We start from the raw sequence: 115343 nt of genomic DNA, 5'->3' as shown, positions 1-115343 counted from the left end.
TCGCAAACGCGCATCAAGAAAGCATCTGTTTTTCCACGAAAGTAACCCGCGAGAACGCCTACAATCGACCCAATCAATACAGATAGAAGCAGCGCAGCAAAGACCCAGAGCATGCTGGGACGAATAGCGTAAATGAGTCTGGATAAAATGCATCGCCCGAGGTGGTCGTTGCCCAAAAGATATTCCCATGATGCGGATGCAAATCGAAGCTCCATATGTACTTCTTCGGGATCATTCGGTGCAACGAATGGCGCAAATATCCCAGCCACAGTTGTGACCGTGATAATCGATAAGGATAGGACCGCGACCCTGTCTTTCCACACATTTTGTAATCGCTTCATCTAGAGACCATCCCTTAGTTTAGGGTTCAATGCCACATTGATGATGTCGGAAACGATGTTGAACAGAATAAAGGCAACTGCCAACACAAGGACATAGGCTTGGATAATCGGGAAATCCCTGCTTAAAATGGATTTGACGCTTAGCGTTCCGAGTCCCGGCCAAGCAAAGATGTTTTCCACTACGACTGTGCTTCCCAAAATAATGGGAATCGCCATGCATAGTACGGAAATGCTCACCTGCAATGAATTTCTGAGAATGTGCATCGTGATCTTTTTCTCCGGTAAGCCGCATGCCCTTGCGTAGAGAACATAGTCTTCATTCATGTTGCTTAACATGGAAGTTCTGATGATTCGAAAATAGATGCCAGCATAGCTGATTGTAATCACAGCAACGGGTAATACATAGCTTTTGTAAGACTCCATTCCGCTTGTCGGGAGCAAATCCAGCTTTACAGAAAAATACCAGATCAGCAGAGCTGCGAGCCAATAGGACGGCATCGATGTCAGGAAAAACGAAACACCTCTGACTGATTTGTCCACCCATTTCCCTGCTTTCAATGCGCATGCCACCCCCAATACGATGGACAGTACAACAATGGAAAATGTCGAAACCAGCGTCAGCTTTACTGTATGTAGAAAGGCTGGTCCTAGCATTGACCACACGGGTTTTCCCGTTATATAGGAATCTCCAAAATCTAGCTGCAAGCATGAAACAACCCAGTTAAGGTAACGATTCAGAAAGGGTTGGTCCATCCCAAGTTTCGTTCTTGTTTGCGCAAGTAACTCATCCGTTATTTTGGGTATGCCTTGCGAATGCAGCACCACTTCGGCGGGATCCAAGGGAGATAGATGAATGAAGGCAAACGTTACAAACGAGATGATCAGGACTAAAGGAATCGATAGTAATAACCTTTTGAGGATATAACTACCCATAGCACGCTCCTTTTGTTTATTTATTCAAAGTACATCCGCTCGAATGGAAGCTCGAATTGCGTTTGCTTAAACGAGATGCCCTGCAAGTTTTTGGGAGCCAAGATCGTCACTCTTCCATTCGTAATCGGAATAAATACGGCTTCCTCATGGACAATGGTCAAAATATCGGTATATAACGATTTTCTATGTTCCTCATCCGTCGTCACCATGACTTCTTCTATTTTTTTATAGAGCTCATCAGCTTGGGCGATACCTCTTGTCGTATGGTAATAGGAAGACTTGGAAGTAAAAGCAGCGATTGTGCTCTGCGGATCATACGCGAGTCCCCATGTTTGATTGAAAAGCAGGTCATAGTCACCTGTAGACCTTCTGTTCGCAATCGAAGAAGACTCCTCTCCCACAATCTCCAGATGAATCCCAAGTCGTTTTCCCGTATTTTGAATGAACTCAGCCTGCGTTTTTTGAGTGGACGAATTGACATCATAATAAAGCTTCATGGCTAATGGCTTTCCGTTTTTTGTTCTGGTTTCACCCGCATTCCCGATATCCCAGCCTGCTTCCTCCAAAAGCTTTTTCGCTTTTTCCAAATCGTAGCCCCGCTTCTCTACTTCCACATTGGCGTAATTGACATTCGAAGAGAAAAGGGTATAAGCAGGTTGTTCCGTGCCTTCAAATATTTGTTTACTAATAGTCTCTCTGTCAATCGCATGCCAAAACGCTTCGCGTACAGCGGTTTCATGTACAGGGCTCTCGGTTTTGCTACTATTGGCGACAATGATGCCTGTGTTCATTGGTTGACTGCGAATAATCTGGTATTCACCGGATTCAACCAACTGATTCATGGCTTCAACATCGAGACTATTCGCGCCTCGATCATCCGTAAATACAAAGTTGACTTCTCCCTTTTGCAGTGCCAAGAAAGTAGTTTCGCCTGCGGGAAGTACTTTGGCTGTTATTTTTTTTACCTTGGGCACGCCGCCCCAGTATTTTTCATTCGCTTCCATTACGGCATACTGATCGACTTTATGTTCAGTGAGCTTATAGGGGCCCGTTCCGTTAAAACCACTAACGCCATCTTTGGTTCCCCCGTTCACAAAATTTTTGGGCGAGATGAATACGTAAGGTCTTGTCATCGACAATTCGACCAGTGTCGGATAGTACGGTTCGGATAAGACCAGTTCAACTGTATACTCATCGAGTACATTGCAATCCACGATCTTGGTGGATAGCTTGATCCAGGAGTGCTTGCTTGCATTGCTTTGCACCGCTTCTATATTCTTTTTCACTGCTTCGGCATTAAACCGCTCTCCATCATGGAACGTCACGTTTTTTCTCAAGTGAAACTTGTACACTTTCCCATCATCGGAAATTTCCCAAGATTCAGCTAACAATGGTTTGATCCCATCTTCTGTATTTTCTACTAACGATTCATACACCATCCCTTGTGCTGGCATGGAGCCGGAATAAAAATGGGGGTTCATATCGTTCATATCTTTCGAAGTGGCATACACAATCTCTTTCCCTGTATCAGTTGACGTCGTTTTTGCCGTATCACCGTTACTGCATCCAACCAGTAGTACGATTGAGAGTGTAAAAGTCCTTACTAAAAAGCCCATTCTACCTGTCATACCCATTCCTCCTGAAAATACGTGCTAGTACAGTTACTTTGCTCCGATACCCTTGCCGATCTCACTGCATATCCTCTTCAAATCTTCTTCAAAGCTTTGTACCACAAATGCATTCGATAAGCGTTCGCCCTTATGTGCTCGCGAGACTTCGGCAATTTTACGCTCGTACGTTTCAATAAATGTATCGATGGTAGGGCAACTGCTACCTATGAATCTCGCAATGCCCTGTATGATTTTTATCCGATAGTAATCTTCCTTTGGCATGCGCGGGATATCCCAATACCCTTCTCTATTGATAAACATTTTCCGGATGGGGACAGCAGAAAAATCGAAGTATCTTCCATCTGCATCTGGCTCCGAAAAAGGATCGATCAACAACGAGGTATACCGAATGAACAATAAATACTCTTGATGAATCGCTTCAAAATGAACGAAGTTTTCGATATCCTCACGTGATAGACACTCCAGCCTCACCGGATAGTTATCATCCGTCATGAACTTCAGCAAATTGACTCCTTTCATATTGAGCTTTTCCACCACATTTGTGATCTCTTTCCATTGGGTCAGCATACCGCGAATGAGAGATTGCGTGATGGGGCCCTCTGGAAACATTTTGTATACGTACTTTTTGATTGTTTCCTCTCCAAATATCACACGAAGGGAGAAATCATTCATAAACAGTGGCGGATGCACATACAGGGATATGTTTCTCGTTTCCGCCTCAATTGGAGAGTCCATGACTTCCAAATCGATACCTACTTGCTCATATAACTCACATAGTCTTTTTACATACTGGGAGGGAGAGTGCGTCGAGCCCATGTAAACTTTTTTCTTAACCCCTGTCGTAATCACACGATTGGAAGGCTTTTCGTGGAACCAGCGAGTATCGCCAAGGTATGTAGAAAAACTGATAATCTCCGCATTTGAATGAATACTGTTTAGATAATGGCGTAGTAAACTGTTGGAACCAAAGGTCGGAGAAACTAAAACCAAGCACTTTACTTGCTGTAAGACTTGCTCATTGATTTGTTGTAAAACCTCTACATAAGCATCTGTTGTGACAGCTAATAGGAAGGTATCCCATTCCCCTGTGACAGTCCCATATCCCTGGAATACTTGATCGATTTGGCATTCGCCTTCCATCGTTTGATGCTTTTCATTTTGAATATCTACGCGAATTTGCTGGCTATTTTGCTTAAGTTCAGTAAAGAATGATTCGGAACGAACAGACTCACGCCCAACGATCCCAATGTAGCAATCCCTTTGTTTTTTAAGCAGGACAGCCATTTGAATGGAAGCAGGACCTGTTCCCAATAGCAAGATTCTTTTCAAAGCACCCATAAAAACCTCCTTATAAAATCAGCATGCAGCCGATGCTTTTTTATACAAAGCGATATCAAATACATGGTCGGGACGCAAAATGGTTTCAATCAACGTCCATTTCCGCTCATCTACCTCTCTCATGGGGTAGTTAAAAAGGGACTTCATTTGATTGCCGTATCGGATCGCCACGATCACTTGTTCGTTTGTCAATGGATGCAATTGTTCCAGCAGGTCATATTTATTTGCAACCGTCGAACTAAAGATGATATGGGTTGCATCCTTCGTCACATCGAGTCGTTCCACAAACTCTTGCTCCAAGCGGATAGGCAATCCGCTTCCCAGCCTTTCTACAACACTCCGCCCTAGCTTGATAGCCTCCTCATCAATGTCGATTCCAACTACTTCTGCTCCAGTTCGCTTCGCAATCAACAATGGCGTCATGGGAAATGAGCCTGAGCCAACCATCAACACCTTTGAATCAGCAGTAACTTGAAAACTCCCAAATTCTTCTTCAATACATGATTCGATGTTTTGAAAGTAGTCGGTCTTATCAGCAATCCCATCAAGCAGCTTCAACGCACGATATTTCTCCATAATAGCAACGCAAATCGCCGACGATTTCCTTACATCCTCCACAAGCTGATCCAACTGGCTTACGATTGACTGTTCTAGTTGCTCCCAGGCTTCTTTGTTTCTTTTATCTGTTATGAATGTAGAATACTCATCGATGATCTTCTCTAACTCCGAGCTCTGATGGATGGTGCCGTCATATCGGTCGGCTAAATGGGTGAACCTTTCTAGAAATGCAGTCAAATGCTGTTGCAACTGTTCAGGTCTATTCATTCCGTTCTCCCCTTGCTAAATAAAATGTGAACCCTCAATCGGTATCGTGTATCTCGATGAATGCTTTGCCTCGTGCCACAATTCCGACTGCCCCCTCAATTTTCAGGCTTGTTACCTCTTCTCTTTGCCAAATAGCCGTTACATGAATCGTGCCTCCCGGTTGCCTGATTGGAGCAGCGATATCGCCTTGCTTTTTCCACGCCAGATAGGCTCCAAGTGAAGCAGTACCTGACCCACAGCCTCTTTCCCAGATCATGCTATCTACTGGCGGAACAAAAATCAGGGGAGCCATTTCATTCGAAGCTGGCTGATACAATAACACCCCGATCAAATTCGCCCCTACAGTTACTCCCAGCAGCTTGGCTAAAGATTGTGCACGATTTCTTACCGCTTCACTGAACTCGTCCACTTCAATCACGATGTGAAAGAAACCAGGATACCTCACAATCACCATGTTGATTTCGTCGCCATCATAGTTGATTGATTGCTGCTCGATCTTTTTAGGAAGGGGCATCGAAACTTGGCAGTAATATTCGTCTTCGATTCTTTTTACTCGACAAGCAACGAAATGATCTGTACCCGAAGCTTCCAATACAATGTTGGTCCACTCATGATGCTGTAGACCATTTTCATGCGCGATGAACGTCGCTAATGCCATGCATGCATTACCGCAAAACTCACCCCCAGCCATTTGCAGAGAGGCTGCCGCTCCATCATGATTCGATTTTTCGATAAACCCCACTTGTTCAGCATGGACACTGTCGTAGGACATTATTTTTGAGGCGATCAGCGTATGCTCTTCAGCAGGATGATTATTTTTCACAAGAATGGTCATATTTTGTGTGGGATTAAACTTTATAAAATCGATTTCCCGTTTCATCACAACCTACCCTCTTACCCTATTTTTGATGAACAGATACTTACTTCACTTTAAACGTAATCATTACGATTTAAACAAGAAAAAAATAAACCGTAATGATTACGATTATTAACGAGTAAATCATAACCACAATTTGGTTATCTGTCAACTGCGCAATTCAAACAGGTCAGTCAAGCATGCAAAAAGAATACCTTGACTTAACAAAGTAGAACAGGTAATCTTTACCCGCTACTATAAACGACAGTTTCACCGGAATTTTATACTGGAGAAAGGTTGTATTGACTTCATGGACTTATCTCACACTACTACCAAGAAACAGGCCAACAAGGAAAAGTCTTCTATCTCTTTGCTCTCTCTTACCGTGGGCTCTTTTGCCATTGGGATGACGGAATTTGTCATTATGGGGCTTTTGCCGAATGTTGCAGAGGATTTGGGGGTTAGTATCTCTTCCGCGGGTCAACTCATTACTATGTATGCGCTAGGGGTAGCCGTCGGTGCACCGATACTGACAGTCCTCACTCACCGAATTCCCCAAAAGAAGCTACTCTGTCTACTAATGGTTCTATTTATTCTCGGCAACGGAATCTCTGTTTTTGCTCCCAACTATGAGATACTGATGGGGGCACGCCTGATCACCGCTTTGACACACGGGACATTTTTTGGAGTTGGGGCTGTTGTAGCCTCCAGTCTTGTAAGTCCTGACAAACGTGCCGCAGCCGTTTCCATCATGATGGCAGGCCTGACGATCGCCAATATTATTGGTGTACCTTTGGGGACTTTCATCGGTCAGCACATGGGGTGGCGAGCCTCATTTGGCTCTATTGCGATCATGGGAATAATAGCACTCATCGGAATACTCGTTTTCGTCCCAAACATGCGGCAAAAAAGCACGGGGAGTATCACTGGGCAAATTACCGCTCTTCTCAAGCCCAAGCTCCTTCTGTACCTTCTGATTGGAGCACTGGGCAATGCGGGTCTCTTCACCGTATTTACGTACATTGCGCCACTGCTGACGCAAATTACCGGTTTTGCTGAGTATCATGTTACGTGGATTCTTGTCCTCTTTGGCTGTGGAGTGACCATCGGCAATATCGTGGGCGGAAAGCTTGCGGATTGGAAGCTGATGCCTTCCATACTCGGACTTTACTTTACGATATGCATCATTCTCACGCTGTTTACGTTTACCCTCTATAGTCCCATAGCTGCCGTTTTGACCATTTTTCTATGGGGCGCTGCTTCTTTCGCTGTATTTCCAGGGCTGCAAGTGCGTGTGATGAACCTCGCGCAGCATGCACCAGCGCTTGCTTCTACCTCGAGTCATTCTGCCGGAAATTTAGGAAATGCAGCCGGTGCTTTCATTGGCGGATGGGTAATTACTCATCTTGATATTACCTCCCTCCCATGGGTCGGTGCTGTGCTCGTAGCATTGGGACTGATTTTGGGAATCGCTTCCTATATGGCTGAACGCAAGCTGCAACAAAGTGAAAAAGGGTACTCCATTTGAGCACCCTTTTTCTTTTGCGCTGGTTAAGCCGTTCCGTACGGTTTTGCCAGGATTCGCTCCCACATCGGAATAAACTGCTTGATCAGCGGTCCGATCGCAAGGGCCGTCACAAAGGTTCCCACCGAAACGGGCCCACCAAGCAACAAGCCTAGCACCATGACCGTGCACTCTATACCGATCCTGACTTTACCGATGCCCCATCCCATTCGCTCATGTAGAGCTAACATAAAACTGTCACGAGGACCAGCTCCCAATCGCGGTGAAATATACATGCCCGTTCCGATCGTATAGATGAGCAGACCGACTACGAACAAAATCACTCGTTCTGTAATGGTCTCTCCTGTAGGAATCCAGTTCAGCCACATGAATAAGTCAATAAACAGCCCGAAGAAAAACATGTTTAAAAACATACCCACGTTAGGCCGAATCTTGCCAATGATGTAGGAAGCGAGAATGATCATGGCTCCTACGATCTGCGACCATATGCCGATGGTCAGTCCAAATGTCTTCTGTAATCCAATATGCAGTGTATCCCAAGGTGCAACACCTAAATGAGCCTCAATCATCATGCCAATGCCAAACGCCATGACCGCCAGTCCGATCATAAACACACTGTATCGAACTGCAAGCGGATGAAGCAGTACCTTCCTCCACATGATTTTCTCCCCCTCTAAAAATTCTGGCTTTTTCAGCACACATAGGTGGGGATTTGGTGAATGTTACCTGATTGCCAACGATTTGCGTATTCATTAGGTTCACCTTCCTATTTCGAAATGGGCAACCTGATTTCCACGATGGTACCCTTGTTAATCTCACTTGAGATGGTGATGGTTCCTTGATGATCTTTCATTATTTTATTGCTGACAAGTAAACCTAAGCCTGTTCCTTTCTCTTTCGTGGTATAAAAAGGTTCGCCGAGTCTAGGTAGCAGCTCTTGGGAAATGCCACATCCATTGTCAGTAAAGCGAATCAGCACTTGGTTATCATGTAGGCATATGGTTTCTATGCTGATTTCGCCACTCGCCGTGATCGCATCCAGGGAATTCTTCAAAATATTGATAAAGACTTGTTTTACTTGATTTTCTTCTCCTTTGATCGCTATCGGTATATCGCTAAATATTGTGTTAATCGAAATGTTGTTGAGATTCGCTTCCGATTCGAGGAACTTTACCACACTTTCAATGAGCGGGTGTAAAAGAATCCGCTTCACATGGAGCGTTTGCGGTTTGGCCAATACAAGCAGCTCACTCACGATAAAGTTAATGCGATCTAGCTCGGACAACATAATATCTGTAAAAATGGCGCCCTCCGATAGCGTTGGCCGTAAATACTGGATAAAACCTTTCAATGAAGTAAGCGGATTCCTTATTTCGTGAGCGATACTTGCAGCCAATTCACCGATTACGGACAGCTTCTCTGTTCTGCGGAGAAGTTCTTCGTTCTGCTTCCTCTCCGTTAAGTCACGTGTCACGTTGATGAAGTACTGATTTCCACCATCCGAGCTAAAAAACGGCATTCCTCTTGATTCAAGGTAGATCCATTTCTCGTTTTCTAGTTTGTATCGATACTCACATGTAATGGGGATATTGTATTGAATCATTGAAACAAATTGCTCACAGACGAGTGATGCATCTTCCGGATGTATGTTTTCAAAGATTATTTGGCTCGTACCTAACTTCTTCTCATGTGAAGGAGAGCTATACGATACGTGACCGTACTTATCAATGACGGAAATGAAGTCTGCCGTGTGCTCAGCGATGAATCTATACTGTTCCTCGCTCTTGCGCAAAGCTTCTTCGGAGTGTTTTCGCTCGGTGATATTGCGAGAAACGAATAGGAAGCTTTCGACCTCATTGTTCTCAGACATGATGGGTACACAACGCGACTCCCAATTCACCCATGATCCATTTTTGTGTCGTAACCTGATCTCCATTTGAATACTTTGGGGATACGTGGAGATTAAGGAACGCATATCTTTCACGATAGTAACATCATCGGGATGAATGTGATCAAAACTACTCGTTTGTAAAAATTCATCCGGTGTGTATCCCAAGTGGTGCTCGATAGAAGGAGATACAAAAAGATTATTCATGTGTACATCATACTGACAAATAACATCGCTCGTATGTTCTACGAGGATACGGTACTTTGCCTCGCTTTTCACGAGTGCTTCTTCCGCCATTTTGCGGTCCGTTATATCTCTGGCGATGACTGAAGTGCCTATGATCGTTCCTTCTGTATCCTTTAACGGAGAAGCTGTTAAACTAACCTGAACGATCTGACCATTTTTACGGTGACGCACGGTCTCATAGCCCGTTATATTTTTTCCTTCAAATTTAATCTCGTGGAAAATGTCCTTTGTCTCGTTAATGAGATCTTCAGGTACAAGACAGTACGGGTCATTCAGGAGGTCTTGATGTGTCCAACCATAAATTTTTTCAAAAGCACTATTCAAAAAAAGTATATTACCCTGCATGTCCCTAATTGAAATCGCGTCCGTAGTCGTTTCAAAAAGTGACTGAAGCAGCTCTTTCATGTTGAACTGTTCTTGTCTAAGGTCGATTCGCTCAGCTTCTTTATCCATAGGTTTATACCTTCCTCAAACGAAGATTGTGAATAATGTTAATATTCTATACCCGTTGAAAATATCCTTGAGAAAATATCTATCCCACTAAAAAATACCACCCCTTAAAAAGGAGCGGTATATTCTGGCACCAATACCTATTAACTCGATTCTTGCGTGCTTTGCTCAGAAGCCATGGCACTGGCTTTCGTCTCATGAACGGTGCCAAATGGATGATGAGGTGGCGCGTAGATGGAATATACTTTTAGCGGCGTATTACCCGTATTGATGATATTGTGCCACGTGCCCGCAGGGACCATGATAGCATCGTTATCATTGACTCTTTGTTCAAAATCTAGATGATCTTTGCGATCCCCCATCCGAACAAGTCCTTGACCTTCTTCCACTCGGATGAATTGATCCGTATTCGGATGATTTTCTAAGCCGATATCATCTCCAACATTTATGCTCATCAGCGTCACCTGCAAGTGATTCCCTGTCCATAATGCCGTACGGAACGTATTGTTTTGCTTTGTGGCTTGCTCAATGTTGACGACAAATGGCTTTGGTCCATAATCTCTCAATTCGATGGTATTCTGATAACGATTCCAGTATCGATTCCCATTCGCATGACCCCAGTTGTAATAATGAGGGCTCCAACCATAGTGAGAATGGTTGTTATTCCATCCGGCAAGCACGGGATAATACCATTGATAGTGATGGTAATAGTTGTTGTACATCTCGATCCCCTCTCCAGTGTAAAGGATTTACCCTTTAGCCTATGTGGCTACCTGATGACAGGTAACTATTCTGAAGAGCAATTTCAGATCAATAACAGCACTCGGATGAATCGAATTCGTTCGAGCAAATGTGATGATTTCCGTGCCTCCGGCGTAATACATGGGATTTTTCTTCCGTTTAAGCAGCAACTGAAACCATTCCACAGCTTTCTGAATGGAGGCGGGTCTCCAGCAGCGTTACTCAGACTATTAGCCAATGCTGCGGGCATGCCAATCAAACCATGTTCTCCGATGCCACGCAATTCGTAAGGCGCTTCCAAATGAGGTGTCTCAACGAAATTAATGAGGTACTGCGGCTCGCCATAATATCTTACTTTGTCTATTGCGATTGGAGGACGGTCTTCCAGTGGTGACCCTGTCAGTATCGGGTAATATCGTCCGGTTATGATCGCTTTTACACCTGGAGTGCAACGCTCCCGTACTTCCTAGCCTATATATATAACACTCGCTGTCCGTATTCATGAAATGGCTCTAGCTATGATTGGTTTCCTGTCAGCCTTTCGCGCGTATCAATTTCTATGCCGGATAATCGTTTGGTAAAGGTCGCTCGCCAATTTGAGGATAGCTCCTCTACTTCCAACAGCTTTTTCATGCCATCGATATTCTCTTTTTCTTGATGCATGATTCGGTTTGCATAAGAGACTGTTATCGCTCTTGGATGAGAAGAAAGTCTTGTCAATCCATCCATATGAGATACAAGCCCTTCTTTTAGCACCCGAAAATAAAAGCCAGTATAGCCGGTCTCTTGGACCTTAACCAACATTTCAGGCACACCGTAACGAACAGATAATTTATAACAAGGCTGTCTCGGTTGACTGACCTGTACGATCGCTTCCCCTAGCTGAAAGGTATCACCGATGCATACGTCCGTCTCAACTAATCCCCGAATCGTCAGATTTTCTCCGAAGGCACCGATTGCCAGCTCTCTCTGTAATTCAGCTTCCCAGAATGGGTAGTGCTCATAAGGATAGACGCATACCGCCTTCTCCTTGCCCCCATGGTGGACCAGATCTGCCTGTCCATCTCCCTCGAAATTCAAAAAGGATAGGTACAGAGGTTTTGTTGCAGGGGTCTTGTAAATACCGGTAGAAACCTCTTTGTTTTGATACTGTACTTGTTTGGGCTTACCTACATTCAGTGAAATGATTTCAATATTCACTAGCGATCACCTCATTCTTTTATGGAAATGCGCATTGCGCACTACTTTCATACAAATCGATAATGGTTTGTTCTATAATGATAGGAAAAACCTATTGTTCGATCATAAATCGTCGGAGGGATAGTCCTTGGAGCTCAAGCAATTAGAATACTTTATGGCACTGTGCCAGGAGTTGAATTTTACTCGCGCAGCCGAGAAATTGGGCATTGCGCAGCCCTCACTCAGTCAGCAAATCCGTCTGCTTGAGCATGAAATCGGCATGCCTTTGTTTGATCGCGTCGGCAAACGAACGGTTATGACGGAAGCAGGCAGAACATTGCTTCACCATAGCTACAATGTGTTTCATGAGCTGTCACAGGCACGTGCAGCGATTAGTGAGCTACAAGGCTTAAGCAGAGGCTCCTTAAAAATTGGCGTACTGCTGACGGTTGTCAATTATTTGCTCCCGCCCACTGTAATCGAGTTTCACCAGCGTTATCCGAAGGTTGAATTGTCTATTTTCGGGCTGAGAACCGGTGATATTTATGAAGGACTTCTAAAAAACGAACTTGATCTCGGCATTGTTTTTTTGCCTATGGAGCATGACGATCTGGAAACCATTCCACTCTATACGGAAAATCTGGCATTAGGAGTACCTGTAGATCATCCGATCGCAAAGGAACCGTTTGTTTCACTTGCGATTTTAAAAGACCTCCCCTCCATTTTATTGCCGAACACGTACTTTTTGCGTCAATTAATTGATGAAAAGTGTCAGGAGCTGGGCTTCTCGGCACAGCCTGTTTTGGAGATGACCACAATGGAATCGATTACGAATATGGTCGGGCAAGGTGTCGGTGTCACGGTCCTTTCGAAAGGCTACCTCGACTATATTGATGATAAACGGATTCGCACGATTCCGATCCAACAGCCTACTATCACGGCGCAAATCGGTATCGTTTACCGGAAAAACAAGTATTTGTGTGCAGCAAGCCGAGTCTTTATGGAGCAGTTACTTGCCACGGTAAAACACGATGATGTTCGCTGATTCGGGAGTCAAGATCAGTTTATGACGAGGTAAATCCTTGTTCAATAGCATCGTTGTTATCATTTCCATAGGTATTGCCTATCATTATTTAGTCATTCCCAGAGGAAATATGCTCGGGGCATTCTTTCAAGGATGCTTCATGCGTAAGGTACTTTTCAATGAACGCGCAATAATGGGGTGTATGGGAATCACCTGTATTCGGCCGAAAATGCATACAGCCTAGACAGGGCTCCGCTACAACGAGATAACCACGTCTCTGCATCGCTGTTATCACGGAACCGAGCCCGATCTCGAAATCTTCCAGTATCTCATCCGGAATCGAATGAAGGGCTTCTTCCAGTGTATACCCCCATTTTTCAAGGCTTGATGCAGCTTCTTTTCCCTTTGTAGTCAGTTGAAGCAGGGTCACTCGTCGATCTTCTTTTTTAGGTACTTTCGTCATGTGTCCTTTTGTTACAAGTCCATTGATGATCTTAACGGCTGTCACATGTGTCGTTCCGATTGCCTTGGCAAAGTTACCAATGGTAGCCACGTCGCTTCTCGTATAGAAAGTGAACAGTAACGCCTGAATTTGTACGGGTGACAATCCCTGTACATCACTTTCTGCCTGCGTCACCTTTTTAATCGCCTGGGACATTCGAAATAGAGCCATCATGATACGGGCTGAGCGATTTTCCTTACGTTGTTGGGGATCAAACATCATGAGCGTATCTTACCTTCCCTGTTCCATTCTTCTATCCATTGTAAATGGAAACATGGTCGTGTAAAAGCGTAGGAAAAAGGAGGCGCCCCAAAAGCACCTCCTTTTCTCATTTAGCCGTTTTTCACATCTTCCAAGCTTGCCCCAAAGTTAATGTGGTAGACGTTTTCGCCAATCACGAGAGCAGGTACTGATTGAATACCAGCCTTCTCTGCTTCCTCAATGCGGTTCCGCTCTGTACCAAGGTGGACAATTTCAATATCGAGCTTTGTTTGATCCAGGTAATCAAGGACGACTTGCTCCGCATCTACACATACTGGGCAACCTGCATGATAAAAAATAGCTTTTAACATTTGAATCAGCTCCTAACAATTTTACGTAGCATTGCTACGTATTTTATTATAGGAGCGACTATCTTTCGGAACAATTACAAATTCCCTATGATTATCATAGGGAACGACAATGAATTCCGAACTAGATCGAGCGACAAACTGTGGTCCATTTGAAAAAAGGGAAAAAGGTACCCATGTAAGTTTGACATGTGTACCTTCCTCATTACCTTTTGTTTATTTGGTATTAATCTTTAAGTAGCCTGTTAATCCACCGTAGACTAGATCCCCGTTTGGCAAGAGCTGAATCAAGGAATAGGCCCCGTTAAATGCCTGGCTATCCCCCAAGATTAAGCGAGTTTTGACCTCACCTGTGTCCCAGTCAACACCTGTAATCTCCCAGGCTCCTTCCACATAGCGATTGAAATACGCTTGATTACTACCAGCACTCACCATAGGGACTACCGAGGGAGCATTGACATGTGGATTCGCCCATGCTCGTTTCCACTGGTTTTTCTTCGGATCCCATTCAAATTTCTCGACACCCTTTGGTCCTGCCCGTGTAACACCAGACACAACAACGTTTTCAAGCTTCGTCGGGAGTTTATCAGGAAGGCTGTTGTTGACAACAAAGGCACCGTACCCTAAAACGGCTACCGATTGCTCCGACTGTGCCTCCTCCAGTTGGTCCTGCCCGAAATTCACCTTCATCTGCCCCGCTATACGGCGGGATTTTGTCCCAGCCTGCTGTGTAAAGTCAGCGGGGATTTCATCGCGCCAAAAGGCGACGATATTCATTACTTCAGAACCGTCTGTGATGACGACGAGCTTGTCTTCATCATCTCCAAATCCCATAAGAGTCGGGGTAGAGCCTGATCCAGCGTCAAGCTTGATACCACCTGCCTCCCCGTCCACATCGTACGCTGATTTCCAGGCACCATCCTCTGAACGATCACTCAGCTTCTTGCCATCCCAAACAAATTTGTGCATATAGTTGCTCGATACGACGTAGATCCCACCTTTTTCATCCAGTGCAAAGGAGTTCGAAATCGTTTCTCCATCCAGCTTGATGTATTGCGGCTGCTCTTGAAAATCCCGATCGACTACTCCAACTACACCGCCCAATGTAGCAAACACCAAATAGCCGTCATACGTCATATTCAACCCTAAAATGGCGTCTGTGAGCTTAGCGTTTGGATTGAGAATCTCCTTTGGCAAAGTTAACTTCCGTTTCAGTTCTATTTCCGAGTAGGGATCATGTGAGACCTTGTCGCCGAAAACCATAATGCTGTCATTGACGACTGTATAGAAATTCCCCTCGAAATCCATAACGGGATATACCCCGGAACGAACAGAATATTTTTCACCGTAATTAGAGAAATGGGTATTGATGTAATCGAGCAAATCTCGCTCACTAGTGAAACTGTCTAGCTTATCCGTTACGGCATTCGCTTCTTGAGGAGACAGATAGGGCTGACCGGGAATCTTATACTCGGCTATCAGCTTGGATTGGTCATTTTCAATCATGACTTTGGCGATACGGTTATTGTTTGCCAGCCAGATCACCTGCTCACCGGTGGGGTAAACCGGGCCATTCACGTAGCTGATGTTAATGAGACCTCCAGGGAAACGCTGAATTTTCTCTTCAGGAATTTGCTTGATTCCAGTCGGACCTGGGATGACGGTTGCATCTGTCTGGGCAGGATTCCAATGGGTAAGCGCAGATGGTCCATCTACCAGAAACGGGTTCTTTGGAGGCATATTCGGTACCTTGTCATGACGTAACGGTCCTGTATTTTCGCCTTGTTTCATGCTCGTGACAGTCGTATTCACAAAATGAACGGTATTCGACTCCGCCTTGACTGGAAGTGCAGTGGAAGATACCAATAGGAAGCTGCTTGCCAACAGCAATGCTTTCATGTTCATAATGGATACATTCTCCTCTCGATGAGTTATGAATTTGCAGGAGCTGGGACGACCGAACCTAGAACTTGTTTTCCGACAGCGGCAATAACCTCCGCAGGAATGGGATATAGTGCGCCTACTGGATCGGCGTGCACGGCCCGAATCGTTTTTTCCAGATCATTGACAGTTGCATGGTAAGATGTAAAGTTATTCGGCAGCCCGACTTTCTCTTGAAGCGCTTTAATTTTTTGAACAGCCTCTTTTAATTTTTGCGCTGGTTCCCCTTCATTGCGAACTAGTAATGCCTCCGCCAATTTGTGTGCATGGGCTTCATAGAGAGCGGGTAAATTTTCCATCACAACAGGGAGTAATACTGCATTGGCCATGCCATGGGGAATATCATACAAGGCACCATAAGCATGGGCAAAGTTATGAACAGGCCAAATGAGCGGGGCGTAGCAAAAGGCTAAAATCGCCATTGTGCTGGCTTGGAGCATGAGCATACGAGCGTTTAGATTCATGCCGTTTTCCACCACGAGAGGCAAGTTCTCTTCAATTAATCGGATGGCATGGATCGCATAGGAATCTGTAAATGCGGTTGCATGGGGAGAAACCAACGCTTCGATCGCGTGTGTCAAGGCATCAAATCCAGTCGCTGCGGTCATCAGTGGCGGAAGTCCTACGGTCAAATCCGGGTCAAGTACTGCCATGTCCGGAGTGATGAAAGGATGCAACATCCCGGATTTGATATTCAACTTTTTGTTCGAGATCACCGTTCCCGGGGAAACCTCCGATCCTGTACCCGCAGTAGTCGGCACTGCGATATGCGGAATAGGAATATAGGTTGCTTCTGGCCAATTCATCACAACAATGCCAGCAGGAATCGCTTCTTGAATATCTGTCATTCCCTTATGAAGGGCGTACTTTACAGCTTTCACGGTATCCATTACACTGCCTCCGCCGACTGCTAATAAAGCATCAGCGCATGTTTCACGGGCATACCGGAGAGCTTCGTTGACACATTCCTGATCCGGGTCTGGCTTGATATCGACATAAATACCGACTAACTCTGGTCCGGCCCCTTGAGGAGTTAACTCGAACAGTTCGGCTACTTGCTTGACAACACCAGCTTGTTGCAAGCCTTTATCACTAAACAAAACCACCCGTTTTGCTCCCAGTCCCCGAAACAGATCAGGGATCATTACCCGGCTTCCCGAACCACTATGAATCACTGTACGCATCATATAAGCAGAATAAGTAGTCGACATACGACTCACCTCTTATCATTTTTAATGAAGATTAGGGAAAAGAAGGCGGTACACCGTTTTTTTCTCCAGCTCCGTTACCAGAGAGGTATGGACATGCTTGACTTCGGTATATGCATCCAAGCAGTGTCTGCCCAGCTCACGCCCGAGACCACTTTGCTTGTATCCGCCGAATGGAGCGTCATTGCGAAGAATATGCCAGTCATTGATCCAAACTGTACCAGCTCGTAGCTTTCGGGCCACATGATAGGCCTTGTTCACATCTTTGGTCCAAACTCCGGCAGCCAAGCCATAAATTGTGTCATTCGCCATTCGAATTGCTTCATCCATGTCGGAATAACGGATGACACATAAGACTGGGCCAAAGATTTCTTCCTGAGCAATTTTCATATCGTTCGTTACATTGGAAAAAATGGTTGGTTCAATAAAATGACCATTTTCGCATCCTGGCACGGTGACTTCTTTTCCACCGCAAACGAGCGTTGCACCTTCAGCTAACCCTGCTTCAATATAAGAGAGGATGGTTTCTTTTTGCTGTTTCGAGATGACTGGACCAACATCCGTAGATTCATCTAAGGGATGTCCAATGTTAAGTTTACTTGCCCACTTCACAAGCCCTTCTATTACTTCATCGTAAATACGGTCCGGTACAAAAAGCCGCGTTCCCGATTCACATAATTGACCTGAATGGAAGAATACACCCAAAAGACTGCCTGGCAGAGCGATATTCAGATCGGCATCCTCCAAAAGGATATTGGGTGATTTTCCGCCTAACTCCAATGTCGTATTCTTTATGGTCTCTGCTGACAATTGCATGATTCTTCGCCCTACTTCAGTTGACCCAGTAAACGTAATCTTGCTTACCTTGGGATGTTGAGCGAGCGTCTCTCCGACTTCTCGACCAGGTCCAGGAACGACGTTAATGACTCCTGGAGGAACTACTTCTGAAATGATTTCCGCTAACTTTAGCGTAGAGAGAGGTGTATGACTGGCGGGTTTAACCACGATCGTGTTCCCCATCGCTAATGCGGGGGCGATTTTAAAGCCGGCAAGCATTAACGGCATATTCCAAGGGGTAATGGCGGCGCAAACTCCCACTGGCTCCCGCCACACAAAATTATGCGCAGGTCCCGGAAAAGGAGGTACAGGCAAGGCTTCCGAATAGGGATAATCGAGGATAAATCTGCCCAACGTTTGAAACAGATCAGCAAGCATGAGAATATCAAAATTTTTCAGTCGCCGTATCGTGGCACCCGAACTAATCAGCTCCAAGTAAGCGAGCTCCTCGGCGTGCTCGGCAATTTTCAGACTGATGGTAACCATAATCTGGGACCTTTCTTTCGGGCTCATCTCACGCCAGGCCGGAGATTCAAAGGCCTCACTTGCCGCTTCGACAGCCAGCTCTATATCCTGTTTCGTACCTTTAGCCACTCGAGCCACTCGCTCACCGGTAGCAGGATGAAAAACGTCAAATGTCTCTCCACCAACGGAGTCAACCCACTTGCCATTCACAAACAGCGGAAACGATTTCACTTGGACATCTACCGACATTCCGATTCCCTCCTCTTCATCAACACCTTGATCTTCCAAGAGTCTGAATAGCAACACATAGATTAAGTGAATATTCATTTCGTTAATTTTACTGAATCCAAAAACATCTAACTATTCCTATAAAAATAGGGATTGTCATACTGATAGGTTTCCTTTAGGAAGGATTCTTATTGTATGAGATGTTGTCTCAAAGCCTCAGCCACCGCTTGCGTTCGATTCGTTACATTCAGTTTTTTTACAGCGGAGGTCATGTAATCTCTTACGGTAAACTCACTAATTTCTAGCAATGCGGCAATTTCTTTATAAGAATAGCCGTCAGCAGAATGCTGGAGAACTTCGATTTCCCGTTTGCTTATAGGCTGGAAAGGTTTGGCATACAGAGAGGAAAGAATTTGACTGGATAGAAAAAAATAAGATTTGATAGATTGGAGCATCTGCTCATTGCAAGGTTGAGCATTTTGATATTGATCAAGAACCACAAATCCTTGAACCGTATTGGCATAACATAAGGGAACGATCCAAAACGTAGAAAAATGAAATTGCTCCATATATTTCACTGGGACTTGGCTTTTTTCTGCATTCATGACACAAATTGCTTGCTTTTTTAACGCTGCTTTCAAAACATTCGGCAAGTTTCTTATATCATCTCGTTGATTACTTAGTAGAAGCGTATCCTTTTCCTTGGTAACAAAAAGCTCGGTAATAAAATGGAGGGGGGAAAAAGCAAGGAGACTGATCCTGGAAAATGAAAAAAAATGTTGCCCTCCTTCCAAAATCATTTTCGTTTTTTCATTCCGGTCAGAGATGTCTTGCAAATCTGCAAGATATCTTCTTACTTTTGGATCGATCATTGCCTCTCCTCTCCTTTTTCCCGTACGACATACTTATCTCATCAACAAAAAGGTCCGATATTCCTCATTTCGGACCTTTTGTAGCTTCCTCATTCAATTAACCCGCCGTTTTTGGGATTTCCAGTATTGATCTCGCAACGAGCGTTTTAAAATTTTACCGGCCCCGCTTTTCGGCAGCTCCTGCAAAAAATCAATCGATTTCGGTACTTTATAGTTAGCCAATCGCTGGCGAGTGAATGATAAAATATCCTCCTCCGTTGCTTCGTGATTCTGCCTCAGCACGATGGCGGCTTTTACAGCTTCTCCCCAGCGCTCATCAGGGACACCAAAGACAGCGCATTCCAATACAGCGGGATGTGAAAAGAGCACCTGCTCCACTTCTACGGAATAAACGTTTTCACCGCCTGTGATAATCATATCCTTGGCTCGGTCTACAACATAGAAGTATTCATCCTCATCCTTGTAACCCATATCTCCAGTATAATACCATCCGTTTCGAAGGGCTTGTGTTGTCTCCGCAGGCAGGTTCCAGTAGCCCTTCATAATGTTAGCGCCACGGGCAATAATCTCACCGACTTGACCAATGACTGCCTCTTCCCCTAACGAATTGATCACCTTCAGCTCCACGCTTTGTATCGCCTGACCACAAGAAGAGAGGCGTCTTTCGTTTTTTTCGGTCCCATCCATAACATGATCCTTCGCTTTTAACAATGTCAGGATTGGCGAAGCTTCAGTCATCCCGTACGCTTGGAAAAAGCGTGCAGCGGGCAACGTTTTGAACGCTCTTTTCAGTAACTCGACGGGCATTGGTGAAGCTCCATAAAGAATCGTTTGCAAAGAACGAAGATCAAATTGATCAAAGTCCTTATCCGATAACAGCATATTAATCATGGTTGGTACCAGCATACTGATGGTTACTTTCTCGTCCTGAATGGCTTGTAGCGTCTTCGTTGGCGTAAACATACGTACTATCACATGTGTCCCACCCGTCAGAGTGATCGCAAATGTGGATGCTTGGTCGGCCAAATGAAACATAGGCGCTGCATGAAGATAGACATCCTGTTCCTTATAATCTAAATTCGTCAGTACATGAAAGGCATTCACAACCAAATTCTTGTGGGTTAACATGACCCCTTTTGCTCGTCCAGTTGTTCCACCAGTATAGAACAAACCAGCTACATCGTCTTCATCGACATCTTCATACGTGAGATGTTCGATCGAATATTCCTCGAGCTTGTCTTCGTAGGAAAGTATCCCGTCATTTGCGTGTGATTCGGTAACAGCCTTGTCTTCCGCCAGAATCACTGTGGTTAAACTCGCGACATTTGCTCGTAATAGAGGAATGATAGGGAAAAACTCCTTGTGTATAAAGAGAACCTCAATCCCTGCATCATTCAGAACATAAATATTCTCTTCAGGGGTAAAACGTATATTGAGCGGAACTACGATTGCTCCTAATGCGGTTATTCCATAAATCAGCTCCATAAAACGAAAATCATTCAACATTAGGAGGCCAACACGATCGCCTTTCTTGACCCCGATATCCACCAATGACTGTTTCAATTGAGCTGTTCGCTTCGCTAATTGTTTGTAGCTGAACCTGTTTGCTCCATCGATCAGTGCCGTTTTATGCGGAACAGTTCGTGCTGCATACAATAACCCTTTCGTAATGATCATGGCAACCCCCTCTTTTTGAAAGAATCTAAGCAGGTTTTAAATCAATACGAATACCTATCTCAATCATAAATCATTCCGACTCTTCTGTTAATTTTACATATAGAAACCACCGCTAATGTTCAGTACCTGACCGTTGATATAGTTCGAGTAGGGAGAGGCGAGGAAGAAAATGCCTTCCGCTGCTTCCTGCGCAGTCCCTGATCGCTTTTGAGGAATGGCTTGGGCGAACATTTGCTTCACTTTATCAGGAATGCCTACAGCCACGCCAGCGACGGTCTCCCCGTTTTCCTTGGACTGCGTGAGTCGCGTATCGATGACCCCAAATGCTACAGCATTGCAATTAACATGGAAGCTTGCCCATTCCTTGGCCACTGTTTTGGTCAACCCAATCAAACCGGCTTTCGCAGATGCATAATTCGCTTGACCAACATTCCCCATCACACCCGCGACAGATGAAACATTCACTATTTTACGATGCCTTGTTATTCCCTCTTCTATCTCTCTTTTTCCTGCGTCACGCATATAGGGGGCTGCTTCGCGAATTAAGCGAAACGGGACAACCAGGTGCACGTCGAGCATTTTTTGGAACTGCTCATCGCTCATCTTGTGAATCAGGTTATCCCAGGTATAACCCGCATTATTGACCAAAATGTCCAGTTTTCCAAAGGCATCTATCGTTTCTTTCACAATCCTTCGGGAAAAATCAGGCGCGGTAATATCGCCAATCACGGCAATAGCATCTCCGCCTTTATCTTTGACAGCCTGAACCGCTTCTTCAGCAGGTCCATGATCCAAGTCCGAAATAACGACTTTCGCCCCATGTTCCCCTAACATTTCTGCCAATGCACGCCCTACACCGCGCCCAGAACCTGTAACAATCGCCACTTGATTTTCCATGAGCTTCATCGTTATCTTCTCCTATTCCATTCATTGTTTTTTCAATACAGCAAATTGCCCCTTCAGCTTGACCTCTTCCTCTTTATTCCGCACCACAATTTCCCCTAGTAGATGTTGCTCACCGTCCTGCTCTTTTTCTCCGGTGATCTGTCCACTCACAGTGAGAAATTCGCCAGGAAACGTCATTTTGGCAAAACGGACTTGAAACTGCCGCAAATCCTTTCGGGGAAACCATTGTGTCAAGGCTTGCCCGGCAAAGCCCATAATGAGCATTCCGTGTGCGATCACTCCTCCAAGTCCTGCTTGTTCACCTACCGGCACAACGGTATGGATTGGATTAAAGTCACCCGAAGCACCTGCGTACCTGACCAATTGCGTATGGGTTATGCTAGGCTTTTGTAGATCTTGCAAGGTCACCATTGAACTCACCACCTTTTTTATTCATGTCTTTCAATGAGGATGGATTGTGCTACCAGCACTTGCACCCCATGCTGATTGGTATACGTTGTCTCTACTGTGAACAGGTTCATCCCTTTTTTGACAACGGCATTGCTTATCCGAGAATTCGCGTGCAGTTCATCACCAGCGCAGATGTCTGTGAGATAACAGTAGCTCATCTCGCCATGCAGGACTTTCAAAGGGTTGAGTTCTAACAATTGACATATGGTATCAAAATCAGGTCCAGCCCACATATCCATGACAGTAGCAAAGGTGGGAGGAATCGGTACGTCTGAAAAGCCGTTTGCTACAGCCTCCTCTTTGTCAAAATAAATCGGGTTGTCATCTCCGACTGCAAGGGCAAACTCTCGGATTTTTCCTTTCTCTACGACAAAGCTGTATGGCTCAAAAGCAAGGTCAATTTTCGTAGATATATCTTTCACCATCTTCATTCTCCTCCCTTCAAACCGAGATTTTTTGCAATGATAGATTTCATGATTTCATTACTTCCCGCAAAGATCGAAGCTACTGGAACATCTCGATATCTACGGGCAATCGGATATTCCTCCATGTAACCGTAACCTCCATGCAATTGCATGCATTCCGCAGCCACTCGTTTTGCTAGGTCCGTCAACCACCATTTCCCCATGGATACTTGTTGCACGATATTCCCACCAGACATAAACGTGGAGATGAGATGGTCGACATACACACTTCCGATCTCTATTTCTGTGGCCATTTCGGCAATTTTGAACTGAGTATTTTGCAGCATGCTGATTGGTTGACCGAATACTTTTCGATTCTTCACATAATCCGTCGTGAGTTCTATCATGACTTTTGCTTGAGTGATGGAGGCGATGCAAACGTTGAGACGCTCTTCCTGTAGCTGGTTCATCAAGTAATAGAAGCCTTGCCCTTCCTGCCCCAACAGATTGTTGACCGACACAAGCGCATCTTGGAAAATTAATTCGGACGTATCCTGGGCGTGCATGCCAATCTTGTCCAGTTTCTTTCCTCTCGTAAAACCAGGTGTATCCCGCTCGACAACGATCAGGCTAATTCCTTTATGTCCGGGGACTGCTTGCGGATCTGTTTTGCATACAACCACGATCAGATCTGACGAGATGCCATTCGAAATAAACGTTTTCTCACCATTGATGACGTAGTGGTCACCTTCCCGACGTGCAGTCGTTTTGATCGCTGCCAGATCTGAGCCTGTTCCGGGCTCTGTCATTGCAATGGCTCCAATCAAATCACCACTTACACATCCAGGCATCCACCGTTCCTTTTGTTCTTCTGAGCCATAGGCATGTAAATAAGGGACGACAATATCATTATGAAGACTGAACCCCAGCATTCCTGAGCCTACTCGAGTTAACTCCTCGTTAATAATGACATTGTAGCCGTAATCGGCATTAAATCCCCCATATTGTTCATCGACCCATGGACATAGAAAGCCTTTTTCCCCCATCTTGTTCCAAAGAGAGCGGGGTACCATCCTTTCTCTTTCCCACTGGTCAAAGTTGGGAATGACCTCAGCATTCAGAAATTTTCGAAATGCTTCTCGAAAAATGTGATGCTCTTGCGTTAAGTAAGATTTACTCATGTTGAATCTCCCCTCTCACGTTATCTTACATACGCAAGATACATGCCAAGGAAAAATTCAACCTTTTCACTGTAACTCATCATCTAAACGTTCGAATATCAAACGTTTTTGTTTATAAACGTTTAAGCACCTTACACTTAACGCTCATGAAAAAAGAGTCCCTTTGCCAGGAACTCTTCGATAAAGAGAGGTTCTATATACGAAATTTTATTTCATACTTTCTCAATTTGTCATAAAGGATGGAGCGGCTAATTCCCAATAATTGCGCTGCTCTCGTTTTGTTCCCCCCTGTTTTTTGCAGCGCCTCCTGGATTGCAGATTCTTCGGCCTTCTCCAATAAAGATCTGTCGCTAGACCTGTCGGTTGAATCGGAAACCGTCGCTAACAACAAGTATTCCGGCAGGTCATCCTTTTCGATTTTTCCGTGCTCAGCAAAAATCATGGAACGTTCCAATACATTTCGCAGTTCTCGAATGTTCCCAGGCCAGTTATGTTGAAGCATGACTTGTTGGGTTTCTGGAGATATGCCGGTAACAGCCGTCCCGTTTATTCGATTCAATTCAAATAGAAAGTTTTCACTTAATAACAAGATGTCACCTTTTCTGTTTCTCAGTGGGGGAATTTGAATCGAAAATACATTGATGCGATAATACAGATCTTCCCTGAACTCCCCATTTCGTACCATATCCTCCAAATGCCTGTGTGTGGCTGCAATAATTCGAACATCTACTTGAATGCGTTCCGTTCCTCCCACTCGAAAAAATTCCTTGCCTTGCAATACACGAAGCAATTTTGCCTGCAACGGAAAGGACATATCTCCTACTTCATCGAGAAAGATGGTGCCCCCGTTTGCCATGTCGAATTTCCCTGCTTTCCCCTTGCGATTGGCGCCGGTAAAAGCTCCTTCTTCATAGCCAAAAAATTCAGACTCCAACAAATGCTCGGGAATCGCTGCACAGTTTACTGTGACGAAAGGGCGATCTTTCCTGTTACTTGCTTGATGAATCGCATGAGCGAAGAGCTCTTTTCCAGTTCCACTTTCTCCTCGAATTAATATGGTTGATTGTCCTTTGGCTGCTTTGGTCGCACTCTGGATGATTTTCTCCATTTGCTTGTCTGAAGTGACGATCTGCTCGAAAGAATACTGAGCATTTTCCATATTTTTATGATCTTTTTGCTCCATTTTCGTTTGACTCAACTCAAATTGGCGGGATAATTCTTTCATTTCGTTTAAGCTCCGAAACACGATTTTACCGATGGCGCCGATCACTTCATTGTCCTGGACTATCGGGATACGGTGAACCGCATATCGAATGCCTTTTACTTCTTTCATTTCACTAATATCTGATATTCCTGTCTTGATCGTTTTGGATAAACCCAATTCGGGAAGGACGTCATCTACATGATTATGAAGAATGTTGCCTTCGCTTCGTTCGAAAAGCTCTAACAAGGAAGGGCTAATAAATGTAATCATTTTTGACTCATTGATCATCAAGAGGCCGTCATAGGTAGAGTTGATGACAGTTTGCAGGATCGTCTTCCATTTCAAAACGGTTTGCAGCTCTTGCGCCATTTTCTCCACATCGGAAATATCCTGCAACAGCACAATAAACCCTGTATGCCCATTAATAGTTCGATACTTGGACAAATTGGCGACAGCATGATAGATTCCGATTTTCATTCTGGAGTGATCTGTCTTTTGCAATTCAGTCAGTTGGAAATTCGGGATCACATCTTCCAAATCACGATATAAAATTTCGGATTCCTTGTAGCCGATCATTTCACAAAATTTTCGATTCACGAAAATGATTTGTCTGTTTTCATCCGTCATTAAAGCCCCAAGCTTCGTCGTATCAATAATGTCTTCGAGCTGGTCTTTTAAGGATACCGTGGCTTGAAGTAAGGTCGATACGAAGTGAGATTTCGTAATCAACCCGACCACTTGCAGTTGCGAATTGACAATGATACCTGTGCCAACATCTGAATTCTTTGTCAATCGTACGATTTCCTCATAGGTTGTATTTTCATGGATCGTTACGACATCTCGTTTCATATAAGCGCCGATCGGAGTTTCTAATGGCTTTTCTTGCAAGACCATCGAGTAGAGAGAGGATTTTGAAAATACTCCTACTAAAAGACCGGTAGCATCCGTAACAGGGATTGTTTGAATTCTCAATCTCTTCATCAGCTCAACAGCTTCTGATAACGTATTCTCTGGGGAAAGACATTGATCGATAGGAGTAATGATATCTTTTATTTTCAGCAAATGAATTCAGCTCCTCCCTTACTAGACTCTATCTTTTCCTCATTATAATGAGGAATATTTGGTCAGACAAGAAAACAGCCTGCCTGATGACAGACTGTTTAATCGAAAATAGCTGGCTAGTGGAGTCTTTCGTTTTTGACGATATATTGTTCACGCAGTTTAAATTTTTGCAGTTTTCCTGATGCATTTCGTGGTAATTCGTTAACAACATACACATCCCGCGGAATCTTATAACCTGCTAGATGCTCGCGGCAAAACGTTTGAAGTTCTTCAGTATGGATTCTTTCCCCTGGTTTTGGAACAATCACTGCCGTAACAGTTTCTCCCCACGTAGAATTTGGTGTACCGATGACTGCTGCCTCCAGGATTTTTGGAAACGCATACAAAACATTTTCTACTTCAACAGAGTAGACATTTTCTCCCCCAGAAATAATCATATCTTTGCTTCGATCAACCAAAGTGACATAACCGTCAGAATCCTTTACCGCCAAGTCTCCGGTATGTAGCCATCCGTTCCGTAAGGTTTCTGCCGTTTCAACCGGCTTTTTATAATATTCCTTCATGATCGTCTCGCCTCGGAGTATAAGTTCCCCTACCTCTCCAGGTACTGTTTCGTTTCCATCGGGAGTAACGACTCTAGCCTCCGTTAATAATAGTGGCGTTTTCCCAGATGCTCCTATTTTCGTCCGATGTTCTTCCGGCCACAAAATAATTCCGCTTGGTCCTCCCTCTGTCAAGCCGCATAAATTATAGAACTGGTCGGTTTGGAATAATTCCATGCTCTTTTTTACGAGCTCAGCCGCCATCGGAGCTGCTCCATAGCCGCAACGTCGGATCGATGACAAATCGTAGGTTTGTCCATCTGGAACTTGTAGCAAGTAATTGTACATGGTTGGAACGGAGAAGAAGAAAGTAATTCGATGCTTTTCAATTGCTTTCAAGACCTCAAGCGGGTGGAATTCCCGATGTATAACATTCGTTGCTCCTACAAAAAAAGCGGGAATCAAGCATATATTCAACTGGGCAGCGTGGAATAGAGGAGCAACATGAAGGAAGCGATCCTGGGCATTATGGCCCAACGTCCCAAGCATGGCTATCGTGACATTTTGTATTCGTTGATGGTCAAACAAAGCTCCCTTGGGTCGGCCTGTTGTGCCTGAGGTATACATAATCTGTAAATCATCAGCGTTGTTTATCTTTACTTCCGGCTCATACTCCAGCTCGGAAAATACATCATGGATAGATACATGTCCCGTCACTTTTGGGTGTTCCACCGTGATGACATTCCGGATCGCAGAGACCCCCTGCCTTGCTTCTTCGATCAACTCATCGAGTTCTTCCTCACAAATGATCAGTACGCTATCAGATTGCTCGAGTATATACCGGACTTCCCCGGCAACAAGGCGAAAGTTTATCGGAACCAATACCGCTCCAATTTTGGCTGCCGCAAAAAAGCAGATGACGAAATAATCCGAGTTTTTTAGCATCAATGCCACTTTCTCGCCTTTTTTTATACCTAAACGCGACAAGCCATGTGCCAAGCGATTGACGGTTTGATTAAATTGCGCATACGTATAGGTGCGATCCTCATAAATTAATGCCAATTTATGGGGATGTCTACGAGCATTCTGTGCGAGACAACTCAATACATTCATCAGATCATCTCCAAGTTCTTCATTTTGCTCTCACGATATTTAGAGGGTTCAGCATCCTAGAAATCTTGCTTCACGCTTCTCTGCAAAAGCCTTTCTTCCTTCTGAAAAATCTTTTGTTTGAAAGATGATTGATTGCCCGTATGCTTCCAGCTCTAACACATCCTCTAAAGACAGATGAGCGGCTTGATGCATAATGCGTTTTGCCATTCCTAATGCTTTCGTTGGGCCGTTTGCCAATGATTTTGCGAGTTCTCTTCCCTTTAAAAGTGCCTCATTGTTTCCTACAACCTCGTTAATGAATCCATATTCGAAGGCAGTATGCGCACTCATTTTTTTCCCAGTAAAAATAAATTCAGCCGCTCTGTGCATGCCTACCTTTTTCGGGAGGAAATACAATCCTCCAAAATCAGGCAGTGCACCTACTTTTGCGAATATTTCCGAAAAAACTGCATTATCCTCTGCGATTATTAAATCACAAGCAAAGGCGAGGTTGCAGCCAGCTCCAACAGCAGGGCCATGTACGGCAGCAATCACAGGTTTCTCCATGCGATAAAGACCTAAAATAGCTTCATGACCCTTTTGCATGAAATCTCTTAGGGCTATTGGATCGGTCGTTTCCACTCCAATATCCTTCAAGTCTCCGCCTGCACAAAATCCTTTGCCTTTTCCATACAGGATAACGGATCGGATAGCCGGATTGCGTTTTGCCTCGTTCACCGCTTCTGATAAGTGTATGATGAGCTCATAGTTCAATGCATTGAGGTTGTCAGGGCGATTTAATTCAATTTCAAAAACGCCATCATAAAATTTTGTATGAATCACTGCCACTTTGATGCACCCCCTCCATATCGCTACTTCTTGTTACTAGCCGCTCCTTACTCTTTTCGATATAAAGTTACGACACAAGCACCGCCTAGCCCAAGGTTATGCTGCAGGGCAACCCTTGCCCCTTCAACCTGCCGTTTTCCTGCCTGCCCTCTTAAATGCCATACCAATTCAGTACATTGTGCCAAGCCTGTTGCTCCGAGCGGGTGGCCTTTTGACATTAGACCACCGGAAGGATTGACCACATACTTCCCGCCATACGTATTTTCACCATCATGGATAAACTTCTCTGCTTCGCCTTCTTTGCAAAGTCCTAGCCCTTCATAGGTGATGACTTCATTTGGCGTAAAGCAATCGTGCAACTCTACAACATCAACATTCTCCGGTCCAATTCCAGCTCTCTCAAATACCAGTTGCGCCGCTCGCTGCGTCATTCCTGCTCCGATCATTTTTATAGGGTCATCGTAACTGTCAGCTCGGTCTGTGGTCATAGCCTGAGCGACGATTTCAACGCTATTGGTTACTCCATGTTTTCTGGCAAATGCAGGACTGCAAACGACGGCGGCAGCCGCTCCGCAGGTTGGTGGACAAGCCATTAAGCGTGTCATAGAGGGAAAGATTACGGGAGCATCCATTACTTCTTCTACTGTCAGTGGGCTTTGGAAAAGTGAATAAGGATTGTGAATAGCATGCTTCCTGGTTTTCACTGCAACACGGGCGAAAATGTCAGGATTTGCTCCATATCGTTCTAGATAAGCCTTTCCTCCAGCCCCAAATAATTTCAAGGCCATTGGCGCTTCAGGCAGCTCAGGATAATACTGATTCAATTGTTGGAGGAATCTATCGAGTGGACCAGTTCGGTCATTCCAAATATTCCCCAACGCCCCTTTCTGCATTTCTTCAAATCCAAATGCCAACGCACAATCCACTGCACCAGATTCAACGGCCTGACGAGCCATGTAAAGAGCTGTTGATCCCGACGAGCAGTTATTATTCACGTTGATTACTGGGATTCCTGACATTCCTACTTGATACAACGCCGCTTGCCCGCAAGTGCTATCCCCATAAACATAGCTGGCATAAGCTTGTTCAATCACATTGTAATCAATCCCCGCATCTTCAAGGGCCCCTCGTATCGCGTCGGCCGCCATTAATTCATAAGGCGGTTGTTGTCCAGGCTTCGTAAACTTCACCATACTAACACCAATTACTTTAGCCGAATGATTCATGCTTTGTTTCCTCCTCTAGCAAATTTATTTGACAGGTGTGAGCTCTCCGCAGCGATCACAATATCAGCAGTCATAGCCAGCTCTACTCTGCCCAAACAGGCCTTTCTCTCTCCATTCATCAATTTGCTGCTGACTAAACTTCAACTTTAGAAGGACATCAACCGTGTTTTCCCCGAATTTGCTGCCAATACTCTTATACAATGGTTTTCCCGATGAGAATTTAATGGGAAAGGCGATTTGCTTCTGTGTGCTCCCATCGGGCTTTGGGACTTCCACTACCATCTCACGAGCCTGTATATGCGGGTGGGCACATGCTTCAGAAAATTTCAAAACGGGTTCAACACACGCATGAAGATCCTCAAATACATCGAGCCACTCTGCGTACGTTTTGCTGAGGAAGGCTTTTCGGACTATCTCTTTAAACCTAGCGATATCCTCTGGTTGTTCACTTAGCCCGATTTCGATCATCTCAGGATGTCCGATTGCTTCACAAAGCAGCTTTCTAAACGGGGGCTCAATACTTCCCACCGAAAAATACCGACCGTCTTTGGTTTGATAATAATCATAAAAAGTTCCACCATTCAGCAGCGTGGCCTCAGGAGCTGGCTCGATTTCACATGCAAGATAACCAGGGCCATAGATGGCATTAAGCGCAAATGCTGCATCTGTCATACTTACGTCGATAAATTGACCTTCCCCTGTTGTTTCACGATGGAGGGCAGCAGCCAATATCCCGATGACGGTATGAAACGAACCACCTGCGACATCTGCGATCTGTATGCCCATTGGCACTGGTCCAGCCCCTTTTCGACGGGAGTAATCCGCCACCCCAGAGATGGCTAAGTAGTTATTGTCATGCCCGGGACGATCCCGCAGCGGACCTGTTTGACCAAAGCCCGTCAACGAACAGTAAATCAACCGTGGGTTTGCTTCCTTAAGTGCTTCATAGCCTAGGCCCAGTCGTTCCATGACACCTGGACGAAATTGCTCTAATACGATGTCATATTCTTTTACCAGCCGCTTGATGATTTCCACCGAATCTTGTTTTTTCAAGTCTAGGGCAATTGATCTTTTGGAACGATTGATGTAACTGTGAACTGCCGATTGATCACCGTCAAAAGGTGGAGAGACTCTGAGGAGATCAGGTCGGGACGGAGCTTCTACCCGCAATACTTCTGCACCCATATCCGCAAGCATCATGGAAGCAAAAGGACCTGGCAATAAAGTTGAAAAATCTAAAATTTTCAAACCTTTTAATATGCGCACTGCTTCCCATCTCCTGTCCTGCTTCTGTTATCGAATTTCGCATTATCTATATACTCATTTGTTATTTGCAAATGACATGCCAATATTTATCATGTAGAACAGAGCACCATTCTCGAGAAAGAACCGTTTCATAATCGAACGTTTTTGTTTGTAACCGATTGTTTTATGCACGATATCAGATATTTTCACAAAAAAAGTGGCTGACAAGGTCTGTCAACCGCCTTTTATCATCTATGGAGTTAGCTTAGCTCCGCTTTTTTCAACAAAACATGCACAACCAAGCCTCTTTCCGAGGATGGAGCAATAGAGATGCTTCCTTCGTGATCTGCGACAATCGCTTGGGCGATGGCCAGACCGATCCCGCTTCCTCCCCTTTTTCGAGTACGGGATTTGTCCACACGATAAAATCGCTTAAAAAGGTGGGGAATCTCTTTGGCTTGAATACCGATCCCTGTATCCTCTACCACAATGTGCACGGCCTCTTCATCCCCATATGCTCGGACCTTCACTTGTCCTTCATCTGTGTATTTCCGTGCATTGTCCAAAAGGATGTCCAATAACTGTCGAATCCGCTCTCGATCCATCAAAAGGACAAGAGCTTCTTCCCATTCAAAAAGTAGCTTGATTTGTGGAGGAAAAATGGGCACCCATGCTTGCTTTACTTCAAGGAGCAGAGGGGTTAATGGCTGAACGACTTTCGTTGAGCCTGGTTGTGACGTATGCTGCAATTTAGCTAGCGATAGCAGGTCATCAATGAGTTTGAAAAGTCGTTTACACTCCTGCTGAACCGCAGAGAGTGCTTCATCCCTTACTTCAGGCCTGTGCTGCCCCCATCTTTGCAGAAGACTTACATACCCTTCAATAATCGAGAGTGGTGTACGCAACTCGTGTGATGCATCTGTGACAAATCGCTGCTGATAGACCATTGCTTCTTCCATACGGTCTAACAACAGATTAAAGGCATGGATCAGCTCGTAGATTTCAGTCTCTACGTGATGATGGTGAATTCGTTGGGAGAGACGTTGAGGGAAAATGGAATGGATTTGCTGGATAAGATGATCGAGAGGCTTAAGTCCCCAGTTACTCAACCAATAGCCCCCAATCGCGGAAAGTAGCAAGGTAAAAAAGGAAGAGAGAAAAAGAATCGTGAGCAAGATGGAAAAATACCATTCAAGCGCCTCTGTCGTCGTAGAAATCTGCACAAACAAAAGCTCGGATGTGAACGGTAGCTGCACAGGTTCTTTAGCCACCAAAGTTCTCTCATAGTAGTCTTCCGGCTCTTTTGTCCAATTGGCGCCCTGTATCGAAGCGATTTCCTTGCCGTTTTGGTCGCTAATGTTTATGGATTGATTGACGTCAGCGTAATTGGTTAACAAACGAGTCAAATAGTTAATGGTCAGCGATGCTTCCTCGGTGATTTCCGTTTTTAAATCGGCTGCGATGGCCGTTGCTTTCTGATTGAGTAATTTTTGCTCATGTTGATGGACGAGATTCGAGGTGCTGAAAAAAATAAAAATGGACAAAAAGAGAAGCAGGACCAGCATGCCAGAGCTAAAAAACAGCGTAAGTCTCCATTTGAGTGAGTGTCTGCGATGTGTAAGCACTGCGTTCTCCTTTTAATCTCGTAGTGTATATCCAATTCCTCGCACAGTATGAATCAGTTTGACGGATGGATCACTTTCAATTTTGTTCCGCAAATACCGGATATACACATCCACGATGTTGGTATTTCCCATAAAGTCAAAACCCCAAACGGCTGTGAGAATTTGCTCTCGCGAGACCGCTTGCTCCTTGTTTTGAACCAGATAATAAAGCAAATCAAATTCGCGTGGTGTTAACATGATTTCCTCTTCATCGAGGAACACGCGCCGCGCGTTTGGCTGGATACGCAATCGGCCAATCACTATCTCCTGATTCGCTTTTGATTCCCGCTGACGCAATAAGGCCCGAATCCGGGCAAATAACTCCTCGATGGCAAACGGCTTCGCCAGGTAGTCATTGGCTCCACTGTCTAATCCCGTCACGATATCCGGAACCTCTCCACGAGCCGTGATCATGACAATGGGGACATCTTTGGTTTCCCGAATGCGTCGGCATAATTCAATCCCCGATAATTCGGGCAGCATGACATCCAGCAGGATGAGGTCGTACTCAACCGTTAGTGCCTTTTCCAATCCGGAAAGCCCGTCGTATTCAATATCCGTCGAAAATCCTTCATTCTCTAACTCCAACTGTAAGTATCTTGCCAAGTTATGCTCATCTTCCACGAGCAGCAAATAGCCTTTTCCATCTGGCGTAGGCATGTATATCATCTCCCGTTTGAATATCTTACCAACAGTTTTCTCAGGAAACTCTCATGAAATTCTACCGGGAATCTTAGTTTTGTTCTGTACGATAAGAGCGTGGATGAGAAACACACAACAAGATCAACGATTCAGAAGGAGGAACATCATGACAAAGCGAAACTGGAAAGGTACAACTACTACGGTCGTAGCTATTCTAATGGGAACTTCTCTTCTCATGAACGGACAAGCCTACGCGGCTTCAGAGACAAGTCTCACCTCCACAACTACACATAAACTGGATAAACAGCAGAAAAAACATAAGAATGAGCAGAACCTGCAACAAAGCATCGAAACATCCGTTGAAGATCAGAGCAATGAACAAGCAGAATTTCAGCAATTTTCTCAAATGGTGCAAGATGGTACGAATAACGACCTGACAGCCAATGAGGAAAGCACAACTGACCAAAATGGAACAGATTCATCTTCAACCATTTCTGATCCTGGCACTGAGAAAGATAATAGGGCTAAGATTACTTCAGCCCCCTCTTCCGACATTGCCGATCAGGTCATTTCAAAAGGCTTGAACTATAAAGGCGTACCCTATAAGTTCGGTTCGAGCAAAAAAACAACGCGTACATTTGATTGCTCTTCCTTTACACAGCGGGTGTTTAAAGAGGTCGGAATAAGTCTGCCGCGAGACTCACGTCAACAGTCCAAAGTCGGTAAAAAAGTCTCGAAGGATCAACTGCAAAAAGGAGATCTTGTGTTCTTCCGCAGCTACGGCAGCTCGTCTTCTCGCATTACGCATGTTGCCATCTACGCTGGAGACAATAAGCTGCTGCATACGTACGGTAAGCCGGGAGTCACGACAACCAAATTTGAAGGGACTTCCTGGGAAAAACGATTTGAGCTTGGAAGACGTGTGATTTAATCATCTTCTTGGTTAGCTGCTGAGTGCTTCAGCAGCTTTTTCCTATCTCCTAAAAACGAACGGCCTGATTCGCTCACCGTCACGAATGAAGTGGGCTCTTGCATAATGGCACTGTGCGGCAAACCTATAAATCGGCTCTTTGTAATCCGATAGAGTGTGAAAAAAAGCTGAAACGTTGTCAACTGTTCCTCGTCAAATGGAGTGAAACTTCAAAAATAGACGAGGTGGCTACCATGAATGTCAGACAAAATATGATGTCTCTCTCCATCCTTGCTTTTTTAACTGTGTCATTCGCTCAACCAAGCTTTGCTGCAACGACTCCTTTTACAGATCTTGCCCAGTCGGGAGCGAAAGATAAAATTCTTTCCTTACAGCAACAAGGTGTGATAAAAGGCGTAGATGATAGCAAATTTGCACCGAACGAAACGATAACGGCTGCTCAAGGTATTCAACTGATTGTAAATGCCTTTGATTTGAGTCTGGCAACGATCCGTTTTGTAAAGGCTCCACAAGCCACAGATTTTTTTTCCAAAGCAGATAACGATGCTTGGTATGCAGAGAGTCTGATCATAGCGGCAGCGAACGGATTGGACTTACCTGCTGATCTCGATCCGAATGCAGTATGGACCAAAGAGCAGTTCATTCACCAGCTAATGAGAGTCATGGAGGCCAAGGGTAACCTGCCCATGATCAAACTCGTACCGGTAGAAATCCAAGATAATCATGAACTCACCGTGGATTACCAAGGTTCCATTCAACGAGCCCTTGCAAGAGATATTATCGAATTGGATAAGGAAAACAAGCTGCATCCGCAAAAGACCATCACTCGTGAAGAGGCAGCCGAAATGATATATAATGCCCTTGCGTATTTAAAAAGTCATAAGCCCCTGAACTGAAATGAAAAAATGCAGCGATCCTCGTGATGAGGAGCTGCATTTTGGTTTACTTACCCCATAATCATCTGATTCACTTGCCCGGTTATCAACAGCATCGCTTGCAAGACGGGCATCATACTAACAACATCAGGCGAATGGAAGCGTACCGTTCGTCCTTCGATGAGTTCAACTCCTGGCATCCAGCTTACTGCTGTGGCAAATTGTGATTTCGTAAACTCGACTTCTATCGTATTCTCTGCTCTTTGCTCAAGCGGTTTAACGGTACTACGATGGAGCAACGCTTCTTTTGCTTGCTGACGGATCAGCTCTCTCACACGAACCGGATGCATCGCTTGCGACGAGAGTCCAGTTATCCCGGTTTTCACGGCGACCGTAAAGACCCCAGGGATATCTTCTTCCACCTCTTTAGCCGTCTGGGAGTCTCCGGTAACGAGTACGACAGGGACACCAAAGGCTCCCGCGATTGCTGCATTTAAACCTGCTTCGCCCACCTCTTTGCCATTTAAGATAAGCCGATGGATAGCGAGACCAGACAACGTATGATTGAGTACCGCCTCTCCTGTTCCCGCTTTTCCATGATAACCGATGAAAAATGCGGCATCGCAGCTACTGTCGATCCCCTGCATCATACAAAGAGGCTTGAAAAAACCGCGGATGACATCTGCCTGTGGATTCAATTCTTCCAAAATGATATTATTCATCGGTCCATGCGACTCATTGACGATAATTTGGGTAGCTCCTGCTTCTAGTGCACCCTCAATCGCTGCATTTACGTCTTGGGTCAGCAGTCTTCTCCCCGCTTCGTAATGTCTGCGGCCGGGGATAACATCCTCCCATTCGCTTAGTCCAGAGATCCCTTCCATGTCCAACGAAATAAACACCTTCATGAGCAATAGCCTCCCTATCTTTGCTTAGATTACTTTCGGCATTTGGCGCGAACCAAACGCCAAGCGCTTGATCTCACCGTCTGGATGGCGAACAAAGCGGATGAGTGAATCGATGTTGTGGCGCGTGAACAGAAACGTATCTTCGCCAACAGAACGCAGTGGGAACACATCACTGCCTAGAACGAGTACGAGCTGTCTTTGTGCTTCATCGAATGTAATCTCTACGACGTCACCTTCTCCGGATTTATATGTACCGGGGCATTGCTGCAAATAAGCAAGCGGCACTTCACATTCGGAAAACGTGGCGAACTGCGTCTCGAGCGGGCGACCGAACATGCTGTTCAACAGTCCTAATGTCAGATTGGAAATGGGGGCATCATCCATGTTGGTCAAAAGAACGCCAGTTACTCCCGCCTCTGGAATGATGAACATTTGCGCGGTCATCCCTTTTAAGCCGCCAGTATGGGTAAGTAAGGTGTAATCTTCGGAAAATGGAAACACGCCGAGTCCGTAACCATAGCTGCGGCTCAAGTCAATACGGACATGGGGGGCAGTCATTTGTGAGGCGCTATCTCCCGAGAAGATTCTCGCTCCATTTGAAAGCCCGCCTGTCCGATAAACATCTGCATACCGAAGCATGTCACGTGCGGATGATTTGAGGAAGCCTGCTGCACGCATGGCGGGAGCATCCCACCAGCCGGGGGCACGTACTACTTCTCGAACGCCATCGTTCATGCGACGTGTGTATAGCATGGTAGTATTGTCGTCCTCCCCTAATTCCTCCACATGAAAAACTGTTCGTTCCATGCCGAGTGGCTGTAAAATATGCTCTTGGACATAAGCTTCGTATGTTTTGCCGCTGACACGCTCAATAATTGCCCCAAGCAAGCCAAAAGCTTCGTTCGAATAGCTGAATTCCGTTCCAGCAGGTCCCAACAATTCAAAGGGCAGCTTCTCTATATATGCCATGAGTTCTTCAAAGGTATCGATTGGGTGTTTACATTGCGCTTCAAAATGTTGAAGTAATTCTTCTGCTGTCGGATCGGCTTGTAAGCTAGGTAGCATGGCAGGAATGAGAGATGGAAGCGGTGGAAATCCGAGGGTATGTGTCATGAAATGATGAATGGTGATGCTCTTCGTTTGGGTTTCATTCGGTGTGCGAAACTCAGGCAAATAGGTGATAACCGGATCATGCACGGAAAGCCTTCCTTCTTCCTGAAGCTGCAGGATCGCCATACATGTAAACGACTTCGTAATCGATCCGATGCCAAATACCGTATTCAGATCGATGGGAGCTTGCTTTTCGCGGTCCCGATAACCAAACGCTTTTTCATAAGTGAGTTCTCCGTCTTTGGCTACAGCAATGATCGCACCGGGAACTTGAAAATCATCCATCAGCCTTTGGACGTACGCTTCAAACGACGCTTCCCACTCATTCATCTTCATGTCATGCCTCCTTAGGTTCATTCCTTACAAAAAGGAAAGCAATTTCAGTTCGGATTTCGAAGTATATACTTCAAAAAAATAAGGATATGAAGTTCATGCACTAGTAGAATTATAAGCGGCAGATGAAAAAACGACAATATATAATTCCGAAAATAGAGAATATTAATAACAAAGCGCAGTCAAATAAAAAATGACCCTTCGTCTTGTATGACGTCAGGCCATCCTTCTATTACTTATAACACCTCTATGGTTTTACACGCCGCCTTTTTCCGTTCCTGACGCTTTCTGGGCTTCACTATACGCTCGTTGATAACTTTCGATGAGCAAACGATAATTAGGGAACAGGTGGGCAAAAACTTCGGCATATTCATTGGCATCTGGACGATTCCAGGTTTGTTGTAGCTCGGAGAGGACTGCTGCTGTATCGATTGGAATGGCCCCTGCTTGCACGACACGGGCAAGTGTGATGTCTGTCGCCATTTTGCTCCAGTTTCCGGATGCGTCAACAACATTATAGACTTTGTAACCCGCAGCCAATGCAGACAATGTCGGGAAAGCCATGCATACGCTGGTGAGAGTACCTGCAATAATCAATGTTTTCTTCCCGGTTGCTTCGACGGCTTTTACGAAATTAGGATTGTCCCACGCGTTGATTTCTCCGTTGCGCGGTACATAGACGTTGTTTGGTAAAATCTCACTGATTTCCGGAATCAACGGGCCATTGGGACCGCTTGGAACTGAATCCGTTGTGATAGTAGGAATGTTTGCCAACTTGGCAACTTTAGCCAAAGCGATCACATTTTTGCGTAGGGTAGGCACATCCATATCCTGTACGGTTTGGAACAAGCCGCTTTGGTGGTCGATTAACAAAAGCGCGACATCTTTCGGATTCATTAGGACGCTATTCTGAGCTGTCAAAAGTGATTCCTCCCATTTACTTGAGGTTTTGCTACAGTAGTAAAATTACAGTCTCGAGTAATTTTTCCTTGTCGATGCTGCATTATTCGCGCTTTGCCATCAAACCTTTTTTCCATCCAATGGGTGTAAGCACATCCCCATTTTGTCCGCTGCTGTTTTGGCCTGACTTACCATTTGCTGTATGAGTTCTTGCACAGTTGGAATATCACGAACCAATCCGACAGATTGACCGCATGACCAGATTCCTCCATCGACATCACCATCGTTGTATACACGTACGGCTCTTGATCCCGTAATAAGTGGCAAGAGTTCCTCCAATGTAGCTCCCCTTGATTCGGCCTCCAATACTTCGATGGCGACAGCATTTTTCGCAACGCGTGATTGTGAGCCAATCGATTTTTGAATTAAAGCTGTATCGGACTCCGTAGCATTTGTCATCCATTGCTTTACATGCGTGTGAATGATCGACTCTTTTGTTGCCATAAAACGGGTTCCCATCACGATTCCTTCGGCGCCCATCGCCAGCATGGCTGCCAGGCCGCGTCCGTCTGCGATGCCACCACCTGCAATCACTGGAATTTGAACAGCATCAACCGTTTGGGGAACAAGAACGATGCTTCCGATATCATCCATGCCGGGATGTCCGCCCGCCTCTGACCCAATAATCGTCACAGCGTCACAACCCACTCGTTCTGCGGTCTTTGCGTACTTGGCTCCTGCTACTTTGTGAATGACCTTCACGTGATTGTCCTTTAGCACCTTCATGTATGGTTCCGGGCTTCTTCCAGAAGTCTCTACGATACGGACATCTTCCTCCAAGAGGATCGCGATGTACTCCTCGTTTGGCATTTTTCTTACACTCGGAAAAAGATTGATGTTAACTGCGATCGGTTTTTTGGTTATTTCCCGTGCCAGCCGAATTTCTTTGCGTAAATCTTCTGGTTTTTCAAAAGTTGCCGATGTGATGATCCCAAGACCTCCAGCTTCAGAAACAGCCCCGGCCAACGGCGCACGGCCAATCCGGAACATTCCACCACAAATGATCGGGTATTCAATACCAAGCAAATCGGTTATTCTCGTACGCAAGATGAAGTCCTCCTTTGTTCACACGTTTTGCAGTGACGTCTCGATCAGGAATGATACCTGTTCGACCACTTCTAGCTCCCCGACCTGATTGGCCAAATGTTGCGCCGCTTCCAAGGGAATACTTTTTTGGGCGAGCGTCAGGAATTTTTCCATCAGTTCCTGTTCACTCGCCGGGTTTTCCGGATCTCCTTTGGGATAAAAGGTTTCTTTCGTAACGGCAGTGCAGTCCGCATAGTGAACAGTCACTCGTGCTGGCCACTGCGCGGGATAGAGACGATCAATGAATGGATCGACCCGCAATACGACTTGATTGGAAAGCTGCCGAATTTGCGGATCAAAGAGGTTTTCTACCGTAAATTCATCCAATCCGGCCCTTCCCTTGGTTGCCATAAGGGCACAACTGTAAGGCAAACTGAATTTGGATTCAAAAACACTCCGTGGATCTGGCTTATTGGTTATGTTCAGGGCCACTTGGTACGTTTCTACGATAATTTGCCGGATTTCTTCGGTTTTTGCCCCTGTTTCTGCCACAATTGCTTGCAGGCAATCCAGGGCCGGATGAATATGTCGACAGCATGAATGAATCTTGAAGGTATTTTCCACGATTTTGTAATGGTCTCCCAAATTGTCAAAAAGCAGTTCCTGATTCACTTCCTTGACCATTCCCGCAAAAAATCCCCGACGCCCTTCCAAGATTCGGCTTGCAGCTGTAAATTGCTCCTTTGCAAGTACAGCAGACAACACTCCATTCGACGCAGCTTTGGCAGGATGTAATTGCTTGCTCATCGCCCCATCCTCAATGAACTCCCATAAGCCCGCCGCTTGTGTTCCAGCAGAGCCGAGGGCATGGGTCATCTCCTCGACGGTTAAGCCAAGCAGTTTCCCGGCCGCAATCGCCGCTCCAAATGTTCCTACAGTGCCTGTCGTATGAAAGATTTCATAATGCGAAGGAGTTACCGCTTCCCCAATCCGAATGCCAACTTCAAATCCGAGGGCGATGGCTTCTATCAATTGTTTACCGGATGATTGTTTCCACTCGGCAACCGCGAATGCAGCGGGGATAATAGAGGCGCCAGCATGTAAAATAGAAGCTTTATGGACATCATCCACTTCCAATATATGTGACGCCCCACCATTGATCATCGCGGCGTAATGAGCAGATGTTTTTTGTCGGGTGACCAAATCTGTCGCTTGCTGATTTCCGCCAAATTGGCCCAATGTATGCGATAAAAGAAGGGCAGGCTTCTCCTTGCCACCCGCCAATGTAGAACCTAACCAATCCAAGAGGGACAACTTAGTCAAATGGATGGCTTGCTGTGAAAGCTGTTCATAGGAATGATTGACTACGAAATTAGCAAAAGCTTGAGAAAACGTCATGATTTCTACCTCCTCCGCCCTGCACCTAGAATCGCGAGGAAAGGGATCGCGCCAATGGAACGGTTTGCTTCACTTTTTCCAGGTGAACGCCTGTGTTCACTCCAAGCTCTGATAACATCAGGCTGATGTCTTCTGTAGCGAGGTTTCCGGCTGCCCCTGGTGAAAAGGGACATCCTCCGAGCCCGCCGATGGAACTGTCAAACTTCTCGATGCCAGCCTGCATGGCAGCCAGTGTATTGGCCAACGCCATTTTTCTGGTATCGTGAAAATGGCCGACAAACACAGTGTCTGGATACCAATCTTTTAATCGTGAAAATCGTTCATAGGCCATTTTGGGATTGGCAAAACCGTTTGTGTCGCCGATATCGATTTCGTCGGCGCCTAGCTGGACGAAGCGGTCACAAACGCGCCTGACCTCCTCCAAAGTGACCTCTCCTTGATACGGGCAGGAAAAAGCCATCGAGACGTATGCCCGGATGAACATTCCGTTCTGCTTTGCCAATGCGAACATCTCTTCACATTCCACCAGCGATTGCTCTGTTGTTTTGTTCACATTTTTTTGGTTAAAAGCGCTGCTGGCACCGACAAAGACGGCAATCTGCGGAGCTTTGGCAGCTATCGCTCGCTCCAGCGCCATTAGATTGGGGGTTAATGCAAGATAGGTAATGCCCAGCTCATGGCAATACTTGCTGATTTCTTCCGCATCCGCCATTTGAGGGACCCACTTCGGGCTGACAAATGCGGCTGTCTCCATTCGCCGAAACCCGGCTTCCGCCAGATGCCGGATCAGTTCTTTTTTGCTACTGGTTGGGATGGCGATGGGCTCATTTTGCAATCCATCCCGCGGGCCAACTTCTATAAGTTCGATTTTTCGCGGAAAATACATCTACTCACCCCCGCTGCTTGAACGATTGAATGATTGTTTTAATAAGATCTCGGCAGTCCCAGGACATGCTCCGCCACATAAGAGAGAATGAGATTCGTAGAAATGGGAGCGACTTGGTAGAGTCTTGTTTCCCTGAATTTCCGTTCCACATCGTATTCTTCGGCAAAGCCAAAGCCACCATGGGTTTGTATCGCTACATTGGCTGCTTCCCAGGATGCATCTGCGGCCAGCATTTTTGCCATGTTGGCTTCTTTTCCGCACGGAAGCCCTGCATCGAATAGTTCAGCCGCGCGATAACGCATCAAATCAGCCGCTTCCAGATGGATATACGACTTGGCAATCGGAAATTGAATCCCTTGATTTTGGCCTATTGGTCGTTTGAACACGATTCGCTGATTGGCATACTGAGTGGCCCGATCCACAAGCCAGTAACCGTCCCCGATACACTCAGAGGCGATCAGGATACGTTCCACATTCATGCCATCCAAAACGTACGAAAAGCCTTTCCCCTCTTCACCAATCAAATTTGCAACCGGTACCTCCAGATTTTCGATGAAGAGCTCGGTTGTCGCATGGTTCATCATGGTCCGAATCGGCCGAATGGTAATCCCATTGCCTATGGCCTCTCGCAGATCAACCAGAAGTACGGATAGCCCCTCTGTGCGCTTTTTCACCAGTTCAAGAGGAGTTGTCCGAACCAACAGAATCATTAAGTCAGAATATTCCGCACGAGAAATAAAAACTTTTTGGCCATTGACTATGTATTTGTCGCCATTGCGTACGGCCATCGTCTTCAACCGGGTCGTATCTGTGCCTGTATTGGGTTCGGTGACACCAAAGGCTTGCAAGCGAAGCGAACCATCAGCAATTTTGGGAAGATACGCCCTCTTTTGTTCTTCCGAGCCATGGCGGAGCAAAGTACCCATCGTATACATTTGCGCATGGCAGGCACCCGCGTTTCCTCCTGAACGATTGATTTCTTCCATGATGATGGAAGCCTCCAGCACAGACAGACCAGACCCTCCGTACTCTTCCGGAATCAATGCTCCCAGAAAACCAGCTTTGGACAACGCAATGACAAATTCCTTCGGATATGCTCTTCTTTCATCGAGTTCTCGCCAATATGAGTCAGGGTAATCTTTGCAGATCGCACGTACACTTTGGCGAAGTTCGTTGTGAAAAGAGTTTTCTTTCATAAAAATACCTTCCTTTCTGTGTTGACGTCATGAACCGATGACTTTGTTTATCCGGAAGTCCTCAATTTCTTGCTCAGAAACACCTAACTGGCGCAATACTTCTGACGTATGTTCACCTAAAATGGGGGCACCCGTATTTATCTTCGTAGGTGATTTTTGCATCCGTATCGGCAGCCGCGGGACTTTTACAGATTGAAGAGTCGTATGGCAAACGGCAGGCATCATTTCTAATGCCTTTACTTGCGGATCATTCCACACCTGCGAGACTTTTTGAATGCGTGAACAAGGGACTCCTTTCGCATCCAGCCTTTCCACCCAATAGCTGCAAGGCTGTGCAAGAAAACAGTCATTTAGTAATCGGTCCAGTTCCTGGCGGTGATGCAGACGGGAAGCGTTGTCGATGAACCGTCGATCCGCCGCCAATTCCTCACGTTCCAGAGCCTGAGTCAAACGGGAAAACAGAGAGTCGTTCGATATCCCGAGCAGAAGCAAATCATCGGCTGTTTGATAGGCACCATAGGGAGCGAATGCAGTATGAGAAGTACCCTGCGGCACAGGGTCCATACTCATAGCCGGAAATGCTGTCAAATGGTAATTCATCCAGTAGATCCCCGTCTCAAAGAGAGAAGTGCCGACAAGCTGCCCTTCCCCAGTTTGGCTGCGATGCAGTAATGCGGACAAAATCGCAATCACACTCCACATTCCGCTTCCCATGTCTAGAATGGAAACACCAGCTCGGGCCGGCTCATTCTGGCGAGACCCAGTAATGCTCATAATCCCCGTTCGCGCTTGGACGACTGCGTCATAACCGGGTTTTGCCGCATCCGGCCCCTCCTCGCCGTAGGCGGATAACGAGCAGTAAATTAAACGCGGGTTTAGCGCACATAAGGCAGGTCCATCCAAACCGTATTTGGTAAGCACACCGCGACGGAAATTTTCCACGAGGATATCGACTGTATTGGTAAGCTTTCGGATCAGCTTCTGACCTTCTGCTTTTTGTATATCGATGACGACGGATTTTTTGTTGCGGTTGATCGCTAAAAAGTAGGCGGATTCGCCATGGAGAAACGGGCCCATGCTACGGGCATCGTCTCCTTGGCCAGGGCGCTCAATTTTGATCACTTCTGCCCCCAAGTCAGCAAGAATCGCCGTCGCGCTGGGCCCTGAAATGTTACTGGTTAAATCCAGCACACGTATTCCGCTTAAAGGCTGCGGGGATTCAGATGAGTTGGACATACTGCCCCTCCTTTTCAGAGCCTTTTCTTATTTTCCCAGGAAGCGTGGTTCACGCTTTTCTACAAAAGCCTGTACTCCCTCAAGGCGGTCCTCTGTATTCACGCATTGATGATAGAAAACTAACTCTTTTTTTCGCGCCGCCTCCTCTTCCAGACCAAACAGGGCTTCAACGGCTGCTTTGCTATACTGTACCGACAACGGAGCGTTTTGCGCGATTTGTTCGGCGAGTTCCAGCGCTGTGTTCCATAACGCCTCGGAGGATGTCAAACGGTTTAACAAACCAGCATGATCTGCTTCTTGTGCGTTCACCTTGCGGCCGGTGCAAACCCATTCTTTGGCATGATGCACGCCAATGCGCTTTGCCAACAGCCGAGTTCCACCGCAGCCTGGCATGATTCCACGTGTCACTTCTGGCAGGCCAAAAACAGCCGTTTCTGCGGCAACAACGAAATCACAATTGAGCACCAGCTCAAATCCGCCAGCCAAGGCATAGCCCTCCACGACAGCAATCACGGGTTGGGGCATATCAGCGATGGTGTAGAACATTTTTTCAAACAACTCGTGCTGTGCCAGCCATTCTGTTTCTGTCATGCCATTGCGTTCCTTGAGGTCTGCTCCCGAGCAGAAGGCTTTCGGATTCGTAGATCGGACCAGCACAACCCGCGAATCGCTTCGTTTAATAGCTTCAAAGGCGTCCATCAGCTCTTCCGCCATCCGGGTGTTGAAGGCATTGCGCATCTCAGGACGATTCAACTCCACAAGGGCGATGTGATCCGCTTCGCCCGTAGTCAACCATCGGACAAATGACATGGTACTCCCTCTTTTCGCTTATTTACGAATATTCTTTGATCAAGCGTCCGGCGATGATGTTCTTTTGAATTTCTGAGGTACCTTCATAAATCCTGGTAATTCTCGCATCCCGGTAATAACGCTCTATCGGGTATTCTTTGATATAGCCGATCCCTCCATGGATTTGTACCGCTTTATCTGCTACACGGTTATACACTTCGGAGGCAAACAGTTTCACCATCGCGGCTTCTTTGATCACATTCTTGCCTTGATCGACGAGCGATGCGACATGATACGTAAACGCACGCAGTGTTTCGCAGTCCAGTGCCATTTCTGCCAGATAGTGCTGGATAATTTGTTGTTCAATGATCGGCTTGTCAAATTGGATGCGCTCCATCGCATATTTTATGGACATATCCAGTAGCTTTTGGCAAGAGCCGAGATTTCTGGCAGCCAATCCTGCACGTCCATTCGCCAGGATTTTGAGAGCATTGGTATAGCCCATTCCCTCTTGGCCTAGGACGTTTTCAATGGGTACTTCGCAATCTTCAAAGAAGATTTCAGCCGAATGCGAGCCTCTCAGGCCCATCTTTTCCTCTATTTTTCCGAGCTGGAAGCCTGGGAAGTCTTTCTCCACTAAAAAGGAAGTGATCCCCTTCGCCCCTTTGGAAGGATCGGTGACAGCCATGACCGTGAAAATGCCCGCAATAGGTGCATTCGTGATGTAATGCTTGGAGCCATTCAAGATGTATTTGTCTGATTTTCGTACAGCCCTTGTCTTTAAATTAGTCGCATTTGAACCAGCACTTGGTTCTGTTAAAGCGAAAGCGCCAATCATTTCACCTGTAGCCATGCGCGGCAAATATTTTCGTTTTTGCTCCTCAGTCCCCATCTCGACGATCCCTACAGAACCAATGCCATTATGACAACCAATAACGGTAGTAAATCCATTGCTTGTTTTTCCTACCTCTTCAAAAATCACGCATTTTCCCAGCATATCAATACCCAGACCGCCGTATTGTTCCGGGATACTCAGTCCAAACAATCCCATGGCTTTACACATGTCCATGACCTGATCGGGTATATGATCTTCACGTTCAATCTGATCAGCGATGGGGTCAACTGTCTCGCTGATAAAACTCCGGACGGCTTTGCGTAGTTCCTCTATTTCACTGTTACATGAAACGTTCATGTCATCCTATCCCCTTCTTACTGTAATTTCAGCTTCTCTTCTTCACCACAAAGCTCGCTTTTCGTTTCACTTCACTTCGTCTGGCAGGCGATTGGTGTAGAGGGTATTCTCCTCCACGAAGTCGTACAGCTTCTGGGCCATGCAATTTTTCCTGCCGGATTCGATCTCTTCGACAATGTGGGCTATCAGTCCGACTGCCCTTGCCGCGACTGCAAATGATTTCACGACGCTGTAGTGCAACCCCATATCCGACAGCACAGCACCAATCGCACCCGCAACATTTAGCGTAATTGGCTTGCCCTTTTTCGTGCTGAATTGCTCATGGATTTCTTTCATGAGAGCGACATGGCCTCCGGAAAACCCTAACTCTGCTGCCAACGAAAACAACTTTGGTGTGCGTGGATCAACTGGTCTGTGAATCGGATGGCCGAACCCAGGCATTTGCAGTCCTTTTTCTTCCCGCTCATCCAGAATTCGTTTGGCGGCCTCTTTCACAGTGCAATCGGTACTGTGCTTCTGCAACCCTTCCTGGAGCATTTGTGCAACGTATTCCATGGCTCCCAGATAGACGGAACCTGCCCCCAATAATCCGGCTGCAACTGCTGCCTGAACGGCTTCCGGCGCTCCCAAATAGGTCAAGCGTGCGGAAATCGAGCTGGGTGTGAACCCATGTTCACATATGGCCACCATGCAGGCATTCAGCATCTTTGATTCATTCTGGGTAGGTTTTCGGTGGGCTGCTCCCAGAAATGCCATATCGGCCAAGGTGATTTCTCCAATTAAATCCTCTGTCAAATCATAGCCATGTACATAAATCTTGTCTGATTTTGATACACCGATCTTTGTTTGGAATTCCATTCTCTTCCCTCTCTTTCTTACTCATGGAACTTGTTTACGAGCATGGTGAATCGGCTTTCCATTTCGTTTGGGCGACGCTTTACTTTTTATTTAGCAATAATCGTGCCATTCTAGACCAGCCAGAAAAGAACCTGTTTTGATAATCAATGGAGCACAATATGTCTTGTAACCCGGACGAAATGTCTCATTTTTCAAACAATAAAATGAATTCAATACAATTCACGATCGAATGCGTGTATGATAGATAGAACAGTTCATGACGATTGAACAGGAGTGAAAGCATGTTAGTCAAAGAATGCATGACCGATAACTACTCTTCGCTTAAAATGGCTAGTTCATTCCGCCAGGCTGTCACTTATTTTCTGCAAGTAAAAACAGGAATATTGCCAGTCGTTGATGTGGACAACAAAATTGTAGGCGTGTTCACCCGGTATTCCCTCTATCGCGCTCTTCTTGATGGCGTTCAGCTTGACTCACCGATCACTTCCTATATCATTTTTGACGTTGTCACTGTCTATGAGGATGAAGATTTGTCAACTGCGCGCCTTTCTTTATTGCGCAACAAAATTGCACATGCGATCGTCGTCACGCGGGACAACCGTGTATGTGGTATTTTGGGTCACGCTGATACCACGCGAGCTTATGAAATCAAAACAAAGTCTTTGGTTGATTCACTGGAATTTCTGATAGCCAACATGCCTACAGGTGTGATTGCGATTGATCGAAATAATTCGATTTTGGTGATGAACAAAGCAGCGGATTCCATGTGCGGCCAGTCGGATCAAGCGATGTTTGGAAAGCAAGTATCTGCCGCACTCCCAGAAATACACGAGCTCCTTGCTTCTCATCAAATGCAGGAAGAGACACTGCTGAACCGTATTACCATCGGGAACAGAAAGTTGCTGATCATTGCCAAGCTTTTAACGCATGTAGACCATCCATGGGGTGCTCTTGTTCTCTTACAGGATCTTACCGATTATGAAGCGATTGCCGACGAGCTCGAATCTACCAAAAGTCTCAAGCAAACCTTGCAAACGTTTTTAGACGCAGCCTATGACGGACTCATCCTGATCGATGAACAGGGAAAGACTCAAATGGTAAACGATGCTTTGTGTGAACTGGTTCATCAATCCAAAGAAGAAGTGATCGGACAGCCAGCGGACAAGTTTTTTCCGGAACTGAAGATGGGCGAAGCTTTGGCCGAGGAGTTCCCGGGAGAACAGATTGAAGCGATTATGATGGGCAAGCGCCGATCCCTCGTGACGAAAATACCGATCCTGCGAGAAAAAAAGACAGTTGGAGCAATCGGAAAAATCATCTATAAAAATTTGAACAAATGGAAAAATGTCGCCACGCGATTGGAAAACCTCGAAAAGGAAGTATCCTATTATCGGGCCGAGTTGTCATTGCTTGGCGGATCTACCTTTGATCTGGATGACATTCTGACGCGCAATGACGAGATGGACCGAATCAAGCGGATGGCACGTCAATCAGCCACAGGATTTTCCAGCATCCTTCTATTGGGCGAAAGCGGAACAGGCAAGGAGCTGTTTGCCCGCGGCATCCATGCTGCTTCCAATCGCCCTGGCAATTTCATCAAAATTAACTGCGCAGCAACCCCTTTTGAGCTTTGGGAGTCAGAATTTTTTGGGTATGCGGATGGAGCATTCACGGGTGCGAAACGCGGAGGCAAGCCGGGGAAGTTCGAATTAGCGAACAACGGTACATTATTCTTGGATGAAATTGGAGACATGCCTTTGTCGATGCAGGTAAAACTACTGCGTGTACTGCAGGAGCGTGAATTTGAAAGGGTTGGAGGAACAGAGACTATACGGGTTAACGTCCGAATCGTGGCTGCGACTAACAAAAACCTTGAACAAATGGTCGCAGCCGATGAGTTTCGGGAGGATTTGTATTATCGCTTAAATGTGATACCGATTCAGATCCCACCGCTTCGTCATCGCAGTGAGGACATCCCGCTTCTTGCCACTGCTATTACCAAAAAATTTAGGCATCTAATGGGAATGGGACCTGTAACGATCAGCAAAAATGCAATTATGAAGCTGTCATCTCATCACTGGCCCGGAAATGTCAGAGAGCTTGAAAATGTCATTGAACGGGCGATGAACTGTTTGAATGGCAATGTGCTGGATGTTCATCATCTTCCCGAGTACCTACAGTACACAAGAAAAGAACGTGAAACGGAATTTCGGATGACTTCCGCAAACGAACAAGAAGTTGCACGTTCAGATGTTTATAAAAAAATGGTGTATGAGGCGGAAAAACAGGCAGTGGAAACGGCTCTCAGAGCAGCAGGGCAAAATCGTACCTTAGCAGCCAAAATGTTGGGGATCAGCCGCTCTCAATTCTATAAAAAGCTAAGTAAATTTCAATCGAACGAACGTGTGTAAAAAAGCATCGCCGCAGCGGACAACCCTTTTGGGACACTCGCTACGGCGATTTATTTTCGTACGGTGGAACAGCGGATCAGGACCATTTCCCCCCACTGATTCGCTAGATTTTCACTTGGAACTGACACTGCTTTGCTCTTCCTCGGTTGGGCTTGAAAGAGAAATACCTGCATCCGGTTTCGTAAACAAAGCCATCAGCAAACCTGAGAGTACGCAAAGAATCGCGGACACCAGAAACGCCTGAGAAAAACCTGTCTGAATCATAGTGCCAGAGCTTTGAATGATTTTTCCGCTAACGAGCGGGGCAATGATGCCTGAAAGACTGCCGAAAGCGATACCGAGACCCATGATGGTTCCTGGACGATCAGGCATGGCTGTTGTAATGATTTGTGGTCCAATCGAAATGATCAACGCAACAAATCCTCCCTCCAAAGCATATCCGACCATCATCATAATTGGGGATTCAACCATGGTGATCGAATAGAAGCCCAGCCCTGCCACAATCATTCCGATGCTTGAAAAAAGGACACGGGAGCCTCGAAACGTTTTTCTTTTTTTGAACAGATAGTCGGAATACATGGAGAAAACCATACCAAGGACTGCTCCTCCTAAACCGCCAATAGCAATGACGATTCCCATCCATTGTGGAGAAAGTCCGCGCACTTCCGTAAAATAGTTCGGAAGAAAGACAAGGGAGAACGCTACGACCCAGCTTCCTGCGAAAATGGCGAGGGAAGGAAATAAAAAGGAAGGATTTCGGAATACCGGCAGAAGGCTTTTCCAGTGCAGCTTTTCCAACTGCGCTCTTGCTTGGACCATTTCTTCCGCAACGATCCCCGTGGGACGTTCCTTGGAAAGAGTCATCCATAGGAGAAACCAGACGAAGCTTGCAACAGCCGTTGACAAAAACGCTACGCGCCAGCCATAATTCACCACGAGCAATACCAGAACAGGAATGATCACCGATTTGCCTACGATCGCTCCCACACTGATGATCGAGGTAGCCAAGCCTCGCTGTTCTTGCGGGAACCACCTGTTCATCTGGTTAATGGCAACCGGCCAAAACGGACCTTCTCCGACACCTAGAAGAAAGCGTGCAAACAGCAAGAGAGCAAAGCTCGATGCTACAAACGGGATGAATTGAGCCAACGTCCAAATGATTGCCATGTACGCCAATACTTTTCTGGGTCCAAAGCGATCAGAAAGTGCTCCTCCGATCGCCGTAGCCACAAACATCAACCAGTAAAAGCTGCTGCCGACAAGCCCCCATTGCTCGTAATTTAAACCCAGTTCTTTCATCATCGGCGCTGCTGCAACCCCGATGATCGACTTGTCCGTGTAGTTCAGTACATTCAGTGAGAACAATAACGCCAAAACGATCCATTTCATGCCTGATATCCCCCATTTCCATGTGGTTCAGTAGATGCCTCTTTCAGTGAAATGGATATGTATAGTGGATGGTATGCGAGAGCGAATGAGTGAAAGGTGCGGGACGTAGGCTGTTTCGCTCCCGCCAGTGCTACCTTACAAGCCAAAGTTTTTGGCAATGATGATTTTCATGACTTCATTGGTGCCTGCAAAAATCGGAGAAATGGCAATATCTCTATATCGTCTGGCGATCTTGTACTCTTCCATGTATCCGTATCCTCCGTGGAGCTGCATGCATCGAGACGACATTCGGCGAGCCATATCTGTTACCCACCACTTGGCCATGGACACCTGTGTTACCACATCCTGCCCTTGCATGTGTTTAACAATGAGGTCATCAACGAAAACACGTCCGATCTGGACCTCTGTTGCCATTTCAGAGATTTCAAATTGCGTGTTTTGAAAAGAAGAGATAGAGCGTCCGAATGCTTGTCGCTCCTTTACGTAAGCAGTCGTCAAGTGCAGCATGTCCTCTGCCGCTACGAGCGCTCCAACGGCACATAGCAAACGTTCCTGCTGCAATTTTTGCATCAAATACGGAAAGCCCATTCCTTCTGCTCCCAACAAATTCGAGACTGGGACCCGTGCATCCTCAAAAATCAGTTCCGCTGTATCCTGACTGTGCATACCCACTTTATTCAGTTTTCGACCACGTGAGAAACCGGGGGTGTCTTTATCAACCAGTAGCAGACTGACACCTTTGTGAGCTGGCTTGGCATGCGGGTCTGTCTTGACCGCTACCACGATCAAGTCAGAGTGGATGCCATTTGAAATGAATGTTTTTTGTCCATTTACCACATAGTGATCACCATCACGTACGGCTGTGGTACGCAAGTTGGCCAAATCAGAACCGGTTCCTGGCTCCGTCATCGCGATGGCTGTAATGATCGTTCCATTGATGCAATCGGCGAGGTACTTCTTTTTTTGCTCCTGAGTACCATACGCCTCGATATAGGGCACAACGATAGCGTTATGAATATTCACACCACCCAGACCTGCTCCGACACGGGCGAGCTCCTCACAAATGATGACGTTAAAACCAAAGTCCAACCCCAATCCCCCGTATGCTGGATCAACTTGCGGACACAAATAGCCTTGGTCGGCCATCTTTTTCCAGAAGGATCGAGGAATCAGACGATCTTCCTCCCATTGCTCAAAATTTGGAATGGCCTCTTTTTCGATGAATTTGCGAAGCGACTCGCGAAACATGCTGTGTTCCTCAGAGAAAAACGGGCGAGACGATTTTGAAAAATCCAGGGATACAGTTGCTGCCATGGTGCTCCCCCCAAAATGGTTTGATTTGATCTTTCTATTTGCCAGTAAACTTCGGTGATCGTTTGGAGAAAAACGCTTCTACCCCTTCATGGAAGTCCTCGGTTTGAAAACACAACGCCTGTGCGAGCGCTTCCATTTCGAGGGTTTCTTCCAGATAGTCTGTCAGATTCTGGTTTGCTATTGCCTTAGTCAATCCAAGCGCGACACCGGGAAGATTGGCGAGCTTTTCCGCGGTGGCATAGGCTTTCTCTAACAAGTCATCGTTTTCTGTCAAGTGGTTTACGATTCCCATCTGATGGGCCTGATCCGCAGTCACTCGCTCTCCCAGCATCATCAATTCCTTGGCACGGTGATGACCAAGAAGTCCCGTTAAAAAATGAATGGAACCCAAATCCGGGATGAGCCCGACTTGGATAAAGCTCTGTACAAAAAAGGCGGAACGAGTAGCGAAGACCATATCGCAGGCAAGTGCGAGACTAAATCCGGCACCAGCCGCTGCTCCATTAACGGCTGCAATTACGGGCTTTTCCATTCGTAGCACGGTGCGGATTAGGTCGTGGCCGATCTTCACACGTTTCCGTCCTTCTATGGAATTGGTGTCTTTTAATGTGCGCAAGTCTCCACCTGCACAGAAGGCGGTTCCAGCACCAGTCAGTATAACAACATGGACGCTGCTGTCATTTTGCAATTGCTGAAAGGCGGCAAGTAGTTCCTTTCTCGACTCCATCGTCATTGCATTGCGAATATCCGGCCTGTTCATCTTGATGAGACCGATTTTGTTCTCGACGTGGACTTGAATTTGCTTGAAAGACATGATTGCTTCCTCCCTCTGCTCTCCACCGACGCCTCTAGCTGTTCGCATGCTTCTTTTTCTCCTCCTCTATCAATACACGGCGCAGGATTTTACCAACGGCTGATTTTGGCAGCTCATGACGGAATTCGATCACACGCGGTACCTTGTATCGAGCCAGCCTCTGATTGCACCATTCCATCATCTCCTCTACCGTCAGCTCAGGATTTTTCGGGAGGATTATCGCCTTTACGGTTTCCCCACGATAGGGGTCGGGAATTCCAAATACGCATGCTTCAGCTACCCCCTCATGCCGATAAAGCACCTCTTCCACTTCCTGCGGATAAACATTGTAGCCACTGGCAATAATCATTTCTTTTTTGCGGCCCACAATGAAAAAGTACCCGTCTTCATCCATAGTGGCGAGGTCTCCGGTATAAAGCCAGCCGTTTCGGATAGTTGCGGCTGTATCTTCTGGATTTTTCCAATATCCTTTCATGACACCCGGTCCCTTGATGATAAATTCACCCGTCTGCCCAGGCGGCAGCTCTTCTGTCCCCGTATGCAGATCAACAATCTTGGCGTCGGTACCAGGCAGTGGAATCCCGATGGAGCCTTGTTTGTACACAGCAGAACGAGGCGTTTGGTGAGTAATGAGACCTTCTGACAGTCCGAATATTTCAATAATTCTCTGCCCTGTCTTCTCCTTGAATTTTTGGACTACCTCCATCGGCAGAGGTGCTGTTCCACTTGTACAAAATTTGAAGCTGCTCGCAATATTGTCAAGCTCAGGATGAGAAAGCAGCGCTACATAAAGCGTAGGCAAGCCTGGAAAAACAGTTGGGCGATGCTTGAGAATCAATTCCACCGCCTGCTCCAATTGGAAACGTCGCACCGTGATTAGCGTTCCGGCGATCAAAATGCTCCTGTTCAAGCTCACGATGCCAGATATATGAAAGAATGGCGGGATGCCTAGCATTCGTTCCCCTGGAATAGTAAGAAGGTCTGTATAGACGGAGTAGGACTGGTACACATTTGCAATCAGATTGAAGTGGGTCAGCATGACACCTTTGGAGCGCCCGGTTGTCCCTCCTGTATACTGAAGCAAAGCGACGTCTTCTTTCGGGTCGATGAAGGCGATCGGTGCGAATTCCCCACTTTCTCCTATCCACTGGTAAAAAGGAGAGATGCCTTCGTTTGGATCATCTGTTTGGATGAATACAATCTGATCAACCAAACCGATTTGCTCCAGCTTTGTGTGCTGGCCCCCTTCACTTATGAACCATGCGGGCTCAGAATCTCTCAAGATATGCTCCAGTTCAGTTGGCGTGTACATTGGATTCACCTGGACGACAGTCCCTCCCAAGCGTTGAGTGGCGAAGTTCGAAATGATGTATTCAACGCAATTGGGGAGCATGATGGCTACCCTGTCACCCTTTTGGAACCCTCTTCGATGCAGCGCGGATGCCAATCGATCAACAGATTCCCTCAACTGTGCATAGGTCGAAGTTTTATCCCCGTCTATCACCGCGATTTGCGAAGGATATTGCAAAGCGGTGCGTTCCAAAAGCTCATACAAAGAGATCAGAGGGATCGTTGTTTGCGGGGATACACTTTTTGGGTAAAACGAATTCCATCGCCGTTCCATATTTTTTGGCTCCCCTTCGTCATGGTTTTGACCTAAACGATCGGATCATAAGGAAAAACATCAGACGTTACTTCCAGACGAGTAAAACTGGATTTGAAGGATTCCATGGCAGTTTCCCCAATCCGCTCAACGGTCCACCCTTCTGAATGTGTGGCAGATCGAACTGGTCGCGGTTGAGAGAACAGGACAATTTCTTTACCCCGAACGCCAAAAATTTGACCGGAAACGTCTGCTGCCAGGTCGCTTGCCAGGTACGCCACCAGCGGCGCGATATGCTCGGGTACCATTTGTTTGATTTTATTGATACGTTTCTGTTGATCTTCCGTCTCAGTGGGAATCGTACCAATCAGACGGCTCCAGGCGAATGGGGCTACGGCGTTTGCTGTGACGTGATAGCGTTTCATTTCCAATGCAGTAGATTTTGTCAGACCGACGATCCCGAGCTTGGCTGCCGCGTAATTTGCTTGGCCAATGTTTCCGATTAAACCGGAAGTCGAAGTAAAGTTGATGTAGCGTCCATGTTTTTGTTCCTTAAAGTAAGGAGCAGATGCACGTACCATATTGAAAGAACCTTTCAAGTGCACATTGATCACGGAATCCCATTCGTCTTCTGACATTTTGAATACCATGCGGTCTCGTAAAATCCCTGCATTGTTCACGACGATATCGAGCCTCCCGAATCTTTCAATGGCGGTTTGAACCATTTTCTCGGCGTTTGATAGCTCGGCGACTGAATCATAGTTCGCGACTGCCTCTCCACCCATTGCCACAATTTCCTCTACAACCTCGTCGGCAACTTTCAAATCATTGCCTGTACCGTCGGAACCGCCACCCAAATCATTGATTACGACTTTGGCGCCTTCCTGAGCCATGAGCAATGCAATCGCCTTTCCGATTCCACGGCCTGACCCTGTCACTATTGCCACTTTTCCCTGTAATGATTTCATTCTTTATCCCTCCAATAGAAAGTTGTTTTCTAAAATCTAGCAAGCAGCGTGCCAATGCGAATGCTTTGCCATAAATCTAGCGTTGTTCTAACAAGCCGTCCGTTACATGTAGCATGGTGTCTCTTTTTCCGCACAAAGCTGTTGGATAAATGAGACAGTTGTTACAAGCCAAGCCTCGTTAGCAACAAAAAAGCCGCCCGTGCCAGGCGGCTTTTCTCTAACCATCATGTTTAGCCTGCTGGTGCGGATTCAGCAAACTGACTGTTGTATAAATCTGCATAAAAACCACCTTGTACCATCAACTCGTCATGTGTTCCTTGTTCTATGATCGTTCCCTTGTTCATGACGAGGATCAAATCTGCATTTCTGATTGTAGACAGTCGATGTGCGATCACGAAGCTGGTGCGCCCCTTCATCAGCTCATTCATCGCTTCCTGGATATGCACCTCGGTTCGAGTATCCACGCTGCTTGTTGCTTCGTCCAAAATCAGAATCGTAGGGTCTGCCAAGATAGCACGAGCGATGGTCAACAGTTGTTTTTGTCCTTGGGAAATATTGGAGGCTTCTTCATTTAACACCGTCTTGTATCCATCTGGTAGCGTGCGAATAAAGTGATCGGCGCGAGCTGCCTTCGCCGCGCGAATGATATCCGTATCAGAAGCGTCGGGTTGTGCATAGGCCAAATTATCATGGATCGTTCCGTTAAACAGCCATGTATCTTGCAGGACCATGCCGAACAGAGAGCGAAGATCGCTTCGTTTCATTCGAGTAATATCGACGTCATCGATCAGTATCGCTCCACCATTGAGCTCATAAAAGCGCATAAGCAAATTAATCAGGGTCGTCTTACCCGCACCTGTTGGACCCACAATCGCAATCTTTTGTCCAGGTTCTACTACGAGATTGATGTCTTCCATCAACAAATGACCTTCTTTATAACCAAACTTGACATGCTGAAATTCCACTTTACCTTTCGGCGCTGCGATCATAACTGGCTGCGTGCTTTCAGGCACTTCCTCTTCTTCATCCAAAACCTCAAAGACCCGCTCCGCTGAAGCGATCGTCGACTGGATCAGGTTGGCGATGTTCGCGGTTTGCGCAATTGGCATCGTGAACTGACGAGTATATTGGATAAAAGCTTGGATATCCCCGATTTCAATGGAACCGTTCGTAGCGAGAATCCCGCCGACAATGCAGACGAGCACGTAGCCGATATTTCCGATGAAGCTCATGACTGGCATGATAATCCCTGATATAAATTGTGCTCTCCATCCGGCTTCGTACAGCTTGGCATTGATTTGATCAAATGTCTGTTGTGACTTCTTCTCATATCCAAACGCCTTTACAACCTGATGCCCCGTAAACATTTCTTCTACATGCCCATTCAGTTCACCAAGCGAGCTCTGCTGTCCGATGAAATGCTTTTGTGACTTCGAGGCGATCTGTTTCGTAGCAATGGCACTGAGCGGCAACGTCAAAATCAGAATGAGAGTCAATAATGGGCTAATCGTCAGCATCATAATGATGACACCGATGATCGTCACGATGGAAGTGATGAGCTGTGTCAGGCTTTGCTGGAGCGTGTTGCTGATATTATCAATATCGTTTGTGACACGGCTCAAAATATCCCCATGCATTTTCGCATCAAAGTATTTCAGCGGTAGGCGGGACAACTTCTCATTTACCTGCTCACGCATGTCATAGACGATCTTCTGTGATACTCCTGCCATCACATATTGCTGCAAATAGCTGAACAGCGCACTGATGACATACAATCCGATCAAAAGGATCAGGATATTTGCGATATACCAAAAATCAAATGCGATTTCCTTTGGCTGTCCCTGCATGAGACCGATCATGCCTGCGAAAAGGCTCGTCGTCGCCTTCCCCATCAGTTTGGGACTGACAATAGCAAAGATCGTACTCAAAACGGCAGCCAGTAACACGATGATCAGTTGAACACGATGTGGCCGAAAGTAGCCGATCAAGCGCTTGAGTGTACCTGTGAAGTCCTTTGCTTTCGCTCCTGGCATAGCCATGCCCATCGGGCCACCCATGTGGCCGCCCTTTGAAGCTTGCTTACCTCCTCGCGGGTCACTCATGCGATCTCCTCCTCTGTCAGTTGGGATCGTACGATTTCCTGATAGACTTCGCAGTTTTTCATGAGATCTTCATGTGTCCCCATACCCGCAATCGAGCCTTCGTCCAGCACGATTATCTGGTCTGCGTCCATCACAGTGCTAACCCGCTGAGCCACGATGATTAACGTGGATTGGTTCTTCTCAATCTCTTCTTTTAATGCGGCTCTCAATAACGCATCTGTCTTGAAATCCAACGCAGAAAAACTGTCATCAAACATGTAGATGACCGGCTGGTGAACAATTGCGCGTGCAATCGATAACCGTTGCTTTTGCCCACCGGACACGTTCGTACCGCCTTGGGAAATATGTGCGTCGTATCCGCCCTTCATACTCGCAATAAAATCGCCTGCCTGCGCAATTTTTGCAGCATGTTCGATTTCGGCATCCGTAGCGTCCTCTTTCCCGAAGCGAATATTGTCGGCGATCGAGCCTGAAAAGAGCAGCACTTTTTGTGGGACATAGCCAATTTTTGCTCGCAATTGCTCTAAAGGCAGGTCACGTATGTCAAGACCGTCTACCCGAATGGCTCCGGTAGTCACATCGTAGAATCGCTCAACCAGATTGAGTATTGTCGATTTACCGGAGCCTGTCCCTCCGATAATCGCGGTGGTCTGCCCCGGACGAGCTGTAAAAGTGATCGAAGTCAATGCGGGATGTTCTGCACCCGGGTAAGAAAATGTGACATCTTGAAACGCTACCGTGCCTGAAGTCGTCGCTTTCGTCCGCGTCACAAGCTCTGGGCGATCACGAATAGTCGAATGTAAATCCAACACTTCGTTGATACGGATAGCGGATGCAGAAGCACGCGGAACCATGACGAAAATCATAGACAGCATGACCAATGAAAACATAATCTGTGTCGCATATTGGATGAACGCCATGAGATCACCGACTTGCAGGTCCATATTACTGACACGAATGCCACCGAACCAAAGAATGGCAACGGCAGACAAGTTAAAGGTCAGCATCATAAGCGGCATCAAGGCTGCCATGATTCGATTCACGTTAACCGCTGTCTGCGTCAAATCAGTATTCGCTTCGTTAAAACGCCTTTTCTCCACATCCATGCGGTTAAATGAGCGAATCACACGAATTCCCGTCAAGCCTTCCCTCACGACCAAATTCAGCTTATCCAGCTTCTTTTGCATCGCTTTGAAAAGAGGCATCCCCTTTCGTGCGATCAGGAAAATGGCTAGTGCTAGAATGGGAACAGCTACTGCAAGAACAAGTGTCAGTTTGGCATCCTTAGATGAAGCCATGATAATTCCACCAATACACATCATGGGAGCAACCACCATGATACGCAAAATCATGATCAAAACCTGTTGTACTTGGTTAATATCGTTCGTTGTTCTCGTAATGAGCGAGGCTGTACCGATTTGACCGATCTCCTGCATAGAATAGTGTTCTACTTGGTTAAACACCTTGGCACGCAGCTCACGACCAAAGCTCATGGCAACCTTGGATGAGAAATAACTGGCTCCGATGGCACAAAAGCCCCCACCAGCAGCGATGAGCAGCATAAAAGCGCCAACCTTCCAAATAAAGAAGGTGTCCCCCTTCACAATCCCAACATCAACGATATCTGCCATTAACGTTGGCAAGTACAGATCGGATAACGATTGGACGAATACAAGCACCAATATCGCTGCGATCGGCCATTTGTAGGACGTCAAGTATCGAAACAGCCTCATCATACGATGCACGCTCCCTTTCCTGCCTCTTCCATACTACATTTCCATTTGGGATGTAGTTGTATGCAGAAAAAAACGACCCTTTTTCAGGGCCGCGAAATGGTTTGCTTTTATTTTTCTAATTCTCCATCACTATTTGTTACCGCAAAGTTGTAATTAATAGAGCGTGTAAATGGCTCGCCGTCCTCATTGATACCGGTTACGTCAAAGGAGAGATTATAAACGCCTGGCTTAGTCGGCACGGTAAAATTACCAGTCAACTCATCTTCTTTTACGGCAAACTTCACTTCATCAAGGACGCTTGCTTTTTCGCCGTTCAACGAACGAGTCAGATTTGCTTTTTCCAGTAACGATTGATCAATTTCGTTTTTGCCCAGGTCGACGGAAATCTTCGCTTTGTCGCCTTTCTTGAATACCTTTTTGCTCGCTTTTACCTTCGCTTCTTCTCCACCTTCCACAGAAGCAACCATGAAAAAGGCGTCGTCAGAGCCCTCCACTTCAAGTGTCCATTCGCCTGCTTCAGGCTCCTCTACTTCAATGAAGTGATGAACAGCATCCTGGAATATCTCAGGTTCATCCTCCGATTTGCTTTTTTTACTGCGATCCGCTTCATACTCTTTGCCAGACGGACTGATCAACGTCACAACGGTGTCTTCTGACGAGGTCATCGTATCCAGGTTCAACTGATTGATTCCGCTCTCCAGGAAAAATGTTTCGGAGACGTTGTCTTCTACTTCGCCGCCACGGAGAATGACGGAGCTCTCTTCCACAGTACTAGATTTTGATTTGTCTTCTTTGCTTACTTTATTTGCACGATCGCGAGTAGAGGCCTTTTGCAATTTCGGCTGGACCAGATCCCATGTTTGTGAGGCTTTCGCTATTTGACCGTGGGAAATGTCTTTTGTAAAGCTCTTGATCCCATACGGCAAACCGAAAGCAGACTCAACGGAAACTGCTCCATCGTCTTCACCAGGAAGAACCGCATGAGCAAACCAGGTAGCACTAAACCAGCCATCATCCCCTGTTCCTGCTGCCATATATGTCTTTGTTGAACTATTTTCGCTACGGCTGTCAGTTTGCGCACGGAAGTTAGCCATATAGGATGTTTGCAGGGAATACACGGCATCGTCTTTTTTGCCAAGAATGTCGGCGAGCCAACCCGCCCAATTGCTGTACGCCATGTCAGCCAATTCTGAACCTTTGTTTGGCGTGGAAAGCTGGTGAACAACGTTGACATACGGATGCGCCCCATAGTGGACGAGTGCTGTCTGTGTATCAATGCCGCCTTTGGAATGAGCAATGATATTAATTTTGGAAACGCCGTAATATTCTGCAACCTTTTTAATGACTTCGGCGAGCTTGGCTCCGTTTGTCCACATGTTGCCACCAGTACCATCCGCGTCCTTCAGTTGCACAAATGCGGTACGATACCCGGCGTTATAGGCTGCATCATAAAATCCGTCTGTTGTATACCAGGTATTGTAGGTGGAGTGCAGACCTTGAACAAACAGGATCACAGGCTTGTCGTTGGATGCATTGGGAGGAACCGCACCTGTGTACCAGTCACCAAAATGACCATTTGGATTGTCGTCATGTAAAGCCGGAGGTGGAGCCGCTGCGCTTGCAGCTTGCGGGTAGACCAGCGCCGTTGATAATGTAACGGCTGCAAGCAAACGAGATAGTGCTTTCTGATTCATGAATAGAACACCAACCTTCACCTTAGGATTTATTGTTGCCGTGCACAATCGTTAGAATTGTGCACGGATTGCAACTGCCCGTTCTACCTTCAAAGTGTCTTGAATGATCGCTAGGATCGGATTCATTTGGTGATGAATAAAGAAATGCCCACCAGGCATGGGGTAAAATTTGCATTCTCGCCCGCAATAGTCTCGCCACGCCACAATATCTTGGACTTCAATAGAATCTTCTTTCCCAAACAAAACCGTCATATCGACAGGGATTTGCTGAGGAAGCTCGGGATTCATCTCATAAGTTTGCACGGCCTGGAAATCAGCGCGAATGATAGGCAAAAATAACTCCAAGATCTCCTGATTATCCAAAACTTCATCGGGAGTGCCCCCAAGTTTACGTAGCGATTCGATGAACTCGTTATGTGGCAGGTTGTATGTTTTCACCAGTTTGTGGTACGCATGTGGCACGCGAGATGCAGACAAGAACAAATGCTGGGGCAGTGGCTTTCCATTCTGCAACAGCTTTCGCGTCAGTTCAAACGCGATTAATCCGCCCATGCTGTGGCCAAAAAAGGCAAAAGGTTCTTCCCCCAGCTCTGGTGTGATCCGTGTGTATACATCCTCCAAGACCTCATAAAACGAGGTGGAAAGAACCATGCTGTCGCTCTGAAGTGAAGGTCGTACCTCGAATGGATCAATTTCCAATAACGCTGGCGACAATACCCGCTTCCAACCGTAATAGATCCCGGGAAGTCCACCTGCGTACGGAAAGCAGAACAATTTCATTTTTTCCCGCCCTTTCCTCATTACGTAATTACCTCGAGATCTTTCTATGAAAAATGGCCTGATACAAATCTTGCAAATCTTTCCTTACTACATGAGCAGCAAACTGATTGGTGGTCGCGCAAACTGACAATTTGTAGCCTGGATCGATCTCATACTGCTGAAATTCCCAAGCATCGCGCGAATCACTTTGCGATATCGTAATCGATTGGTCTCGTTTTTTTCTAATGGCGAATGATTGCAACGGGATGGACAGCCCCATGCCTCTCGCTTTTATATAACTCTCCTTCAAAGTCCAAAGGTCGTAGAAATACGAAACTTGTTCATCCGGATGTTTTGCCAAGAGATCCTCTACTTCGGCTGGTGCAAAATAATGAGTGGCAATATCCAATTCAATCGGACTTATTTGCTCCACATCAATCCCCACCTGCGAGTCATGCGTGGCGCAGACGACCCATTCCCCAGAATGCGAGACGTTAAAGCAGAAGTTGGGAAATGATGATTTCAAAGAAGGTTTTCCGTATGCATTGTAGTCATACTTGATTTCGTCATTGGAAATCTCGTAGGCTTCACAAATGAGAGAACGTACCAGCACGTCCGCGAGCAACGTCCGATAGGAATCAGCCGGATTTCTGAAACGGTGGACCCGTTCCCGCTTTTCTTCGGGTAATGCTTGCAAAAATCGGTTGAACAGTTCTTTCTCCATGACAGCAGGACATTTCAACGCATAAATGGCAATCATGTAGCACCCACTCTTCTTTCTGTCAATTCAAAACTATTGACTTGTTCTGCTCGATCCTTTCGCTGCTGCACTTCATACAAGTTGGCATACGTGCCGTTGTACTTCATTAACTCAACATGGTGACCTTGCTCGATGACCTTTCCTTGATCCATCACGTAAATCACATCGGCATCCTCTACCGTTGACAAGCGATGAGCGATGACCAGTACCGTTTTATCCTTCATGAGTGCGGTTAATGCTTGCTGCACCCAATATTCCGATTCTGCATCCAATGCGGAGGTTGCTTCATCGAGTAGTAGGATTGGTGCATTTTTCAAGATGGCTCTGGCAATGGCAATTCGCTGACGCTGTCCGCCAGATAGCTTGGCACCGCGTTCTCCTGTTTTGGTCTGGTAGCCGTCTGACAGTTCCATAATAAAATCATGCGCATACGCTGCTTTGCTTGCGTTGATGACATCCTCTTCCGAAGCATCCAGGCAGCCGTAACGAATATTGTCTTCGATGGTTCCTTCGAACAAAAAGGCATCCTGAGGCACGTATGAGATCAAGCTTCTAATTTCTGCAAGAGAATAAGCTCCCATGGGCTTGCCCAGTAAATAAAGTGAGCCGCTCGCAGGTGGGTAATACCCTAACAGAAGTTTCATGACGGTGCTTTTTCCACTGCCACTCGTTCCGACTAGCCCAGCCATTTGGCCTTGCTCGACTCGCAACGAAACACCATCCAGCACATTGGTAGATTCGTTGTATCCAAAAACGACCTGCTCCAGCTTTAGCATGCTTTCGCAATGCTGGTGTTTGTCGGAGTTCTTCTGGTACTCTTCTGGTTCGAGAGGTTCATTCAGAAAATCGACGACCCGAGAAGCCCCTGCTAGCGAGCTCTGCAACGCTGTGATGACTTGGCCAAGCTGGAGAAACGCCAGTGTCACAAGCATCTGTTGTTGAACCAGAGCGACCAGCACGCCTAACCCGATCATTTGTTTGGATACCATCAGGATTCCAAAAACAAGCATTCCCCCGAAGCTTACGAATTGGATGAAAAAATTGGTCCCTTCCAATAATCCGTGTTTATGCCCTTGCTTGATGGCAGACGAAGCTACTTCTTCGTTTGCTGCCGTGTAACGCGCGGTCACAACGTTATGTAAATGAAACATTTTAATGATGGGCAGCCCAGACAAAAAATCATTTAATCTTTCTGTCCCAATCCCCATCTGTTGCTGCATTCGGTCACCAATTCGCCGGACTGATTTGGCAAACAGCGTATTCACATAAAGAGTCAATGTACTTATGAGCAACAGGACGACGGCAATTTTCCAATCCATAGCAAACATCCCTATGATCGAACCGATCAGCGAAAGCAGGATGATGCTTAACGTCTTCAATTGCTCCGCATACGCGTTTTCCATGAGGACAACATCGTTGCCCAGTCTCGACATCGTATCTCCTGAATGGTGCTGCTCATAATAATCGAAAGGCAGCTTGCTCAATCGCTGATAGACTTGAAGCCGAATGTTGGCAATGAGCTCGCGGACGCATCGACGATAGATATAGCTGAAAAATGGAGACAGGATACTCAGCAAGAGGAACATCACAGCCATGGTCGCAATCGCTCTGGTTAATAAAGCAGGGTCTTTTGTGTTCGCAAAGTCCGTCAGATCCTTGAACACGAAAGGTAGAGATACCAATACAGATGCTTGACCGATTCCGTCACCCACGAGTCCCAAAATATACGCTCTCTTTTTCGATTTCATAAATGACAGCAGTTGAAGTAGCTCCCGCATCAGATTCTGGATGAACATGCCTATACCCCCTCTGCTGCCAACGAGCTCTGCATCTCTGTGGCAAACTGTTTTTGATACAATCTGGTGTAAACTCCGCCTTGGCCAAGCAAATCGTAGTGTGTTCCTCGCTCAACAATTTGTCCTTGCTCCAAAACTAGCACTTCATCCGCCTCTTTTATCGTAGACAGTCGATGCGCAATGACGAGAACCGTCCGATTTTTCATCACATTTTCCAACGCTTCCTGGACCAAAGCTTCCGATTCTGTATCCAAGGCAGACGTTGGTTCATCCAGCAGCAAAATCGGGGCGTCCTTCAAAATCGCTCGGGCAATCGCAATGCGCTGTTTCTGTCCTCCGGATAGACGCGAGCCACGTTCTCCCACTTTTGTTTGATATCCTTGCGGCAGCTCCATGATGAAGTTATGCGCATTGGCCGCTTTTGCCGCTGCGATGATCTCGTCTTGTGTCGCATGAATACGTCCATACGAGATATTCTCCGCAATAGACACGGGGAATAGCGTCGTATCCTGAGAAACCATGGAAAGGTAGCTCCGCATGTCCGTCATATTCCAATCCGTCATGGAATGCCCGAAAACATTCAGTCTTCCGTTTCCCGGTTCCATTTGATAAAACCCGCACAACAGCTTTATGATGGTGCTCTTTCCACTTCCGCTGGCACCTACTAACGCAATGGTCTTGTTCGGATAAAGCGTAAAGCTAACGTTATGAAGAATCCTTGCCTGATCGTAGGCAAACGTAACATTCTCAAACTGCACAGGAATCGCCTCTGGATCAACCGAAATCACTGGCTGATCATTTTGTTCGACTGGCTGTGAAAAAATTTCTTGCAGCCGCTTTGCCGCACCTGATGTCTCTTGTACTTGGGCAAACAACACGGGTGCGAGAGATAGTGGTTCGATAATAAAGTGAAGCAAATAACTGAAGATGACCAAGCTGCCCAGATCCAATTCTCCCGCCTGAATCAAGTACCCACCATAAGCGACAAAAAACAGGATCGGGGAAGAAAACAATAAAATCCCTGGTGCTGTCATCCACGCGCGTTTCTTCTCTGCCTGGATCGCATTTTTCAATACCTGCTTCATACCCGCGTGGTATTTACGATACAGGACGCCTTCCAATTGAAAAGCTTTTACCATGTGAATCCCGGAGAGCGTATCCTGCGCGATGGCGTTTGTTTGACCCAGATGGTCCTGCATTTGCTCTGAATATTTTTGTAGCGGTCTGCTCATCCATCCTGTAATGGCGATGGCGACTGGAAGGATTGCTACGCTGAAGATGATTAACTTCCAATTGATCGTCAACAACAGTCCAAGAGCTCCCGCAAAAACAACTGGCAGATAAAAAAGCTGGAAAAAATGCTGTTGCAAAAACCTTTGCAGGATTTGGGCATCCGTTGTTAAGCGAGAAACGAGATCGCCGGAATGATATTTATCCATAGTGGACATGGGGACTTTTTCGAGATGAGAAGCCATGCTGTTTTTCAAATCTCTCATGGCTCTTGAACTGAATCTAGCTGCCGAATACGTGATGAAATATTTCGAAAGAAAACCGACGATGGTCAGACAAAAAATGATGAGGGCAATACTGACCAACTTGTCGAAGTTGTTCGTATGTTCGACCATGGTCTTGATCAGGATTCCCATCCAAATGTCTGCCACAGCCACAAGAAGCGAGGCAATGATACAGGTTATGACCCAACCTCGATATGGCTTTATATATGCGAGTACCCAGCCAAACGCGGGCGCTTTCTTTCTTTGCTGAGCTTGCTTGGTAAAAATCATTTGCTGCTCCTCTCCAAGGATGTAATGGATGAACTCCCCTTGGAAAACCTGTTCCCAAGGGGAATCATCACAAAGCCGTGATCTTATTTCAGAATGAACAGCTCTTGCAGGATGTCTCGGAGGATGGAGGCATTCATTGACACGTAATTTCCTCCCAACATCCTGGAGTGGATTCCGTACCCTTCGTACGTCATCAGTCGTTTCGTAGCCTGTGCCCAAGCGGTTTCATTCCACTTGACCGCGACCAGATCATCCTCGCCCGATTCCAGCTCTGATTGAATGAGATGGATCGCTGCGCTCGTTGCACCCGTATTGATCAGTTGATTGTGGTACATCACGTAGCTGACTGTTTTTCGAATGAAGCTTTGCTTGACGAATTCATTGGCAGCGTACAAATTGAAGTCTTCTTGTGTCATGTTGAACATCTCGATGTTTTCTCCAATTTCGGCAAATAACTGGGCAATGTCACTTTCGGTTTCCGCCAGAGTCCGCTCCATCACCTTGTCTTTCCAGTAGGAATCGAACAGGATGAGGTCGGTCACGACATATCCTTGGTTCTCCAGTTCTTTTGCGACTTCAAAAGCCAGATTGCCTCCAGAGGAATATCCCATGAGCGTATAGGGTCCTTGTGGATCAATCGCCACGATGGCTTCGATGTACTGCTCAAGTCGATTGTCTTCTTGAATGAAATCAAAGCTATACAAGGAAACGCCCTTAATTTCATCAGCAAGCTTCTGGTAATAGACACTTTGGGCTCCGATCGGCGTAAAGCAGAATACCTTTCTCGCCATCTCTTCATTTAAGAGAATGGCACTTCCGGAGTTGCCCTCGAAGTTCTTGTGCGTGATGAAATCCGCTACCTTCTCAATCGTTGGATGCTGGAAGATGAGGTTCAACGGCAGTTCAATCTGCATGTACTCATACACCTTTGCAACCAGCAGCGTTGCTTTCAGTGAATGTCCACCCAGTTCAAAGAAATGGTCAGTAATGCCGATTGGTTCTATCCCCAGAACCTCCTGCCAAATGGAAGCCAATTGATGCTCGGTCGCAGTTCTTGGTGCCACGAACTCACGCGTGGTCGCATCCGATGGCTTTGGCTTCGGCAACGCTTTGCGATCCACTTTTCCATTGGCCGAAAGCGGCAGTTGATCCAACTGGACATAATAGCTTGGAACCATGTAAGCAGGCAGTTCCTTCGCCAGATGCCTTCTCAGCCCAGAAACGGATACCTCTGCTGATGGGACGAGATAAGCGCAAAGATACTGTCCGGCAGTTAATTCATCTTCTTGCACAACTACCACTGCTTGATCAATGCCATCGTAAGCAAGTATGGTGCTTTCGATTTCCCCGATCTCGATGCGGTACCCTCTCACCTTCACCTGTTCGTCAGCCCGACCAATGTAATCGATCGTGCCATCTGTCCGCCATTTCACCAAGTCACCCGTTTTATACATGAGCTCTCCTGGCACAAACGGATTCGGAACGAACTTTTCTTGTGTGAGCTCTGGTTTATTCAAATAACCTCTTGCAAGTCCGGGTCCTCCGATGCATAGCTCTCCCACAACGCCGATCGGTTGCAAGTGATGTTGTGTATCTACGATGTAAACCTGAACATTGGCTAGCGGTCGCCCAATCGTGATGTCTTGCCCTACTTCGATCGAACGAGAGATGGTAGTGACGACGCTGTTTTCGGTTGGACCGTATTCATTGTTGATCTCGATTGCTGGATGTTTTTCTTTTGTTTTTTGCACTAGCTGTGGAGGTAGTTTCTCGCCCCCCAATGTTACGCAGCGCAGAGGAGAGAAATCTGCAGCAGTCGAGCAATCCAGAATCGCTTGGAACAGACTCGGTACTCCGTAATAATGTGTGACTCCCGCCTGGGCAATCAGCTTTTTCAGTGCTACCGGGTCTTTGGCCTCTTCCTCTCTCGGCAAGACGCAAGCAGCACCTCCGAGAAGCGGAGCGAACAAGCTGGCTACAAACCCATCGAAGGCAAACGAGAATACCTGCAACGCCTTGTCTCCCGGTCCGAATCCATACTCATCTCTTCTCCACTGCAAGCAATTGACGATTCCCTGATGTGGAATCATGACGCCCTTCGGCTTACCGGTCGTACCCGATGTATAGATAACATAGGCGAGATCGGTCGGTTGATTGAGAGATGCGAGATTGGAGCCATCCATCTCGGCATCATGCTCTGCGTTCAAATCAAGCCAGTCAAGTCCGCTCGACACGCGAGACAATAGTTCTGACAGATGGGATTGGCAGAGAAGCAGTGCTGCGTCGCTGTCTTCTAGCAAATACTGAATGCGTTCTTGCGGATACGCCGGGTCGATCGGAACATACGCTCCGCCTGCCTTTAAAATACCAAGGATGCCAATGATCATCTCTGGTGAACGCTCCCCCATGACTGCTACAAGACGATCAGGTCCAATTCCTTTGGTGCGCAGAACTCTTGCCAGTCTGTTGGCTCGCTCATTGAGCTCGCTGTAAGTCAGTGACTGGCCGTTAAAGAGAATAGCCTCCTGATCTGGCGTCTTCGCGACTTGCTCTTCGAATAATTGATGCAGCGTTTTGTCTTGTATATAGCTGACAGCTGTATCATTGAACTTCTCGAGAATTTGCTGCTTCTCTTCCGTCGCGAGCATGTCGATCTCACTCAAGCGGATATGTGGATTTTGCACAACGATTTGTGCAATTGCCATGAAGTGGTTGCTTAACCGTTCAATCGTTTCTCGTGTAAACAAGCTTGTGCTGTACTCCACGCCAATGCTAATCTCTTCACGATCTTCTGTGGCAATCAGCGTCAAATCAAATTTGGAATGGTTGCCAGCCTGATCAGTCATGAAAGGAGCAAGTGTCAAGCCCCGCAGGTCGATAGAATCATCCGAGTTGTTTTGCAAAGTAAACATCGTGTCGAAAAGCGGGTTCCTGCTTAAGTCTCGCGCAATGTCGAGTTTTTCCACCAGTTCCTCAAACGGATAATCCTGATGAACGTAAGCGTCTAGTGCATTCTGCTTAACTTCCAGCAACAACTCGGTAAATGTTTTCCCAGCATGCGGTTTGTTTCTCATCGCCAATGTGTTTACAAACATACCGACGATTGGTTCCAGATCAGCATGGGATCTGCCTGTAATCGGTGTGCCGACGATGATGTCCTCTTGCCCGGAATACTTGGAAAGCAGTACGTTGTACGTCGCGAGGAGCACCATGTACAGTGTCGTTCCCGTTTCTCGAGCTAGCTGGTTCAAGCCTTCCATGAGTTGTTTACCGGTTCCGATGCTATACTGATCCCCTGCGAAATTTTGAATGCTTGGTCGGGTGAAATCCGTTTGCAGGTTTAGCACGGGAATTTCGTCTGCAAACACTTGCGCCCAGTATTCTTCTTGCTTGTTGAAGGCATCGGATTGGAAAAGCTCCTGTTGCCATACAGAGAAATCTTTGTACTGAATTCGTAGCTCTGGCAAAACGTCCCCTTGGTACAACTGCACTAAGTCAGACAGGAGAATGCCAGAGGATACACCGTCGGAAATGCTATGATGCATGTCGGTAAAGAGCACATGACGGTCTTCTCCGATATGCAGAAGACGGACGCGAATGAGCGGCGCTACACCCAGATCGAATGGTTGAACGAGTGTGGAAAGGACTTCTTGAGCCTGGTCTTCCGTGATCGTTGTATACGAAAGTTCAAAAGAAACTTCCTCGTGAATCTTCTGAACAGGTTCTCCATTTACAACGGCAAAAGACGTACGAAGACTCTCATGGCGCTGTATCAATTGCTTGAACGCTGTCTCCAATCGTTCCGGTTCCAGTTTCCCTTCAATCAGCATGGTGGAAGGCATATTGTAGCTGATGCCAACTCCCTCAAATTGATGGAGGATATACATGCGCTTTTGCGCCGATGAAACAGGATAATACTCTTGCGCAGGTGCTGGTTGAATCGAAATGACATACCCTCTTGCTGTCTCTTCGATATGTGCAGCCAACTGTTGAATCGTCGGTTTTTCGAACAAAACACGAAGCGGGATATCGACTTGATATTCGTTATGCATGCTCGAAATCACACTCATCGCACGCAGGGAGTGACCGCCAATTGCAAAGAAATCATCCAGAATCCCAACTTGCTCCGTATTCAGCACTTGCTCCCATACGCGGGCCAATTGTGCTTCCAATTCCGTACGAGGCGCTACGTACTCCGTCGTTCTAAGCATGGATACTTCCGGCGCCGGCAAGGAACGTCTGTCGATCTTCCCATTTGCGGTAAGCGGCAATGCTTCAAGAGATACGAAATACGATGGAATCATCGCTTGAGGCAATTCCTTTAACAATTCCTGGCGTAATTGTGCTGTGTCGATCTCGTGCTCTGCCACCATGTACGCGCATAAATACTTTTCTTGTCTGTGATCCTCTCTTGCGATGACAACTGCTTCCAAGATTCCGTCCAGCTTGCGTAGCTGCGTCTCGATTTCGCCCAGCTCGATACGGACACCCCTGATTTTCACTTGATGATCGTTACGACCCAAGAATTCCACATTGCCATCCGCGCGCCACTTCGCCAGATCACCCGTACGATACAGCAGCTCACCTGGAGCGAATGGATTCGGCACGAACTTCTCCACTGTCAGCTCAGGTCTGTTCAAATAACCGCGAGCGACCCCTGCTCCACCGATGCACAACTCACCCACGACTCCAACAGGTTGAAGATTCAATTGTTGATCCATGACATACATCTGCATATTTGGCAGCGGTTTTCCGATCGGTACCGTTCCCGAGCGAATGGATGCGACATCTGTTTCTTCGTAATAACTGGAATCGATGCACGCCTCTGTTACGCCATAACTATTAACAATACGCATCGTCTGGCTGAATCTCGCGAGCAAGGTCTTGAAGTCTTCTGCTGGACAACTGTCTGCTCCGAGAATCAGAAGCTTCATCTGACTGATGTCGAGCTGATTTTCGTAAATGTAATGCATCAACGGCATGATCAAAGCTGGTGTCGCTTCGAAAATCGTAATTTCATACCGCTTGATGATTTCGTACAAGGAAGCCGGGTCCATTTTGACCTCATTCGGGCAAATTACCAGTTGCCCTCCTGTGAGCAATGCTCTGGCAAAGTCGCCAGTCGATACGTCGAAAGCGAAGCTCGCCATTTGCAGCAAGCGAACCGGGAAGGTATCCAAGTGATACTCATCCTGCCATGCAAACGCGACATTCGCATAGCTCCGGTGTTCGATCACTACCCCTTTTGGCTTGCCAGTCGTACCGGACGTATAAATGATGTAAGCGGCGTGTTCCGGCAATGCCACAGGCTCCAGATTGCTCGCTTCTCCCTGATACAGCCCTTCTGCATCCAGATAGAGAGTTTCGTGAGGGAATGCAAGCTGCGTATTCAACTTTTGCAAAGTAAGGAACAGCTTCGCATCGCTATCTTCCAAAATGAAAGCTTGACGCTCCAATGGATAGTCTGGGTCAATCGGGACGTAGGCGCCGCCGGCTTTCAAAATACCAAGCGTCCCTACTACCATGTGCAAGGAACGGTCTACCATGATACCGACAGTGCTCTCTGGCTTGACTCCCTTTTGGCGCAAAACACGTGCGAGCTGGTTCGCTTTTTCATTTAATTCCCGATACGTTAGCTGTTCATCCTCGAAGATGACAGCTACCTGGTTCGGTGTTTTTTCGACTTGCTCTTCGAATAGCTCCTGGAACGTTTTATTCGTTGGATAAGCGGCTTTTGTTGCATTGAAATCATGCAGCATTTGTTCTATCTCATCATTTGACAAGACGCTGATCTCTGCCAGCTTGCAATCTGGATTGGCAATGATCGCTTGTAGAAGATGGACGTAATGATTCGCCATGCGGTCGATCGATTCTTTGGCAAACAACTTCGTGCAATAGTTGAATTGCACGAGAAGCTCATCTTGTTGCTCCATCGCATCCAGAGCGATATCGAATTTCGCGATCTTGCCATCTACCGGGTAAGCGGACATGTTGAGTCCTGCAATTTCTAAGGCAGATGAGTCTGCAAGCCCCAGACTGAACATCGTATCGAACAGTGGATTTCGGCTTAAATCGCGCCGCACTTGCAGCTTATCTACGAGATGTTCAAACGGATAATCCTGATGTTCAAACGCATGTAGCGCATTTTGTCTCACGTCACCCAAAAACTCGCGGAAGGTCAGGTTGCCTCCTGCTACATTTTTCAAGGCAAGCGTGTTGACGAACATGCCGACGATTCGTTCCACATCTGCGTGGGATCGACCTGCAATCGGTGTGCCGACTACGATTTCTTCCTGTCCTGCGTATTTGGATAGCAGCACATTGTAGGCTGCCAAAAGCACCATGAACAGTGTTGAGCCCGTATTTGCAGCGAGTTGTCGCAACTCCGCAAGCAATTGATTTCCTGTACCGATCGCTACTGTGTCACCTTCGAAGCTTTGAACAGTAGGTCTTGGGAAATCATTTGGCAGATTGAGTAACGGGATCTCCCCTGCAAAGACATTCGTCCAATAATCCTCTTGTTTTTGGAAACGCTCAGACTGGGACAGCTTCGCTTGCCAAGCAGCAAAATCTTTATACTGGATGCGCATGTCAGGGAGCTGCTTTTCTTCGTACAAGCTCGCAAACTCCTTGGCGATGACGGCAAGCGATACTCCATCCGAGATAATGTGGTGCATATCCATGAAGAACAAATGTCGTTCTGCTCCCAGTTTGATCAAGTCAACCCGGAACAGCGGAGCTACTTCCAAATCAAACGGCTGGACCAACTCCTGAATGCGTTGCTCTACTTGGTCTTCTGTCGCCTCGGAAATACCGATGAGCAGCGTGACATCCTCATGGACTCGTTGCACGGGTTCCCCGTTTATCGAATGGAAGGATGTTCGCAAGGATTCATGGCGTTTTACCAGTGTTTGGATCGCATGTTCAAAGCGCTCGTAATCCAGATGGCCATCTATTATCAGCACATTCGGTACGTTGTAGCTGATCCCGCTTCCTTCAAACTCATGCAGGATGTACATTCTTTTTTGAGCGAACGAGACTGGGTAAAAGTCTGCTTGCTCTACTGGTTGAATGGTCTCGAACTGTTCAATCTCACTCGCGGTGATATAGGCAGCCAGTTCATGGATCGTAGGAGATTCAAACAGTGCTTTTAATGGAAGCTCTACCTGAAATGCTTTGTGCACCTGCGTGATCACATTCATGGCCTTCAGGGAATGTCCGCCCAGTTCAAAGAAATTGTCGTGAATGCCTACCGCATGAATACCCAGTACCTCTTGCCAAATTTCAGCCAGCTTCGTCTCCGTCACGTTTTGTGGAGCGACATATGTGGAGCTTTGAACCCGATCACCAGATGGTTCAGGCAATGCTCTGCGATCCAGCTTTCCGTTTGCAGTCAAAGGCAGTTTATCCATTTGGACATAGAAGGTTGGCACCATATAGCTAGGCAATTCTTTGGAAATCGCTTCTCTCAACTCTGCTACGTCGAGTTCCGATTCTGGAACAAAATAAGCGCAGAGAGCTTTTTGGCCGTTCGTATCATCCATCACCGTAACGACAGCTTCTTTTACCTTTGCCAGATTGGTGAGAACAGTCTCGATTTCCCCAAGCTCGATCCGATAGCCTCTGATCTTTACCTGTTGGTCGATACGTCCCAAATACTCAATCGTTCCATCCGCCTTCCATCTCGCCAAATCCCCTGTGCGGTACATGTTTTCACCGGAAACAAACGGATTCGGAACAAACTTCTCAGCGGTCAATTCCGGCTTGTTCAAATAGCCCCTGGCTACTCCATCTCCACCTACGCACAGTTCACCCGGCACCCCAATTGGCTGCGGCTGATTGTAGCGATCCACAATATAAGCAGTGGAGTTCGTGATCGGCTTCCCAATCGGAATATTGTCTTCGAATTCCTTCTCAATCAGATAGCATGTAGAGAAAGTTGTGTTTTCTGTCGGGCCGTATCCGTTCCAAATCTCCAGAGCGGGATGGGCGATGTTAACTTTGTTGATGTGTCTCGGCGACAGTGCTTCGCCACCGACGATTAACGCACGCAAGCCCTCAAACATCGCCGGGTTGTCTTGCGAAAGCTGGTTAAACAGTGGTGAAGTTAACCACATCGTTGTAATCCGATTCTCTCGCAGGAAGCTGCTCAGCTTCTCCGCATCCAACAGAACATCCTTGCTAACTAGGAACAAGCTAGCACCATGTAACAGAGCTCCGAAAATCTCAAACGTCATGGCATCGAAGCCAATAGCGCCCGTTTGAATCATGCGGTCTTCTTCGCGTACCTGAACGTAATTCGTATGTTTCACCAATCGGATGACATTGCGATGCTCGACCATGACTCCTTTTGGTTTGCCTGTTGAACCCGACGTGTACATCACATAGGCCAAGTCCTTGGCGTCATTGAGGTTGGCCAGGTTACTTACATCTTCTTGCTCCAGACTCTCGTCATCCAACACGATTGGAATGAGACCCTCTTCGACGAGGTGCAGCAGATGTCTTTGAACAAGGACAACCTTTACGCCGCCATCTTCGAGCATGTAAGAAATGCGATCGGATGGATGCTCTGGATCAATCCCCAGGTAGGCTCCTCCCGCTTTGATGATCCCCATAATACCTGTGATCATCTCGAGAGAACGATCTGCCAGCATACCTACAACGCTGTCTTTTCCTATTTCCAATCGGCGAAGAGCACTTGCGATCTGATTCGCTTTTTGGTTCAGCTCCCGATACGTCAGCATCTGTTCGTTCATCACAACTGCTGTATGCTCCGGTGTCCTTTCCACTTGCTCCTCGAACAGCTCCTGAATCGTGCTTTCGCGTGGATACGCGGCAAACGTGTTGTTGAATCCAACTGTTACAAGGTGTTTTTCCTCCTCACCAAGCAAGTTGATTTCATGTAACGCCGCTGTTTGGTCTGCAATGACTTCTCGCAGTACCTGGAGGAAATGACCAGCCATTCTTTCAACGGTGTCTCTTTGGAACAATTTCGTGGAGTACACGAGACCAAAATGAATTCCTGTCTCATCTTCATGCGCTTCCAGTGTGAGATCGAATTTGGCGTTGCCTTGCTGCCCTTTTCCGGAGTAGGCTTCAAATTTCAGTCCATCCAGCTCATAAGCTTTTTTGTCCAGGTTTTGCAAAATAAACATGGTGTCAAACAGCGGGTTTCTGCTGAGATCCCTCTGGATTTCCAGTTTTTCGACCAGTGCTTCAAACGGATAATCCTGATGGGCGTATGCCTGCAGCGTATTCTGCTTGACATCTTCCAAAAATGCCTGGAATGATTTCGTTCCGTCAGGGTTGTTTCGCAAAGCCAATGTATTGACAAACATCCCCAAAACTTTTTCTACATCCGCATGAGATCTGCCAGCAATCGGCGTTCCTACTACGATGTCTTCTTGGCCACTGTATTTGGAAAGAAGCACATTGTAAGCCGCCAGCAAGACCATAAACAGCGTAGTTTGGTTCTCATGAGCGAGCTTGTATAAACCGTCCATCAACGTTTTGTCTGTTTGGAACGTAATGCAATCTCCCTCAAAGCTTTGAACCAGCGGTCGTGAATAATCGGCGGGCAGATTCAGTACCGGAATGTCACCCGCGAAGGACTTCAACCAGTAGTTCTCGTGCTTTGCATAGATGTCTGTTTGGAACAGGTCCGTCTGCCAGACAGCAAAATCTTTGTATTGAACAGCCAGCTCTGGCAAATATTCGTTTCGATACAGCTTCGAGAATTCTTCCATGATGATTCCGACAGAGACGCCATCCGAAATGATATGATGCATATCCATCAGGAAGAGATGTCGCTTCTCTCCCATTCTGAAGAGTCCGACCCTCAACAATGGAGCCTTCTCCAGATCAAATGCTTGCACAAATGATTCGATGGTTTGCTCGACTTGGTCTTCTATCAAATCCTCATAGCGCACATCCAGTTCGACTGCCTCATGTACACGCTGAACAGGCTCGCCATTCACTGTGTGGAAGGATGTCCGCAACGATTCGTGTCGCTTGATCAGCCCTTGTATCGCGGTTTCAAAGCGTGCATGATCCAGATCGCCTTCGATATACATCACGCTTGGCATGTTATAGACTGTGCCGGTGCCTTCAAACTGACGCAGGACAAACATCCTTTTTTGTGCTGAGGAAACGGGATAATACGCTTGCAACGGTACAGGCTGGATCGGTACATGTGTGTCTTTTCCACTTGTCTCGATATACTGTGCCAATGCCTGGATGGTAGGTGTCGCAAAAAGTACTCTGAGTGGAAGCTCAACTTGATACTCTCGATGGATTTGTGCGGCGAGCGACATGGCTTTCAAGGAATGCCCACCTAGCTGGAAGAAGTTGTCGAGAACACCGATGTCGTTCACCCCAAGCACACGTTCCCAAATCTCTACCAGCCTGCTTTCCACAGGACTTGCTGGCGCCACATATTCTGCTCCCGTTACAGGTCTGCCTTCTGGTTTCGGCAACGCTTTTCTGTCGATCTTTCCATTCGGCGTAAGCGGGAGAGAATCGAGCTGGACCAAGTACGCAGGAATCATGTAAGACGGCAGGGTATGCGACAAATACGACCACAGATTCGAGGCTTCAAGCTTTTCTTCCGCCGTGTAATAAGCAGCAAGCGACGATTGGCCCTGTTGGTCCTCATAGACAATCACGACAGCCGAAGTCAGCTTTTCAAAGGAGAGCATAACCGACTCAATCTCCCCGATTTCAATCCGATATCCCCTTACTTTTACCTGTTCATCCAAGCGACCAACAAATTCAATCGTTCCGTCTGGGAGCCACTTCCCTAGATCGCCAGTCTTGTACATGCGATCGCCTTCCAAATAGGGATGGGAAACAAACTTCTCTGCTGTGAGTTCCGGCTTGTTCCAATATCCACGTGCCAAACCGTGGCCACCGATGCAAATTTCCCCGACGACACCGACGGGCTGTAGCTGATGGAATTTGTCCACGATATAGATGCTGGTGTTGGCAATGGGACGTCCGATCGTTATCGCAGAATCCAGTTGCGAAATTCGCTGCCAAGTGGCGACGACACTGCTTTCTGTCGGACCGTATTCATTGACGATGACCAATTGCGGATACTGCTGATTGCTCTTCTCAACGAGCTGAGCAGATACTTTTTCGCCCCCAAGTGTGATGGTTTGCAGGGAGCTGATATCCGCAGCAGAGCCGCATTCCAATATCGCTTGGAACAAACTTGGCACGCATGTCATTTGGGTGCATCTCGCAGATGCAATGAGGTTTCTGAGAGATACAGGGTCTTTGGCTTCTTCATCCTCCGCCATGACGACGGTTGAACCGGAAAGGATCGGTGTAAAGAAGGAAAGAACAAAGGCATCAAACGCAAAGGATAGAGGCACCAGACTTCTATCATGGACGCTAAACTGATACTCCTCTTTCTTCCACAACACGCTGTTGACAATGCCTCGATGCTCGATCATTACTCCTTTTGGCTTGCCTGTTGTCCCCGATGTGTAGATGACATAAGCCAGATCGGAAGCGGTTTGAATCGGCTCGAGATTCGAACGGCTGGGAGAATAATTCTTCTCCTCCTCCAGATACAGGCATTCCACACTCGTATTAGAAGCCAGCTTTGCTCCAAGATGTTTTTGAGTAAGCAACAGTCGGGCTTCGCAATCCTCCAACATGTAGGACACACGATCTTCCGGATATTCAGGATCGATAGGTACATAGGCTCCACCAGCTTTCAAAATGGCCATGATTCCCACAACCATTTCCACAGAACGGTTTGCCATGATTCCTACGAATTGGTTAGCCTTTACTCCCCGTTCGCGCAAGGTAACGGCAAGCTGGTTTGCTCGCTCATTCAGTTCGTAATAGGACATCTGCTTGTCGCCGATTTCAATCGCAGCAACCTGCGGTGTTTTTTCCACTTGCTCCTCAAATAGCTCACATAGTGTCTTGTTCTGCGGATATTCCTTATGCGTATCGTTGAATTCTACTAACAAGCGATGCTTTTCTTCATCTGATAGCATCGTGATTTCGGACAAGGTAATGGTTTGTTGCTCAATTACGGCATGAAGGATTCGGATGAAATGTGCCGCTATTTTTTCAATCGTCTCTCTTGTAAACAATTTGGTGCAGTAATCAAGGCTAAAGATGATCTCCTCATCTTCTTCGTACGCTTCTAATGACAGATCAAACTTGGCCTGATTCACGTCTGCCATATAGGGTGTAAACGTCAGTTGCTCCAATTCGAACGGCTTCTGATCCATATTTTGCAAGATAAATACGGTGTCAAACAAAGGATTACGGCTCAGATCCCGTTGAATGTTCAGCTTATCGATCAGCTCATCCAGTGGATAATCCTGATTCTCAAAGGCTTTCAGCGTATTGTTTTTCACTTCTGCCAAAAAGCTAAGGAAAGTCTTAGCCCCCACAGGCTCGTTTCGCAATGCCAGTGTATTGACAAACATACCGATGATCGAATCCGTTTCTGCATGGGACCTGCCTGCTGTAGGCGCACCAACAATAATGTCCTCTTGTCCAGAGTACTTGGAGAGAAGTACATTGTAGGCCGCCAGCAAAACCATGTAGAGCGTAGCTCCTGTACCATGGGCAAGACGATTCAATTCTTTTTTCAAAAGGGCACCGGAGTTGAAAACAAATCGCTCACCCTCGAAGCTTTTCACAGAAGGTCTCGGATAATCCGTTGCAAGATTCAATACAGGAATTTCACCTGTAAAGGTATCGATCCAATAGGCTTCCTGAGCAGCAAACTCTTCCGTCTCGACCCATTGCTTCTGCCAATGAGCAAAGTCCTTGTACTGAATACTCAGTTCTGGCAGCTCTTCCCCGTGATAAAGCTGGGCAAGCTCTTGAACAAGAATGCCGATCGATACTCCATCCACCACAATATGGTGCAAATCCAGCATGAAAAGATGGCGTTCCGGAGCCAGTTTGACCAGTCCAGCGCGAATCAGTGGAGCTTTTTCCAAATCAAACGGTTGAATAAATTGCTCGACGATTTGTTTGAGCTCTCCCTCTGTTGATTCCATCAGCGAGATCTCCAGCTCGACATCTTCATGTACGCGCTGAACAGTCTCTCCTTTCATGGAGTGGAACGAGGTACGCAGAGATTCATGGCGTCTCACCAGACTCTTGAGCGCCTGCTGCAAACGCTCTGTATCCAGCTTGCCATCGATGTACAGGATGCCCGGCATGTTGTAGCTAATGTCTGCACCTTCCATTTGTCGGAGAATAAACATTCTCTTTTGGGCAGAAGACACCGAATAATACTCCTGCTTCTGAACAGGTTCAATGGTCGTATACTTGCCTTTGCCAGCAGCAGTAGCGATGTATGCCGACAAGTCAGCGATTGTAGGTGATTCAAACAGTGTTTTCAACGGTACATCTACTTGAAGGGTGCGATGGATCAAAGAAATGACGTTCATCGCCTTCAAGGAGTGTCCGCCCAACTCAAAGAAATGATCGTGGACCCCGATTTGGTTCACACCAAGTACACTTTGCCAAATATCTGCCAGCGTGGCTTCCACTTCATTGCGCGGCGCTACATACACTGCCTCAGATGAGGATGCTCCCTCAGGTTGTGGCAATGCTTTGCGATCTATCTTGCCATTTGCCGTGAGCGGCAGCTTCTCCAAATAAACAAAATAAGAAGGAACCATATAAGATGGCAAATGGGACGCCATGTAAGCTCTCAGGTCGGCTGTCTTGATTTCCTGATCGGAAACGATATAGGCGTACAAGTTGTTTTGCCCTTTTTCATCTGGACGAGCAAGAACAATGGCCGTTTTAATCCATTCATGCTGCAAAAGCCTTGCTTCGATCTCACCCAGTTCGATCCGGTGGCCTCTGATTTTGACCTGATGGTCGATGCGTCCGAGATATTCCACGTTGCCGCAGGCTAGGTACCTTACCATGTCTCCAGTACGGTACATCCTGCTGCCCGGTTCAAACGGATTCTCAATGAAGCTGGCTGTTGTCAGTTCTTCACGATTCCAGTAGCCGCGGGCCAAACCATCGCCAGCAATGCACAGCTCTCCTGCAACCCCTACAGGCTGGAGCTGATTGCTCGCATTTACGACGTACAAACGGACGTTATCAATCGGTCTGCCAATGGGAATCACGCCATACTCCGGCAAACGAGGGCAAATCCAGTATGTCGCATCAATCGTGCTTTCTGTAGGGCCATAGAGGTTAATCAACTGCGCCGTTTGATTCTGGTAAAAACGCGAAACAAGTGCAGGTGTCAATGCTTCTCCACCGCAGAAAACGCGCTGCAAGCTCGTGCAAGAGCTCCATCCTGGTTCGGTCATGATCAGGTCCAGCAAGGAAGGAACCATCTGTAAAGTCGTGATCTTCTCTTCTTTGATCATGCGAGTCATGTACTCGATGTCCCGATGTCCGTCTGGCTTTGCCAGTACCAGGCGTCCCCCCGTGATCAGCGGCAAATAGAATTCCCATACGGAAGCATCGAAGGAAAACGGCGTTTTTTGCAAGACAGCATCCTCTGTAGTCAGTGGGAAGGCATTCTTCATCCAAAGCATGTGATTGCAAATCGCTTGATGCGCGATCATAACCCCTTTGGGATTTCCGGTCGATCCAGATGTATAGATGACATAGGCCAGGTCATCCCTGCCAGCGACATTGTCCAGATTGGTGTCGTCACCTGCATAAATTGCTTCATCGTCTACGTCGATGATTTCTCCTGCATACTCTACTGTCTCTTTCAAATGACGCTGTGTCAGTAGAATCGGAGCTTTACTGTCGCTGAGCATGTATTGGATTCTTTCTGGCGGGTAAGTAGGATCAATTGGCGTATACGCACCACCCGCTTTTAACACGGCCAACATGCTCACGACCATCCCAATGGAACGGTCTACCATAATCCCGATCAACGTATCTGGTTGCGTTCCTTTGCTCCGCAGCAAACGAGCTACTTGATTGGCCCGGGCGTTCAACTGGCGATAGGTCAAGGTGTATCCGTCATAGGCTACAGCTACTTGATCTGGCGTAAGCGCTACTTGCTCTTCAAATAATTGATGCAAAACCAGATCAGCGGAACGTTCGACAAAAGTATCGTTGACGTTCAGGATAAGAGCACGTTTTTCTGCTTCTGTCATCATGTCGATTTCTGCTAGTTTGGCATTCGGTTGTGCACTTATGGCAAGCAGAATTTCCAGATAATGATGGGCCATTCTTTGGATGGTTTCCTTCTTGAATAACTTCGTTCCGAATGCGAATTGGAATTGAATGTCGGACTTCGATTCACTCGCATTCAAAGCAAGATCGAACTTTGAAATTTTGTTAAATAACTCATACGGAGCTGCTGTGAGCTGCTCGATTGCCAGCGACCGCTGATTCGCATTTTCCAAAGAAAACATGGTGTCAAACAAAGGGTTTCGGCTAATGTCACGTTGAATCGCCAGCTTTTCCACCAGCTCTTCAAATGGATAATCCTGATTATCAAAGGCCGCCAGCGCGTTTTGTTTCACTTCTTGCAAGAATTGGGTAAAGGTTTTGTCGCTCGCAGGATGATTTCTCATCGCCAACGTATTCACGAAGATCCCCATGATGTTTTCCACATCGGCATGAGAACGACCAGCGACAGGCGTACCCACTATGATATCCTCTTGGCCGGAATACTTGGACAGAAGTACATGGTAAGCCGCGAGCAAGACCATATACAGGGTGGTACCCGTATCTGCTGCTACCTTGCGCAAACGCTCGGTCAATTCTTTTCCAGTGTCAAAGAGGACAAGATCCCCTTCAAAGCTTTGAATGGTTGGACGTGGATAATCAGTCGGCAGATTGAGTAAAGGAATTTCATCAGCAAACGTATTTAACCAGTGAAGCTCCTGCTTCTTGTACACGTCCGTCTGGAACAGCTCATTTTGCCAGACAGCGAAATCCTTGTATTGGAGAGAAAGAGGCTGCAAGGCTTCCCCTTGGTACAACTTGGCAAATTCACTCAGCAAAATTTGGGACGAAACACCGTCCGAGATGATATGGTGCATGTCTAGCAGGAACAAATGGCGGTCTTTGCCCAACTTGACCAAGCCTGTTCGAATCAAGGGAGCGATTCCGAGATCAAATGGACGGACAAAATCGCGCATGATTTGCTCTGCCTTGTCTTCTGTAGACTTCAGCATCAGGATTGGTATTTCTACCTCATCATGCACTTTCTGTACTGGCTCACCATCGATACGGTGGAAGGAGGTGCGCAAGGCTTCGTGGCGCTCCGCCAGTCGTTGGACCGTGCTAGCAAAACGATTGTAATCCAGCTTTCCATTCAGCAACATTGCTCCCGAAATGTTATAGCTGATGCCACTTCCTTCAAATTGCTGAAGGATGTACATTCTTTTTTGAGCAGAAGATACGGGATAAAATTCTTTTACCTCAACTGGTTGAATGGCTGTATACTTGCTTTTCCCCGATTTCGAGATAAAAGCAGCGAGCTGGGATACGGTCGGATTCTCGAACAATGCCTTTACTGGCAAATCCACTTCCAACGCTTTAGAAACTTGAAAAATGACTGTCATAGCCTTCAGTGAATGTCCGCCCAAATCAAAGAAATGATCGTGAACGCCTACACGGCTAACCCCCAGGGCCTGCTGCCAAATCTCAGCCAGTATGGTTTCCGTTTCATTCTGGGGAGCGACGTACGCTGTTCCCGTTACAACTGCACCGTCAGGCTTCGGCAATTTCTTCCGCTCTACTTTTCCATTGGCTGTCAGCGGAATTTCCTCCAAACGGACAAAGAAGGACGGGATCATGTAGGAAGGAAGTGTACTTCCCAAATGCTCTCTCAATTCCGATACGGTCAACTCCTGCTCGGAAACAATGTAGGCATAGAGCACATTTTGACCACTGTCATCCTTTTCAGCGATGACGACGGCTTCCTTGATCCATTCATGCTGCGTCAAACGCGCCTCAATTTCGCCCATCTCAATTCGATGCCCGCGGATTTTGACTTGATGGTCGATTCTTCCCAAGTATTCCATATTGCCGTCGGGTAGCCACTTCGCCAGGTCGCCTGTTCGATACATTTTGGTCCCCGGACGGAACGGATTATCGATGAACTTTTCCTCTGTCAGCTCCGGTCTGTTGAAGTAGCCCTTGGCGACTCCATCTCCAGCTATGTACATTTCGCCGATGGAGCCAACAGGTATCGGCTGCATAGAAGAATCAAGCAGGTAGAGTTGAACGTTGTCTGCCGGGACGCCGATTGGTACCGATTCCTGGATGGTTTTTTTAGGGTCATACAAATAAATCATGCAACCCACAACCGTCTCGGTAGGTCCATACTCATTGAAAATCTTGACATTCTGTCCAAAGTTCTCATAGATTCGCTTCGCCAATTGGGTTGGCAAGTTCTCACCACCGACAATAAACCGTCGGATGCTGCTGTTTGTTCCATCTATTTCTTCAATCAGCTTCAAATGTGTTGGCGTCAGCTTGATGATGCCCACTTGATTATCTTGGATGATGTCTAAAATAACCTGTACTTTATCTGTTCCTCTGTAGACATAGATCGTATTGCCTGACAGAAGCGGCGTGAAGATCGAGGTGACAGTCAAATCAAACGAAATGGAAGAGTATAACGGGAAGTCTACCGCTTCCCCTTGGACATACTCCTTGTTTGCCCACCAAATGTAATTGACTAGACCTCGGTGGGTAATCATCGCGCCTTTTGGATTCCCCGTAGACCCGGAAGTATAGATCATGTATGCCAAATCGTCCGGTGTGCATGCTGTGTCAAGATCCGTACTGTCGCCTTCAAACAAGGAAGGATTGTCTAGGTAGAGGATATCGCCTTCAAACTCGACCTTTTCCTGAAGATAAGACTGTGTCAAGAGAATCGTCGTCTGACTGTCATCCAACAAATACTGAATTCTCTCTATCGGATACTCGGGATCAATCGGCAAATAGGCGCCGCCTGCTTTTAGAACTGCCATAATAGCCACAATCAGCTCGAGTGAATGCTCCGCCATAATGGAGACGATACTGCCTTGGGTAATTCCTTTCCCACGCAGAGCTCTGGCCAACTGGTTGGAACGCTCTTGAAGCTCCTGGTAAGTAAGGCGATCTTCCCCGCAAACAACCGCAACCTTCGAAGGCGTCTGTCTTGCTTGCTCCGCGATCAGCTCGAAAATCATTTTGTCGTGTGGATAATCGGCGTTCGTGTCGTTATAAGCTACCAGCAATTGCTGTTTTTCCTCATCTGTGATGATTCCGATATCTTCAAGCAGTACATTCGGATTGTGAATGACCTGCTCAATGATCGTTTTCAAATGCCCTTCTACTCGGTTCATGAATGATTCTTCATAAACCGATGCATTATAGCTCAATTTCACATACATCTCGTTCGAAGGTGCGACCGCGACCACAACGTTAAAGTCATAGGAAGTCTGTTCTTCACCATTTTCCACATTGAATTGAAAGCCTAAGGAATCCTCCAGATCATTCAAAGTATTATCCGGGTAGTTTTCATACGTCACCAAATGATCGATTAACTCCTGTTTCAGTACCGTCTTGCTCTGAATTTCGTACAGCGGAGCGAAATCATAAGAAGCAGAAGCCAAGGCTTGCTCCTGAACTGTTTTTAACAGCCCACTGAAGGTTTGTTTAGGGTTTATTTTCACGCGGGTTGGGATCGTGTTAATGAACAATCCAACCATGCTCTCAATCCCTTGAATCCCTGGCGGACGACCTGACACAACAGAACCGAATACCACATCGTCCGAATTTTTGTACTTGCTCGCCAAAATACCCCAAAGAGATTGGAACACACTGCTCATCGTAGCCTGATTCTGATTGGCAATCTGCATCAGTTGCTGAGTCTTCTCAGGTGCAACGGTGAAAAGATTCTCCACATGTACATAATGTCTATTTTCCGCTACATTCTTCTTTTTAGGGAAATCAGCCTGCTGGTCATAGCCTTCCAGGTAGTTCTGCCAGTAAGTAAGTGCTTCTTCTTTGTTTTGCTTATCCAGCCATTTGATATAGTCGCTGTATGGTTTGGTCGCTTCCCGCAAAACAGCCTCGCCCTTGCGAATGGCGGCATAGTACGAGAGCAGCTTATGAAGCAATACGCCCAAAGTCCAACCGTCGACGATGATATGATGGAAAGCCCAAACGAACTGATACTGGTTCTCCCCCGTTTGGAAAATGGCTGCTTTCATCAAGACGTCTTTCGTCAGCTCAAATGTATGATGCTGGCTGGTATACGCTTTTATGTAATCGTTCTGATTATCTATAGGTAAATGCGCAATGTTTTCGAAATGAACGGTAACTTTTCTTTCTTTAAAAACAACCTGTCGAGGCCGCTGCAGGTTTTGATAAACAAACACAGTGCGCAAAACCTCATAGTTCTCTACGAGCTTGTTCATGCTCTCTTCAAAAATAGGCAGGTGAAAATCACCTTGAAGCTTTGCGGACATCTGGAGGCAGTAGGCGCTGCTGTCTGTATCTTTGACAGCATGAAACAACATACCCTCTTGCAATGGGGTTAACGGATAAATTTTCGCAATATTTTCCTGCTTATTCATTCTGCACCTCAACTCTGTGATTTATCGATTTAAAGAGGGTTCCCCCAATAAAAGCGAATTGTCCCAGCTTTTATTGGAGGAATAGCATTTCTCATGTCGCCTGATTAGATTAATTCCAGGATGTTCTCCAGTTCTTCCATCGAAAGGTCATCATCACCCAGATCGCTCGGGGTCAATTCTCCATTTTCTTTTGATAGGCAATGCTCAATAATACTGAGCAAGTGATTCCGATAGTTGTCTGCCAATTTCGCGATGGTTTCTTCCTGATACTGGAGACTGCTATAGCCAAAACTGATCTGGAGCTTTCCATCCTCGATCATGCCGGAAATATCCAACAAGAATACTCTCTCCGATTCTGGACTGAAAAGCTGCCCCGTACCGAGTGGCGAAAAAGTAAGCCCGCCAGATTTTACATCCGAATCAAATTGCCCGAGGTAGTTAAAACTGATTTCCGGTTGCAGGCTAAATTGCAAGGATGGACGCAGTTTATCCGCCGTCATCGTGCGTAAAATCTCGTAGCCAATTCCTTTTTTCGGAATATGGCGCAAGTTTTCTTTGATTTGCTTGATTTGGTATGACAAGTCCTTTGACTTTTCCATATCAAGCACGACAGGGAACTGGGATGTGAACCACCCAATCGTTCTGGTCACATTCATTTCATTCTGAATATCTTCGCGACCGTGACCTTCCAGGTTGATGACAGCGTAGTCGGTATTCGCCCACTCTTTCACGGTTAATCCCAACGCAGTCAGCAACAGGTCATTTATTTCTGTGTGATAGGCATGATGTACGTGACGTAACAGGTTTTCTGTCTCTTGCGCTGTCAACTCGACCTTCACTGTACGGGTGTGCTTTTGTTTACGATCTGCTGTAACAAAATCAGTTGGCAACTTTCCTGCCGTGGTCGTGCTTTCGAGGTTGTGCCAATACGCAGCTTCACGCAAAAGCTCGTCACTCTCCGCATAGTTTTGCAATTGAGCCGACCAATCCTTGAAGGAATCTGTCTTTTTCGGCAAGACGATCTCCTGATTGTGGAGAGCCTGCGAATAGGCAGAGGAAAAATCTTCAAACAAGATGCGCCAAGAGACGCCATCCACGACCAGATGATGAATGGCAATCAGTAAATGATCCCCTTCCGTTGTGGAGAAGAGTGCCAAGTGGACGAGTGGTCCCTGTTCCAAATCGATACTGCTTTGGATGTGATCAGACAACTCCAAAATATGGGCTGCGCTATTTGCATGGTCTTTTAAGTCATACGAATGGAAGCGGAATCGCTCACCTGTCAGCGCTCGATTGATTTGCGTGATTGTTCCATTCTCCTGTTTGTATATCATGCGCAACGCATCGTGGTGCTCGACGATTTTATAGAACGCCTGCTGAACAAGTCCCGGATCAAAGCCATCCTCTCGGAACAGCATGACAGCCTGATTCCAGTGGTGATGGTCAGTGAAATTGCACTCGAAGAACCACTTCTGGATGGGCGTCAAGCCAATCTCGCCTTCTACTACTCCCTGATCGCTCTCTCTGTTGTTCGGTATGACATGAGCAGCCACTTGTTCAATGGTCGGATATTGGAACAGTTGCTTCATCGCCAGTGTCCAGCCTGATGCGTGCAAACGCGTGGATACCTGTATGGCTTTGATGGAATCTCCGCCCAATTCAAAGAAGTTGTCTTTCATTCCCACTTGCCCAATTCCCAATACCTCTGCCCAGGTCGTAGCAAGTAAGTGTTCCAGTTCGTTTTGTGGTGCTTCATATTCCCTGCCCGATTTCTCTTCGTGACTTGGCTTCGGCAATGCTTTGCGGTCAATTTTGTCATTCGGTGTCAATGGCATCTTATCCAACTGAACGAAGAAGGAGGGAACCATATAATTTGGCAATTCTTTTCCCATAAATTCACGCAGTTGAGCCGGACTTGCTTCCCCATCGGCTACATAGTATGCGCACAGGTAAGGTTGCCCCTGGTCATCCAAATGTGTGATAGCTGCTGCCTCAATGATCGTCTCATATCGCAACAGGACACTCTCGACTTCGCCCAGCTCTACCCGATGACCGCGTACCTTCACCTGATGATCGATTCTGCCGAGATACTCGATATTTCCGTCCGGAAGCCATTTGGCCAGATCCCCGGTGCGATACATCTTCTCTCCTGGCACAAACGGATTGTCGACGAATTTTTCAGCCGTCAATTCTGGTCGATTCCAATATCCTCTGGCTAGCGCCACCCCGCTGATGCACAATTCACCTATTTGACCGACTGTCTTCAATTGCATTTGTTCATCCACGATGAACAACTTCGTATTCTGAATCGGTTTGCCAATCGTAATGGTCTGACCAACTGGTTCATGTGGCAAAGCTTTCCAGAGTGTGGCGCAAACTGTATTCTCTGTGGGGCCGTAGCCATTGATATAGGTCACTTTCTCTTTCCATTGCTCTACCAACGCGATAGTTGCAGCCGATCCAGCAGTAATCAGGATACGCAGGGACGGCATACGGTCAGCCTCAAGATAAATAGCATACGTCGGCGGCAACGTGAGAATGGTAATTCCGTTTTTGTGGACATATTCCTCAAACTTGCGGAAATCGTTGATTGTATCGCGGGAGATAATATACAAGGTCGCTCCTGTCAATAGAGCTATAAACATATCCCACACCGATGCATCAAAAGAGATACTCGCAAAATGCCCTGGCCGATCTTGTGGCGTTACGCCGAGTTGATTTTTGAAAACCGCCTGTAGATTGGCTGCCCCTTTGTGCTCCAGCATGACTCCTTTTGGATTGCCAGTGGTACCAGACGTGTAAATGATATAGGCCAGATCTGACGGCTTGTTGATGCAAAGCAAATTGTCTGAATGCGACGAATAGCTCCCCGCGTCGTCCAAATCAATAATTTCTGCCTGACTGGACACCTTGTGGATCAAGTGAGAATGCGTAAGCACGAGCTTCGCTTGACTGTCCTCGATCATGTAGCGAACTCGATCTTCGGGATAATCGGGATCGACAGGCAAAAAGGCTCCGCCCGCTTTTAAAATGGCGAGTGTGGCAATGACCATTTCCAAGGAACGCTCTACCATCATGACGACGATTTGCGAAGGACCTACCCCTTTTTCCCGCAAAACCGCAGCTAGCTGGTTCGCTTTTTCATTGAGCTCTTGGTATGACATGCTCTTCTCTTCAAATACAATGGCCGTTTGATCAGGCGTGTTCGCTGCCAGTTCCTCAAAGAGCTGTTGTATGGTCTGGTCTTCGGTGAACTCTCTGTCTGTATGATTGAATTCCACTAGCAACAACTGCTTTTCTTCTGCCGTCAGCATCTCAATCGCCTGAAGCTGCCTGTCAGGTTCTGCCGTAACATTGCGTAGAATTTGCATAAAATGACGCGACATTCTGTCTACGGTGTCTCTTCTAAACAGCTTGGTACTGTACTCCAGTCGCAGCAACAGGTCTGTTTCCCGTTCAGTCAGGTGAAAAGACAGGTCGAACTTTGAAATGGCAAGTGCGCTCGTCGATTCATAGGGATGATAGGTCAGTTGACCCAGTGTTTTTTGGTAAAGCTCGTCGGTTTGCAGAATGAACATGGTATCAAAAAGTGGATTGCGTCCCGGATCACGTTGAATGCCAAGCTTTTCAACCAGACTTTCCAACGGATAATCCTGATGATCATAGGCATCCAGAGCATTCTGCTTGACTTCCATCAGAAACTCCTTGAAGGTCTTCTCTGCTGTCGGTTTGTTTCTGATTGCTAGCGTATTGACGAACATGCCGACAATCGGTTCGAGCTCAGCGCGCGTCTTACCGGAGATTGGCGTTCCGACAACGATATCATCCTGCCCCGTGTACTTCGAGAGCAGTAAATTGTAGGCGGCAAGCAAGACCATAAACAAGGTCGTTTTCGTTTCTGCAGCCAGCGCGTGTAAAGCTTCCAACAGAGGTCTATCGGTAGCAAGTACGATTTGATCACCCTCAAAGCTTTTTACAGCTGGGCGTGGAAAATCTGTCGGAATCTCCAAGACAGTGTTATGACCCTCAAAAGCATGGTACCAATACTCTTCCTGCTTCTTGAAGTCATCTGACTCGGTAAAGCGTTTTTGCCAGACAGAAAAATCTTTGTATTGGATACGCAGCTCCGGTAATGGTCTGCCTTGGTACAATTCCGCCAGTTCATTGAAAATGATCGTGACAGACGAGGCATCCGAAGCAATATGATGCATGTCATACAAGAGAAGATGACGTTCATTCGAAATTTGCACGAGACCCATGCGCAGCAGTGGCGGAACAGCCAGATCAAATGGACGGACAAACGCATGAAAAATTTCATCGATCTGATGTTCTTCTGCACTCCGATATTCCATTTCCACTTCCACATGGTCATGAATTTTTTGGACCAACTGATCTCCTACCATCTCAAAGGAGGTTCTCCAAATTTCGTGACGATCTACCAATGCTTGCAGCGCATGCTTCAATTGATCGCGATCCAGTTGACCCTCTAGCATGATCATCCCAGGCGTATTGTAGCTGATGCCCGCGCCTTCCAACTGATGGAGTACGTACATCCGCTGCTGGGCAGTAGATACCGGGTAGTACTCTTGTGGTTCTGCTGGTTGAATCGATGCATCTGGCGCATTCTCACTATTTGCTATCAACCTGGACAAGGCTCGAACGGTAGGCTGTTCAAAGAAATGCTTCAACGGAAGATCGGTTTGAAACTCCCGGTGCACATGCGCCACTACCGTCATCGCTTTCAAAGAATGTCCACCCAGCTCAAAAAAGTTATCCATCACGCCGATGCCTGTGATGCCAAGGACGTTTTCCCAAATCTTGGCCAGTGTTGCCTCTACTTCATTGGCAGGAGCGACATACTCCACACCTGTTGTAGGCTTTCCTTCAGGCTTTGGCAGCGCTTTGCGATCGATCTTGCCATTTGGCGTGAGAGGGAAAGCATCGAGTTGAACCAGATAGGTCGGTACCATATACGCTGGCAATTCTTGAGATAGATGTGTTCGAAGCGCTGCTTCCGAGATGTTGTCTTTCCCGGTGAAATAGGCAGTCAGATACGCATCCCCGCTTCCATCCTGATAAGCCACGATAATCGCTTCATTTGTCGTTTCATAGCTGAGCAGAACCGATTCTATCTCCCCGATCTCAATCCGGTATCCTCTCACTTTTACTTGTTCATCCAGGCGTCCTGCGAATTCAATCGTACCGTCAGGGAGCCATCTGCCAAGGTCGCCCGTCTTGTACATGCGTTTACCTGGCTCAAATGGATTGGAGACAAACTTCTCCTCGGTAAGTTCTGGTTTGTTCCAATATCCGCGTGCCAAACCGAGTCCGCCTATGCATATCTCTCCCACTACACCGATTGGAAGCAGCTGGTGCGAATGGTCCACGATGTATATGCTTGTGTTTGCTATTGGCCGTCCAATGGTGATCGGAGCATCCGGGAGCGTATCGCACAGATAGGTGGCGATAACGCTGCTTTCTGTCGGACCGTACGCATTGACAGCAATCATCTGCGGATTCATCTCTTTGCACATCTCAACTAACTTCGGCGATAGCTTTTCTCCACCGAGCACGGCCATTTTCATCGGACTGATCTCGTCGGCGGTGCTGCATTCCAAAACCGCCTGGAACAAGCTCGGTACGCATAACGTGTAGCTGCAACTCCATGTTGAGATCAGGTTTTTGAGCGCTATCGGATCTTTGGCTTCTTCATCCTTCGTCAAGACAACCGTTGAACCGGATAGAATCAACGCAAAGAAGGTAAGGACAAAACCATCAAAGGCAAAGGATAGAGCCAACAAACCTCTGTCATGGACAGATAGGGCAAACTCTTCTTTGTTCCACGTCACACTGTTGACAATACCTCGGTGCTCCACCATGACCCCTTTTGGCCTACCCGTCGTACCCGATGTGTAAATGATATAAGCCAGATTCGTAGCCGTATGAATCGGGTCAAGGTTTGTGGTGATACGAGAATAGTTACTCTTATCCTCCAGATACAGGCATTCAACTCCAGCCGCAACCTTTGTTCCAAGATGATCGTGGGTAAGCACCAGACGGGCTTCGCAATCTTCCAGCATATAGGCAATGCGATCATTCGGATATTCTGGATCAATAGGCACATATGCTCCGCCAGCCTTGAGAATGGCAAGGATTCCAATCACCATCTCCAAGGAACGATTTGCCATAATTCCAACTCGTTGGTCAGCACTTACTCCTTTTTTCCGTAATGTACGAGCAAGCTGATTGGCCTTCTTATTGAGCTCCTGATATGTCAACCTTTGGTCCCCGCAAACCAGCGCGATTTGATCAGGGGTTTTCCCTACTTGTTCTTCAAATAGCTGTGGGAGTGTGCTTTCCAACTGAACAGGCTTGAATGTGTCATTGAAATGGACCAGCAATTGCTGCTTTTCTTGCTCGGTGAGCATCTCTATCTGATAGAGAGCCAAGTCCGTGTTCCGGATGACTTCTTGCAAGATTTGGATGTAATGACGCGACATGCGTTCGATGGTCTCCTGCTTGAACAGCTTGGTGCAAAATTCGAAGCAGAATAGGAGACCTGCGTGGTTTTCGGTTGCTTCGAGCGACAAATCGAATTTCGCCATTTTGCCCTCTGGCACGTAAGGCGTCACTGTCATGCCTTCGATCTCGATCGGACTGGCATCCATGTTTTGCAAAATAAACAAAGTGTCAAATAATGGATTGCGGCTTCGATTTCGATTGACCGCCAGCTTTTCTACGAGTTCCTCAAACGGGTACTCCCCATGCTCAAATGCAGAGAGTGTATTGTCCTTCACTTCTCGTAAAAATTGCTTGAAGCTTTTGGTTGCCACCGGTTGATTTCTCATTGCCAGCGTGTTGACGAACATACCCGTGATGCTTTCGGTGTCAGGGTGCGTTCTTCCAGCTGTCACAGTCCCGACCACCATGTCTTCTTGCCCGGAGTATTTTGCAAGCAAAACATGATAGGCTGCCATGAGCACCATATAGAGCGTGGTACCAGTATCTGCCGCCACTCTTTGCAAGCCATCCAGTAGCTGTTTTTCCGAGCCGAATAAATAACGTTCGCCCTCAAAGCTTTGCATAGACGGTCGAGAGTAGTCTAAAGGCAGGTTCAAGACAGGAATTTCACCAGCGAATCGCTCGGTCCAATACGCTTCCTGTTTTTTGTATTGGTCTGTCTGTGCCAGACCTTTCTCCCAAACCGCGAAGTCTTTATATTGAATGCGTTGCTCAGGCAAGGATTTGTCTTGATAGAGCTGCGCAAGATCATTCAGGATGATTTGCGATGACACACCATCCGAAATGATATGGTGCATATCGATGATCATGACATGGCGCCGCTCTCCCAGTTTGACCAGTCCAACCCGACTTAATGGCGCTTTTTCCAAATCAAACGGACGCATGAAATCCGTGATGACTTGATTCAAACCATCTTCTGTCGCTTCCATGTAGGCGATTGGCAGTTTGCATTCCTGATGGATGCGTTGAACCGGCTCACCGTTAATGGTATGGAAGGAGGTCCGCAGCGATTCATGACGACTCACCAGATTGGAAATGGCATGCTCTAGCTGCTGCACATTCAATTCCCCATCGAGTACCGTCACAACGGGCAGATTGTACACCGTACTATCCGGATCAAGCTGGTTTAATATCAGCATGCGTTTTTGCGCAGAGGATACAGGATAGTGCTCTTGCATGGCGACCCGCGGAATAGCGAGATACGTTCCTTCCTCTTCACCTTCCACATACTTGGCGATTTCTTGAATGGTTGGTCTGTCAAACAACACGCGAAGCGGAACATCTGCTTGGCAGTCTTTTTGCATCCGGGAAATGAGATGAATGGCTTTTAACGAATGGCCTCCCAGCGTGAAAAAATTATCCTGAATGCCAATCGGGGACACGCCGAGTACGCTTTCCCAAATCGCTGCCATTTTCTGTTCCAGTTCGGTTGTCGGAGCGAGGTAATCCGCTCCCTTAAAAGCATTACCCTCAGGGATGGGCAAGGCTCTTCTGTCTGTTTTTCCATTAGGTGTGACCGGAATCCGCTCCAAGCTCATAAAGAAGGAAGGGATCATATACTCCGGCAGCGTTCGTGATAAGTACGCACGCAGTTCTTCGTTGCTGACTTCCTCTGTCCAAACAACATAGGCGCACAAATACTTGCCACCTGTCTCATCCGTTCTATCGATGACCACGGCTTCCTTGATGGAGGCGTGGTTGAGCAAGTGCGATTCGATCTCTCCCAACTCAATGCGATGCCCCCTGATTTTTACCTGATGGTCGATTCGCCCTAAAAACTCGATATTGCCATCTGGCATCCAACGAGCGAGGTCACCCGTTCGATACATTCTTTCTCCTGATTGATACGGGTTCTCGAGAAACTTCTCCGCAGTCAGCTCCGGATTGTGCAAATACCCTCTTCCTACATTCGCTCCAGAGATATACAGCTCCCCAACAATGCCATCTGGTTTCATTTGCAGCTTTTCATCCAGGATATAAATGCCTGTGTTGCTGATCGGTTTTCCGATTGGTGGCAGCTCTGGTATATCCATGCTAGGGTCCATCGTGTAGGTGGTTACCACATGTGTCTCCGACGGCCCGTAATGATTGTGTAAAAATACGTGATGGTTCCGCAGATATTTCTGTAGCTCATGAGTGACGACGAGCTGTTCCCCGGCAGTGATAATGTGCTTGACGCAACGCGGGAAGCTTTGCACATAATCTTTTTCGTTAAAGATAAATTTCAAGAAAGATACAGGGAGGGACAAAATGCTGATCTGTTTCTCCTGGATAAAGGCAAACAGTTTTTCTACATGACGTCTCATCTCATTCGTGATGAGATAGAGCTGTCCCCCGGAAAGCAACGTGGAGAAGATCTCCTGGTAGCAAACATCAAAGCTGCATGTGGTATACTGCAATACTTTTTCATGAAAATCGATGTTGGTCTTGGCAAACGTAAAGTGCATCAGATTTGCCATGTTCTTATGCTCAAGCATGACCCCTTTTGGTTTGCCTGTCGTTCCGGACGTGTAGATGATATAAAACAAGTCATCTGGTTGATTGATCGTTTCCACAGACGCATGGCTCTCTTCCCAGATGGCTGGAGCGCTAATATCTATTTTTTCAGTAGAAGCAGAGACCTTCTCTAGTAGATGCTGCTGGGTCACTACCAATTGAATCCCGCTATGCTCGAGCATGTAGGCAATTCGTTCTTCTGGCAGCTCCGGATCAATCGGTACAAACGCACCACCGGCTTTCAAAACCCCAAGAATTCCGACAATCATCTCAATCGAACGATCCATCATCGTACCAACCAGACTGTCTGCTGCAATGCCTTTTCTCCTCAAAAATCTGGCGAGCTGATTGGACTTTTCATCTAGCTCCCGATACGTCAACTGCTGTTCTCCGAATACGACAGCAACCTGCTCAGGTGTCCTATCCACCTGTTCCATGAAGAGCTCGTGCATGGTTTTCGCTGGATAGGCAGCGGAAGTATCAAGGTTTCTGGCCATTAGCTGTTGTTTTTCAGTTTCTGTCAGCAAAGTAACCTGCTGAAGGGTGACCTTCGGATTGTTTGCCACGCAAGCCGCAATCTGCTTGAGATGTCCAGCCATTTTTTGGATAAAAGCTTCGTCGAAAACAGCAGCATTATAATCAAACCGCATCGCAATCTCTTCTTTGGGCATTACCATGACGGTCATGTCATAATTGGTAGGCTCAAACATCTCGACATCGGAAATGGTAAAGCCTACTTGCTGTGTCGCTACTTTTTTCTGCAAGGCCTCGACTAACGGATAGTTTTCGATGACCATCAGGTGATCGATCAAATCTTGTTTCAATACAGAATCGTTTTGAATATCGTACAAAGGTACATGCTCATAGGACTGGGATTGCCGTGTTCTTTGGTGCACATCCTGTATCAAGTCGGCAAAGGTTTGATCGTTTTTCGCTTGAATGCGGAATGGAATGGTATTGATGAACAACCCAACCATTTTGTCGATTCCAACGATTTCAGTTGGTCGCCCGGATACAACAGAGCCGAATAGTACATCATTCGTAGCGTTATAGGATTGGAGGAGAATCCCCCATAAGGTTTGAATCACCGTCGGCAATGTCACTTGGTTTTGACTTGCGATCGCAGAAAGCTGCTGCGTCAGCATGCGGTCCAACGCAAAACGATATTGCGCTGGTAGAAAGGCGGCTTTGCTAGAAGACTTCCCAAATTTCGGCAAGGAAGTTTGCTGTTCAAATTGTTCCAGATAGTCTCTCCAATATGCGCGAGCAGCCTCCTTATCTTGCTTTTCCAGCCAACGAATAAATTGGCTGTATGGCTGCACCGGATCAAGCGAAATCGGTGTCTCATTCTTTAAGGATAAGTAGACGGAAAGCAAGTCATCAAAAATAATGCTAAAGCACCAACCGTCCATGAGTATGTGATGAAAACTCCAGATGATTTGGTATTCGCTCTCCGTCATTTGGAAAATAGCCACTCTCATCAACGAATCTTTCGCTAGATGAAAGGTTTTCTCTTGGTCATTCCTTTTGTACTGTGTGTAGCGCTGCTGCTTTTCTTGCTCATCGTATGCAGTTAAATCGCAAAATAGGATGGGAATGGGCCGTTCCTTCAAGACAACCTGCAAAGGCTGTTTTAATTTTTCATAGAGAAACAACGTGCGGAACACATCATATCTCTCTACCAGTACATGCAAGCTATCGGTAAACAAACCAACATCAAGATTGCCCTGAATCGAAATGGACATCTGTACAAGATGAGAGTTATGTTCTTCGTCTAGCAAGGCGTGAAATAACATTCCCTCTTGCATGGGCGTCAATAAATACATATCTTGTACTTGTTCTTTGCTAAAAACACTCATTCCGGCACCTCGATATCGACATTATTTGTTATATTTACATAAAAATGTAAGCCAAGAACATGTTTAACCCTACAAAATAGTAGCAACTGCTTATTTATTTAAGCGTATTGGCCAATAATTCGAAGATGTCGTCCATTTCTTCCATCTGAAGTCCTTTTAGACTAAAGTCACTGGGTGTCCGCTCGACTTCTTTTTTCTGCAAGCAATGTGTAATGATTGCCCGGAGATGTTTTTGATAGTTCTCACTCAGTTGATGAATGGACTCTTCTTTAAACTGCTCCTCGCTGTAAGTAAACGTGATGAGAAGCTCTCCACCTTCAATTCTTCCTGTAATATTCAAGGCGGTATAAATCTCCGAATCGGGGCTCAGATTGTTCTTCCCATCCGCACCGAGCGTGTTGCCTGAACTATACGGAGAACGGCTAAACATTTCGTTGGTAAGGCCTGCGTCAAATTGACCCAAGTAGTTAAACGTCACTTCGGGTTGCAAGGAAAAAGACAAGGAACGCCGTTTTTCCGGTTCTGTCATATATTTTAAAATTTCATAGCCAATGCCTTTATTGGGGATCTTCCTCAGGTTTTCTTTTGTGCATTTGATATGGTCAGGTAAGTGATTCATTTGACTCAAATCTAGTAAAACTGGATATTGGGAGGTAAACCATCCGATTGTTCTTGTCACGTTAGCGTGTTCGATCACATCCTCGCGCCCGTGCCCTTCCAGATTAATCACGATTTGGTCAAGCCCGCTCCACTCTGCAACGGCCAGCCCCAACGCTGCCAGTAACAAATCATTGATTTCTGTTTGATAAGCAGAATTTGCCTGCTTCAACAATTGTTCGGTTTCCTCTGCTAGCAATCCGACCTGTATGTTGCGGATACTCTTCTGTTTGCTGCCCACCGTTTCATAGTCCTTCGGAAGGGAAGCATTCCTAGCTCCTGATTCAAGATTCTCCCAATACGGGATTTCACTCATCAACTCATCACTATTCGCATACTCGTTCAACCACACTGCCCAATTTTTAAAAGAATCCGTTTTTTCCGGGAGAACGATTTCTTTTCCTCCTAGTACCTGACTGTATGCAGTTGCTAGATCCTCAAACAGAATGCGCCAAGAGATTCCATCCATGACTAAATGATGGATGGCCAAAAACAAATGATCGCCTTGGAGTGTATGGAACAAGGCTGCCTTCACCAACTGTCCCTCTTGTAAATTCATGCTGCCATGCAATCGTTTTGTCTCTTCTTCGATTGCTTGCTGGACATCCGAATGCGAGGTCAGATCATATTGAAGGAAATGGTATAATTCGCTATCCAACCCACGATTTTGTTGTACGATTCTCCCATTCTCGTTCCGATAGACCATGCGTAGTGCGTCATGATGTGAAAGAATTTTATCCAAGGCCTGTTGGATGGCTTCAGGATCAAATCCCTGTTCGCGATACAATACATACGATTGATTCCAATGGAACATATTCGTAAAGTTCTTTTCAAAGAACCATTGTTGAATGGGCGTTAAGGTAACAGGGCCTTCGATGATTCCCTGCTCGCTTCTCCTCGTCGTATTTTTAACATAGAGAGCAACCTGCGAAATGGTCGGGTAATTCAGCAAATCTTTCGTGTCTAGCTTTAGTTGATAGGCATGCAAACGAGCAGCGACCTGGATCGCTTGAATGGAATCCCCACCGAGTGAGTAGAAATTGTCGCGAATCCCAATTTTCTCAATTCCCAATACCTCTTGCCACACAGTTGCGAGAATCGATTCTGTCTGATTTCTGGGAGGTTCATATGCAGGATTTGTCTCAGCAGTAACATCGGGTTCTGGCAATGCTTTGCGATCAATTTTGTCATTCGGCGTAAGCGGCATTTTATCCAGCTTTACGAAATACGAAGGAAGCATGTACGCAGGAAGCTTTTGAGCGGCAAATTCTCTGATCTGCGCAGGGGTTACTTCCTCTGGCGAAATAAAATAAGCGCACAAATAGGGTTGAGCGTGTTGGTCTTCTCTAGCGATTACCACTGCCTCTTTTATTTGTTCATGTTTCAGCAAAACGGACTCGATTTCTCCTAGCTCAATCCGATGACCCCTGATTTTCACCTGATGGTCGATTCTGCCGAGAAACTCGATTTCTCCATTCGGCAGCCATTTGGCTAGATCTCCTGTCCTGTACATCTTCTCTCCTGGTACGAACGGATTATCTACAAATTTTTCGGCGGTCAAATCCGGGCGATTCCAATATCCTCTGGCTAAGCCTACTCCACCTATGCATAATTCGCCTTCACTGCCAATTGGCTGTAATTGAAGCTCTTCATTGACAATATAAGCGGACGTATTTTGAATCGGTTTGCCGATTGGGATCGTTTGGTTGACGAGCACATTGGAAGGTGCCTCCCAAATCGTCGCGCAAATGCTTGTTTCCGTAGGTCCGTATGCATTCACGTACCGGACTTTGTTTTTCCATCTATTTACTAAAGGGAAGTTGGCAGCAGAACCTGCCGTGATCATGATGCGAAGTGAAGTAATATGATCTGGGTTGAGGTGAGTCAAATATGTGGGTGGCAACGTGATGATGGTCAATTCATTTTCATTCAAATAGTTTTCAAAACTGATGAAATCATGAATCGTCTGTTTCGAAAGGACGTAGAGGCTGGCACCGGTTAGTAAAGCCATGAACATTTCCCATACCGATGCATCAAAAGACATGCTGGCAAACTGTCCAATCCTGTCTGCAGGTGTTACACCGAACGCATTTTGAAAGAATGATTGCAAATTAGCGATTCCTTTATGCTCCAGCATGGTTCCTTTCGGCTTGCCGGTTGTGCCTGAAGTATAGATGACATACGCCATGTCAGTAGGTTTGCTTGGCAAGTGAAGATTGGAATCTGCACGAGAATCCAGATGTTCTTCCTCGAGTACGACTACAGGTCCACGGTATCCGACGTCATAAACAAGTTGGCTGACTTTTTTCTGAGTGATGACGATTTTCGTTTGACTGTCTTGCAGGATATATTGAATCCGATCTCGGGGATATTCGATATCGATAGGAACATACGCTCCGCCAGCCTTGAGGATGGCAAGAATAGCTGTCACAGTTTCAATGGATTTCTCCATCATCACACCGACAATGCTGTCTCTTGTAATCCCTTTTTCAATCAGGGCTCTTGCCAATTGGTTGGCTTTTCGGTTGAGCTCTTGGTAGGTCAAGCGCTCATTTTCATAAACGATGGCAACTCGGTGTGGCACAGCTTCTGACTGTTCCTCAAACAACTGATGAATCGACTTATCCTGTGGATATTCAGCCTTTGTATCATTCAACAAGGCTACCTGTTCTTTTTCCCACTCCAAGTCGATAAGATTGGCCTGATTTGCTAACATATGTCCCCTCCGATAATTGGCAAACTTTTGTCTATCATGAAGTGTGACAATACAATGTGATGGCCAAACAAGTGAACGACACTACAAGGAAATGGTCTGCTAAATCTGAAGATGAAGCCTCAGTGACGAATGGATCACATTGGAAATTCCTCATCAACACCATTTAATATAATGGGCAAATGTAACAAAATATGTGGGTTTTTGTATCTTTTTTGTAAGTATTACCCAAATTCATATTACTATGGTCATGAACCAATTTTCACCTACAAATTTTCCGTGATTTTACATTTTTTCACAATGGGAATAATTCCCTGTTTACTCAAAGCGGTTTTCAGGACAAAAGTCACCTACCATATCTTGGTCAAAGCATGTGCACTGATACTCTAGCCTAATGGATTCAGGACATGATTCCCGACCATTACGAACGAAAAAAATACATTACCTGAAAACAAATGTGCTGGCCTGCACACCTCCTTACAATCCAGCAGAATAACGTATTCATATGCACCTGTTCGAGAAACTGTTATTCATTATAACAGAGAGTGTTTTGGAAATCAGTTAAAAAATAGGGATTTTTTGTTAATTGTGTTACTTTTTACCCAAACCCTCTTTCAATCCCTACAAAAAAGGCTCACACTTTCTCGTTTCATTCGAAAGTGTGAGCCTTTTGATTTACGACTTCATTGTGGAATCGAAACGGTGGACACCTATTCTTTCAGGAAAATATTCTTGTCCTTCAGTCGCTTGTTCGTCGTGCTTCTGACAAGAGTATATACGACGGCATAAGCAGGGATTCCAAGCAGCATTCCCATCAACCCGAACAATGCTCCCCCAACCAATAAGGCTGCGATCACCCATAAGCCATCCAATCCGATTGAATTCCCTACCACTCTTGGATAGATAAAATTACCTTCAATTTGCTGCAAGACAAGAATAAAGACAATGAACCAAACAGCCTTCACTGGATCGATCATTAAAATAATAAAGGCACTTGGAATCGTCCCGATATAAGCACCAAAAATCGGAATGATGCTCGTTACGCCAATGATCACACTCACAAGGAGTGCATACGGCATATTAAATGCCCACATCCCTACAAAACAAAGCCCGCCAAGAATGAGTGCCTCTGTTAACTGGCCTGAGATGAAGCCACTAAATGCACGATTTGTGATTTGTCCAATTTCTACAGCTCGATCCGCCTTTGCTTTTGACGAATAGGCATAAACGAGTTTTTTCGCAATGAGCGTCAGCTTTTCCTTATAGAGGAGCAGATAGACGGACAACATCAGCCCCATGATGACATCGATAAAGCTAACGGTAAACATTTTCGTGTATGTCAGTAATACAGGAATGGAAGTCAGGAAAAAATGGCCTAACTTATTTACAATTTCATTCCACTTCTCCATAAGTGTATTCCATAAATCGCCGGACAAGTTAAACCTCTCTGCAAAACCATCAACGAAAGCCTTTAACGATTGCATGTCATTCGGAATACTTGCCGCAAGCATGGAAATACTCGTGAGAAGCTGAGGGACAATAAACCACATAAGAAATGTAAAAAAGACCAGGACAGTCGCCAAAGTTAACAGGATCGAAAAAGGACGTTTTACTTTTGACCAGATTCGATTGTTACTGCGGGTAAGGGGCGAGAAAAGTCTTTCTTCATAAAATCTCATTAAAATGTTCAAGATGTAAGCAATGGCAATCCCATAAATTACAGGATCTAATAAGTCAAATATTTCATAGATAAATGACTTGACAGAAGGGAAATTCCAGACCACAGCAAACAGCAATACGGTGTAAGTCGCGATCATTATGTACTTCTTTATATCTCGCCAGTGTACTTTCTCCATCATTTTCTAGCTGACTCCTAACCTTTGTGAGTTCTAAGTTGAGCGGTTTGTTCATAAACTTGTTCATAAACTTTTCCATTACTATGTCCACTCAAAAGTATACTATGTTTTTCAACCGTCCGTTATCATTTTTCCACTTTCACTAAAACTTCCCTCGAACTTTCCATAATCCTATATCAAAAACATTGCTGAAAAAGATAACAGGCTACCCACTAAGGGCAGCCTGCCTATCTTTTATAGGGGACCTGATTCCCCCTTTTTTACTTGGATGAGTTAGGCAGTACGCATCAATTCCCGATCGCGTTTTCCGTGTAGCCAGTGATAAAGCGGGATACTGAAAAGGATGAAGGCAACCATCCCGACGAAAATCGTACGATATCCCGTATGTGGTACGATAAATCCGAGCAGATAGGGCCCGATTCCTAATCCTAGATCGTACAAAATATAGTACGTAGAGGTTGCTAATCCAAAGCGATGCGGATCTGTCACCTTCACAGCTACGGTTTGGGCAATGGAGTTAAAGTTTCCGTAACCTACTCCAATCAATGCAGCAGATAGCAGCAGCATCCAGGAAGTGGAGGCTTGACTGAATAAAAGCATCCCGACAGCAAATATCACCAGGCTGGGGTATGTCACGATGTTCGCCCCTCTTGCGTCCATTAGCTTTCCTGAGAATGGTCGCGAGAGGATAATGACAATGGCATACACCAGGAAAAAATAACTGGAAGCGGAGGAGAGATTAATTTCTTCCGCATAAAACGATAGAAATGACAAGACACCCGAATAGCTGAAGCCGATTAATAAGGCGATGAATGAAATCGGCAAGGCTTTCGGCTCGATGAATTTCGAAAGCAGGGAACCTTTTGTTTCCTCTTTCACACTTGAGGAAGGAAGCGGAACATTGATTTTTGCCATGGCATAAAACAGCAAACAAATCAGGGAAAACACAACATTCATCGTAAAGATCCAGGTGAAACCATTTTCAAGCCGCAATAAGATCATGCCGAGAAAAGGACCAATCGCGGTGGCTAAAATCGCACTTAAACTGTAATAGCCAATCCCCTCACCCTTGCGTGACGCTGGCAAGATTTGAGCAATAATGGTTCCTGTTGCTGTACTCGCAATACCAACGGCAATCCCTTGCAGCAATCGATTTACCAGTAGCAAACTGATATGGCCAGCAAAAAAGTAAAGCAACGAGGTGACAGCAAAAAATGCTAACCCAATCCAAAGCGTTTTTTTCGTACCAATATGACTAATGGCTCTACCAGTGAGTAGGCGGCCAATCAAAGCACCAATGATAAAGATACTGGATACTAATCCGGCTGAACTCGTTGAAGCGTGAAATTCTGTTTTGGCATACGAAGCAATCGTAACCATTAGTAAGAAAAACATAAGTGTCAAAAGAAAATTGATGAAAGAAACAATAACGAACTCTTTCGTCCAAAGCCTATCCTTATTCACTGCTTACCCTCTTCTCTTTAGGTTCATGATTATTTTTTCTAGTATGGTGGCTGCTGCGTCTCTTTCTTCTGGTGAGATGCCCTCCAATATTTCTTCCAAGAACGGATCAGTCGCTTCCATAATCGTCTTATGTAGCGCTTCACCTTTCTCTGACAAATACATAATTTTTTGCCGTTTGTCTGATCCAGATGAGATCAAAATGATTTCACGCGCAGCTAATTTTTGCGCAATAGGTGTAATAGCCGGCTTCTCTACTTGCCAATAATCGGCGACATCGCTAAAAGTAGCAGAACCGTTATTTTTCAGATAACGAATTAACGCCCATTGTGTAACGGATATACCGAATGGAAGTAACTCCTCTTGCAATTGGTTATTGTACATACGATGTGTGAATGCGACTTTTGAAAAAAACGGGTACATGTTAGCTCCTTTGTATTAGTTAATTAATTTAATTAATTATATCTCTTTTCTTGCTGTTTGAGAAGGTCTAAATCATGCTGGGTTAGCTTGTGGCTTTTTCCGTGCACATTCGTCTAACCTATATCATCATTCAAAAGGAGAAAATCATGATGGTAAAAAGGTTTTTCGTACTTCCCTTCTTATTCTTGCTTTTCTTGGTCCTTTATTTTCCAATACCTACACTTGCGAAGGAATCCTCCTTTCAAAATCTGTATTATGTGTTTAGCTGGGATGAGGCAGGCAATATCCGTATTACCGATCTGGCGAAAAATGAAATCCTCTCTTCTATTCAGTACCAAGCCGAATATGGCACCATCTATAATGCGATGACTCCTTCCCTTCCGAAAGGCTCCAATCAAATAACGTTGGATCAAAGTCCACCCTTTCAATCAGGTGCGGCCATCGAAATTCGCTCCGAATCGTTTGGCGGCAGAATGAATGCTCCGCTTGTCCATCAGGCAAAAGTAACTGCGGTCCGTGGAAATGACGTCTATTTCTCTTCTGCTACGACAAAAGTCATCGACCGGAACATTTTTATCAAACGGGGCAGTTACTGGGTTCGCAAATGGGATGATGTTAAGGTGGAACAACAGGAGACCGCTACCGGTAACACAATCATCGTCACAGGCCATACTCCGATTTCAGTGGTTACAACACAATATGAATTGCACAAAAATAGCCCTGCCATCGATGTCACAGTAAAAACCAGCTACAAGCAAGTGGCAAAGGTTTTTCGAGAGGCATTCGCCCTGCAATTCAAACCAAAAGTAACAGAGGTATACCGCAAAAACCGGAAAGTGGACACACAAGCATTCCAAGCATCTTACTGGCTGGATCACCAAGGTGCGAAATTCGGTCAAGGGAAGCAAGCAGCTTTTTTGTACCATGCTCCCAACGTGTCGTCACTTGAATTGAATACAATGCAAAAACAGCTTATCGTCAATCTGGATCACATGAACGATCACAGATACGTACAGCAAGGCTCTACGAATCAAGTCGGAAAAGTCCGCCACGCTTCCGAATATCGTGCAAACGATGAACGGACGAATTCATTCTCGTTGGTAGTTGGGTATCAACCGAAGCTCATGCCGCGATTTATGAGTCAGCCTTCTGGCTATTTGGCGACACATGTATGGACAGAGCATGCTGACGAGCAGACGCTGCAAACGAATCGAGCTATTTATTTCGGCTCCGAGAAGATTACATCGTCAGCACAAGCGACAGGCGGTTTTGTCAAACACCGGATTCCAGTTACGAAAAGCGTATTTTACTCCAATCCGTATTTTCAAGTGAAATCACCTATCAATGTCGCCATTGCGCAAAGTCCTGAATTTTTGCAGTTTCTGGATGATCTGAATCGGAACGGTGATGATATTGGTCTGCATACCCTCTATCCTTACGAAATCAGGCACTATCAAAAAACGACGGAAGATGCGTTGCAAGTAATGAAAGATCACTTCCAAAGCAGGACCTGGATTGACCATGGGTATTTGAAGACCAGCTTTGCGTTTAACGGGCTCGACAATCAAACTGCGAATTACTTGGCGCATCAGTGGGGAAAATACGGCACCTCGTATTTTTGGCATTACAGCTCAGAGGATATCGCCAATCCGAATAATGGCCTTGATCTGTACCAAACTCAGAAAGGCGACGCCCTGCGCACCCCTCTCTATTGGTCGCATCCGACAGTGACTGGTTCGTTTTTTTCATGGTCGGCTGCCACCATTCCGGAAGATACACTGTATCTGTATCGGGAGCAAAATCTCCAGCAGCTCATTCAAAATCGTGGGGTTTTTATTAACCATACCTACTTGGCAAGATTTCCGGCCAAAAAGCAAGGCGGGAAATTTGTCATTCGAGATGCCAAAGGTAACTGGATCATTCATCCCGATTTTGACCGCTTGTTGAAGCGAATGGGCGCGCTGCGGGATCAAGGCAAATTGCATTTGACGACGGTACGTGAAATCATGGATTATTGGCTCGCCCTCTCTCAAGTCAGAATGGAATATGCACCAAACGGCTCTGTTGTTCTACACAATGATGGCATGCGCAAGATTTCTGGTCTTTCCATGGCGACAAAAGCTTCGGAAGTCTATGTGAACGGGTTGAAGCCGTCGCAGAAGAAAGCGGATGGCGATCTTATTTTTTGGTTCGATCTGGAGCCGAATGCAGTTGCGGTTATTGCTGCGAATAAAATGGATAGTGCTGCACTCCCGAAATAAAAGGAAAATCAATGCTCTCAAATACAAAAAAGCTTCCCTTCATGTTTCCAGGGAAGCTTCTTATTCCTTCATCTATTGAGACAATTTTACCAAGCTGTAGTTTTTCTTGCCTTTGCGGATAATGATGAAGCGACCTCCGATAGCGAGACTTGGCGTTACTTCCAGTTCCAGATCGGTAACGCGCTCGCCATTCATGGAGATAGCGCCTTTTGTAATATCCTCACGTGCTTGACGCTTGGATGGCTCAATGCCGATCTCAACGAGCCAGTCGACAATGTTCTTCGTTTCGAGGGTAGATTCGAATGTCGGCATTTCTTTGAACCCTTGCTCGATCTCATCTGCCGATAGTGATTTAATATCACCTGTAAACAAAGCTTCTGTAATACGCTTCGCCTGCTCCAGCAATTCCTCGCCGTGCACAAATCTCGTCATTTCCTCAGCTAGCGCTTTTTGAGCTTCGCGTTTATGTGGCTCGGATTGTACTTTTTCAGCCAGCTCTTCAATTTGCTCTTTCGAGAGGAACGTAAAGTATTTCAAGTATTTCACAACATCGCGGTCATCCGTATTCGCCCAGAATTGGTAGAATTCGAATGGTGTTGTTTTGTTTGGATCAAGCCAAATGGCTCCTCCTGCTGTCTTCCCGAATTTCGTACCATCTGCCTTCAGCATCAGAGGAATGGTGAGACCGAATGCTTTCGCTTCTGGTCCTTCTTTTTTGCGGATCAGATCGAGACCGCTAGTGATGTTGCCCCATTGGTCGGAACCGCCGATTTGCAGTTGAACATCTTCATGTTTGTACAGATGCAGGTAATCCAGCGATTGCAGAATTTGATAGGAAAACTCCGTAAACGAGATGCCGCTTTCCAGTCTGCTCGACACAACATCCTTGGCAAGCATCGTATTGATGCTGAAGTTTTTACCGTAATCTCGCAAAAATTCAATGACATTGATTTTGTGTGTCCAGTCATAGTTGTTCACCAAACGGATTTGGTTGTCGCCTTCTGTTACGAACAGCTTCTTCATTTGTGCGGTGAGCGCATCTACGTTCTCCTGAATTTGTTCCAGTGTTTGCAAAGAGCGCTCAGATTGACGTCCGCTCGGATCACCAATCGTCCCTGTTGCACCACCGATCAAAATGACCGGACGATGACCAGCGAGCTGGAAGCGTTTTAGTACCATGAAAGGAATCAAGTGACCGATATGCATGCTGTCACCTGTTGGATCGACACCACAATATAGCGAGACTGCTTTTTCATTCGTTAATTCTCGCAGCCCTTCTGCATCTGTTTGCTGATTGATGGCTTCGCGCCATTCGAGTTCGTCGATAATATTCACTGCCATACACTCCTTCAATCTCCTATGGTAAAAACAAAAAATCGCCCCTTGTCTATTGTAGACATAGGGACGATTGAATAACCGTGTTACCACCCATCTTGCACCAATGAACCCAGCGTTAGCGCAGGCCATTCATGCCACTCGTAGCGAGTTATCGTTCGCGATTCCGCTCGGCATTACCCGAGATACTCCAGAGTGTAATTCGCTCGCTTATTGTGTACCGGGTTCCATCAACCCCCGGCTTTCTAGGACAGGGAATAAGCTGCTACTGGGCTCTTTCAACGTATGTTTCATATGAAATTAAAGTCAGTATAGTGAATTCAAATAGCAATGTCAACCATGTTGCAATGATTCCGCTACGATCCCTTATTTTATTTTCGTGAGACCGTCGGAGGTGAGTTCAAAAACAGTTGTTGCGACTTCATGTAAATACCTTCGATCATGCGAAATACTGATAATCACACCGTCAAAAGCCTTTAAGGCGCTGCACAGAAACAGGAGTCGTCAACGGACTGAAGTTTCGGGTCGGTGCATCCAGTATCAATATTTCGAACTGATCCAAAATCATTTTCCCCAATAATCGGACTTTTTCCAGCCCCTTGATCGATAAATGAATCTGTTTCGATAGCTGTTTGTTCGTTATTTGCAGTACTTCCAATGAAAAGTCGAGGATTTGTTTACTGCCAGGCACATGTACCGCAGAATCAAATCGGGTTTCTGTTCCAACAGACTTAAAAAACGGTATTTGAAACGCTCACCACCGGACAGAACACCCATCTTTTTATCTGAATCCAATTCACAAGTTCTTTGCTCCAATGATTTTCGGCAAAAAAGTCGGCGATGGTCATTTGTTTTTCTTCGTCCGATAGCTCCTGAGAAAGAAAACCCATGGAACATTCGTTTCTCAACACTTTCCCTTCAAATGTGCTCTTGTTTATTTATGATAGGATTGGCTTTTCCAATAAATAAACAGTTGCGCAAATGATTCACCCTCCGTTCCACGTAGTTGCGTTCAATATAGCATGGCCTTCTAAATAATGTAAATGAAGCAGCTATTCGACCAAGGCCAGCACTTGTGCAAGCTTGTCTTTGAGGGGGGAAGCTTCCTTTTTTACCGCCTGTGCGAGCTTCTTATTCCCTCCAAAAAGACGATAAATAACAGTCTCCCGATGGTAATCTTCCATTGCTGCAAGCTCCTCTATGAGTGCATCCACCAGTTCGGCACGATCGAGGGTGATATTTTTCAAAGGCTTCGCCGAGTCGCTACTGCCAAGCACCAGAGAGACGAGTACGGGGATATTCTCTACGGTTATACCATGCGCCTCCATAAAAGCCATGGCAAAATCGTCCTGGGCAGACTGATGCTCCGTGTCGACCAGCTCCATATAGCGGCGAAAGAGTGGAAAATAATCGCTGCTAGACAAGCCAAGAGCCAGCACCGCATAGGTGCCAGGCATGACGGATTTTTCACTAGGCTCTACATCCCCGTACCAAGCAAACTCCTCCATCGCAAGCTCGGCATATTCTGCGATTTTCGGGTATAAGCCAGGATATCGGGACGCATTGCCAAAAAACTGGTGGAGACCTGACTTCGCCAGTTTTTTTACTGGCAGGTAGTGCTTTTCGCTGCTTTTCAGCTTGAGCTTGTACCCTTTAGGAAAGCCTTCACGCAAAAGGCCGTTGATAAAATCGATGGCTTCACCGTAGGCCGTTTCTTCCTCAGATATAATCCGGATGTCGATCGCTTGCAAAACATCATTGGCATTTGCTTGAATCAGACTGCTTTTATACTCGTTTTCAAAGCGACCACTGCCCCGTTTTACGTAGTCCGCAGCCTGCTTGGAGCCAAGCTGAACAGCGAGGTCCAGGAACTTCTTGCGGGTGTCCGACTCCTTGTTACCTATTGCGAGAGCGACGTACAGGAAAAAGTCCAGCTCCTCCGTTTTTAGTTCCTGACGTTCCTGCTCAGGTTTCAAAACCCAATCCATTCCATAATGCCCGGTACGATCGAAAAATTTGACTAAAAAGCGCTCATTCGCCCAGCCTTTTAAAGCTAAAGTAGCGTGGTATGTCCACGAATCACTGCGTTCTTTATTGGAGCGCAGCTTTTCACTAAGACGCTGGATGAGTGGTTCGATAAGCTCTTGCTTCTGTTCCATCAAATCAGGATTGACGAGACAATGGGCGAAGAAGAAATCGTCTCTTTCTTTCGGACGTACAGGAAGCTCCGCTTTAATTTTTGTCTCGATAAATTGATCCAGTGTTTGTTTTAGACTCTCGCGTTTTCGCTCGTTCATGAAATGGCGAGCATGGCATTGCACCGATTGTTTCCACTCGAATTCGAAAACAAGCTCGAAGTGGTAATTAAAAAAGTGAGAATCATAGTCGGTGGAATGGAACAGGGATTCCATTCGATCACACAGTGCGGGGAAAAACTCATTCATGAGCATTTCCTCTGTAAGCTCCTCAATATAAGAGCCAGCATCGTATTTGTACGAGTCGTCACTCCAACTGAAAGGTTCGTGGACATCCACGTGGATTTTGCCATTGGTCCAATTAGGTTTTCCTTTTCTCCACGCCACTCTCAGGTAGTCTTTGACCCCCGCCTGCAGTAGACTCCAGTCTTTGATCTCTTTGATCCGCTGGTTCTCTTTTTGGTAAATTTCTTGGATGGAAGTCCATACTTCGTTTAGAAATGCTTCTGTTGCCTGATGCATTGACTGACTCTCCTCCTCGCCAAAAACAGCGCTGTCGCCTTAACCGATGACCTTGACGACATTGCCCTCGCTATCGGTAATATTCGTTTTCACAATGTTGATGGCAATTCCTTTCAGGGAAGGGATCTCAAAGCTGCTTTCCTTTGGAAGCAACTGCTTGGTTAGCGTAATCGTTGTCGCGTCATCGAGGACAAAGCGAATGACGTCCTCCCCTGGATTACATTCAGGCTTCTCTCCTGCCTCAAATACAACGCGGACATCAGGTCCCACGAGGCTCAGGCTTTCTCCTTTTCGCATACGTCCACGGAGAATTTTTCCGATGACTTCCGCTTGCTTAGCTCCCAACCTCAAGGTCGAAGGCGTTTTTTTCAATAAGCCCTTTTTACCCGGCTCCCAGCCAAGCTGGCTCACAAACAAATAGGCAGTGTTGGAGCCTTCTTGTTCCATGCCTTTTTGCACAGCATCAGAAACGGTAGAGTTGCGAAGGAGTGAATCCCGCTCGAGATCGGTTATGTAGAAAGGCATGTACGGCAAACCAGATTCGAGTACGCCACGTGTATTCCAAGCCATCATCGCATCTAGTTCATCACCTGTGATCCCGACCATTTGCAAGAATTGCACTCGACCATTCGGCGTATCGATTTCGGCAAGCTGTGGGTCTGTGACAAAAGCGAGCGCAGTCAGTTGGGTATCGGCGCCCAAGCATATCGGACCGTTTGCATCCAAATGATCACCTGCATGAAAAACATTGCCCGTGTTGAATACGTAACGTCCCATATTTTGAAGCAGATTCAGCGCCCAGGCAGGCGGTTCTTCCTCGTCGTCCTTTCGCGCCAATCGAAACGTCAATTCAAATCCAAAACCGCTTTCCTCTTCATTCTCGGATTCCTTTTCATACAGCTCAGTAAATCCGTAGGTCACAAAATGCCAATGCGGGTAAGGCTCGTCTGATTTATAGGCGCTTATTCCATCCAATGGATCGTGACCACCCAGCGCATACGAGATGAGCGTCCCGTAATGCTTAGGCTCCTGCTCTCCATAAATCTTTCTCATCTCCTGATCAATGGCATCCCAGCCCGCGGACATCATTTCTTCGTTCATTTCTTCGTTCATTTCTTCGCTCATCTCTCTTACCTCCTATGTAATGACAGTCTTAACAATAGCCAAAATGAATTTTGGATACTCTATTAGACGGTCAATACCACTTAGCAAATTACATCGTTCTCATTCCCTTCTATTCAAAAGTCTTTAATGAGCTTGTGCTATCCCATTCGGAACGACTGGCTTCGATAACCAGTGCTGGTCGGTTTGTACATGATTTTTGCGTACAAACTTGGCGGCAGATTGTTTAAAATCTTCGTACGGAAACCTCTCCGTTACTCGTACCACGTACCCCTCTTGTTCCCCGCCGAAGACAGATTGTTTGGTGTAGCAACTTTTTACGGTCTCTTCCTTCCAAATCCCTCTGTATAAGACAGGCGCTGTTTCCAAGCCAAGTAGTTCGGCCCATTCTACCGTTTCATCCCACGACAAGCATTCATTTTTTTCATTCCAGATCGAGAACACGTAGAAATAGCTTGTTAGGTGTTCGTAATAGATGGAGTGCAGTGCAAATACATTTTCCCCGCAAATTCTCCATCCTTCCGGGATATGAAACGAAATCATCCCGTGCAGCATCTTTACCCAATGTCTAGATGCATGATCTTTGCTATCGAGTGATCTTGCGTGGATGTGATTTCGGTACAGCGTGGTATTTTCTCCATCCAGCTTTTCTGTCACGACTACTTCTTTTCCCTCGAAATGACAAACCGTTCGCAAGATTTTATCATCGTCGGTTCTACTTCTTGACCAGGGTAAATGAAAGGTTCTCGGGTATTTTTTCAACATCGTTATTCACCTCCTTATTTGGCATAGGCATCCCCTTCCTTGAAGAAGTACAGCTTCCACAGGTACTCATCGCCTAGCAAATGATAAATCTCGGAAATATCTTGCTGCGTTCCGTAGTTAATCTTCATGTGCATTTGAATCAGGTTGACGACTTCGAAGATAAAGTCATCGTCGAATTCTAATTCTTTTAAGAAATGGCAAGCAATTTGCGCGGAAACATGCTCATGTCCGAAGTAGGAGTAATGGCCTTTCATCGGCTTGTAGGTTTTGCAAAATGGTTTTCCTGTATCGTGAAACAGGGCGACCACTTGCATGAGAAATTTGTCTTCTTCCGTGTAAAAGGCGTTTACATAATCGAAAACATGATAGGTATGCTTGCACAAAGGGTACTGATGATAAGGGTTTTCCTGATTAAATTGATACATCTCTTTGAAAATTGGAGTGGCATTCAACCTGTCGAACAGCTCTTCATAGGAGGGTTCATTTTGCAGCAATTGAACAAACTCTTCTTTTTCAATGGCATAAGGCACTGGTTCGTGCAAGAGATGAATGTGATCCCAGCCTTCATTCTTGATGGGAAAATGGAAGTTCTTCCGCATCTTCGCCAAGATGTATTCGTCGACGGTTCTCTTTCGGGATCGATTGCGCTCCAGGCAAACAGAATAGGGAACGTCGAAGTAATAGCATTCCTTTTGGACATCGGGAAATTTGGCAAGGACTTTCATTCTTTTCTCTCTGTCAATATTGGTCGCGTCTAAGATGACATTCTTTCCATTCGCCAGCTCCGTTGCGATTTTCGAATAGACCTCAAAAAATACTTGCGCAGACTTTTTTTGTTTTCGCTCATCACCGAATAAGTTCTGGCGAATTTCATCCGTAGACACGATGGTTGCCCGTTCCTTTTTGGCAATTTCTTGCGCCCACTTACTTTTGCCACTGCCTGCAATGCCTGACAAGACGATTAATTTCTTTTTCACTTATATCTCACCTCCTTTCAATAAAAACAAACTTTCGACATGCTTTTCCAATATTATACACACTTCGCGTATAGATGGCACCCTTCTTTGTTCCTAGATTTTCCGTTCTTTACAGCCACGGACCAAAGAAGTTCTGGACAGCTTGCTCGGAGTAGCTATCTTCCCCCCGCCAATTCACGACAGCGAAAAAGTCGTTCTTCCCGCCACGCCCTGGTCGGTCCTTGCTTGGAGCCAAGATTCCGGCGGATGCAAGAATTTCCATGAACACATCCCGTTCGTTTTTGCTAGATGGAAAGACTCCATGGAGGCGTTTCTCCAATTGACGGGCGGCATCAGTTGGTTCACTGCTCGCGATGATGGCTAGCACGTGACGGAGGATGGCTACATCTTCTTCCTGTACCGAAAGATTTTCTTCTTTGCTTATTAGCTCCAGATCAAGCATGACGTACAAAAGGTAATTCAGACGGATACCGCCCCACTTGATTCTTTCGAAATTCAATACATTCAAATCTTCATTCGTATACTGCTCTCGACTTGCCATATGGTAGCGGTCGCAAAGATGGCAGTCTCCGTACATAGCGAAATAGGTGCCATTTTCGGGGTTTATATACTTGCCGACGTTACTTTCGAACGAATGGGCTGTCAAAGACTGAGTCAAAGCCCAACTAGACAAGGCGCTGCGCAGATACACCTTTCGCGTCGAGAGACTGTGCAAAAATGCAGCGGCGACTTGTTCTTTCGTCACTTTTTCATGCAGAGCAATGATTTTGTTTATACACTCCTCGTGACAGATCGTTAACGGGTCAAACATGAGTCCTTTGCTTTTGGCGTATTCAAAATCTTCTCCCGAAAAATCGTACGGAGCACTGTTCCAGCCTTTACTGCTCCAAAATGTTTTCATCAGGATTTGCTTTGCTTTTTTATCCATAAATCGATTGCTCCTTTTTACTATGATACTTTTCCATATTTTAGCGCGGATCGGACGTATGAAAAAAGAGTCCAACGTGTGAAAGATCGTTGGACTCTGATTCCATGCTATCACGTACCGCAAAACGTTTGGTAAGGACGTGCCGATTCCGCTGGTAAAGTCGTATATTCTACTTGTTCGGGAGTGTAAGCATATGGATCAGACAGGACTACCAGGAGCCGTTCCATCACCGTGTAGTCGCCGTCTTTCCATGCAGCTTCCAATGCCTCTTCTACACGATGGTTGCGAGGGATGACTGCCGGATTACTCTTTTTCATTAACTGTTGTACCGCAGTGGGGTCTTCTGGCTGTCTCGTTAGTCGCGCTTTCCACTGCTCATGCCATTCCGGGAATTCACACGTACCGAACAGCACGGTATCTTCTGGTTGATTGAGCGTAAAAGCACGGAATGTATTCGTATAGTCTGCATGATGCTCCTTCATCATGCTGAGCAGACCTTCGATCAACGCCTCGTCTTGTTCCTCTTCGTTAAACAATCCGAGCTTTGCCCGCATTCCTGTGAGCCAATTGCTATGATACAGCTTGCTGAATTCGGCCAGGGCATCTTCGGCCATTTTCACAGCCTTCGCTTCGTTGTCATGCAACAAAGGCAATAAGGTTTCCGCAAAACGGGAAAGATTCCATACGGCTATGTACGGCTGATTTCCGTAAGCATAGCGGCCCTGAACATCAATGGAGCTAAATACAGTGGCAGGATCATACGTGTCCATAAAAGCGCAAGGACCGTAATCAATGGTTTCGCCGCTGATCGCCATGTTGTCGGTGTTCATGACCCCGTGAATAAAGCCTACGAGTTGCCATTTGGCTATCAACATAGCCTGACGCTGGATGACTCCCTTCAATAGGAGGAGATAGCGGTTTTCCTCTGCTTGGATCTCTGGAAAATGTCTTTGTAACGTATAATCAGCTAACGCGCGGAGATCTTCAATGGAACAAAATCTTGCCGCGAATTGGAACGTGCCTACTCTGATATGACTGGCTGCGACACGCGTCAAAATGGCACCAGGCAGCTCGGCTTCGCGGTAAATAGACTCGCCGGTTGTCACTACGGCAAGGCTCCGAGTAGTAGG

Annotated in this window: 72 protein-coding genes, 1 pseudogene and 1 other annotated feature (2 of these 74 running past the window's edge); of the genes and pseudogenes, 6 read left to right on the top strand and 67 right to left on the bottom strand. The window is 46.3% G+C overall.

All coding sequences use genetic code 11. The features are described from left to right. The 6 genes in view from cntC to ASG16_RS27385 are tightly spaced (at most 34 nt apart) and all read right to left on the bottom strand, a layout consistent with a single transcriptional unit that may run on beyond the window. Nucleotides 1–341, bottom strand: partial view of a staphylopine uptake ABC transporter permease subunit CntC gene (gene cntC / locus ASG16_RS27410; RefSeq protein WP_056494042.1) — the beginning only. 553 nt of this gene lie to the left of the window's left edge; 341 of the gene's 894 nt are visible here — the first part of the coding sequence; it begins with the start codon at nt 339–341; its stop codon lies beyond the left edge, outside the window. Continuing rightward, complete coding sequence (opp1B, locus tag ASG16_RS27405) at nt 342–1274, bottom strand: nickel/cobalt ABC transporter permease (protein WP_056494045.1); 933 nt, start codon at nt 1272–1274, stop codon at nt 342–344. Nucleotides 1275–1294: 20 nt separating this feature from the next. Continuing rightward, the gene (gene cntA, locus ASG16_RS27400; protein ID WP_056494048.1) at nt 1295–2902 is read right to left on the bottom strand and encodes a staphylopine-dependent metal ABC transporter substrate-binding lipoprotein; all 1608 of its coding nucleotides are present in this window, start codon (nt 2900–2902) and stop codon (nt 1295–1297) included. A 33-nt stretch (nt 2903–2935) separates the two neighbouring features. Further along, a complete protein-coding gene (locus ASG16_RS27395; protein WP_056494052.1) occupies nt 2936–4243 on the bottom strand; it encodes an opine metallophore biosynthesis dehydrogenase in 1308 nt (435 codons plus the stop codon). Nucleotides 4244–4261: 18 nt separating this feature from the next. After that, a complete protein-coding gene (locus tag ASG16_RS27390; RefSeq protein WP_056494055.1) occupies nt 4262–5068 on the bottom strand; it encodes a class I SAM-dependent methyltransferase in 807 nt (268 codons plus the stop codon). Between the two features lie 34 nt (nt 5069–5102). Then, entirely contained in the window at nt 5103–5948 is an 846-nt protein-coding gene (locus ASG16_RS27385; RefSeq protein ID WP_056494058.1) for a histidine racemase CntK family protein, read from the bottom strand. A gap of 286 nt (nt 5949–6234) precedes the next feature. Between ASG16_RS27385 and ASG16_RS27380 the strand changes: the two genes are divergently transcribed. Beyond that, nucleotides 6235–7452, top strand: a complete 1218-nt coding sequence (locus ASG16_RS27380; protein WP_056494061.1) for an MFS transporter — start codon at nt 6235–6237, stop codon at nt 7450–7452. 23 nt (nt 7453–7475) lie between these two features. Here the strand turns inward: ASG16_RS27380 and ASG16_RS27375 are convergent, their stop codons facing one another. The 5 genes and pseudogenes from ASG16_RS27375 to ASG16_RS27355 form a co-directional block, all read right to left on the bottom strand. Next, on the bottom strand, nt 7476–8108 hold the full coding sequence (locus tag ASG16_RS27375) for a YczE/YyaS/YitT family protein (RefSeq protein WP_056494065.1): 633 nt from the start codon (nt 8106–8108) through the stop codon (nt 7476–7478). 107 nt (nt 8109–8215) lie between these two features. After that, nucleotides 8216–10036: a PAS domain S-box protein gene (locus tag ASG16_RS27370; RefSeq protein WP_056494066.1), complete on the bottom strand. Its 1821-nt coding sequence runs from the start codon at nt 10034–10036 to the stop codon at nt 8216–8218. A 140-nt stretch (nt 10037–10176) separates the two neighbouring features. Next, nucleotides 10177–10755, bottom strand: a complete 579-nt coding sequence (locus ASG16_RS27365; protein WP_056494070.1) for a cupin domain-containing protein — start codon at nt 10753–10755, stop codon at nt 10177–10179. A gap of 83 nt (nt 10756–10838) precedes the next feature. Continuing rightward, nucleotides 10839–11117 (bottom strand): annotated as a pseudogene (locus ASG16_RS31700) (hypothetical protein); the annotation flags it as partial. A gap of 173 nt (nt 11118–11290) precedes the next feature. Next, nucleotides 11291–11974, bottom strand: a complete 684-nt coding sequence (locus tag ASG16_RS27355) for an MOSC domain-containing protein (RefSeq protein WP_056494076.1) — start codon at nt 11972–11974, stop codon at nt 11291–11293. 127 nt (nt 11975–12101) lie between these two features. On the opposite strand from ASG16_RS27355, the gene ASG16_RS27350 reads away from it, so the two are divergent. After that, entirely contained in the window at nt 12102–12998 is an 897-nt protein-coding gene (locus tag ASG16_RS27350; protein WP_048032959.1) for a LysR family transcriptional regulator, read from the top strand. Between the two features lie 88 nt (nt 12999–13086). Here the strand turns inward: ASG16_RS27350 and ASG16_RS27345 are convergent, their stop codons facing one another. The 18 genes from ASG16_RS27345 to ASG16_RS27260 all read right to left on the bottom strand — a co-directional run bounded on the left by ASG16_RS27345 (nt 13087) and on the right by ASG16_RS27260 (nt 33761). Further along, nucleotides 13087–13701 carry a MarR family winged helix-turn-helix transcriptional regulator gene (locus ASG16_RS27345; protein ID WP_056494078.1) on the bottom strand — a complete coding sequence of 205 codons (615 nt, stop codon included), beginning with the start codon at nt 13699–13701 and terminating at the stop codon, nt 13087–13089. 110 nt (nt 13702–13811) lie between these two features. Further along, complete coding sequence (locus tag ASG16_RS27340) at nt 13812–14051, bottom strand: glutaredoxin family protein (protein WP_056494081.1); 240 nt, start codon at nt 14049–14051, stop codon at nt 13812–13814. A gap of 213 nt (nt 14052–14264) precedes the next feature. Then, on the bottom strand, nt 14265–15953 hold the full coding sequence (locus ASG16_RS27335) for a hypothetical protein (protein ID WP_056494084.1): 1689 nt from the start codon (nt 15951–15953) through the stop codon (nt 14265–14267). 26 nt (nt 15954–15979) lie between these two features. Further along, on the bottom strand, nt 15980–17200 hold the full coding sequence (locus tag ASG16_RS27330; RefSeq protein ID WP_056494087.1) for an iron-containing alcohol dehydrogenase: 1221 nt from the start codon (nt 17198–17200) through the stop codon (nt 15980–15982). 21 nt (nt 17201–17221) lie between these two features. Next, complete coding sequence (locus tag ASG16_RS27325) at nt 17222–18748, bottom strand: aldehyde dehydrogenase family protein (RefSeq protein WP_056494090.1); 1527 nt, start codon at nt 18746–18748, stop codon at nt 17222–17224. Nucleotides 18749–18915: 167 nt separating this feature from the next. Next, nucleotides 18916–19599: a response regulator transcription factor gene (locus tag ASG16_RS27320; RefSeq protein ID WP_056494092.1), complete on the bottom strand. Its 684-nt coding sequence runs from the start codon at nt 19597–19599 to the stop codon at nt 18916–18918. 93 nt (nt 19600–19692) lie between these two features. After that, nucleotides 19693–21276, bottom strand: coding sequence for a long-chain-fatty-acid--CoA ligase (locus ASG16_RS27315; RefSeq protein ID WP_056494095.1), 1584 nt, complete (start codon nt 21274–21276; stop codon nt 19693–19695). 93 nt (nt 21277–21369) lie between these two features. After that, nucleotides 21370–22182 (bottom strand): SDR family NAD(P)-dependent oxidoreductase, encoded by an 813-nt coding sequence (locus ASG16_RS27310; protein WP_056494098.1) that lies wholly within the window; start codon nt 22180–22182, stop codon nt 21370–21372. A gap of 21 nt (nt 22183–22203) precedes the next feature. Further along, nucleotides 22204–22593, bottom strand: a complete 390-nt coding sequence (locus ASG16_RS27305) for a MaoC/PaaZ C-terminal domain-containing protein (protein WP_056494100.1) — start codon at nt 22591–22593, stop codon at nt 22204–22206. 17 nt (nt 22594–22610) lie between these two features. Further along, the gene (locus tag ASG16_RS27300; protein WP_056494104.1) at nt 22611–23057 is read right to left on the bottom strand and encodes a MaoC family dehydratase N-terminal domain-containing protein; all 447 of its coding nucleotides are present in this window, start codon (nt 23055–23057) and stop codon (nt 22611–22613) included. A 2-nt stretch (nt 23058–23059) separates the two neighbouring features. Further along, nucleotides 23060–24217, bottom strand: a complete 1158-nt coding sequence (locus ASG16_RS27295; protein ID WP_056494108.1) for an acyl-CoA dehydrogenase family protein — start codon at nt 24215–24217, stop codon at nt 23060–23062. A gap of 193 nt (nt 24218–24410) precedes the next feature. After that, nucleotides 24411–26483 (bottom strand): sigma-54-dependent Fis family transcriptional regulator, encoded by a 2073-nt coding sequence (locus tag ASG16_RS27290; protein WP_056494111.1) that lies wholly within the window; start codon nt 26481–26483, stop codon nt 24411–24413. Nucleotides 26484–26599: 116 nt separating this feature from the next. Next, nucleotides 26600–28138, bottom strand: coding sequence for a class I adenylate-forming enzyme family protein (locus ASG16_RS27285; RefSeq protein ID WP_056494116.1), 1539 nt, complete (start codon nt 28136–28138; stop codon nt 26600–26602). 48 nt (nt 28139–28186) lie between these two features. Next, complete coding sequence (locus ASG16_RS27280; RefSeq protein ID WP_056494118.1) at nt 28187–28966, bottom strand: enoyl-CoA hydratase/isomerase family protein; 780 nt, start codon at nt 28964–28966, stop codon at nt 28187–28189. Between the two features lie 47 nt (nt 28967–29013). Continuing rightward, nucleotides 29014–30192: a lipid-transfer protein gene (locus tag ASG16_RS27275; protein ID WP_056494120.1), complete on the bottom strand. Its 1179-nt coding sequence runs from the start codon at nt 30190–30192 to the stop codon at nt 29014–29016. Nucleotides 30193–30255: 63 nt separating this feature from the next. Beyond that, nucleotides 30256–31458, bottom strand: a complete 1203-nt coding sequence (locus tag ASG16_RS27270) for a CaiB/BaiF CoA transferase family protein (protein WP_056494122.1) — start codon at nt 31456–31458, stop codon at nt 30256–30258. Nucleotides 31459–31697: 239 nt separating this feature from the next. Beyond that, nucleotides 31698–33062 carry a sensor histidine kinase gene (locus ASG16_RS27265; RefSeq protein ID WP_056494124.1) on the bottom strand — a complete coding sequence of 455 codons (1365 nt, stop codon included), beginning with the start codon at nt 33060–33062 and terminating at the stop codon, nt 31698–31700. Between the two features lie 12 nt (nt 33063–33074). After that, nucleotides 33075–33761, bottom strand: a complete 687-nt coding sequence (locus tag ASG16_RS27260; protein ID WP_056494127.1) for a response regulator transcription factor — start codon at nt 33759–33761, stop codon at nt 33075–33077. A 148-nt stretch (nt 33762–33909) separates the two neighbouring features. Between ASG16_RS27260 and ASG16_RS27255 the strand changes: the two genes are divergently transcribed. Together ASG16_RS27255 and ASG16_RS27250 are read left to right on the top strand one after the other, a co-directional pair. Further along, nucleotides 33910–34674 (top strand): C40 family peptidase, encoded by a 765-nt coding sequence (locus ASG16_RS27255; RefSeq protein WP_056494129.1) that lies wholly within the window; start codon nt 33910–33912, stop codon nt 34672–34674. Nucleotides 34675–34907: 233 nt separating this feature from the next. Further along, the gene (locus ASG16_RS27250; protein WP_056494134.1) at nt 34908–35570 is read left to right on the top strand and encodes an S-layer homology domain-containing protein; all 663 of its coding nucleotides are present in this window, start codon (nt 34908–34910) and stop codon (nt 35568–35570) included. Nucleotides 35571–35620: 50 nt separating this feature from the next. On the opposite strand, the gene ASG16_RS27245 is transcribed toward ASG16_RS27250, so the two are convergent. The 11 genes from ASG16_RS27245 to ASG16_RS27195 form a co-directional block, all read right to left on the bottom strand. Beyond that, the gene (locus ASG16_RS27245) at nt 35621–36457 is read right to left on the bottom strand and encodes a M55 family metallopeptidase (protein WP_056494137.1); all 837 of its coding nucleotides are present in this window, start codon (nt 36455–36457) and stop codon (nt 35621–35623) included. A gap of 24 nt (nt 36458–36481) precedes the next feature. Beyond that, nucleotides 36482–37903 carry a serine hydrolase domain-containing protein gene (locus ASG16_RS27240; RefSeq protein WP_056494139.1) on the bottom strand — a complete coding sequence of 474 codons (1422 nt, stop codon included), beginning with the start codon at nt 37901–37903 and terminating at the stop codon, nt 36482–36484. Nucleotides 37904–38155: 252 nt separating this feature from the next. Then, nucleotides 38156–38821 carry a hydrolase gene (locus tag ASG16_RS27235; protein WP_198674282.1) on the bottom strand — a complete coding sequence of 222 codons (666 nt, stop codon included), beginning with the start codon at nt 38819–38821 and terminating at the stop codon, nt 38156–38158. Nucleotides 38822–38920: 99 nt separating this feature from the next. Beyond that, nucleotides 38921–39907: an NAD(P)H-dependent flavin oxidoreductase gene (locus tag ASG16_RS27230; protein WP_056494143.1), complete on the bottom strand. Its 987-nt coding sequence runs from the start codon at nt 39905–39907 to the stop codon at nt 38921–38923. A gap of 18 nt (nt 39908–39925) precedes the next feature. Then, a complete protein-coding gene (locus ASG16_RS27225) occupies nt 39926–41284 on the bottom strand; it encodes an MmgE/PrpD family protein (protein WP_056494146.1) in 1359 nt (452 codons plus the stop codon). 25 nt (nt 41285–41309) lie between these two features. After that, nucleotides 41310–42170, bottom strand: a complete 861-nt coding sequence (locus ASG16_RS27220; protein WP_056494148.1) for a hydroxymethylglutaryl-CoA lyase — start codon at nt 42168–42170, stop codon at nt 41310–41312. Nucleotides 42171–42208: 38 nt separating this feature from the next. Further along, a complete protein-coding gene (locus ASG16_RS27215; RefSeq protein WP_198674281.1) occupies nt 42209–43366 on the bottom strand; it encodes an acyl-CoA dehydrogenase family protein in 1158 nt (385 codons plus the stop codon). 27 nt (nt 43367–43393) lie between these two features. Then, a complete protein-coding gene (locus ASG16_RS27210) occupies nt 43394–44602 on the bottom strand; it encodes a CaiB/BaiF CoA transferase family protein (protein WP_056494153.1) in 1209 nt (402 codons plus the stop codon). A 27-nt stretch (nt 44603–44629) separates the two neighbouring features. Continuing rightward, complete coding sequence (locus ASG16_RS27205) at nt 44630–45412, bottom strand: enoyl-CoA hydratase/isomerase family protein (protein ID WP_056494155.1); 783 nt, start codon at nt 45410–45412, stop codon at nt 44630–44632. Between the two features lie 22 nt (nt 45413–45434). Continuing rightward, nucleotides 45435–46583 carry an acyl-CoA dehydrogenase family protein gene (locus ASG16_RS27200; RefSeq protein ID WP_056494158.1) on the bottom strand — a complete coding sequence of 383 codons (1149 nt, stop codon included), beginning with the start codon at nt 46581–46583 and terminating at the stop codon, nt 45435–45437. Between the two features lie 66 nt (nt 46584–46649). Beyond that, complete coding sequence (locus ASG16_RS27195) at nt 46650–47441, bottom strand: citryl-CoA lyase (protein ID WP_056494161.1); 792 nt, start codon at nt 47439–47441, stop codon at nt 46650–46652. 281 nt (nt 47442–47722) lie between these two features. On the opposite strand from ASG16_RS27195, the gene ASG16_RS27190 reads away from it, so the two are divergent. Then, nucleotides 47723–49852 (top strand): sigma-54-dependent Fis family transcriptional regulator, encoded by a 2130-nt coding sequence (locus tag ASG16_RS27190; protein ID WP_056494164.1) that lies wholly within the window; start codon nt 47723–47725, stop codon nt 49850–49852. Nucleotides 49853–49963: 111 nt separating this feature from the next. Here the strand turns inward: ASG16_RS27190 and ASG16_RS27185 are convergent, their stop codons facing one another. The 19 genes from ASG16_RS27185 to ASG16_RS27100 form a co-directional block, all read right to left on the bottom strand. Further along, entirely contained in the window at nt 49964–51241 is a 1278-nt protein-coding gene (locus ASG16_RS27185; RefSeq protein WP_056494167.1) for an MFS transporter, read from the bottom strand. A gap of 135 nt (nt 51242–51376) precedes the next feature. Beyond that, the gene (locus tag ASG16_RS27180) at nt 51377–52555 is read right to left on the bottom strand and encodes an acyl-CoA dehydrogenase family protein (RefSeq protein WP_056494170.1); all 1179 of its coding nucleotides are present in this window, start codon (nt 52553–52555) and stop codon (nt 51377–51379) included. Between the two features lie 34 nt (nt 52556–52589). Further along, entirely contained in the window at nt 52590–53417 is an 828-nt protein-coding gene (locus tag ASG16_RS27175; RefSeq protein WP_241970842.1) for an enoyl-CoA hydratase/isomerase family protein, read from the bottom strand. After that, nucleotides 53404–54993: a long-chain-fatty-acid--CoA ligase gene (locus tag ASG16_RS27170; RefSeq protein ID WP_056494173.1), complete on the bottom strand. Its 1590-nt coding sequence runs from the start codon at nt 54991–54993 to the stop codon at nt 53404–53406. Before ASG16_RS27170 ends, ASG16_RS27175 begins: the two co-directional genes overlap by 14 nt. Nucleotides 54994–55025: 32 nt before the next feature. Beyond that, the gene (locus ASG16_RS27165; protein ID WP_056494176.1) at nt 55026–55940 is read right to left on the bottom strand and encodes an SDR family NAD(P)-dependent oxidoreductase; all 915 of its coding nucleotides are present in this window, start codon (nt 55938–55940) and stop codon (nt 55026–55028) included. Between the two features lie 102 nt (nt 55941–56042). Then, entirely contained in the window at nt 56043–56168 is a 126-nt protein-coding gene (locus tag ASG16_RS31570; protein WP_255413049.1) for a hypothetical protein, read from the bottom strand. Nucleotides 56169–56170: 2 nt separating this feature from the next. Next, on the bottom strand, nt 56171–58042 hold the full coding sequence (locus ASG16_RS27160; protein ID WP_056494179.1) for an ABC transporter ATP-binding protein: 1872 nt from the start codon (nt 58040–58042) through the stop codon (nt 56171–56173). Next, nucleotides 58039–59778 (bottom strand): ABC transporter ATP-binding protein, encoded by a 1740-nt coding sequence (locus ASG16_RS27155; protein ID WP_056494181.1) that lies wholly within the window; start codon nt 59776–59778, stop codon nt 58039–58041. Before ASG16_RS27155 ends, ASG16_RS27160 begins: the two co-directional genes overlap by 4 nt. Nucleotides 59779–59885: 107 nt before the next feature. Further along, nucleotides 59886–61472 carry a lipase family protein gene (locus tag ASG16_RS27150; protein WP_056494184.1) on the bottom strand — a complete coding sequence of 529 codons (1587 nt, stop codon included), beginning with the start codon at nt 61470–61472 and terminating at the stop codon, nt 59886–59888. Nucleotides 61473–61523: 51 nt separating this feature from the next. Then, a complete protein-coding gene (locus ASG16_RS27145; protein ID WP_056494474.1) occupies nt 61524–62252 on the bottom strand; it encodes a thioesterase II family protein in 729 nt (242 codons plus the stop codon). A 28-nt stretch (nt 62253–62280) separates the two neighbouring features. Next, on the bottom strand, nt 62281–62991 hold the full coding sequence (locus tag ASG16_RS27140; RefSeq protein ID WP_056494187.1) for a 4'-phosphopantetheinyl transferase family protein: 711 nt from the start codon (nt 62989–62991) through the stop codon (nt 62281–62283). Then, complete coding sequence (locus ASG16_RS27135; RefSeq protein WP_056494190.1) at nt 62988–64787, bottom strand: ABC transporter ATP-binding protein; 1800 nt, start codon at nt 64785–64787, stop codon at nt 62988–62990. The genes ASG16_RS27140 and ASG16_RS27135 overlap by 4 nt, the downstream gene beginning before the upstream one ends. 2 nt (nt 64788–64789) lie before the next feature. Next, nucleotides 64790–66571 (bottom strand): ABC transporter ATP-binding protein, encoded by a 1782-nt coding sequence (locus ASG16_RS27130; protein WP_056494192.1) that lies wholly within the window; start codon nt 66569–66571, stop codon nt 64790–64792. Between the two features lie 83 nt (nt 66572–66654). Next, complete coding sequence (gene tycC / locus ASG16_RS27125) at nt 66655–86121, bottom strand: tyrocidine non-ribosomal peptide synthetase TycC (RefSeq protein ID WP_056494195.1); 19467 nt, start codon at nt 86119–86121, stop codon at nt 66655–66657. A gap of 104 nt (nt 86122–86225) precedes the next feature. Next, nucleotides 86226–96998, bottom strand: coding sequence for a tyrocidine non-ribosomal peptide synthetase TycB (gene tycB, locus ASG16_RS27120; protein WP_056494198.1), 10773 nt, complete (start codon nt 96996–96998; stop codon nt 86226–86228). Nucleotides 96999–97092: 94 nt separating this feature from the next. Then, complete coding sequence (tycA, locus tag ASG16_RS27115; RefSeq protein WP_056494201.1) at nt 97093–100371, bottom strand: tyrocidine non-ribosomal peptide synthetase TycA; 3279 nt, start codon at nt 100369–100371, stop codon at nt 97093–97095. Nucleotides 100372–101078: 707 nt separating this feature from the next. Then, nucleotides 101079–102227: an AI-2E family transporter gene (locus tag ASG16_RS27110; RefSeq protein WP_056494204.1), complete on the bottom strand. Its 1149-nt coding sequence runs from the start codon at nt 102225–102227 to the stop codon at nt 101079–101081. A gap of 270 nt (nt 102228–102497) precedes the next feature. Further along, nucleotides 102498–103688: an MFS transporter gene (locus tag ASG16_RS27105; RefSeq protein ID WP_056494207.1), complete on the bottom strand. Its 1191-nt coding sequence runs from the start codon at nt 103686–103688 to the stop codon at nt 102498–102500. A gap of 3 nt (nt 103689–103691) precedes the next feature. Beyond that, a complete protein-coding gene (locus tag ASG16_RS27100) occupies nt 103692–104108 on the bottom strand; it encodes a MarR family winged helix-turn-helix transcriptional regulator (RefSeq protein ID WP_056494210.1) in 417 nt (138 codons plus the stop codon). Nucleotides 104109–104254: 146 nt separating this feature from the next. Here ASG16_RS27100 and ASG16_RS27095 point away from each other — a divergent pair, with 146 nt between their 5' ends. After that, the gene (locus ASG16_RS27095) at nt 104255–106369 is read left to right on the top strand and encodes a hypothetical protein (RefSeq protein WP_056494213.1); all 2115 of its coding nucleotides are present in this window, start codon (nt 104255–104257) and stop codon (nt 106367–106369) included. Nucleotides 106370–106441: 72 nt separating this feature from the next. On the opposite strand, the gene tyrS is transcribed toward ASG16_RS27095, so the two are convergent. From tyrS to ASG16_RS27055, 8 genes are all read right to left on the bottom strand, one after another. Next, entirely contained in the window at nt 106442–107710 is a 1269-nt protein-coding gene (tyrS, locus tag ASG16_RS27090) for a tyrosine--tRNA ligase (protein ID WP_483296483.1), read from the bottom strand. A gap of 56 nt (nt 107711–107766) precedes the next feature. After that, nucleotides 107767–107995 (bottom strand) — a binding site (T-box leader). 175 nt (nt 107996–108170) lie between these two features. Further along, nucleotides 108171–108395 carry a hypothetical protein gene (locus tag ASG16_RS31415; RefSeq protein ID WP_056494216.1) on the bottom strand — a complete coding sequence of 75 codons (225 nt, stop codon included), beginning with the start codon at nt 108393–108395 and terminating at the stop codon, nt 108171–108173. Nucleotides 108396–108756: 361 nt separating this feature from the next. Further along, nucleotides 108757–110421, bottom strand: a complete 1665-nt coding sequence (locus ASG16_RS27080) for a DUF6138 family protein (protein ID WP_056494219.1) — start codon at nt 110419–110421, stop codon at nt 108757–108759. A gap of 39 nt (nt 110422–110460) precedes the next feature. Further along, entirely contained in the window at nt 110461–111522 is a 1062-nt protein-coding gene (locus ASG16_RS27075) for a suppressor of fused domain protein (protein WP_056494478.1), read from the bottom strand. A 147-nt stretch (nt 111523–111669) separates the two neighbouring features. Beyond that, nucleotides 111670–112308, bottom strand: coding sequence for an RNA ligase family protein (locus ASG16_RS27070; RefSeq protein ID WP_056494222.1), 639 nt, complete (start codon nt 112306–112308; stop codon nt 111670–111672). A 14-nt stretch (nt 112309–112322) separates the two neighbouring features. Beyond that, nucleotides 112323–113285 (bottom strand): AAA family ATPase, encoded by a 963-nt coding sequence (locus ASG16_RS27065; protein ID WP_056494225.1) that lies wholly within the window; start codon nt 113283–113285, stop codon nt 112323–112325. A 109-nt stretch (nt 113286–113394) separates the two neighbouring features. Next, the gene (locus ASG16_RS27060; RefSeq protein ID WP_056494228.1) at nt 113395–114213 is read right to left on the bottom strand and encodes a hypothetical protein; all 819 of its coding nucleotides are present in this window, start codon (nt 114211–114213) and stop codon (nt 113395–113397) included. A 110-nt stretch (nt 114214–114323) separates the two neighbouring features. Further along, nucleotides 114324–115343, bottom strand: the 3' portion of a protein-coding gene (locus ASG16_RS27055; RefSeq protein ID WP_056494231.1) for a protein adenylyltransferase SelO. The gene runs 456 nt beyond the window's last position; 1020 of the gene's 1476 nt are visible here — the last part of the coding sequence; its start codon lies off the right edge, out of view; it ends in the stop codon at nt 114324–114326.

It is taken from the genome of Brevibacillus sp. Leaf182, from assembly GCF_001423865.2.
In the GTDB taxonomy this organism is placed as follows: Bacteria; Bacillota; Bacilli; order Brevibacillales; family Brevibacillaceae; genus Brevibacillus; species Brevibacillus brevis_C.
Note: the sequence above shows the minus strand (reverse complement) of the source record. Positions and strands in the feature narration are given on the sequence as shown.

Coding starts and splice junctions, on each gene's coding strand:
- ASG16_RS27130 (WP_056494192.1), bottom strand. CDS start 66,571: ATGATTTTTACCAAGCAAGCTCAGCAAAGAAAGAAAGCGCCCGCGTTT.
- ASG16_RS27325 (WP_056494090.1), bottom strand. CDS start 18,748: ATGTCGGTAGATGTCCAAGTGAAATCGTTTCCGCTGTTTGTGAATGGC.
- ASG16_RS27170 (WP_056494173.1), bottom strand. CDS start 54,993: ATGGAACGGCGATGGAATTCGTTTTACCCAAAAAGTGTATCCCCGCAA.
- ASG16_RS27190 (WP_056494164.1), top strand. CDS start 47,723: ATGTTAGTCAAAGAATGCATGACCGATAACTACTCTTCGCTTAAAATG.
- ASG16_RS27315 (WP_056494095.1), bottom strand. CDS start 21,276: ATGATCATTACGAAAGGGTTATTGTATGCAGCACGAACTGTTCCGCAT.
- ASG16_RS27330 (WP_056494087.1), bottom strand. CDS start 17,200: ATGTCGACTACTTATTCTGCTTATATGATGCGTACAGTGATTCATAGT.
- tycA (WP_056494201.1), bottom strand. CDS start 100,371: ATGTTAGCAAATCAGGCCAATCTTATCGACTTGGAGTGGGAAAAAGAA.
- ASG16_RS27205 (WP_056494155.1), bottom strand. CDS start 45,412: ATGTCATTTGTCCGATGGTTGACTACGGGCGAAGCGGATCACATCGCC.
- ASG16_RS27345 (WP_056494078.1), bottom strand. CDS start 13,701: ATGATGTTTGATCCCCAACAACGTAAGGAAAATCGCTCAGCCCGTATC.
- ASG16_RS27300 (WP_056494104.1), bottom strand. CDS start 23,057: ATGGTGAAAGATATATCTACGAAAATTGACCTTGCTTTTGAGCCATAC.
- ASG16_RS27185 (WP_056494167.1), bottom strand. CDS start 51,241: ATGAAATGGATCGTTTTGGCGTTATTGTTCTCACTGAATGTACTGAAC.
- ASG16_RS27380 (WP_056494061.1), top strand. CDS start 6,235: ATGGACTTATCTCACACTACTACCAAGAAACAGGCCAACAAGGAAAAG.
- ASG16_RS27195 (WP_056494161.1), bottom strand. CDS start 47,441: ATGGAATTCCAAACAAAGATCGGTGTATCAAAATCAGACAAGATTTAT.
- ASG16_RS27220 (WP_056494148.1), bottom strand. CDS start 42,170: ATGTATTTTCCGCGAAAAATCGAACTTATAGAAGTTGGCCCGCGGGAT.
- ASG16_RS27260 (WP_056494127.1), bottom strand. CDS start 33,761: ATGCCTACGCCAGATGGAAAAGGCTATTTGCTGCTCGTGGAAGATGAG.
- ASG16_RS27180 (WP_056494170.1), bottom strand. CDS start 52,555: ATGGCAGCAACTGTATCCCTGGATTTTTCAAAATCGTCTCGCCCGTTT.
- ASG16_RS27255 (WP_056494129.1), top strand. CDS start 33,910: ATGACAAAGCGAAACTGGAAAGGTACAACTACTACGGTCGTAGCTATT.
- ASG16_RS27215 (WP_198674281.1), bottom strand. CDS start 43,366: ATGAAAGAAAACTCTTTTCACAACGAACTTCGCCAAAGTGTACGTGCG.
- ASG16_RS27340 (WP_056494081.1), bottom strand. CDS start 14,051: ATGTTAAAAGCTATTTTTTATCATGCAGGTTGCCCAGTATGTGTAGAT.
- ASG16_RS27140 (WP_056494187.1), bottom strand. CDS start 62,991: ATGATTGCCATTTATGCGTTGAAATGTCCTGCTGTCATGGAGAAAGAA.
- ASG16_RS27370 (WP_056494066.1), bottom strand. CDS start 10,036: ATGGATAAAGAAGCTGAGCGAATCGACCTTAGACAAGAACAGTTCAAC.
- ASG16_RS27375 (WP_056494065.1), bottom strand. CDS start 8,108: ATGTGGAGGAAGGTACTGCTTCATCCGCTTGCAGTTCGATACAGTGTG.
- cntA (WP_056494048.1), bottom strand. CDS start 2,902: ATGACAGGTAGAATGGGCTTTTTAGTAAGGACTTTTACACTCTCAATC.
- ASG16_RS27135 (WP_056494190.1), bottom strand. CDS start 64,787: ATGTTCATCCAGAATCTGATGCGGGAGCTACTTCAACTGCTGTCATTT.
- ASG16_RS27390 (WP_056494055.1), bottom strand. CDS start 5,068: ATGAATAGACCTGAACAGTTGCAACAGCATTTGACTGCATTTCTAGAA.
- ASG16_RS27250 (WP_056494134.1), top strand. CDS start 34,908: ATGAATGTCAGACAAAATATGATGTCTCTCTCCATCCTTGCTTTTTTA.
- ASG16_RS27080 (WP_056494219.1), bottom strand. CDS start 110,421: ATGCATCAGGCAACAGAAGCATTTCTAAACGAAGTATGGACTTCCATC.
- tycC (WP_056494195.1), bottom strand. CDS start 86,121: ATGAATAAGCAGGAAAATATTGCGAAAATTTATCCGTTAACCCCATTG.
- ASG16_RS27395 (WP_056494052.1), bottom strand. CDS start 4,243: ATGGGTGCTTTGAAAAGAATCTTGCTATTGGGAACAGGTCCTGCTTCC.
- ASG16_RS27210 (WP_056494153.1), bottom strand. CDS start 44,602: ATGTCCAACTCATCTGAATCCCCGCAGCCTTTAAGCGGAATACGTGTG.
- ASG16_RS27310 (WP_056494098.1), bottom strand. CDS start 22,182: ATGAAGCTCATGGAAAATCAAGTGGCGATTGTTACAGGTTCTGGGCGC.
- tycB (WP_056494198.1), bottom strand. CDS start 96,998: ATGAGTGTTTTTAGCAAAGAACAAGTACAAGATATGTATTTATTGACG.
- ASG16_RS27165 (WP_056494176.1), bottom strand. CDS start 55,940: ATGAAATCATTACAGGGAAAAGTGGCAATAGTGACAGGGTCAGGCCGT.
- opp1B (WP_056494045.1), bottom strand. CDS start 1,274: ATGGGTAGTTATATCCTCAAAAGGTTATTACTATCGATTCCTTTAGTC.
- ASG16_RS27240 (WP_056494139.1), bottom strand. CDS start 37,903: ATGAAGATGAATGAGTGGGAAGCGTCGTTTGAAGCGTACGTCCAAAGG.
- ASG16_RS27245 (WP_056494137.1), bottom strand. CDS start 36,457: ATGAAGGTGTTTATTTCGTTGGACATGGAAGGGATCTCTGGACTAAGC.
- ASG16_RS27070 (WP_056494222.1), bottom strand. CDS start 112,308: ATGTTGAAAAAATACCCGAGAACCTTTCATTTACCCTGGTCAAGAAGT.
- ASG16_RS27060 (WP_056494228.1), bottom strand. CDS start 114,213: ATGGATAAAAAAGCAAAGCAAATCCTGATGAAAACATTTTGGAGCAGT.
- ASG16_RS27225 (WP_056494146.1), bottom strand. CDS start 41,284: ATGACGTTTTCTCAAGCTTTTGCTAATTTCGTAGTCAATCATTCCTAT.
- tyrS (WP_483296483.1), bottom strand. CDS start 107,710: ATGGCAGTGAATATTATCGACGAACTCGAATGGCGCGAAGCCATCAAT.
- ASG16_RS27385 (WP_056494058.1), bottom strand. CDS start 5,948: ATGAAACGGGAAATCGATTTTATAAAGTTTAATCCCACACAAAATATG.
- ASG16_RS27100 (WP_056494210.1), bottom strand. CDS start 104,108: ATGTACCCGTTTTTTTCAAAAGTCGCATTCACACATCGTATGTACAAT.
- ASG16_RS27110 (WP_056494204.1), bottom strand. CDS start 102,227: ATGATGGAGAAAGTACACTGGCGAGATATAAAGAAGTACATAATGATC.
- ASG16_RS27200 (WP_056494158.1), bottom strand. CDS start 46,583: ATGAACGTTTCATGTAACAGTGAAATAGAGGAACTACGCAAAGCCGTC.
- ASG16_RS27320 (WP_056494092.1), bottom strand. CDS start 19,599: ATGATCGATCCAAAAGTAAGAAGATATCTTGCAGATTTGCAAGACATC.
- ASG16_RS27305 (WP_056494100.1), bottom strand. CDS start 22,593: ATGGTGACCTTGCAAGATCTACAAAAGCCTAGCATAACCCATACGCAA.
- ASG16_RS27335 (WP_056494084.1), bottom strand. CDS start 15,953: ATGAACATGAAAGCATTGCTGTTGGCAAGCAGCTTCCTATTGGTATCT.
- ASG16_RS27095 (WP_056494213.1), top strand. CDS start 104,255: ATGATGGTAAAAAGGTTTTTCGTACTTCCCTTCTTATTCTTGCTTTTC.
- ASG16_RS27175 (WP_241970842.1), bottom strand. CDS start 53,417: ATGCGAACAGCTAGAGGCGTCGGTGGAGAGCAGAGGGAGGAAGCAATC.
- ASG16_RS27365 (WP_056494070.1), bottom strand. CDS start 10,755: ATGTACAACAACTATTACCATCACTATCAATGGTATTATCCCGTGCTT.
- ASG16_RS27150 (WP_056494184.1), bottom strand. CDS start 61,472: ATGAATCAGAAAGCACTATCTCGTTTGCTTGCAGCCGTTACATTATCA.
- ASG16_RS27145 (WP_056494474.1), bottom strand. CDS start 62,252: ATGAAATTGTTCTGCTTTCCGTACGCAGGTGGACTTCCCGGGATCTAT.
- ASG16_RS27160 (WP_056494179.1), bottom strand. CDS start 58,042: ATGAGTGACCCGCGAGGAGGTAAGCAAGCTTCAAAGGGCGGCCACATG.
- ASG16_RS27275 (WP_056494120.1), bottom strand. CDS start 30,192: ATGAATCATTCGGCTAAAGTAATTGGTGTTAGTATGGTGAAGTTTACG.
- ASG16_RS27285 (WP_056494116.1), bottom strand. CDS start 28,138: ATGAATGTATTGAGTTGTCTCGCACAGAATGCTCGTAGACATCCCCAT.
- ASG16_RS27295 (WP_056494108.1), bottom strand. CDS start 24,217: ATGAGTAAATCTTACTTAACGCAAGAGCATCACATTTTTCGAGAAGCA.
- ASG16_RS27155 (WP_056494181.1), bottom strand. CDS start 59,778: ATGATGAGGCTGTTTCGATACTTGACGTCCTACAAATGGCCGATCGCA.
- ASG16_RS31570 (WP_255413049.1), bottom strand. CDS start 56,168: ATGATGGTTAGAGAAAAGCCGCCTGGCACGGGCGGCTTTTTTGTTGCT.
- ASG16_RS27075 (WP_056494478.1), bottom strand. CDS start 111,522: ATGAACGAAGAAATGATGTCCGCGGGCTGGGATGCCATTGATCAGGAG.